We start from the raw sequence: 115,343 nt of genomic DNA on the forward strand, positions 1-115,343 counted from the left end.
ACCGAGGGGCTTCCGCTCGGTCTGGCGGCAATCAAGTTCTGGACACGCAAGAAATTCAAGGGGACGACGGCGCTGAAGCGAAAGATCAATCCGACACGGGTTCCGATCGAGCAGACGGAGAGCATCCGCTGGCTGGAGAATTTACGGCAATCGACCGACCTTCTCGCTGCCCCTGGACGATGCGTTCATATCGGTGATCGCGAGAGCGACATCTATGAGCTGTTTTGCCTAGCCGATAAGGTTGGAACGCATTTCCTGCTGCGAACCTGTGTTGATCGGCTTGCCGGGGGCGGTGATCATACAATTGCCGACGAAATGGACGAGGTTACGGTCAAAGGCCTACATCGGATCAAGGTCAAGGACGACAAAGGCTATCCGGATGACGCGCTTCTCGAAATTCGTTTCCGCAAGCTTCGAGTTCTGCCGCCGATCGGCAAGCAGAAGAAATATCCCGCACTCACTCTGACGGTGATTCATGCTCAAGAGCGGGGAAAGCCGAAGCGGCGACAGAAGATCGAGTGGAAGCTCCTCCTCACCGATCTTCCGGTCCAATCGCGAAAAGACGCCATCGAGAAGATCGAATGGTACGCGTTGAGGTGGAAGATCGAAGTCTTCCATAAGATCCTCAAATCGGGCTGCAAGGCGGAGGAGTCGAAATTGCGAACAGCTGAGCGTCTGGTCAATCTGATCGCGGTTTTCTGCATTGTGAGTTGGCGCGTCTTCTGGATGACGATGCTCAATCGTTCCTCCCCGAATGCCCTACCGCAAACGGCGCTGACAGATCCTGAAATCAGGCTTCTTGATCATTTGGTGAAAGACAGGGGTGGCGACCGCTCTCGACGAAGCACGCTCTCGCACTATGTCATCAAGATCGCGCGGCTCGGAGGATACTTGGCCCGAGCCAACGATCCGCCTCCAGGAAATACCGTGATCTGGCGCGGACTATCGCGGCTGACCGACATCGAACTGGGAGCCGAGATCGAAGCAAAAATTATGGGTAATTGAAAGATCGGCTTCGCGCTTACACATGATTCGGCGCTCGCGCATTCGCACGAAGCAAGCGCTGTCCCTATCACGCGCCGCTAACTTCAACGGCCACCGCCTCAGCATGCGGGGCTGCGCCCCGGGGAAGGCCACGATCGCAAAACATTCGTCAGTGGATCGTCGATCTCATCGGGCTGACGCAGTGGGACAATGTTGCTATGCTCGTTCATGGCGTATCGCTCTCCTTGAGAGAGGTTCTGGCAGGCTCGACACTCGCCTCGATACGCCGCCTATCTCATTCCGTCATCACCCAGGTTCCCGCATAGCTCACGCTGCCTGAGCGGCTCAGCTTGGCGCTTACGCCCCATTGCGGAAATGGTCGGTTTTAAGGGCGCGCGCCGTAAACCTTCGTATCGTTCCGTGGCCCCCTTGGATGCCCGACGATTACCTACGTTCAATTGAGTCTCTGATCGCAATCGTCCTAGGCTGCATGCGTTGGAAAAGCGGACAGGCTCATGAAGTAGGAGGTGAAAACGGACGATCGACGAACAGGGACGATAATACCAAGAGGAGACTACAATGCCCAATTGCTCCGATAATCTTGGATCTGGCAGAGCCGCGCGATGCGCAGTTTGTGATGGCACGTGTGGTCTCGTCCGGTACTACTCATGGCGCCCCATTTGTTCCAAGTAGTGTTTCGATCGCTTCAGAACGCGCCGGGCAAGTGACCGCGGTTGGCTACCCTGGCGCCACATCGCCTTAGACCAGGCGCCTGAGAACCGCGCGAGGGCTCTGTGATGTTCCAGACACAAGGAGAGCCGCGTCGCATGACCATTTTCACCGGATTGCTGTTCGAGATGATCTCCTTGTCCTGGGGGACGATGTGGAGCGCGCTGGCGGTAGGCTATGCGGTGATTGGCTTGGATGGCCAAGTTTATCTGACAGATGCGGGCGCGGAATACCTAGCGTGGGCGGGAGCTTCAGCTTACAACGAGGCAAGGAATACTTACAAACCGCATAGACTTTGCTCCGCGCTGCCCAAACCATGACCGACCGAGCGATTGCGGGTCAGCTTAAAGCCCTAGCTGACGACTACCAGTGGCGAGCTGAGAAAGCGTCGCGTGTTGATGCTGCCAAAGCACTGGTTCGCTCACCTGCCAGCGCTGAACGCGATGCCCGTGGGGTCTCGTGGAGTAACGGCGTGTCTGGGCGTGAGCCTCAGGCCGATGCAAATTTGATTTCGGCGTTTGCGTTGACGATCGGCGGCGCGTTGGGTGCCGGCCTCCCGATGGCGTTCCTGATTATTTGGCTCTGCTCCTGAAATGTCCCCTGACAGCGCCGCACCATGCCAGCGGGTTGTTGCCAAAGTCGAAACTTGCCTCGCCGAGAGCCTGCACGTTGCCACGCTGGGTGAATGTGTGATCCTTGCCATAGGCGAACATGACGCCGCGCGCATAGGCGCCGTCCGCATAGACACGGGTCCCGGGCAGGATTGTTATCGAATTGTTTCCGCCATTGACACGGATGCCAGCGCCCCCGGCTCCGCCTGAAAGCAGGTCGGCGCGCTGAACCACGGTGTTGCTACTGCCATAAACGTGCAATCCTAGTCCGAGCGTGGCCGTGTTGTAGGTATTCGCGAGATAGGCGGTGCCGTCAGCGTTACGGGCGAAGAAGGGGTCATCATTCACCAGAGTCTGGCCGTTGCCGTAGATGGAGTAACTGAAGAAATTGCGCTGATCGATGATGTAGCCGAGATCCTGCAACGTTGCGATCTCCGCCTCCATCAGATAGGTGTAGTTCCGGTATCTCTGGTGGCTCATCAAACTGTTCTTAAGCTCGGTATGCGACGCGAACGGTATATCCGGCTGACCATTCTCCCTCATCGCTCGCACCGGAATGCCGGGCATGGCCACCGGCTAGCACTTCATTCACATGCTTCCCGGCGAAATAGCCTTGATCGTGCCGCAGATCAAAAACCTCGTCAGCTGGCGAGTTCGCGCAGCCGGAACAATAAATCGCCTGTCCCGGCTTAGCCTGCTTGCCATTGTCATCGTACAAATGGGTCGTCCAAGCATTTATCGCTTCAGGGAAATACGGTGAGTGTGCAAAATAGCCGAAAATGCTACTGCCGATACCGAGCTGATGTGCGCCCTCGTGAAACACAACGGCTGTCAGATTCGCCTGCGGCGTCATCGACAATTGCGATGGGATATATGCCTCGGATGAAAAACCCATCTCGCCGATTGTTATCATGCCATGCGCCCCATAGTTCGGTTTGCTCGGATCCTGACCGGTGAGTGCCGCCTGCACCTTGGTGCCGGCATCCTGTATATCGCTGGACGTATGGATAGAGGCATGTGCGTTGTTATCGAGAAACCCGCCGATATTGACACTGGCCGGCGATTGACCATGTACGACCTTGATGATTTCAGCCCAATGCCGAATTGCCGCCAGTGATTGATCTATTTCCCCTCGCGACAGATTGCGCAGTGAATCCTCAGGCTTCCTAGTTTCACCGCAACAGTAAGGGCCGTCGCCGGTACCGAATATCCGCACCCGCATGAACGGCACACCGTTCGAATCCCTGATATCGTAGGTTTCAATGGCCTGGCCGGGCGTGGCGAGTAACGCGTGAACTGCAACGGCTGTGGCCATCATTGCGATTTTCTTGGTTTTCAAATCATAAACTTCCAGCTGGGGACTAGTTGTGCATCAGCGTGTTTTTGCTATCTCACTGCGACCGTGTGTGCACATTGACCGCCCGCGACTTACCGCTGCGGGCGTCATTGGTGACATCGTAGGTTACGCGCGTGCCTTCCTGAGGCTCCGAGCCGAGTGGCAGCGCTTTAATATGCAGGAAGACATCGTCGCCCCCTGAGTCGGGCTTGATGAACCCAAAGCCGCGATCGGCGACCCACTTCGTCACTATTCCTGATTGCCTTGATCTCAACTTCCTTCCCCTCGAAGCTAAGCCGCCTCAGTTGGCGGCTCGGAGTGCTGTTGACCGGAGTCTCTATTGAGATGAGTGAGCTTCAGTGGACAATCCGACAAAGCAGAGGAACTGCAGGCTGTTGGCAAGTAGTGCAGCAAAAACCGAGCCAATCACCTGACGGTTCCGCGCAGGCGCAGTGAACTTGACGCACGGCGCAAGGGGCACGCACGATGGATGCTTTCTGTCTGAAAGCAAGCCAACACTTGTTCGGCGCCCGCCAACGATGTCGCGAGCTCGACATTGCATACGAAGTACGACAACTCGCCGCACGTATGCGCGAGATGAGCAAGGCTCCTAGCACTACTTTGGCAGATTTATTCACGCCGTTGCTTTTCGCCGATTTGTCTTCTGCAGTACGGGCATCGCTGAGGTCGTGGTCGAACGATGAGTTCGACGATGGCTTGGCGCACGGCCGGCAGGCTCGGTTGAGGCGGAGGACCGCTGATTCTTTTTTTCCCCCGCTTGTGCGAGACGGCGATACTGGAGGAATGCGTAAGCGATCATGGTCATAAGAGCATGACGATGGAGGCCTTGCCAGGACCGTCCCTCGAAGTGATCGAGCCCCAGTTCCTCTTTCAACTGCTGATGGGCCTGTTCGCAAATCCATCGGGCTTTGATCGTGGCAGCTAAAGAGCGCAGGTCCGTTTTGGTCGGCAGATTGGCGAGATAATACTTCTTCTCTCCCGACGCCCTGTGTTCACCGATGAGCCAGGCTTCGTCCCCCGGAAGATGCTGCTGGCCCATGTCCTTGATCCGCTGCGGAGGTCCATCCGCGGTCCGCACGCGAACCGCGGCGAAGCGAGCTTCCAACCGGCCCTTGGTCCCGTTTCGCCAACTCACATTTTGCCACTTGGCATTGGCCAGCATGTCTTCGGCCTCCGTCGACAATACATCGGGAATGTGCCGCTTGCGGGGACGACCTCGACCGGCGACCGGCCAGATCAGTTTAACCCGGACCGGATAAACCTTCTGGTGACGAGGGATACCGACGGCCCAGGCCAGGCCGCGTGTCGTGAGCCCCTGACGGAACGGCGCGCTGAGACCGTATCCAGCATCTGCCAGCACACAGCCGAAGCGAACACTGGCTGCGATCACGCGATCAATCTCCGCCAACGCGATCTCTGGCTTGGTTCGCGCTACGCGATGCTCGACTGGAACACCGGCGCGCTTCAAACGCACCGGATTACTCGTCCAACTCTCGGGAACGAAGAGACGTAATGCCACCATGACCGGCACTTCACCCCGCGCAAGCGTCACGACACCAATGCTTGGCAATTGGCCATCTTGCCGAGAGACGAGGCATATTGCGGAGCGACACCAACCGAACGATCGCCCTTCTTCGGCATCGCGGTGTCGTCGATGACCAGCACCGCATCTTTGCCGCCGACCAGGCGATCGGCCTGAACCAGCAATTCCGACTCCAATGGCGTCGCATCCCAGACGCCATCAGCGATGAAGTGGTGCAACTGGTCATAGTCACCCGGTGCCAGACGCGCCGCCATCGGCTGGATGCTCTTGCGATCGCCTGGTCCAATCAGTCCCGAGATATAAAGGGGACACATCCTTCGCCGAGCCCTGTGACCCAAGCGATCCGGGAATGGCTTGAGCCAGCGTCCAAGCTCGTCTTCCCACTTCGGCGTCGTGTTCACCATGGTCGGCCCTCCAAAAGCCGACCGCCCATGAATCATTGAAAATCCGATTCGGGAATCCAGTTTCGCCGATCAATCGCCAAAATCTGCCAAAGTAGTGCTAGTCATGCGGAGCGAAAGAAACGGCGCGGAGCGCTGGTCGGAGAAATACTCTCCGTCGCCATGACAAGCGAGGCGCTGGACGCGTACGGATGGCGGATCGCGTTTCTGCTCGGTGCCGGTACGCTGCCGTTCGGATTTTGGTTGCGCAGTGTCCTGCCCGAAACGTCCTGCAAGTTGCCGCCTCTCGCCTTTGCGAGCACGGTCGTCAGCAATGCAGTAGGAATTGCTGCTGCACCCTTGGGCGGTGGGCTCGGAGATCGAGCCGGACGCCGGCCCAATGATATGGCCACAGATCGCCGCGCTGCTGCGGCATCTTACCATCCGGACCGCGGCCTCGTGACGCGCACAACCGACGTGACCGCAGAGGTTGCCCTGGCCATGCCGAGTCCTTCCGGTGCCTATGACTTCGCCGGATGGGCTTTGGCAGCTCCATGCTGGACGTGATCGGAAAATGCTCTAGTTGGTGCACGCTGTGGAGATCATGCCATGACCCGTGAAGGGGCGTTGAAGATCGCCATTGAGGCGCTCACACAATGGTCTCAAGGGAAGGTCGCAACGGCCGTCGTGCTTGCCGCGATCGCGAAGCTCGAAGCGCGTAGGCCGACACCTAGGCGGCCTCCAAAACGGAAGCTCTCTTCCACAACGCGGATGCGCGCGTTAAAGTTACGCCCTAGCAATGTCAGGCCCCTAGGGTCGCGCTGCCATCCTCCGGATATCGAGCAGGAGTACACCGAAGTATTCGAAGAGCGCGAGATCGCTGCATATCACGAGGCGGGGCATGCAGTGATTGCTCGCGCACTAGACATAGAGGTCGCGTGTGTTGCCATCATTCCTTTTATGGGTCGCATTGGGCACGTGTGGCACGAGAAGGCCAGCCCCAAGACTGAAATCTTGATCACGATGGCAGGGCCATTCGCGGAAGCTCGCTTCACCGGCCGGCTGCTTTGTGCTGGCGATGACGAAGCCAACATCACCAGCGCAATGACGCAATTGCCGGAGCCGCGCGAGCACTATGAGGCGAAAGCAAAGACGCTCGTGGCGGAAAGCTGGCGCGCTATCGAAATTGTCGCGGAAGAACTATTGATCGGAGCTGACAGGCTCTACGGCCCGATGCTTGATTTGGCTATTTGCTGCGCTGCCCCCGGCGTCCCCTAGCGATCGATGATCCCGGCGAGGATGGCTTTGGCGCGCACGGAGACGGCCATGTAGTGCTGTGCCGCTTTGATAGACTTGAGCCTTCCCGGGTCATTCTGTGCGATGTTGGGATCAGATAGGAGGCGCTGGAGCCGCGCCTGCGCCACGCCTGCACACGGCGGAGGCATGGCAGGATGGCCGGCCGCGCGACAGTGTCGATCCGCTCAAACTTGCTCGCCACTGCGGCTTTCCTCCAAGTCGCAGTCCAGCGCAGCTCGCGCTACGCATGGAAGAGGGTCCCGTGATCTTGCGGACTGGGCCGCCACGGATTTGCAATCCTGCCATTATTGGGAGGTGGCTGCTAGGGGTGAATGCGTAGAGTAACCGCCTGTCTTGAATATCGGAGGACTGATGGCAGCAGGATGGATGGTTACGATCGGCGTCCCCCAAGACGACGGCAAGCTTCGATATGTAACCTATGCGGTCGCAATCGCCGATGCGGCAGAAGCAGTAAAGGCTTCATTGGCGGCCAGCGCGGGCGAAGCAGCGATCTCGAATTCCGAACTCCGCGAAGCCGACTTGAAGGGCCTTGGCATAAGAGCCGGCGAGCTTGTGACCATATACGATGATCGGATTGATCCGCTGATCTCGCGGACGTGGCGTCCTGATACCGGCTAGGATCGAGCCGCCCCAATCCTCAAGGCACGGCTGACCAGAGCCTTTTCGGGCCGCGTGCGATTGTTTGGCACGCTAGTTGCTGGGCTTGGTTGCTTGGCCCCGATGTCGCGGGACACTAACGTCAAAGTCAGAACTAGCGCGGGCGGTCCGCTCCAACCCGCCCGCGTATCGTGTTGCCAGCGACCCAGCATAGGTTTCTCTCGGCTCAGAGATCGCATGGTCTAAGGTACACATCCGGGGAGAAAGTGCATGACCAAACACCGGAGGCTTTTCAAGCTAACAAAGCCCCTTACTGACCGCCTGTTGGAAGAGGCGGCGCGCTTAAGGAGCCGCGCTGACCAAATGCCGGCATGCGCAAAGCGCGACGCGATATTGCGCAAAGCGCGCGAGTATCAAGTGACCGCTCACCTGGCAGATTGGATTAGATCGTCCGGTGATCTTCCCCCAAATAAGTAGACAGGGTTAAGCTGCTTTTAGCTCCATGTCGATCGGCGCGATATAGCCGATGGCGGAATGGAGACGGGTTCGATTGTAGAAGCCCTCGATGTAGGCGAAGATATCGCGCTGGGCCTCAGCTCTGGTCTTGTATTGACGATGGTGAACGAGCTCGGTCTTCAGGGTATGGAAGAAGCTCTCCATTGGGGCACTGTCGTAGCAGTTGGCTTTGCGGCTCATTGATCCGACGATCCCGGCCGCCGACAAGGCGGCGCGATAGTCGTGCGAGGCGTATTGCACGCCGCGATCGGAGTGATGGATCAATCCAGCCTTCGGCTTCTGCTGCTGGATGTATCGTCAATGCCGACGAGGCGAGGTCGACCTGCATGTGATCGCGCATCGCCCAGCCGACGATCTTGCGGCTGAAGAGGTCGATGATGGCCGCCAGATACAGCCAACCCTCAGCAGTCGGAATGTAGGTGATATCGGCGAGCCAGATCCGGTTCGACGCTGCGGCGGTAAAGTTGCGATCGACGAGGTTCGGCGCGATCGGCAAGCCATGACGGCTGTCGGTGGTCCGAACCCGGCGCGGCGGAGCCATGATGGCGCGGACACCGTGCCGATGCATCAGGCGTTCGATCCGGCCACGGCTGGCGCCACGTCCCCGCATCCGCAGTACGGCGTGGACCCGTGGGCTGCCATAGCGCCCGCCGCTATCCTGGTGGACCTGTCGGATATCAGCCAGAAGCGCGGCATTGGTGGCCGTACGTGTGCTCTCCGGACGCTCGCGCCAGGCATAATAGCCGGCCGGCGAGACCTCGAGCACGGCGCACATCAGCCGCACCGGGTAGGTATCGCGATGGTCCTCGATGAAGCGGAAACTCATGGCCGTGTTCCGGCAAAGATCGCGATCGACTTTTCTAAAAATGTCCCGCTCCATGCGCAGCCGCTCGTTTTCCTCACGCAAACGGGCGATCTCGGCAGCCTGGTCCGCCGGAGCTTCTCAACCCAGCGCCGCAGCACCGAGTCGCGCAAACCGAGTTCCTTGCCAACGGCCGTGATCGACCGGCCACTCGACACCACAAGCTCAGCTGCCTGCCGCTTGTACTCCTCGGTAAACGACCGACGTTGAGTCCTCCATTCGACACCTCCTGGCTCAATAAGCCTACTACAGGTGTCCACTCGTTCGGAGGAGGTTCAATCAGGATGCGAACCCTTTCCACATCCCCTATCCCGGAGAGCCGTCACTGCCGACTTCCGTCGTGCTTCACGCGAACGAGCCTTTGCGACTTGGCGCGAGATCTCCACGACCAGCGCTATCGCAGAATCTCGAACCTTTGAGAATCGCTAGCTCGGCGGTCGATTAAGTTGACGATGCCTCGCCGACATCTGGGCTGAAGTCCTCGGGGTGGACCGTGGGTGGACCGGGTGGGGATGAACGACAGCTTCTTCGACCTCGGAGGACATTCCACCACCCAGCTCATCTATCGGCTGCCTGAGGCGCTGCATGTGGACGTGCCGCTACGCACGCTGTTCGAGAGGCCGACCGTTGCCCGGGTGAGTCACGTGATCGAGACGAAGAAGCGGACCGGCTCGATCGACACGATGCCGCAGGCCGATTTTCGCGCCGAGGCAGTACTCGAGTCTTCCATCAGACGCGCCTTGTCCGTCTCATCCCGGCCGTCGACGTCGCCGCGTGCCATCTTGCTCACTGGCGCCAGCGGATTTCTCGGGGCCTTTCTACTCCGCGAACTCCTTGGCCAGACCGACGCGAAAATCTATTGCTTGGTGCGCGCCGGTGATGGTAGAAGGCCCTCGTCCGGCTGAGCGGCAATCTCACATCCCTCCACATTGCGGAGGGACAGTTCGCAGTGCGGGTGGTGCCTCTGGCCGGGGATACGGCGCGGCCGCTACTGGGCCTCTCCAGTGCCGACTTCGAAATGCTGACGGATACGGTCGATAGCATCTGTCACTGCGGTTCGACGGTAAATTCTATCTGGCCGTATGAGGGGCTCAAGGCCGCCAATGTCCTCGGCATGCAGGAACTCCTCCGGCTTGCCAGCCGCGGGTGCGTGAAGCGGGTGCATCTCGTGTCCACCCTGCACGTATTCTCGTCGCGCGAAGCGGTGGCGGGGCGAGAACTCCGCGAGGAAGATCTCCCGGATGACCCCGAGGGATTGTCACTGGGTTACACACAGAGCAAGTAGGTCGCTGAGCAGTTGGCGATCGAGGCGCGCCGCAGAGGCATTTCGGTTGACATCTTTCGGCCAGGCGCATCTGGGGGACAGCCACAGCGGTGCCTGCCAGAGGCATGATTTCCTGTGGTTACTGCTCAAAGCTTGCATCGAAACGGGGTTCGCGCCGCAGTTCGACGGCCCGGTGAACGTTATTCCCGTCGACTATGCGAGCAAAGCCATCGTCACCTGTCGCTTGGCAGCGTTTGTCCGGACAGACATTCCACTTGCCAACGGCGCGTCTGTCGCTGGATCGAGATCCTCGAGGTGCTCGGTAGCTACGGGTATCAGTTTCAGTTGTCCCTTTCGCAACGTGGTGTGACGCCATTGTCCGTCATGCCGAGGCTGAGCCGACGAGCGCGGCCTTTTTTGGATCGCGCCGTTGCTCGGAGGAATACCCCCAAGGTGCGGATCTTCCGGTCACCATCAGCTGCCAGAATACGTTGACCGGCCTCTTTGGCAGTGATATCTCGTGTCCGTCAATCGATCGAGGTTTGCTCTCAACCTGCGTATCGCATTTCATCGACAATGAATTTCTTCCTCGGGTCAGATCCTTCCATTGAGCCGCCAATACGACAGTTTCTCCTGGCTCGGCATTCGGGCTTGACCGGATTTCCGAAAATGACGTTTTGCTGTTATCGACGTATCTGACCGGTTGCCGGGATTCGCACTTGAACGGCGGGCACCTCCAGACGCCTGCGGCCGGAAGTGCGGCGTGATCGTGGCGGGCCGGTCCCGCTCGCGTCAGGTGAAGTAATGATCTGCACCTCGAGATCGACCGAAGTCGCGGTGTGGTGGATGAGGCTGGGCTCTCCTTCGGCCGCAGCTGTTAAGCAATGGCGTGCTTGTCTGGACCCTTCTGAGCAGGCACAGGCGGACAAGTTCTATGTCCAGGACGATCGATCGACATACGTCGCAGCACATTGGCTGGTTCGTAGCGCGCTTGCATCGGTAGGCAACTTGCCGCCCGCGAACTGGCGTTTCATCGTCGAAGAGCATGGCAAGCCCCAGATCGATCGGGCCCTCGGCCGGTCCGAACTTCGGTTCAATCTGTCGCATACCAGGGGCTTCGTTGCCTGTGCGGTCAGCGTGGGCGTCGACGTCGGGATCGACGTTGAGACGCTCACGCCGAGCCGGGCGAGCCTCGATATCGCCGAACGCTATTTCAGCCCGTCGGAGGTCGCCATTTTGCGCGGCGCACCGCCAGACGAGCAAGCCGAATGCTTCTTCCGTCTCTGGACCCTGAAGGAGGCTTTCATCAAGGCGACCGGCGAGGGATTGAGTCGCCCACTCGACAGTTTTTCCTTCTCGCTGAATCCGGCTTCCATCTCGTTTAGCCAGGGCGAGGCCGATGATGCGACTCAATGGCAGTTCATCGAGCAGCGGCCGAGTCCGCAGCATGTGCTGGCCCTCGCGGTCCGAAAGCCAGCATCTTGTCCGGTGACCCTATCTGTTTGTCAAGTACGCTCACCCGAATGAGCGTAAGCCCGCATGTCCGCCTCCGCCGATGAGGTGGCTCGCCCTACGCTGCGCGTCCGAGGGTTGCTCGGGCGGTCCGAGCCAATCCTCATCACAGGATGAGAGCCCAGCCAACGAGGCCGGCCATTGCCGGGTCCTTGAACAAGAGCGCGTAGCAACCGAGGAAGATGAAAGCGCTGATCAAATGCAGCATCTGATTAATTCTGCTCCGGTGATAGTAACGGTAGTCATCCCACCGCAGGTTTCGCAGCATGTCTGACAAAGGGCTCATGATTAATCCTCGGTCATTTGACGATGTTGAAGCCATAAGCCGAGTCCGTGACAGATGCGTGAATGCATTATGATGTCGCATTGCAGCTTAATGAGGTGGTAAAGCCGAGCGCCAGGCGCACGCGAAAAGTCGGATGTTCGCTTTTCGGCTTGATATTGGTGACCAGGGCAGCCCAGTCGACCACGATCTCCTTTAACCGAATCAGACCCCTTGCAGACGGGGCGGGGCCATACGTTTTTTGAGCAGACGGTTTTCCAGGGTCAGATCGGCTACGGCCTCCTTCAGGGCGGCGGCCTCCCGGCGGAGATCCTTCACCTCGCCGGAGGTCGCAGCTCGCGCCGTATCGCCCGCCAGGAGGCGCTTGCTGGCCTCGAGGAACTCCTTGGACCAGCCGTAATACATCGAGGCGGCAATGCCCTCGCGCCGGCAGAGCTCGGAGATATTCTCCTCGCCCCGCAGTCCTTCCAGCACGGATACGGATCTTCTCTTCCGTCGAATACTGCCGGCGCGTCTGGCGCCGAATGTCCTTTAGCACTTGTTCTGCCGGCGCTTTGCCCAGTCCGGATTTCTGCTCCATCTGCGCTCCTGTTGGCTACGATGAACCAGAAATCCTCCCTCCGCAAAATCCTTCAATTTGTCTCACATGCGCTGACGGCGAACAGTATGGTCGAGATTCTCGAAGACCGGCTGGTCCGTGCTGTCCTCATGCCACACGACTGGAAGCCAATCGCTGGGCGTGATCTGCTCCGGGCAGGCCAGCAAACCGGCGATAAAGCCGTCAGGATCTTCGAGCAGCATCGTTTCCTCGCCGAGGGCGAGCAATTCCTCGTCAAGCTGCTTGGGTCGGCGCGACAGACCGGACATGGGCACTCCAATTCCATGGAAGCACGGCCTTGCCAAAGCCCATTGCCTTCCAACGCCTCGCATGAGACTCGACAGATCGAAATTCCGCCCAGACCAACAAGGGTCGCCTTCTCATGCTTAGCGCAAAAGGCGGCTTTCTGCTGCGCAACGTACGGTCGTTGCTCATAGCGCGATTGTCACATTGGGTGCCGCGCGAACTTCGCTGACGCCTCTGACCCGGCGACTGGAAGCAGAGCTAGCACGCTTGTAGCATTTGCCGATGACGCCCCCCGAGGCGACATCGAACGCGTTAAACAGCGAGGTCGTACCAAAGAAATGGCGAGGGAAATGCGCAATTTGGGATTTTCGCATCACCACCGAACTTTCGGCACTGTTCTTGAAACGGGCCATTCCGCACCTCGTCGAGTTGGTTGAGATCGATCAATGCCCGCTGCGCGAGAGCCTTTAGTGAGCGATGGTAGCGCTGACAGATTGCAACCCGGACTTGCCCCTACCAGGACAAGGAGGCGACAGCATGCTTTGTGTGTGGCACAAATTCTCGCAATCTGCGAGATGCCACAGCACAGGGAGCAAATAATGGCACTGAACGATGTTATTGGCGAACATGACTTTGTATCCAAGGTAGATGTATCAGACTTGGATGTCAGCGCGGCCTTCTATGGAAGAAGCTCGGCTTAGTTCCAGACGAAAAATACAACACGCCACGCTAGAGCAGAAGGTCATTCGCGCAAAGTTCCGCATGCTGGAACTGGCCAAGCAGCTCGGCAACGTCAGCCAAGCCTGCCGGATGATGGGCTATAGCCGCGGCAGCACGGCGACATCGGACGTTGCCACCGCGAAGGTGATCCCGGAAAGGGTGGATGGTGCAGGCGCTGGTCATGACGTATCACAACGAAACGGATGGTCACGGGCGCAGGCATTTTTCGTCCGCAACAACAAAGACCACACACGGATCGACATTCAAAGGCGTGCAAAGCGCGTAGGCAATCTGTTCCGCGAAGGAGTTCGCGGGTGCCTGCGTTATGCTCGTCAGTACGCTCTCCGTTTCTGTCGCTCCGACAAACAACTCCCCTATCTGGCGCCCGACGTTTTGGGGCGGGGCGCTTACGACGCTTGGGTCCGCAACGAGAGCTCACTCAGAGGAGCGCATAATGACCGTCGATCACTTGGCAGCCGCACTTCAGTCAGCAGCGAGGCCGGCTTCGACAACCGACACCAAGGCAGGCGCGGCACCCGCCGATGTCCTGATCGTCGCGACAGTGTTGACGAGCACCGAGGCCATTCACCTCGTCGATCTGAACGGGGCGCAGTACGAGATTGCCGCCGGGGATGTAATCGACATTGAGTATCCGGCGCTCGGTCCGGTGGCCGCGGAGGCGCCTCCTCCCGAGAGCGAGCAGCCGCCTGCGAAAGAACAGGTCGACACCGAGCCGACGGAGGAACGCGCTGACAAGGCGGCGTCGACGCAGGAGCCTCGATTGGCGTTCATCAAGATCAATCCGAATGCGGTTCTCACGCGGCGGATCGAGGTCCCTGCCGTTCTGGTCGCGGCGGCCGGCACCTGGCTCACCGTCGTTCCCAACACGGGTCAGGCGGCCTGAGCGGCCCGGACGTGCACTAAACCTATCCCCTGATTCAACGCGCGCAGGCGGACCGATCTGGTCACGTCTGCTGCTGAGAACGGGATGTCGCCATTGCGCGGCGTCCCGGCCGCAGGTCGAGAGAGATCGGACTGTCCGTGAGCAGAAGTGTCGTGAGCAGAAAAGTCGAGAGTTGACCGTTCGTCGGTAGTGGACGTTTCGTGAGCGAAAGTGTCGAGAGTTGAACTCCCCAGAGTAACCGAGCAAGCGCCAGCGCCCGAGGAAATGCCTATGAGCATTCGCGATTCGATCGTTGTCTGTATCGAAGAAATTTCATCCGAACGCGGATTCGACCATGCCAGCAACCTGTTTGAAAGCGGTGTGCTGACTTCGCTCGACGTGCTGTCGTTGGTGGCGTTTATCGAGGACACGTTCAGTTTGGAAATCACCGGCGACGAGATCGACATGGCTAGTTTCGGCACGGTCGATGGTCTGGTGAACCTGGTCATGACTCTTCAGGCGAACGCCGCTCACGGCGCAGCCGCCGCGCGTTCACATGGGTAGTCATCCCGGAATGATCCCGGTTCATGACATGTTGCGCCGAACTGCGCGCGACTGCCCTGACAGGGAGGCGATAGCCTGGCATAGAGGCCGCATGACCTATACGGCGCTGAACCAGGCGTCGAACCGAATCGCCGCCTTTCTTGCCCGGGCTGGCGTCGAACGCGGCATGCGCGTCGCGATCTATTCAGCGAAATGCGTTGAGGAGGTTGCTGTGATCTTCGCCGTCATGAAGGTCGGCGCGGTCCTGGTCCATGTCAACCCGGCGTTCCGCGACGACAAGCTCGGTCATGTGCTCGCGGAATGCGAACCCGCCGCCTTCTTCTTTCATTCGAGCAAGCGCGTGGCGGTCGAGCGCGCCGCCCGCGTCTCCGCGCTGCCGCCGCTGCTGATCAGGCTCGGCGCGGACGACCCGGTGACGGCCGGCGATCCGGACGCGGTTTGCGTCGCGGCGATCGAGCTCTCAACGATCATGCATGACCTCGTTCCCGACGACCCGACCTTCGCTGGTGTTCCCAGCGCCGCGGACGACCTCGCGGCGATCATCTACACCTCTGGCACCACGGCGTCCGCAAAGGGCATCATGGTCACCCACGGGATCCTGTCGGAGGCGACGCTGGTGTCTGCGCAGCTGCTCGGCAACGTCGCCGACGACCGCCTGATCAGCTTGACGCCGTTCTCGTTCGACGGTGCATTGAGCCAGCTTTTCACCATGACGTCGGTCGGCGGGACGCTGGTTCTGCAGGACTCGTTGTTTCCGAAGGATGTGCTCGCGACGCTCATCGGCGAGCGGATCACCGGCGTTCATGCGGTTCCCTCGTTCTGGCGCATGATGCAAGACCGCTGCCCCGCCTTCGCGGACGCGGCGCTGCCTTGCCTGCGCTACCTGTCGTTGATCGGGGAGAGTTTTCCCGAGGCCGATCTGCTTCGGCTGAAGCGCACGCTGGCGTCGACAGATTTCTACATGATGTACGGCACCACCGAGGCGTTCCGATCGACCTGTCTTGCTCCGGCGGAGTTCTTTATCAAGTTCGGCTCGGCGGGCCGTCCGCTGCCCGGCGTGACCATCAGCATCGTCGACGAGCACGGAAAACCCTGTCCCGCAGGCACCGTCGGGGAGATCGTGCATGCGGGCGCGTTCGTGTCGCCCGGATACTGGAAACTTACGACATCCACGACGTTCCGGGACGGTCGCGTCTACACCGGAGACCTCGGCGCACTTGATGCGGATGGCTATCTTCGCTTCGTCGGCCGCAAAGACACCATGGTCAAGCGGCTCGGTTATCAGCTCTATCCGGAAGACGTCGAGGCGTGCCTGCAAGCGCTCGACGGCGTTGCGGCGGCCGCGGTGACTTGCGGCCCGGACCCGAGCGGCGCGCAGGCGTTGCGCGCCTTCATCGTGTGCCGACGCGGCGCGACACTCGGCGAGACCGCGGTGGCGCAGCACTGCCGCCGGCATTTGCCGTACTACATGGTTCCGGACGACATCGTCTTTGTCGACAACCTGCCGACGACGGGCAACAGCAAGATCGACCGCGGTCGCCTGAGGATGGAGCAGGTGTGATGCGTCGGTGCAACGTATGCGTCCTTCCCGAGACCTTCCCCGGAATCACCATCGACCAAGACGGCGTCTGCTCGCTGTGCAGCGAGTTCTCCGCCGCAGATGCGCCGGGTCCGTCCGCCCGCCTCACCGAGGCGCTGTCGGACATCATCGCGGAGGCCAAGCGACAGAACCATCGCTACGACGCCGTGGTGGCGTTCAGCGGCGGCAAGGATAGCTCCTACCTGCTGCATCTGCTGGCGTCGCAGCTCGGTCTCAGGCTGCTGGCGGTGACGTTCGACAACGGTTTCGTGTCGGCGGCCTGCCTCACCAACATGCGCAACGTGGTCTCCACCCTCGCGATCGACCACATCATCGTGCGGCACCGCCAGGATCATATGAATGCGCTCTTCCTGGAGAGCGCGCTGGCGCGGGTCTATCCGGATCACCTGACCAAGTTCGGCAGCAGCGTCTGCATCTCGTGCATCCGCATCGTCATCACCACGATGCTGCGCGTCGCGATCGAGAAAGGCATCCCGTTGGTGATGCTGGGCAATACACCCGGGCAGGTGCTCGCCTCGGATCAGGAGATGATCTTCAAGGACAACGTCATTCCCCATCCGCTGCGCCGGCAGTTGTTCGCGCGGCTGGCGGAGCGGACCGGGTCATGGGCGTACGATTATCTGATGCTGTCTGCCGACGAGTACAAGACCCGTCCGTTTCCGACGATTGTCAGTCCGCTGCCGATCGTAGGGTACGACGAGCATGAAATCTACCGCGTTCTCGCCGGGCTCGGCTGGTCGAAACCCACCGACGTCGATCCAAGCTCAACGAATTGCCGGCTGAACGCGTTCGGCATCATCCGGCACAAGAACCTGTATCGATTCCATCCCTATGATTACGAGATGAGCCGGCTCGTCAGGCTCGGCATCCTGTCCCGCGAGGCGGCGCTCGACAAACTGAACGATCCGACCGGCACCGTTATCGATCTCGCTTCGGAAATCGAAAGAGATCTGCTGTGCCGCTCCTGCGATAATTGCCGGCCGAGGGCTTAGCGATGTGCGGGATCTGCGGCGTTCTCGACATGCGCGAAGGGCCGGTTTCGCCGGAGGCGCTGGCACGGATGGCGGCGCAGCTCTCGCACCGTGGTCCCGATGACGCCGGCGTCCACATCGACGGCGCCGTCGGCTTCGGCCATCGACGGCTTTCGGTCATCGATCTCGCCGGCGGGCGTCAACCGCTCGGCAACGAGGACGGCACCGTCTGGGTCACCTACAACGGTGAAATCTACAATTACCGCGAATTTCGGCCGTCGCTGCAGCGCAGGGGCCATCGCTTTGCCACCGATTGCGATACCGAGATCATCGTCCACGCCTACGAGGAAGACGGGATCGACTGCGTCGCGCAATTCAACGGCATGTTCGCGCTGGCGCTCTGGGACCGCACCAAGCGGCTGCTCGTGCTGGCGCGCGACCGGCTCGGCATCAAGCCGCTCTACTATGGCGTGTTCGGCAACGTCTTCCTGTTTGCTTCCGAGATCAAGGCGATCCTGGCGCACCCGGCGGCCCGGAGCAAGGTCGATCACGACGGTGTCGCGGACTATCTGCTCTGCACGTCGCTGCTCGACGGCAGAACGATGTTCCGGGGGATCCGCTCGCTGCCGCCCGGCGGGATCCTTGCGCTGCAGGACGGCGAACTGCGGCTTCACATCTATTGGTCGATGCCGCGCGCGGCCGTGCGCCACGCCGGCACCTCGCTTGAGGAAAGCCGGGACGTGGTGCGCGGAATGCTCGACGCGGCCATCGGGGCGCAAGTGGTGAGCGACGTTCCGCTCGGCACGCTTCTGAGCGGCGGCCTTGATTCCAGCCTGGTCTCGGCGCTCGCCGCCGGACATGTCGGCGGGCAGCTCAAGACATTCGCGATGGGCTACGACCACGGCGACACGCTTCGGCACGACGACATTGACGGCCCCTACGCCGAGTTGGTGGCGCGCGCCTATCACACCGACCACACCGAATTTCTGTTTCGGTCGGACGAGTATCGCGACGTCATGAGCCGTGTCACCTGGCACGTCGAGAAGCCGGTCGACCTGACCGCGCCGTCATTGTTCCTGCTCTATCGCGAGGTCAAGCCGAACGTGACCGTGGTGATGTCGGGAGAGGGCGCCGATGAATTGTTCGCCGGCTACCATTTTTTTCTCAATGGCTGCGGCGCGGGCACACCAGCCGAATTCCCGTGGGCGCCCTATCTCGACGAGGTCGCGGCGCTTCTCGATCCCGCCTTCGTGGCGCGAACGCGGTGCCGCGATCGGATCCAGACCACCTTGTCGGCGGAGATGGCCAGCTTCGAGAGCGACGATCCGCTCAACAAGCTGCTGTACCTGTTCCTGAAGTACTATCTGGTCGAGATGCTCGAACGTCTCGACAAGACCAGCATGGCGTGGGGCGTGGAATCGCGGGTGCCGTTCCTGGATCACCGCCTGGTCGAATATGTCCTCGACCTGCCGGCTTCGTACAAGGCGAAGCCGGACAGCAACAAAGTGGTGCTCCGGACGCTCGCTGCCGATCTGCTGCCCGCCGCCGTGGTGATGCGGCGGAAGCGGCCTGTTCCCATCCCGGTCGATCCGAAATCGATCTGGACCGAGCGCAATCGCGCCAACGCGCTGGTGCAGGCACCGGACTCCCGCATCGCCGGCTATTTCGACAGGACGAAGGTCGACGAATTCTTTCGCAAGAAGAACCAGTTCGCAGGCACCGACAACCTCGCGATCTTCAGGACCGCGCACGCCCTGGTCGCGCTCGATGCGTGGCACCGGGCCTTCGGGGTGGCGGCATGAGAAGCGCAGAGTCCGAAATCCTAACGAATGGAAGAGCCTTCGTCCAGCGGGTGGTGGCGCCGGGCGCAGCGACCGCCGACGAGCGCGAAGAGTTTCCGATCGATGTCTTTCGGGCGGTCGGGCGATTCGGCGTGTTCGGCGCGGGCTTTCCGAGCGACTATAACGGCCTCGCGCTCGGCTTCGCCGTCTATGCCGGGCTGATCCGGGAGATCGCGCAGGCCTGCGCCTCGACCGCGATGAGCGCCGTCGCGCACGCCACGCTGGCGGCGCTGCCGATTTTCCTCGGCGGCTCCGAGCGGCTCAAGCGACGGTTGCTCCCGGCTTTGATCGGCGGCGACGCCATCGGTGCCTTCGCCATGACCGAGGCCGGCAGTGGCTCCGACATCGCCGCGACCGCCACCACCGCGACGGACGCCGGCGACCATTATCTTCTCAACGGCGCGAAGGTCTTCATCACCAACGCCAATGTCGCTGACGTGGCCGTGGTGGTGGCCAAGACGTCGCCGGCCGCCGGCATCCTCGGACTGAGCTTGTTCGCGGTCGAGAAAGGGATGCCGGGATTCCGGGCGACGGGGCGGCAGGAGCGAAAGCTCGGCATGCGGGCCTCCGACACCGGAGAACTCGTGTTCACCGAAGTCCGAGTACCCAGGGACAATTTGATCGGACGCCGGAACGGCGGCTTCGCGATCCTGCAACAGACATTGCCGGCGGCCCGGCTCGACATGGCTGCGATCGCAATCGGAATTTCCGAGCGGGCGCGCGATCTGTGCGTTGACCATGCGGTCGGCCGGCGGCAATTCGGCAAGCCGATCGGCCGCTTCCAGCTGGTGCAGCGGATGCTTGCCGACATGGAGACCAGTATCGATGCGGCCAGTCTGCTGCTCGCGCATGGCCTCGAACTACGCGATCGGGGGCTCCCCCTGGCCAAGGCGGCGTCGGAGGCGAAGCTCTTCGCCTCCGAGATGGCGGTCGAGATCACCCGCAACGCGATCCAGATACACGGCGCCTCCGGCTATTCCAGGGATCTGCCGCTGGAGCGCCTGTATCGCGACGCCAAGCTGACCGAGATCGGCGACGGCACATCGGAAATCCAGCGTCTGATCATTGCCGACGAAATGATCAAGGCGCGTTCGCCCCGGATTTCGGGGCGGTGAAGGGAGACGGGGATGCCCACCATCAACATCGCGAACCCGAATCTTGAGCAGGCTTCGGACACGACGCTGTATCCGCTGTCGTTCCAGCAGGAACGCATCTTCTACCTGGACGAGATCTCGCCGCAGAAGTCGATCTGGACCCGGGCCTCGTGCCGGCGCCTATCCGGTCTGCTCGACGTCGATGCCCTGGAAGATGCGGTCGTGGCGCTGATCGATCGTCACGCCGCGCTTCGCACCCGGATCACCCTCGTCGACGGCACGCTGTTCCAGTCACGGCTCGACGGCGACGACGGCAGCTTCGAGTTCGTCGATCGCTCTTCCGGTCCGGACGGCGGCGGCGCAGACCGCTCCGCAGCCTTTGATGACGAAGCGCAGAGCCTGCTGAACCAGGAGTACGGGCGTTCCTTCACGCTCGACGGCGGCCGGCTTTTCAAAGTCGTGCTGGTGCGCTGGTCAGACCAGGAGTGGCAGCTCATCCTGAAGCTGCATCACATCATTTCCGATGCCATCACGATTCGCATCCTGTGGAATGACCTGAAACGTCTCTACAATGCGCGGCGGGTCGGCGGCGGCGACCCGGCACCGCTCGACCTCGATTATGTCGACTACGCGAGGTGGCTGAGAGACCGCTTCTCCGAGCAGAACATCCACGAGGCGGAGGCCTATTGGCTGTCACAGTTCGCTGACAAGCCGCCGGAGCTCGATCTCCCCACCGACCTTCCGGCCCCGCTGCAGCTGTCGTTTTGCGGCGCCGTGGAATCGCGCCCGCTGTCGCCCGATCTCGTCGCCCGGCTGCAGTCGTTCAGCCTGAAGCATCGCGTCGTCCCATTCTCGACGATGCTCGGCGCGCAGGCTCTGCTGCTCTGCAAATATTGCCGGCAGGACGACATCATCATTGGGACGGTATTCTCCGGGCGGCACCACGATCCCAGGCTGAAGGCGCTCGCCGGCTTCTTCGCCAACAGCGTCGCGCTGCGGCTGCGGGTCGACCCGCAGGCCTCCGTCAGCGACTTCGTGCGCCAGGTCCACGACCGTGTGACGGGCGCCCATCGCATGCAGGATTATCCGCTCGAACGTCTCGTCGACCGCCTCGCGCTGGATCGCGAACATCGCCGCAACCCGCTGTTCCGGGCGATGTTCAACATGGTCACCGACTTCGAGCCGACCCACGCGTTCAGCGGCATTCGCGACGAGCGCGTGCTGGAGCCTGAGATCACCGCGACGCAGGTCGACCTGCTGCTCGATTTCCACACTGGTCCCGATGCTGCCGAGCTGCGTCTCGAGCACAATACCGAGCTGTTCGAGCCGCGCAGCATCCGGCGCATTCTCCACCACTACGAGGTGCTGCTCACCGCGATGATTGAGCGCCCGGACGCAATCCTGCGCGATCTGTCGATGCTGGACGCGGAAGAGCGGCAACGGGTTCGTTCGTTCGCCGAAGGCAATGTGGTCCCGGCGGCGGCCGGCCGCGGCATCGTCGGCCTGTTGGAACAACGCGCGGCGCGCACGCCCGACCAGCCGGCATTGCTCTCGTCCGCCGGCACGCTTACGTGCGGCGAGGTCAACCGCAAGGCCAACCAGCTGGCGGCCGCCCTGGTCGATGCCGGTGTCGCCGAAGGCGACATCGTCGCGGTATTGCTCGAACGCTCGCCGGCGATGGTCGTGGCGATCTTGGCGGCGCTCAAGGCCGGCGCGGCCTACCTGCCGATCGATCCGAGCTTTCCGCCGCAGCGGATCGACTTCATCCTGAACGACGGCGGCGTCCGCTGCCTGCTGGCGGCGAGCGAGCCGCCATCCGATCCGCAGGGCCCGCGAGGCCCGCTGCCGGTGATCCGCGTTGACGATGCGGCGTCCTACGCCGGACCCGCTATCAATCCGGACCGCAGCTTCGACCCTGAGCGGCCAGCCTATGTGATCTACACCTCGGGCTCGACCGGCCATCCGAAGGGGGTGGTGGTCAGCCATCGCGCCTTGATGAATACGCTCGAATTCCTGGAGGCGAGCTATCCGCTGGCCAGCAAGACGATCCTGTTCAAGACGAACTTCACGTTTGACGTGTCGGCCGCCGAACTGTTCGGCTGGCTGTTCGACGACGGCCGGCTCGCGGTGCTTGATCTTGGCGCCGAGCGCGATAGCCGCGCTTTGCTCGAAGCCATCGAAAAGTTCGCGGTGACGCACGTCAATTTTGTCCCTTCGATGCTGGACGTGCTCCTGGAGAGCCAGCCGGCAGGCGCCGCTTTACCGTGGGACAGGCTTCGCTACGTCTTCGCCGCGGGCGAGGCGCTCAAGCCCGACCTGGTGAATCGCTTCCATCGCCTGGTTCCCAAGGTCCGGCTCGAAAACCTGTATGGTCCGACCGAAGCCGCGATCTACGCCACCTATCATTCCCTGCCGCGCGGGACGGAGGTGACCTGGGTCCCGATCGGCAGGCCGATTTCCAACACCGGCGCGCATATCCTTGACGAGGCGCTTCGTCCGGTTCCGGTTGGTGTGGTCGGCGAATTGTGGTTGTCCGGCGTCGGGCTTGCGACGGAATACCTGAACCGACCCGACCTGACGGCAGAGCGATTCTGCCCGAGGTCCGACTTGGGAGGCCGCCGCCTCTACCGAACCGGCGACCTCGCAAAATGGGGCGACGACGGGCTGATCTACTACCTCGGCCGCGCCGACAGGCAGGTCAAGATCCGCGGCTTCCGCGTCGAGGTCGCGGAGGTCGAGCAGAAATTGCGTGCTTGCGACGGCGTGGCCGAGGCCGCCGTCACCGTCAGGAGCGACGCGTTCGGCCAGAACAGCCTCGTCGCCTATCTCGCTTTCGACAAGGAACGTCCGACCTCGATCGAGCGGATTTCGAGCGACTTGACCGCATGGCTGCCCGGTTTCATGATTCCCGAAGTGTTTGTGCCGCTCGACCGCCTACCACGGCTTCCGAGCGGCAAGATCGACATCCAACGCTTGCCGGCACCAACCCCGACCGACGCGTCGGCGACCACGGCGCAACGTGCGGCGACCGAGCTCGAACGCAAGATCATCGCGATCGCCGAAGACCTGCTCGACCTCCGTGGCTTGACCCCCGCCAGCAATTTCTTCCACCTCGGAGGCAACTCGCTGCTGACGCTGCGTTTCATCGCGGGCCTCGACAAGGCGCTTGGGACCCGGCTGAGGGCGATGGATTTTCTCCGGCTGCCGACCATCGCCGAGATCGCTGCGCTGATCGAGCCGATGCTTCAGCGGCCATCGTCGATCAAGGATCGCATCGTCATCGTCCAGATCCCGGCGCGCCCGGTGCCCGTCGGCGACATGTCCTGCCGAGACACCTCGCCATGACAGCCGTCGGGATTCGCAAATATCCGCCGATCCCCACCGGCGACCGGACCATTCCCTGTCCGCTGACCTTTCAGCAGGAGCGGGTTCTGCATTTCTGCGAACTCGATCCCGCCAGCTCGATCTGGGACATCAACACCTGCAAACGGCTGGCCGGGCATCTCGACCTGCGGCGGCTGCGCGGGGCGGTCGACCTGTTGGCCGCCGCGCATGCCGTGCTGCGCACCCGGGTGTCACGGCGCGGCGAGCGCCCGGTGCAGACCTTCGATCAGGATCTCAAACGCGCTGTTCGGCACTTCGACGCGTCGGCGGCGGCCGGCCCCGACCGCGACACCGCACTGGCAACCCAGATCGCCGCAATCTGCCGGAATCCGATCTCGCAATGGAGACCCGACGATGCATTCTTCGAGGTCGTGCTGCTGACGCTCGGCCCGGACGATCAGGCGTTGCTGCTGCGGGTCCACCACATCATCGCGGACGCCGCCTCAGTGCTGATCCTGTGGCGAGAGCTGACGTCGATCTACAACGCGCTCACCCGCGATGCGCCGGTCGCAGCGTCGCCGATGACGCTGACTTATTTGGATTACGCGCATTGGCAGCGCCGTCATTTCGATGCGGAGCGGACCCGCGAGCAGGAGGCCTATTGGCTGGCACGGTTCGAAGGCGAACCGCCGGCCCTCGATCTGCCCACCGATGCGGCGCCGTCGCCGGCGATGTCCCTGAACGGCGGGTTGGAGATCGTCGCGATTCCGCTCCACCTGATCGAGGCGTTCCAGCGGCAGAGCTGGGAGCAGCGCGTTCTGCTGTTTTCGAGCCTGTTCGCCGCCTACCTCGTGCTCTTGCAGAAGATCTGCCAGCAGGAGGACATCACGTCCGGCGTGCTGTTCTCGGGCCGGCACTACAGCGCGGAGCTCGCCAACACCGTCGGATTCTTCGTCAACATGGTGGCGGTGCGCGCGGATGTCCGCTTCGACGACACCTTCGAACGGTTGGTGCGGGCGGTGCATGAACGGGTCGAGGAAGCCTATTTCATGCAGGACTATCCGTTCGAGCGGTTGATCCAGACGCTGGCTCCGGCCCGCGGCAATGGCCGGATTCCGTTGGTCCGAACCATGTTCAACCTGGTGCCGGACCCCGAGGACACGACGGAATTCGATGGCGTTGCGCAGGCCCGCTGGATCGATGTCGCCACCCAGACCCAAGCGGTTCAGGTCGATCTGATCTTCGACATCCATTGGGGATCGGCGGGGGCGGAGATCCGGATCGAGTACAACACTGACATTTTCGAACGCGGCACGGTCGCCCGGTTGGGGCGCCACTACATCACCTTGCTCGAGCGGCTGGCGGGTGGCTGGGACATTGGTCTCGACCGTCTCGCCGTGGTCGGCGAAGCTGAAGCGTGTCAGTTGCTCGACGGATGCAACCCGACGCCGTCGCCGTTCGCCGCGGAGAGCTGCATCCACGAGCTGTTCGAGCAGCATGCTCGTCGCCGGCCGGCGGCGATCGCGCTGGTCGATAGCATCGAGCGGATCAGCTACGGCGACGCCGACCGCACATCCAATCGGCTCGCCCGGCTGTTGCGGGCCCGCGGGGTCGGGCCGGACAGCATCGTCGCCGTCATCGGCCGCCGCTCGGTGGAGATGGTGCTCGGCGAACTCGCCGTTCTCAAAGCGGGCGGCGCCTACCTGCCGCTCGGCCGGGACAGCCCGGCCCGCCTTTGGGACGACATTCTGCGCGACGCGCGGCCGCAGGTCGTGATCATGCCGAACGACGATCGGCGCGACCTCGATCTCGACGTCCCGGTTCTGCGTCTGCGCGACGCCGAGGCTCCAGGCATCGACGATGGGCCGTTGCCGCACGTGACCGGGCCGTCGAATCTCGCTTACGTCGTCTACACCTCGGGTTCGACTGGAAAACCCAAAGGCGTCATGGTCGAGCATCGCAGCGTCGTCAATCTCGTGACCAACGTCGATTATCTCGAATTCCGCCCGGACGACCGGATGCTTCAGACCGGGGCGCCCGCCTTCGATGCGACAACGTTCGAGATCTGGGGCGCCTTGCTCAACGGGCTACCGCTCTACCAGATCGACGACGAGACCCTGCTAGACTACGTGGCGTTTGACGACGAACTCGCCCGGCACGGCATCACGATCCTGTTTCTCGTTCCGGCGCTGCTCAACCAGTTCGCGCATGCCAACCCCTCGGTGTTCCGTCCGCTGCGCTATCTCATCACCGGCGGCGACGTGGCGTCGACCCGGCACGTCGAGCGGATTCGGAGAGCCAACCCCCGGCTGACGCTGATCAACGCCTACGGCCCAAGTGAGAACACCACCTATTCGACTTGTCACGTGGTCACTGGTGTCGAGCCGCGGACGATACCGATCGGCAGGCCGATCCCAAACTCGACGGCCTATGTCTTCGACCGTCACATGCTGCTGACCCCGACCGGCGTGGTCGGCGAGCTTTACGTCGGGGGCGTCGGTCTTGCGCGGGGCTATCTTCATCGTCCCGCACTCACCGCCGAGCGTTTCGTCACGAATCCTCACGTGGCGGGGGAGCGACTCTACCGCACCGGAGACTTGGTCCGTCGCCGCGCGGACGGGGTGCTGGAGTTCGTGGGCCGGGCCGACCGGCAGATCAAGATCCGGGGCTTCCGCATCGAGCCCGGCGAGATCGAGAACCGGCTTCTCGAGGACGGCCGCCTGCGCGAGGCCTGCGTCGTCCCGGCCAAGGCCGACGACGGCGGCGTCTTCCTGTGCGCCTATTACATTGCCGCCACCGATGTGGGCGCGCAGGAGTTGCGGCAGCAACTGGCAACTCGGCTTCCGGCTTATATGCTGCCATCCGCCTTTTGCCGCATCGAGATCATGCCGCTGACCGAGAACGGCAAGATCGATTACCGCGCGCTGCCCGAGCCACGGCGGTGGATGGCTGAACCGCGGTCCGTCCGCGCCCCCGAGAGCGCGGCGGAAATCGCTATTGCGAGGGTCTGGGAAGAGCTGCTCGAGACCCCGAATGTCGGCGCAACCGCGAATTTTTTCGAGATCGGAGGCCATTCCCTGAAAGCCAGCGCCCTGGCCTCGCGCCTGAGCAAGATGTTCGGACTGAAGATCACGCTCAGGAACGTGTTCGATGCGCCAACCGTGGGGGAGTTGGCGCGGCTGGTCGGCTCACTGGCGCAAATGGAGCACCGAGATGGCGTCGCCGGTTGAGCAGGGCTACTATCCCGCGTCCGCGAACCAGAGGCGGATGTATGTTCTCAACCGGCTGTCGCCGGACGGCATCGCCTACAACGTGCCGGTCGCGATCCGGCTGAATGGCAAGCTCGACGCGGTCCGCCTGCAGGACGCGCTCTCGGCGCTGGTGACGCGCCATGACAGCTTGAGGACGTCGTTCGGGATCGTTGGCGAGACGATCATCCAGACGCTTCAGGCGCCGCTCCGCGTCCCGCTCGATTTCGAGAGGGCGCGCGGCAAGAGCGAGGTCGAGGCGATCAAGCGACGCTTCGTCCGGCCGTTCGATCTGCATCGGCCGCCGCTGCTGCGGGCCTCTCTGATCAGGCTGGGCTCGCTCAAGCACGTCCTCTTGCTCGATTTGCACCACATCATCTGCGACGGCGTGTCGATCGACATCCTGAGCGACGAACTGGGCCGGCTCTATGATGGCCAGACGCTGCCTCCGCTGCCCGCCGACTACAAGGACTTCGCGCTGTGGCAGCGGGAGTTCGCCGGCAGCGAGGAAGCCGAGCAGCAGCAGAACTACTGGCTCCGCCTGCTCGAGGGTGAGCGGACGGCGCTGAACCTGCCGACCGACCTCCCGCGGCCGAGCACGCAGTCGTTCGACGGCGACCGGGTGACGCTTCGTCCCAATCTGCGGCTCACCGCCGCGTTGCGCGAACTCGCGGCGGGCAACCGCGTGTCGATGTACATGTTGCTGCTCGCCGCCTACTACGTCGTACTCTCGAAATATTCGGGCCAGGACGACCTGGTGGTCGGCACGCTCGCGGCCGGACGCAACGCCGAACGGTTTCAGGGCGTCATCGGCTTGTTCGTCAATACCCTGGCGCTGCGCAGCCGGCCTCGCGGCGAGCTCGCTTTCAGCGACTATCTGCAACAGGTCCGCGACGAGTGCCTCGACGCATTCGAGAACCAGGACAGTCAGTTCGAAGATCTGGTCGATCGCATCGCGCCGCTGCGCGATCTCGGCCGCGGCCCGCTGTTCGACACGATGTTCACCGCGCTGTCGTCGAATGCAACGCCGACGGTTTATGGCGGCATCGAATTCAGCCCTTACGAACTCGACTACGCGATCGCCAAGTTCGACCTCACCTTGACCGTTATCGAGCAACAGCACGGCGAGCTGGAATTCGACTTCGAGTATTGCACCGACCTGTTCCGCCGCGACACGATCGAACGCCTGTCCGCCCATTACGTCACGGCACTCGAGGCTGTTGTGGCCGACCCCGCGATCCGGCTGCGCGACATCGACGTGTCGGGCGTCGACGAAAGGCGGGCCGTTGTCACGGATTTGCCGCAGCCGACGGATGCGGCGCAGAGCGTGGTAGAGCTGTTCGAGATCCAGGCTCGCACAAATCCGGTAGCGCCTGCGATCGCGTGCGACGGCAAGGCGATCGACTACGCGACCCTCGACCGCCTCTCGAGCACGATCGCGGCGCAGCTGCAGGCGGCCGGAGCGGGACCGGGGGCGATCGTCGGCCTGGTCGCCGCGCCGTCGATCGAGGCGGTCGCGGCGATCCTCGGTATCCTCAAGCTCGGCGCCGCATTCCTTCCGATTGACCCGAGCACGCCGGCAGACCGTTTCCGGACGATCGCGGCGGGGTCGGGGATGGCGGTGGTGCTGCTGCCGACCGACGCCCATCCGCTCGCGGGCCTCGGGCCGGTGGATCTCGCCCTCGACCGCGCCGCCGGCGACGTGGAGGGTGGGCTACCCGACCGCGCAGCGGTGACCGGCGGCGATCTCGCTTACGTGATCTACACCTCCGGCTCGACCGGGTTGCCCAAGGGCGTGATGATCTCGCACCGCGCGCTCGCCAATTACGTCAGCTGGGCGGTGCGGACCTATATCGGCGATTCGCCCGCCGCCTTCGCGCTGCATTCGCCGCTTTCGGTCGATCTCACCATTACATCTGCTTTCGCGCCGCTGGTCTCGGGAAATCGGCTCGTCGTTTACCGGAACGACGACGCCATGGGATTGATGCGGGATATTCTTCGCGACGATCAGGTCGAGGTGCTCAAGCTGACGCCGACGCATCTGGCGTTGCTCGCCGAGGCGATGCACGAGGGTGCTCCCGCCAACCGCCGGCTGCGCGCGTTGATCGTCGGCGGTGAAGATTTCAAGACCGGCCTGGCGAGGAAAGTCGACAACGGCTTCGACGGCCGTGTCGAACTCTACAACGAGTACGGGCCGACCGAGGCGACGGTCGGCTGCATGATCTACAAATTCGACCCCGCGGTGGACAAGGCGGCGTCGGTGCCGATCGGAACGGCGATCGACAACGTCGCGGTCCTGGTGCTCGACCGCTACGGGCTGCCGGTGCCGAGGGGAGCGATCGGCGAATTGCATATCGCCGGGGCCTGCCTGGCCGACGGCTACCTAAACAATCCCGACATGACGGCCGAGCGGTTTGTCATGCAGCGCCTCGGCGGTCACGAGATCCGCCTCTACAAGACCGGCGATCTCGCGCGCATGCTGCCAAGCGGTGCGCTGGATTTCCTCGGGCGCAACGACGATCAGGTCAAGCTGCGCGGCTTCCGGATCGAACTCGGAGAGATCGAGACGGCGTTGCTGCGCTGCCCCGGGGTGATCGATGCCGTGGTGGCGCCGCGGACCGACGCGGCCGGCGATTCCTATCTGTGCGCCTATGTCGTCGCGGCCGGCGCGATCGAGACCGCCGACCTCCGTCGCCTTCTGGCGCAGTGCCTTCCGGCGCACATGGTTCCGTCGCGCGTGGTTATCGTCGATCGCCTTCCGATCGGGCGCAGTGGCAAGGTCGACCGGACAGCGCTGCCCGACCCGGGCGAGCCGACCGGGAGCCCAGGCTCAGCCGCACCCCGCTCCGCGGTGGAATGCGCGATTGCTGTCATTTGGGAGCAGGTGCTGGGCGTTCAGCGGATCGGCCTCGACGATGACTTCTTCGATCTCGGCGGGCAATCACTGAAGGCGACCCTGATGATTGCCCGCGTCAACCGCGAGCTGCACGCCGGTGTCACGTTGCGCGACGCCTTCGTGCGCCGGACCATCCGCGGCCTCGCCGGCCTGGTCGATGAAACCAGGGAGGACCCGTGCGCAGAGATAGCAGCCGTCGCTCCCCGGGATTATTACCCGGTCTCGGCGGCGCAGAAGCGGCTGTTCATCATCCATCAACTCGCGCCACAGGATGTTCAGTACAACGTCCCGTTCGCATTGAACGTGACCGGGCCGTTCGATCGTGCGCGCTGGCTCGGCGCCTTCCGCGCGCTGCTGGCGCGGCACGAGTCGCTGCGGACCTCGTTCCTGCTGGTCGACGACCAGATCGTTCAGAAGGTGCATGCCGAGGTCGATTTTGCCTTCGAAGGCCGAGCTTCCGGCGCTTCCGCATCGCTTGCGCAGGCGATCGAGGGGTATGTCCGTCCGTTCGATCTCGACCGGGCGCCGCTGCTCCGAGCTACCATACTGAACGCCGGCCCGGTCGAGCACACGATTCTCGTCGATCTCCACCACATCGTCGCCGACGGGCTTTCGATCGACATCATCATCGACGATCTGCGCGCGCTCTACGAAGGCCGGACGCTGGAGGGCGTGGCTGTCCAGTACAGGGACTACGCCGCCTGGCAGCATGTCCGTTCCGCGAGCGCGGAGGTGCGGAGCCAGGAGGCGTATTGGAGAGCGGTGTTCGAGGGGGGAGCGCCGGCCTTCACGCTTCCCACTGACTTTCCGCGCGGGGCCATCCGCTCGTTCGATGGGGACCTCATGAGCTTCACGGTCGATGCGGCGCTCGCCGAACGGCTGCGCGCGATCGGTCGGGCCGCCGGCGCGACCCTGTTCATGACTCTGCTGGCAGCCTACACGGTCCTGCTGTCGAAGTATACCGGCCAGGAGGACATCGTCGTCGGCATTCCGGTGGCGGGGCGGAGGATGGCCTCGCTGCAGCGGGTGGTCGGAATGTTCGTCAACACGTTGGCGACGCGGAACCGGCCGCGCGGCGAGCTTCGCTTCGTCGACTATCTCGATACTGTGCAGGCGCACGCGCTGGATGCCTACGACAACCAGGACTACCAGTTCGAAGAGTTGGTGGACAGGCTCGAGATCGAACGCGACCTCGGCCGGAATCCGCTGTTCGACACGGTGTTTGCGACGCTCGAGGGCGGACGCAGGGCGTTCCAGGCCGACGGCGTCACCGTTCGCATCGAGAACGTGCCCTGGAAGATCTCGAAGTTCGACCTGACCCTGCTGGCCGAAGAGCGCGAGGATTCCATCGTCTTCGAACTCGAGTACTGCACCGGCCTGTTCCGGCGCGACACCATCGAGCGCATGGCGAACCACTTCGTGCATCTGCTGGAGCAGATCGCATCCGACCCGGCGCGGCTGCTCCGCGATCTCGATCCGCTGACTGAGCAGGAGCGCCGGCAAGTCCTGGTGGAGTTCAATCGCTCCGAGGCCAATTATCCGGCAGGCCGGACCGTTCACGAACTCATCGAGGACCAGGCGGAACGGACGCCGGAAGCGCCGGCGGTCGTGTTCGGCACGCAGACGCTCTCTTACGGCGAATTGAACCGACGCGCCAACATGCTGGCGCGGCTGCTGGTTCGCAACGGCATCGCCGTCGAGGACATGGTCGGCATCGTGGCGGAGCCGTCGCTGGAGATGATGATCGGCATCCTGTCGATCCTCAAAGCCGGTGCGGCCTATCTGCCGATCGACGCCGACTGCCCCGCCGATCGCGCCGCGATGATGCTTGAGGATAGCAAGGCCAAGATGGTTGTTTTCGCCGGCGTCGAGCCGTGGGGCGAGGTGGGGCGGCCGTCGCTCGACCTCAGCCAACCGACGCTCTACCGAGGCGATGAGGCCAATCTCGGGGTCACCGCATCGAGCCGAAACCTCGCCTATGTCATCTACACCTCCGGAACCACCGGGGCGCCGAAAGGCGTCATGGTCGAGCATTCCGCGGTCAACAACCTGTGCGCCTGGCACATTCGCAGCTTCGCGCTGTCCAACGCCGACCGGACCACCAAATACGCCCGCTTCAGTTTCGATGCGTCGGTGTGGGAGATCCTTCCTTCGCTGCAGGCTGGCGCCGCGCTGCATATTGTCCCGCAGGAGATCCGGCTCGACCTCGCCCGGCTGGCGCGCTATTTCGACGACGCCGGCATCACCGTCAGCTTTCTGCCGACGCAGATCTGCGAACTCTTCGTGCAGTTCGACAATCGGTCGCTGCGGCTCCTGCTGACCGGCGGCGACCGCCTGCGCCGCGGCGGCAGCGGCCGCTACCAGCTCGTCAACAATTACGGGCCGACCGAGAGCACCGTGGTGGCGACCAGCGGCCCGGTCGTCGCGGCCGACGGACCGATCTCGATCGGCAAGCCGATCGCAAATATCCGCGTCTATCTGGTCGACAAGGCCGACAGGCCGGTCCCGATCGGCGTTCCGGGCGAATTATGCATCGCCGGAGCGGGGCTCGCACGCGGTTACCTCGGCGATGCCGTGCGGACTGCCGAGAAGTTCGTCGCCAACCCGTTCGAGCCGGGAGAGCGGCTCTATCGGACTGGGGATGTGGCGCGGTGGCGGCCGGATGGATCGATCGACTATCTCGGACGCACCGACGGCCAGGTGAAGATTCGCGGCTGCCGCATCGAGCCGCGCGAGGTCGAAACGGCGATCCTCGCCCATGAGGCGGTGAGGGATGCCGTCGTCGTCGCCCGCGAAGATCGCAAGGGCGACAAGCAGCTCTCCGCCTATATCGCATGGCGCGACGCCGCGCGCCTGACCGATCTGCGGGCCTCTCTCGGCCAGCGGCTTCCTAACTACATGCTGCCGGCGTTCTTCGTGACGCTGGACGAAATCCCGCTGAATGCACGCGGCAAGGTCGATCTGGCGGCGCTGCAGCCCGCAGACGGCGAAGCCCCGACCACCGGCGAGGCTCCCCGCACTTCCGCCGAATCTCGGCTGGCCGCGATCTGGCAGCAGGTTCTGGACCGGCAGCATGTCGGCATTCACGACAATTTCTTCGCGATCGGCGGCGATTCGCTGCGCGCCACCATCATGATCGCCAAGGCCAACAAGGCGTTCGGCACCGCCGTCGCGCTCGGCGCGGTGTTCGACCGGCCGACCATCGCCAGATTGGCAGAGGACTTCGCTGCGGGGTCGGAGAGCGCGGCGCCGAGCTTGGTGCCGGTGGAGAACCGCCTGCACTACGCCGCGACGCCGACCCAGGGGCTGCTCTACGCGGTCTGCACGGCCCGCGGCGGCGTCGAATACAACCTTCCGATGGCGTTCGAGATCGGCGGCGAGCTCGACATTCCGCGGCTCGAAGGCGCGTTCCGCGAGGTCATCGACCGGCATGAAGCGCTGCGCACCGGGTTCTTGAGCGTGGACGGCGGTGCCGTTCAATACGTCGTTCCGAAGGTGGATTTCTCGATCGCCCGTCTGCCGAGGTGCGGCGACGCGGAGATCGGGGAGGTCACGCGCGACTTCATCCGGCCGTTCCAGCTGTCGGCGCCGCCGCTGATCCGGGCGGCGGTGGTCCCGCGCGGTCCCGGCCGCCATGTTCTCCTCATCGACATGCACCACCTGGTCAGCGACGGCACCTCGATGGGGCTGCTGTTCAAGGAGATCGCGGCGCTCTATGCCGGTTCACGTCCGCCGCGCCCCGGCATCACTTACAAGGACTTCGCGGAGTGGCTTCAAGGCCATTTACGCAGCGACCGGATGCGCGCCCACGAGGCCTATTGGCGCCAGGTCCTCGATTCGCCTCCCGACACGATCCGGCTCGAGTCGGATTTTCCGCGCAAGGAGGCATTTGCATTCGCTGGAAGCCGGATCAATTGTACCGCCGACGCGGCGCTGCACGACGGTCTCAAGGCGCTTTGCACGCGCCAGGGCGTCACGCTCTATGTGCTGCTGCTCGCCGCCTATAATGTGCTGCTCTCCAAATACAGCGGCCGTGAGGACATCATCATCGGCGTGCCGACGGTCGGCCGCTATCTCGCCGACGTTCACGACGTGGTCGGGATGTTCGTGAGCACCCACGTTATCCGCAGCCTGCCGCGCGCCGAGCGGCGCTTCGACGAATTCCTTCAGGAGGTCAAGGCCGGGGTGCGCGGTGCCGTCGAGCACCAAGAGTATCAGCTCTGGGACATCATGGTGCAGCACAACGTCGCCACCGGGAAATTGCTGTTCAGCGCCGTCTTCGTCGTTCAGGATCAAGCCTTCACCAGCATGGAGATTCCGGGCCTCGAGATCGAAGAGATCGACCCGCATTACAACGTGGCGAAGTTCGACCTGACGATGGGTGCCGTCGAGCGGCCGGGGCGCCTCGATATCGAGATCGAATACAACACGGATCTGTTCCGCCGCAGCACTGCGGCGCGGATTGTCGGCCAATATCTGCACATTCTCGACCAGATCGTCGCGGACCCCGGCCGGATGCTGAGGCAGATCGAAATCGTGACGCCGGCCGAAAAGTCGGCCTTGCTATCCGGCGTCCGGGACACCGCTCCGGTCGGCGACGACGACGACGCTTGGACGGCGGCGACCGTGGTCACCCTGTTCAAGCGGCGGGTCCGCGCCGCTCCGGATCGCGTCGCCGTGGCCGTTGACGGCATCACCGTGACCTACCGCACCCTCCACCAACGGACGCAGCAGCTCGGGCGGCGGCTGGCGGCGGAAGGTGTCGGGCCGGGAATGATCGTGGCGCTCCTCGCTGCTCCCTCAGTAGAGATGATCTCCGCCGTCCTTGCAATCTGGGCGACCGGCGCGGCCTGCGTTCCGCTCGCAGCCGACGATCCGCCGCGGCGGGTCGCGGCCCGACTCGCCGAGACTGCTGCGGCGCTGTTGGTCTGCGACCGCGATTCCAAGCCGGACGAGCTCGGCATCCCGGCGCTCCTGCTCGACGGCGCGACCGAACCGGAAACGGTCGCGGCTCTTCCCGATGGTCCGGCTGATCCGAAGGCGCTTGCCGTCGTCGGCGTCGCGACCGACCGCAGCGGAATTCGGAAGCACGTCATGATCGAGCACCGATCATTGCTCGACCGCGCCCGATGGTTCATCGACAGGTTCGCGATCGTCGAGGCTGATCGCACTGTGATGTGCGGCGACCTGAGCTCGGGTGCCGCCTTGCTCACGCTGATCTCGACGTTGTGCGCCGGCGCCTCGGTCTGGATCGCACCGGAGGAAGCGCGCCAGTCTGCCACGACGCTGGTGAAGGGGGTGAGCGACAAAGGCGTGACGGTCGGCTGGCTGCCGGCGACGCTGTGCGAACGGCTCGCCGGGACCGCGGGGCTGCCGTTGCGGACGCTGATTGCGACCGGCGGCGCCATCACCCCTCTGCGGCGCGGCAATTACGAACTCGTCACCTGCTTCGGCCTGCCGGAGCACACCGAGGTAACGACGTGCAAGCCGGTGACGGCCGAGACGGCCGGAAGCCTTGTCGGCACTCCGATCATCGGTTCGGAGACCTATATCCTCGGTCACGACGACAGCCTTCTGCCGATTGGGGTAACCGGCGAACTTTGTCTCGGCGGGGCCGGCCTGGCGCGGGGGTATCTCGGCGAGGAGCCATCGATCTCGCATGGTTTCACACCAAACCCGCACGTCCCCGGCGGTCGCATCTTCCGCTCCGGTCTTCGCGCAAAACGGCTTGCGGACGGCGGCATCGAACTGATCGACTGCGGCGGCGATGTGGAGATCGACGGCCATCGGGTCCATCTGGCCGAGATTGAACATTGCTTGCGCGAGCATGCAAACATCGCGGACGCGGCCATCGTGCGGGGCGATGCGGATCGGCTCCAGCCGACGCTGTGCGCGCTCGTCGTCACCACCGGCGTGCTGCCGGAATCGGCCTCGGCATTGGTCCGCGACCTGAAGCGACATCTCGCCGAGTGGCTGCCGCGGTACATGATCCCGGAGGCATACGTCCAGGTCGCCACCATCCCGCGCGACGAGACGGATCGGGTCGCAGTCGAGGCTCTGCCGATACCGGCAAAGCAATCGCCGCCGGTACCGACGGCAGATGCTGCGGACCCGAGCCTCGTTCCCGCGATCCGGACCATCGTCGAAGAGCTTGTCGGCGTGCCCGCGGTCGACCCCGCGGCCGACCTGCGCAACGCCGGCCTGACCTCGCTTGCGGCGATGACGCTGCAGTCGCGCCTCACGGCCCGGTTCGGTATTGCCCCGAACCTGTGCCGATGGCTGCAGGCGCCGTCGATCGCGAACCTTTCCCACCATCTCTCGGAGGCTTTGCGCGGCGAACGCCAGGCCATCACGCCAACAGGGGAAACGCCGCCGCCATGATGCGACACGATTCCATCGCCGCCGCGATCCAGGATGTGCTCGACCTGCACCGCGATCGCCTCGCGCTCCTCGCCGGCATCGATCGGCCGAAGATCGGTTACCTGTCGATTCAGACCCCCGAGGAAATCCTGCTGGCCGCGGGCGCGATCCCGTTCCGGCTGACCGGCGAGTACAGCACCGAAACCGACGGGGCGAGCGTGCATCTTGGCAGCAACTACTGCTCCTACGTGCTGAGCTGTTTCGGCGAGGGGCTCGCCGGCGTGTACAGCTTCGCGGACGCGGTCGTGTTCGTCGATGCCTGCGATATGCGCAAGCGGCTGTGGGAGACCTGGGCTCGGACCGTTCCCGGTTGTGAAAGCTGGTTCCTCGAACTTCCCAACGATGCGAGCCCATTGTCGAAATCGTTCTTCGCCGGTCAGCTCCGCAAGCTGATCAGCCGGCTGGAGCAGCGCTACGGCCGGCCGATCGGCGAGGGCGCGCTGCGTGACGGCATCGCGCGGTGCAACCGCACACGCGAGCTGATGCAGCGGCTGCACGACGGCAACAAGCGTGGCGGCCCGCTGCTGACGGGACAGCAGTCGATCGACCTCGTGAAGGCAGCAACAACGGGTTTGAAGGACGAGTTCAACGATCGCCTGGCGGCGCTGCTCGACTCCGCCGCTTCGCAGCAACCCCGGGCCGGCCGGCAGCGACACCGGGTATTGATTTGCGGCAGCTATTTCGATCAGCCGGCGATCGTGGAGGTCATCGAGGCCACCGGCGCCGACATCGTCTGCGGGGATATCAGCAATGGGGTCAAGTATTTCGAAGGACAGATCGATGCCGACGCGGAGCCGGTGGCGGCCATCGCGGACTACTATCTCGAAAAGCACACCAGCGCGCGTTGCATCGATACCGACATTCGGGTGCGGCACCTGTTCGACCTAGTGCGGGACTATCGCGTGGAATCGGTGATCTACTTCGCCCTGAAATTTTGCGACACCAACCTGCACGACTACCCCTACATCAAGGAAAAATTGCGCGAGATCCCCGTTCTGTTCATTGAAGGCGAGCACAACGGCAGCAATATCGCCAGTATCAAGACGCGTATCGAGACGTTCCTGGAGCCGCGATTTTTCTGAGGAGGCGAGATGGACCTGGACAACATCGCGCAGCAGCGCGCTACTCAATACGAGAACATGCTGCGTCTGATCGGACGCCAGCGGGCGCCATCGGAAGAGGCCGCGCCGGCCCTCGCCGCGACCCGGATGCGGTCGGTCGTGAACTGCGACCGGATCGCCGAGGCGTATAGGGCCGATGCGAAGGTGGCTTATGTTTCCGAGCAATTCCCGACCGAGATCGTCTTCGCCGCCGGTGTTCTGCCGTGGAACATCGAGTCGATGTCGAACATGCTTGCCCAGTCGCTCGACATCGACCAGGTGTTTCGGCTCACCCAGGAGCGCGAGCTGTCCCGCGACATCTGCTCGTTCCTTCGGGGGCCGTTCGGGATGATGCTCGCCGAATGCTATCCGCGGCCGAATTTCGTGCTCACCAACGACCAGCCCTGCGAGGGGCTTCTCAAGACCATTTTTATGTCCGGCAAGCGCTACGGGGTGCCGACCTTCGCGCTGCACACGCCGAATCTGCTGGATCAGGATGCGCTCGACTATCTCGTCCAGCAGATCGAAATCATGCTGACCCGGATCGCCGGGGTGTTTCAGTCCGATCCCGATCCCGAGTGCCTGCGCAGCAGCATCGTGAATTCGAATCGCGCCCGTGAGTACTACCGCAAAGCGGCTCTGCTGCTCGAACGCCACGCCTTGCCCGGCGTGGCGCGCGAGCTTCTGGAGATCTTCGGAATGAACTATTTCGGCGCGCCAGAGAACATCGATCTCTGCAAGACCTTGTACGAGGAGGCGGTGGTGCTGGCGGAGACCACGGCGCCGAAGCGCCCGCGTGTGATGTGGATCGGCCAGACCCCGGGTGACTCCGACGAGCTGCTTCGGCATCTCGGCCGGTCCGTCGACGTGCTGTACTGGGCGCCGCTGTGGGAAGCGAACCTGATGGCGCTCGACGAAGAGCAGCCGCTGCGAAGCATCGCCGAGCGCGCGATCCGCTATCACTGGAACGCGGAAAGAATGGAATGCGACCTCGACCACATCACCGACGCCTACCAGGTCGAGGGATACATCATCGCCAACACCTGGGGGTGCCGAAACATGATGGCCATCGGTCCGACGTTCCGATCTCTGGCGGCGCGCAAGCGAATCAAGAACCTGACGATCAGCATCGATCCCGTCGATCGCAACAATTACGCCTTCCCCCATATCAAGAACCGCGTCGATGCGTTTCTGGAAACATTGCAGTGAATGAGAGAACGCGATGATTACGCTCGGTATTGATATCGGTTCGCTGTCGACCAAGTCGGTCCTGATGGAGAACGACGAGGTGGTGGCTTTCGACGTGGTCCTGACCGGAGGCACCAACCGCAAAGCCGCTGAGACGACGTTTGAGAACGTCCTCACGGCGTCCGGGTTAAGGCGAGGCGACGTCAAGTTCGTCGTTTCGACGGGGTACGGGCGGGAGAATCTGCCGTTCGCCGACAAGCACGTTTCGGAGATCACCTGCCACGGAATCGGCATGCATCTCAGGAACCCGGACATCCGGACTATTCTTGAGATCGGCGGCCAGGACAGCAAGGCAATCCGCATCGACGACGGCGGGCGCGTCGAACAGTTCGTTATGAACGACAAATGCGCCGCCGGCTGCGGACGCTTTCTCGAGGTGACTGCGCGCGCGATGGGCATCGGACTCTCCGAGCTCGGCGAAGCCTCGGCGCTGGCGCGCAACCCGCTTCGGATCAGCAGCACCTGCGCGGTATTTGCCGAAACCGAAATCGTTTCCCTCGTCGCCGTCGGAACGCCGGTGCCTGACATCGTCCGGGCCGTTCACGACTCGATCGCCCAGCGCGCGGTCGTGCTGCTGCGCCAGGTCGGAATCAGCGGGCCGGTCGGGATGAGCGGTGGCGTGGCGCTCAACAGCGGCGTGGTCCGCGCCCTCGAAGATAAACTGCAGACCAGCATCTACATCGTCGACAATCCGCAGGTGCGAGGCGCGATTGGTGCCGCCTACATCGCCCAGAGACTGGCCTGAGGCGGTTCTGCAAAATCGGGACCGTCCGATCGAAGATCGAGATGAAATGGAAACTGAGAGCATGATCCGGCGAACCAAACACCGATCCGCGAATAAGGCCATGCTGAAGCGGCGGGGGCGGAGCGGGGGGATGGCTCGGAGAGACTTTGCCACGCTTTGGTTGGCGCGACGGCGAAGCGACGGCTTGTTCGGGGGGCGACCATGACGGCTGTGACGATGTCCGGTTCGACAGAGCCGACCCACTATCACGCGATCGGCCGCAGCAACCTTCCCGAACTGCCCGAGTGGCAGAGACTCGACGCGCAGCTTCGTCACGAGATCGACATCGTGGCGCGGGTGCTGCCGTTCCGGACCAACCGCTACGTGGTGGAGAACCTGATCGATTGGTCGCGGGTGCCGGACGATCCGATCTTTCAGCTGGTGTTTCCTCAGCGTGGCATGCTGTCGGAGGCTGATTTCGACGACGTTCGAACCCTGGTGGAAAGCGCCGACGATACCGAGGTGATGGCGCGTGCGGTCGAGCGAATTCGCCGCCGCCTCAACCCGCATCCCGCCGGCCAGCTCACCCACAACACGGCGACGCTCGCCGGCCGTCCGCTACCGGGCGTGCAGCACAAATATCGCGAGACCGTGGTGTTCTTTCCGGCCCAGGGGCAGACCTGCCACGCCTACTGCACCTATTGTTTCCGCTGGGCGCAGTTTGTCGGCGTGCAAGGGATGCGGATCGAAGCGAGGAGCACCTCCGACCTCGTCGCCTATCTCCGGGTGCACCCGAAAGTCACCGACGTCCTGATCACCGGAGGCGATCCGATGATCATGGCAACTCGAACGCTCCGGCGCTACATTGAACCGCTGTTGGCTCCCGAGCTGGCGCACATCCAGAACATCCGGATTGGCACCAAATCGGTCGCCTATTGGCCGCACAGGTTCGTGTCGGATGCCGACGCCGACGATTGCCTCAGACTGTTCGAGCAGGTTGCTGCGGCAAACCGCCATCTCGCCATCATGGGGCACTACACTCATCCGGTCGAACTCCAGTCACCGCTCGCCCGCGAGGCGATCCGGCGCATCCGCGACACCGGCGCCCAGATCAGAATGCAGGCGCCGCTGATCCGTCACGTCAACGATGCACCCGAGCTGTGGTCGGAGCTATGGCGCACCGGCGTGCGGCTCGGACTGATCCCCTATTACATGTTCATCGAGCGAGACACCGGCCCTCGCGACTATTTCTCCGTGCCGCTGGTCCGCGCCCACGAGATCTTCCGGCGTGCCGCCGCGAACGTCTCCGGCCTCGCGCGCGCGGCGCAAGGGCCGACGATGTCCGTGCTTCCCGGAAAGATCAGAATCCTGGGCGTCGTCGCACGCAGCGAGTTGGTGGATCGTCAGGAGCCCGCGGTGTTGCGCAACGGCGGCGCCGGCGCGCCATCGGCCGATCCGCAGGAGCAGATTCTGGTCTGCGACTTCCTTCAGGCACGGGACGCGCGGTTGAACCAGATGGTGTTCTTTGCCGCCTTCGATCCCGGCGCAACCTGGCTCGACCAGATGCGGCCGGCATTCGGCGGCGAGCGATTTGCCTTCGAGCAGGCCGCTGACCGCGATCGAACAGCTCCGCTGCACGCGTTCAGCGAATGCCTGCTGGACTGATGCCGCACAAAGGACGACGAGCCGCAGTCCGGGATCGTGAGCACGCTGAATAGAGTGTTGCGCTGACCAATTGAGCCCGCCGCTCTCCTCTTAAGGTCAGGGCATTCCCGCGGATCCGAAGATGAATCAGATGGTGCTGACGCTGGAACGCGCCGGCCTTATCAGACGGCAGCCAAGGACGCCTCGCAGCATCGAGGTCCTCATTGATCCGAAACTCCTGCCCGAGCTAATCTGACTGCCGCACCCAACCTGTCAAAATCAATGTGCAGAGCCGCTAGCCCGTCCGTGAGACTGCGGCTTTTGGGCCCGATTGATGCGGCCGCACAGCCGGCTCACCTGGCTCTTGGAGATGCCGCTCATCCCCATCGCCTGCACCAGATCGTCCACCGAGCGGGTCCAGACGCCCTGCACATAAGCTTCCTGCACCACGGCGGTGAACGCCTTCTAGGCCATGCGGCGCGGCTCCAGGAAGCCCGGGAAGTAGGAGCCCTTGCGCAGTTTGGGGATGCGAAGTTCGACCGTGCCGGCGCGGGTCTCCCAGCTCCGGTCGCGGTAGCCGTTGCGCTGGGCCAGACGCTCGGGACTCTTCTCGCCGTAGGCCGCTCCGGTCTGGCCTTCGACTTCCAGCTCCATCAGCCGCTGGGCGGCAAAGCCGATCATCTCGCGCAACAGATCGGCATCAGCGGTCTTCTCCACGAGCGTGCGCAGGTTCATCATATCGTCGGTCATCGGTGGTTCCTCGGTCGCGTTGGCATGTCGCAACCCGATCCTCCCGGCGAATCGCCGGTGACTACCGCAAAGCCGCCCGCCCGCTACGGCGCTATTTGAGGCGCGCGTACCGGGCGGCTTTGCTCTTCCGAGCTACACCATCACTGGGGGAAACGACCGCGCCGAAAGGTGCGGAGGCGAGATCGAAGCGGTATGGTCGAGTGGGCATAGCGCCGAGGGTGACCCGCGCAATCTGGCTCGACTGTATTCGGTTTTTAGCTCACACGACGAGTTGTTCATACCGTCGCCCTATCCGATTAGAGTTGATGGCAATAACCTGACATGACCGCATTCGGTTGAGGACAGCCCATGTTCGCGGCCAGACACTGAAACGAGAGGCGGCACGCCCGGTCCGCGCAAAGCATACGAATCTGTCTCTTCGGCAAAGTTGGCACGTCTGATGCTGAGAGCTGGCTGGGTCAAATCCACCAAGCGAGGGGCATTTGCCGCCAAACGGCTGCATCGAATGCGGTGAGCTCCAAACAACTTTTTGATCTAAGGGCCGCAGAAAAGCGATGAATGGCGAGACGCGTATGCTTACCGAAACCCAATCCGGCACAACTCAATTTGTGGACCGCGAACCGATCGACGCGATCACGGCGCTCGATCGCTTTGCAAGATCGGCTCCGGAGAGGGGCGCGCTGAGCTACGGCGGAGCCGAACTTACCTACCAGGCGCTGCGACTAAGATCGGATGCCCTCGCAAGGACGTTGCAAAAGCATGGCGCTCAGGGCGCGGTGGTCGGCTATTGGGGCAAGCGAGATTTCGACTGGGCAACGGCAGTTGTCGCCATCTTGAAGGCCGGATCAACGTACCTGCCACTCGATCCATCATTACCGGCCTCGCGTACATCATTCATGATCGAGCAGAGCCGCTGCGCTCTGATCATTGGCCCAGACCGGCAGGATTGGCCTAACCAACTCTCTGCGAGCAGCAACGGCGCCACGCAATTCATCCCGATAGCGGCGGCGCTATGCGAGGGCCAGACCTCGTCTGTCGCGCCATCATCGCGCGGGCATCGACTTGCCTACATTCTGTTTACGTCTGGTTCAACGGGCCAGCCAAAGGGCGCAATGATCGAGCGCGCAGCCCTAAACAATCACTTGATGGCAAAAATCGACGGCCTGCGTCTCACACGGACGGATTGTATCGCGCAGACTGCATCGCACTGCTTTGACATCTCGCTGTGGCAGCTTCTGGCAGGGCTTTGCGTCGGAGCCAGGATCGCGATCATTGATGAAGCGACACTGAAGTCGCCAGGCGGCTTTCTCAAAGCCATTCAAGGATGCGGCGTAACGGTGGCTCAATTCGTCCCGTCAATGCTCGCGAGATTTGTTGAGCATCTGCAGTCACTTGCGGCTGCCGAACGAGCTCTGGACGGTTTGCGGATTATTTCCACGGTCGGAGAACCTCTAACGCCCGGATTGGCACGCGCGTGGCTTGCTTTATACCCCCGGATCCCGATTCTCAACCACTACGGCCCGACCGAATGCGCGGACGGCGTGACACATCATCTGGTTTCTGCACCCCCTGCGCCGGCTGACCTCTATGTGCCGATCGGCAAGCCGATTTCTAACCTTGCGGTTTATGTCGCTGACGGACCGCGGCTGTGCGGCACCGGAGAGGTCGGCGAACTCTGTGTTAGCGGCGTTGGCGTTGCTGCCGGTTACGTCAATGACGATGTCCGCACCAGGGATGCCTTTGGGCCCAACCCGTTCTCAAACAATCCCTCGTTCCGGCGCCTATACAAGACAGGTGATCTCGGGCGCGTTCGCTCCGATGGTTTTCTGGAATGTCTCGGTCGACGGGACCGTCAAGTCAAAATCCGCGGGCACAGAATTGAGCTGGGAGAAATCGAAGCCCGCCTCTGCGCTCACCATTTGGTACGCGGCGCTGTCGCGGTTGCCTCCGTCCGCACCGGCGCAAAGCTTACGGCAAGGGACATAACCCACGCAGCGGAGGACGCCGCCGCATCGAAACGACTCATCGCGTATGTTTCCGCTCCGACTGACGTGGCGGAAGACGAACTTCAGACCTTTCTTGCTGAAGCGCTTCCCACGTACATGCTCCCGGAGAGGATCATCCTCGTCGGTGCCATTCCACTAACCAGAAACGGAAAGATCGATTTAGGCGCATTGCCAGACCCGACCAGTATTCGCCCCTCATTGCCGACGCCATTCGAGGCGCCACAAACAAAGCTCGAAGCCCAGCTCAGTCAGATCTGGTCCGGCGTTCTGCACATTGAGAACATTGGCGTAAATGACGAGTTCATAAGCCTCGGGGGGACTCGCTCCGGGCAATGCTTATATTGAGCCAGTTGCATACCACGCTCGGACTGAGAGTGGATTTCAGGCTGGTCCTGAATGGAACGATCCGATCGCTGGCGGCTGCGATCGCGGCCCGACTCGGCTCCGAGCCGTGCAAAGCTCCGGCGCCCGGAAAGCTGATACGATCGCCTCTGACGAGGGTTCAGGAGCATCTCTGGTTCCTCTCGCAGCTCGATCCGTCCGCGAGGAACTACATCATTCAAGGCGGCCTGCGAATAAGGGGCAACATTGATACAGCCGCGTTCAATCGCGCCTGGACCGACGTCGTTCATTCCCATCAGGCACTTTCGGCGCGCTTTATCGACGATGACGGTCCGGTTCAGCTGTTTGATGTTCCGCAATGCGCAGATCTAGACTTGGTTGATGCATCTCATCTCACAGCGAAGGACGCTGAGGAACTCATCGCGGAGTTGCGGCAGACAGAATTGAACAGCAACTTTGATCTCAGTCAAGGCCACCTGTTTCGCGCGCGCATGATCCGTTTTGGCGCTGATAACCATCTGATCCTGATCACCGCTCATGAAATTATCATCGACGCCTGGTCGATCTCGGTTCTGCTCAGAGACCTTCGACAAAGGTACGTAGATGCCGGGGCGTTTTTGCCTGAGAACCGCGCGTCATTCTCGACCTACGCGATATGGGAACAGCAACACCTTACGTTAGAGGCGTTAGCCGGCCAACGTAGCTATTGGCGTCGTCAGATTGGCGATGATCCACCGGTTCTTTCGCTTGGAACGGGGCGGTCGCGGGCGCAGACAAATTCCCACCGGGGCGCCTCGCAAGCGTTGTTACTTGGCAGTGAGCTCTCCAATCAGGTACGGGAGTTTGCACGGCGGCATAGGTGCACCACCTCGACAACACTCCTCGCGTGCTTCAAGCTGCTGCTACAGAAGTATGTCGGTCAGGACGATATTATCGTTGGCATCCCGCATGTCGTCCGCGACCAACCTGGCAGCGCCGAAGTCGTCGGCTTCTTCCTGAATATGCTGCCAATCCGCACCGCGATCGATGTCGGCCGATCGTTCGAGGATCATGCCTTGCGCGTTCAGGGGCTGGTCAGCGATGCGATCGCAAATTCGGCATATCCGTTGAGCTGGATGGTGAGGGATACCCGGCTATATCGCGAAGCGGGACGATCACCGATCTTTCAAGCCATGTTCAACATGTATTCTGAGGCGGCAGAGCCGCCTGGCCAACATGGGTTGGATCTGACATTCCGCGAGTATGAGACCGGCTATGTAAAATTCGATCTGACACTGTACGCACAAGATCACGGCGATGAAATTGCTCTTCAGCTCGCATATGCGGAAGACATAATTTCCAGCGATCTGATCGCCCGCATGGCCGACAACTTGCGATGTCTCATTGCGGCCTGCGTTGAGAAGCCGCTTGCGCCCATCATGGATCTGAGCTGTCTCAGCGCCGCAGACATCGCTGTGCAGGAGTCGCTTAATGGCTCGGCGCAACCGTATGAGGCTGAATGTCCGCTTGTCGAAGCATTCGAGCAAGTCAGCGTCTCCAATCGCAACCAAGTGGCATATTTCGGTGATTTCGGCGAGATTACATTTCGCCAGCTACGTGAGCGCGTAACAGCAATCAGGTCGTCACTACGGGCCTCCGGCGTCGGGACAGGCGATATGGTCGCGATGCTGGTCGACCGGTCGCCTGACGCGGCCGCTATTATTCTGGCGGCACGCGCCTTGCGGTCCATTGTTGTCCCTATATCATCAGATTATCCTCGTGATCGGATCGAACATATCCTGCGAGATAGTCAGGCAAGGCTTTTGGTTCACGCAAATAGCGTCGACCCTGGGTTTGACTTGCCGTCGGTCTGTCTATCGACCCTAGAAGGGTGCAACGTGTCCGCTAACGGTGGCGAGTGCAGCGGCAAACCATCAGATCAGGGAATTGCAAACCTTATATACACGTCGTCCTCAACCGGGACAGCGAAGGGGGTTCCTATACCGGAATCGGCAATCCTCAATCGACTGAACTGAATGTGGCGACGCTTTCCCTTCGACAATACCGATGTAATAGTTGTCCAAAAATCCGCGTCACTTGTTGCTTCCGCTTGGGAGTACTTTGGGGGGCTTCTGCGAGGCGCGCCCGCACTGATCCTGACTCAAGAGCAGCTGCTTGATCCAGATCTATTGTTGTGCGTCTTGGCGCGACATCGCGTGACACGCTTATTTGCCTCACCGGCACTGCTGTCCGGCCTCATTGCTTCCCAGGACCGTAATCCGCAACTGACCACCTTGCGGTTGGTCACAAGCAGCGCCGAACCAATGCCGTCCTGGCCCCCGTTCGCTGGCGCGCGCATTTTCCGAACGTGCCATTGTGGAACTTCTATGGTGCTACGGAATGTGCATCCAATGCAGCTGTCTACGATACATCGGATACTGACGACGGCTCGTCGCTCGTTCCCGTTGGGCGCGCAATCGACAACGTCAAACTCTACGTGCTCGATGCCCACTTGAAGAGAGTCCCGGTCGGAGCAGCCGGCGAGCTCGGCGTCGCGGGACGCTGCGTAAGCGCTGGATACTGGGGGGATGAAGATCGGACGAGCCGCTGTTTCGTGTCAAATCCTTATGATAATGGACAATACAGCATTCTTTGTCGCACTGGCGATATCGCACGCATCTCAACCAGCGGCCTTCTTGAGATTTGCGGAAGATCGGACAACCAGATCAAACTACGGGGCTTTCGCGTAGAGCTGGAGGAGATCGAAGCGGCCCTTGAGTCTCATCCGGGCATTGCAAAGGCGGCGGTCTTCGCAGAAGGCCTTGAGGACCACGGCCGCTTGACCGCTATCGTGGTGCCCGTACGCGACAGTCTGGGCTCGGGAGATATTGTTGCTCTCCTGCGCCATACCTTGCCGTCCTATATGATTCCCTCCGCATTCCGTTTGGTTGACAGCATCCCGCTTACGGCTAGCGGCAAGATAGATCGAGCTCGCCTGCCGACCGTTTCTTACCGCGAGGCTGGCCCTGGTCCATCTGCTGAGCCCCGCACGACCGCGGAGCTTATTCTTGCCGAGATCTGGCAGGACTTGTTAGGCGTCAGCTCTGTCGGAATCGATCAAAACTTCTTTGATATCGGGGGAAACTCTCTCCTGAGCGTGCGCTGCGTCACGCTGGCGCGCAAAGCCGGGCTGACGCTCACTGTCGCCCAAATCTATCGAACACCGACTATCAGGAAGTTGGCGGCAGACGGAGGGGCGGCTACGCTCCATAGCTCGGCTTGCGCGGATAGGCCGTTGCCAGTGAGCCCCGTAATCTCATTCTCGAACCGTGTTATCGGCTTGGATGAGCACTACACCATCGGCGGCCTGTTCTTCTTGCCCGGCGACATCCTGAATATCCAAACGCTGGAGCGCGCCCTTGCCCAAGTCGTGTATAGGCACGAAGGTCTCAGACTCCGCATTGCCCGAACCGACGATGGTCTACGTCTGACAATCGGCCCCTCTGTCGCCGAACGCCTCGTAGAGGAGATCGATCTTGTCGGCATGACCAGCCTAGAGCAGCGTAAGGCAATCGAAAACAACTCAGCAAGACGTCAACGCATATTTCGGTTTGACGGCCAGACGCTCCTTTTGAACGTCACGGTGTTCCGTACATCAGAAAGCGGCGATTACTATCTGCTGGTCCTGGTACATCATTTCGTCCTGGAGGGGACAGGCTATCGATTGTTCCTGGAAGTATTGGATGCGGCGTACGACGCCGCTGCCTCAGGCCATGCCGCACTTGATCCCGAGAACATTCAAATGCTCTCACCATGGCTGACTCGCCTTGAACACTACGCGAACGGCGAAGCGCCGTCCGAACTCGGATACTGGGAGGGGATTGATTACGGTAAGTTCAATTTGCACGTCAGGGACACTTCATCGGGCGGCGCGAGCTTTTCTGATGAGGCGGCAAGAGAGCTTCACTATGCACACCTTGAAGGTCGCATCGATGAAGCGAATTGCCGATCGCTTTGGGAAGATCAAGCTAAGTACCATCTGGAGATTGACAAAGAAGCGACAGCTGATCTTCTCAATATTGCAGCCAAATCGGCGCATTGTGCGGACTTTGACGTGTTTCTTGCCGGTATATCTGGCGCCTTTGGACGCGTTTTCGACAACTATTCGATTTGGATTGATACCCTTACCTCGACCCGAGGTCGGCTGTTTGACGATATCGATCCATCCCAGATCATCGGCTTCATCGGCGAGTTTGTTCCGCTCGCCTTAAGTCTCACCGGAACGGAGCCCCGCGCCGACCGTGCTCGTTCAATATATCGTCAGCGCAACGCCCTGCCGCGCAGGGGAATAGGCTTTCGGGCCTTGAAATACCTAAACCGAGATCCAGACGTGCGGACCCGGATCGATCGCCTGCCCTTGCCCACAATTGGGTTGAATTATCGACCGGGTTTGCAGCGCCATTTTCCACGCCGTCTCCTTTCCCAGGAGCCCTCTCCACTTTGGATTGGCCAGGACATGGACCCCGCGGCCCTAAATTACCTGTTCTGGTTTAGTGTCGGATATCGAGCCGGCCATCTCCGGATTGAAACCAAGTATAATCCAGCCAAGGTCGGCTATGAGGTGACCCGCAATCTTTGCACGGTGTTGCAACAAGAGCTGATGCAAACGATCAGCGAACTCAAAAGAGGTGGCCACACATTCATCCATGAATGAGCCGGATGCGGAAGTCGAGAGCGATCGCGACGCGATGCTAAAGAAACGACAGCACATCGATCTATTTGACACAAATCTCTCGCGCCTTATTCTGCGGCTCGCCATTCCGTCTATTGTTGGCTTATCGATCAACGCGTTACAGCAGGTCGTCAATGCGATCTTTGTCGGCGCACTTGGCGCGCAGGCGATCGCAGCTGTCAGCATGGCCTTTCCGATCGTGGTCCTGCTCACGGCAGTCGGACATGGACTCGGCGTCGGAACAGCGTCGTTCATATCTCGTCAGCTTGGCGCTGGCGAGTACTTGGAGGCGAGTCGAGGCGCGAGTACTGCACTCGCGCTCGCCGCTCCGATCGGTGTGATGCTTACGATCGCTCTGCTTCTAAACCTGCGAGGGATCTTCGTAACGCTTGGGGTTACTCCAACCATTATGCCCATGGCGCTCGACTACGCGGCGCCCCTTTTGTTCGGGTACACCCTGATGCTTCTAAACATCGTCAACGGCTTCATCGTCAGAGCCGAGGGCAATACACGATTGAGCATGTGGACGATGATTACCGCGTTCACACTCAACGCTATGCTCGATCCCATCTTCATATTCTTACTGGATCTCGGTGTGCGAGGCGCAGCCCTCGCAACGCTGTTATCTCAGATCGCTGCTATCTGCCTCTATATCGCTTATTTTGCCAAGCTTCGCGGGATAGTCCTCGTCAGGATATTTCACATTTCGTTGCGCGCAGATCGTATCAAACAGCTCGCGCTCATAGGGGCGCCGGCGACCATGACCGGTATTGTATCTGCCGTTTACCTTATGCTCATGTACAGGGCTGCTGCGCCGTTCGGCGACGAGTCCATCGCGGCCGCTGGAATAGCTATGCGATTGTTGACGATTGGCGCACTGCCTATCGCCGGCTTCTGTATCGGCTCTCACGCTGTGCTGGGTTTCAGCTGGGGCGCACGCGACTTTGCCCGCGTATTGAAGGCCGCGAAGTTCATGCTCTCCATGACTGTTGCTTTTTCCATCGCGTATTCTGCGGCTATTGTGATTTGTGCCCGTCCTTTGGTCAGGCAGTTTAGTGATAGCGACAATATCACAGAAATTGCGGTCTCAACTTGCATCGTTTTCCACCTCTTTTTTTTGGCTTTTTGGCATCCACAGTGTCGTGACGACGATGCTTCAGTCGTTCGGGAGGGCACGCCTCAGTGCGGTCGTGTCCTTGGCGAGGCAGGGCTATATCTTCACACCGGCTGTACTGTTATTCCCGGTCATATGGGGTTTCAACGGGCTGTTGGTCAGTCAAGCCATCGCTGAGCTGGGCGCCGGAATGATCGCGCTGTTTGTCATGTTCCACCAGTTCGGTGAGCTCAGACGAGCGCCCCCCAATGAACCGTGCCCGCAGTACGGTTTACTATGAACCTCGGCCGGTTTCGGCCGAGGACCTTGTCTTGATGCGCCGGCTCGATGAGCTGCACCTCGATTATCCCTTCGCAGGGGCGCGCATGCTGCGATCGCTGTTGCAGCGTGAGGGCATGCAGGGTGGCCGCCGCCACGTCGCGACGCAGATGAAGCGCATGCGGATCGAGGCGATCTATCGCCGTCCGAACACGAGCAAGCCCGCACCGGGCCACAAGATCTACCCGTACCTATTGCGCGGATTGAAGATCGAGCGGCCGAACCAGGTCTGGGCAATGGACATCAGCTACATTCCGATGCGACGTGGATTCGTCCCTGGCGGCGGTCGTCGATGTGTTCAGCCGACGGGTATTGGTCCATCGCGTATCGATCACGATGGAGACGATATTCTGATCGAGGACGTCCTCACTCGAGCCTTGACGAACGCACGCCCGACAAGGCTTACTTCGGCGCGCAAACGATGGTGACGGCCGCATGATCGTCGCCAACGATTTTGCTGCGGCTCTGGTCGGGCTTACGCCCTCCCGACGCCACAGCAAACTCGTAAAGCCCCGCCTTCAGCATAACCCGGCAGGAATCCACTTAATTTTCGCGGGGCGCTGTCCAAACAACCGGGACCAGCTCTTTTCAAAGACCATCTCTGCTTATCATCGCTGTCGTTGATCCGGCTCGCTTTGCTCCCCCTATTCCTTTTTTGGAGCCAGTCACTAACTTCCTGGCTTACGCTCCTGCTGCGGCCCCGCCGGGCTCCACGTTGCCGCTGAGAGCGGGCGTGCTCCATGCCATTAACTCGTAAGGCCGATGCGCCTTGCCCTTGCCGATGCATTCGACCTCCGGCGCGTGCAGGGAATAGAACTCGGCATCAAACTCGGGACCTGCGACAAGTTTCGCGGATACCGATACCGCGGCGGCGTGTTGCGCGGAAAGCTCGCGGTGACGCTCAATCACATCAAAATTCGAATCTAATTCAGTCGCCATGGCGCATTTGCCCCAGGCCACATTAGATCGGCACCAACCAATCCTGGTAGGTGCTTCCAGTCCTTCTCAGCGATACTAGGCCATAGTGTCTGTACCGGCAGGGGGGACGCGAGCGTTCGCCCATGAATCAATGTTTCCGTCACCGTGCCTGGCCGCCATCAACGGTCTGGACGAGCGCGCTCCTAATAGCAGCCGCGATCTTCGTGCCTGAACTTGCCCACGCCGCCACTGCGACGGGGCAGTTCACGGTCACGATCACGATCCAGTCGAACTGCATCGTCCAGTCGGCGACCGATCTGGCGTTTGGATCGCAGGGCGTTCTCAGCGCGAACGTCGATGCCCAGAGCACGATCTCCGTTCAGTGCACGAATACAACGCCCTATACCGTCGGCATCAGCGCGGGGAACGGCGCCGGCGCGACAGTCGCAGCACGCCAGATGACCGGAACAGCAGCGGCAACGGTCACCTATTCAGTTTACCGTGATGCCGCGCGCAGTCTGGTCTGGGGCACCACTATTGGAACGGACACGTTGGCTGGGACCGGAACCGGCGCTCCTCAACCGATCACCGTTTATGGTCGTGTTCCGCCTCAGTCGACACCGGCGGCCGGTGGATACAGCGACACGCTGACGGTGACCGTCACTTACTAACGGAAACGCCTATGCCTGGACTGCTTGCCCGCGTGAGCCGCATCGCCGTCGCTTGCCTTTGTGCTGCGCGGGTAGAGGCGGCCTCGCTCCGCGTGGCGCCGACCACTCTCGACTTGCTGGCGCCCGACAGCGCCGCGACGCTGAACCTGCGCAACGAGGACAGCCGGTCAATCAATGTGCAAATCCGAGTGTTCCGCTGGACGCAAAGCGGGGGGGCGGATCGACTTGAATCGACCTCCGACGTCGTAGCCAGCCCGCCAAGTCAGACGCTTGGACCCAACGCCGATTACGTTGTCCGCGTCGTCCGTGTCAGCAAGCAACCTGTCGAGGGCGAGGAGAGCTACCGTGTTGTGGTCGACGAGCTTCCCGATCCGGCGCGGCGACGGCATGGCGTGGTCAATCTCGCACTGCGCTATTCCGTGCCGGTCTTCTTTCGTGCTCCTGATCTGCGTCAGGCGCAGATATCTTGGACCGTTGGGCGAAGTGGCAACGGGCTCGCGGTAACGGCGAGGAATGCCGGTCAGCAACGGCTTAAGATCGCAGACCTTAAGCTGTTCGATGGCACGGGGCAAAACATCATACTCGGCAAAGGGCTTGTCGGCTATGTGCTTGGCAACGCCACGATGCAATGGTCATTTGCCGCGCACGGCGCCAACCTGTCGGGTCGCTCCGTGACCCTCTCCGCCCAGAGCGATACCGGACAGGTCAATGCGACGGCTGCGGTTCAACCCGGCCGTTGAGATGGCCATCCTGTTGGTTGGTCTCGCTGCGCCGGCAACGAGCGCGCAGGCTGAAGGACTGATGGATATTCCGAAACCGACCGGTAGGGTAGCCGTGACAGCGGAGCGCAGCCTGCAGCTCAACGTCGTGATCAACGAGAGCCCTGTCAACCTCATCGGATCGTTTCAGCTACGGCCCGACGGTTCGCTGGCGGCGACACCACAAGAACTTCGGGAAATCGGGCTGATTCCTACCGACGAAGCAATCGGTTCAGACAGTCTCGTGCGTCTGGATCGCTTGCCCGGCGTATCCTACCGAGTTGACGAAGCCAAGCAGACGGTCCGGATCACTGCGCCTGATGCGGCCCGGGCTCCGCACATCGTCAATGTGCGTCCGAAGGCCGATGGGCACATCGGGCCGCAGAGGAGTTACGGTGGAGTGCTGAACTATACGCTCTTTGCTAGTTCCGACGGCGCGTTCTGGCGTGACCTGAAGAGTTTTCAGGGATTGTCAGGAGCCTTCGATGGCCGGGTGTTCAGCCCATACGGGACGTTCAGCCAATCGGCCATCGCGAGCACGGTATCGCCGGAGTTTGGCGGTCTGACGCGCCTCGACTCCACGTGGACGTATTCGGATACGGAGAGCCTTATTACCTATCGTGGAGGCGATACGATCTCGGGCGGCTTGTCATGGACGCGATCAGTGCGGCTTGGCGGCGTGCAAATGCAAACCAATTTCGCGCTTCGTCCCGATCTCGTGACTCTGCCGATACCAGCCCTGTCCGGCAGTGCGGCGGTGCCCTCTACCCTCGACGTCTATACACAGAATGTGAAGACCTACACCGGCTCAGTGCCGGCGGGACCATTCCAAGTCACCAATCTCCCGATTGCCACCGGCGCAGGGACGGCAAGCGTGGTGCTGAACGATGCACTCGGCCGACAGATTGTTACGACGCTGCCATTCTACGTCTCCAGTCAACTGCTCAGGGAAGGCCTCTATGATTTCTCGGCCGAGCTCGGCTTCGCGCGCCGGTTCTACGGGATCGAATCGCACAACTATGACGCTCGCCCGGTCGGATCAGCGAGCGTGCGTTACGGCTTAACCAATTCGCTGACGCTCGAAGGCCATGCCGAAGGAGGGGCCGGCCTAGTTAACGGAGGTCTGGGTGCGGCATTCTCGCTGGGGGCTTTCGGCGCAGCCTCCTTTGCCGTAGCCGGCAGTCAGGTTGGCGACCGGGCTGGTGGTCTGTTCAATGCTTCCCTTGAGACGAGCTTCTGGGGGCTATCGCTCTATGCCCGCACGCAACGGACGTTTGGCAATTACGACGACATCGCGTCGGTGACCGCGCCGATCCTCGATCCGAAATTCGGTAACTCTTCTTTCTTCAGCGCCCTGGTACCGAAGGCTCTAGACCAAGTCACCTTCAGCATGCGGCTGCCGTTCGATCGCTCGAATCTCGGTCTCAGTTATACGCAGCTCGAAAGTGCTTTGGGAGACCGCAACCGCATCGTTGGACTGTCATTCAGCCGCACCTTCTTTCGTGACAGCACGATCTTTGCCATCGCGTTCAAGGATATCGATGCCCCCAGGAGTTTCGGTATTTTCGCCGGAATTTCGGTGCCATTCAGAAATGACGTCACGGTATCGACCGGCGTGCAGAGCGGTCCGACCGGAACTTCGGTGGTGACCGACGCGATGAAGTCCGAGAGGCTTGAAACGGGAAGCTACGGGGCGCGCGTGCGCGACGCCGAGGGCTCCATTCCCGATCGCTCCGCGAGGGCGAGCTATCGCGCATCGTTCGGCCGCATCGAAGCCGGCGTGCAGCAATACGGCAACGCCACACGCGCTACCGCGCAGATCGATGGCTCCATCGCATTTGCTGGAGGTGGGGTCTTTTTCGGCAACCGCATCGATGATGCATTTGCGGTCGTGAACGCCGGCGCGCCCAACGTCGCGGTGCAATACGAGAACCGGCCGGTCGGCGTGACCGATAGCCGTGGGTTGCTCCTCGTTCCCTATCTGAACTCGTACCAGAAGAACAAGATTTCGATCGATCCGAAGAACTTGCCCGTTGATGCCGACGTGCCGAGCACCCATGAAGCGGTGGTGCCGGCCGACCGCAGCGGCGTGGTGGTCAATTTTGGGATATTGGAAACGCCGAAGGCGGCGCTCGTCACGTTCACCGACGGCAAAGGTAAGCCGCTCGCGGTGGGAGCGCAGGGCCATCTGGAGAGCGGCCAGCAGACGTTCGTCATCGGTTACGACGGGCAAGGTTATGTCCAGGGCTTGACCGATCAGAACATCGTCGCGATTGACCTTCCGGACAGCGGTTCGTGCCGCGCGGCGTTCGGCTACGCGCCGAAGCCCGGTGAACAGGTTGCGCTCAAGGATGTAGTTTGCCAATGAGACGGACCGCCCCATCGCGATGGCTGATTGCTGCATTTCTGGTGGTCGCTCCGTCAGCCGCCAAGGCACTCACTTGCAGTTACAGCGTGTCGAACGTGAGTTTCGGCTCGGTCGATGTGCTTGCAGGCAGCGCTGTCGACACGACCGCGACGATCGGCATCAACTGCAGTGGCTTGTTGTTGGAGCGAGTTCGGCTCTGTCCCAACCTTGGAGCCGGCAGCGGCGGCGCGACGGCGTCGGCACGACAAATGGCAAGCGGCGCCCACCAGCTCAACTTTCAGCTTTATCAGGACTCCGCCCGAACGACGGTGTGGGGTTCATATCTTTGGTCCTTCTCGGCCCGACCGCCGACCCTCACGTTGGACCTGAACGTCCTCGGCAACGGCTCGCTTACTCCAACTATCTATGCCCGCGTGCTCAGTGGGCAGTCGACCGCTGCCACCGGATCTTATCTGTCGTCGTTCTCTGGGACTGACGCACAACTGCGCTATGAGACCTGTCCTCTGGGTGTCTGTCCGGCCTGCAGCGCTTCCTTGGCGGGATCAACCAATGCAAGCTTCACGGCCAATGCAACGGTGCTGAACAACTGCCTGGTCTCGGCTCAGAACATCAACTTCGGCGCAACCGGTGTCTTGAGTACCAACGTCGATGCGACAGGTCAGCTCACCGTCACCTGTACGCCGACGACGAGTTATACTGTTGCCCTAAATGGGGGCACTACGGGTTCCCCACCTGCCAGCCGCAAGATGTCCAAGGGATCGGAGACTGTAACCTACGGCCTCTACAAAGACGCCGTGCGGACGCAGGTATGGGGTGACACAACGGGCAACAACGTGCCCGGAACGGGCACGGGCCTCGCTCAGAATCTCATCGTGTACGGCCGCGCGCCGCCGCAGGCCACGCCGTCACCAGGGGTGTACTCTGATACGGTTGTTGTAACTGTCACTTACTGAATCGGCAGAGGTACCGAATGTGCGAGCGTGATGCACAGAGCTGGTCCCGGTTGTTTGGACAGCGCCCCGCGAAAATTAAGTGGATTCCTGCCGGTTACGATTTTGCTGTGGCGTCGGGAGGGCGTAAGCCCGACCAGAGCCGCAGTAAAATCGTTGGCGACGATCATGCGGCCGTCACCATCGTTTGCGCGCCGAAGTAAGCCTCGTCGGGCGTGCGTTCGTCAAGGCTCGAGTGAGGACGTCCTCGATTGTAGAACGCCAGATAGCTGGCTCGCAAACCCGGCGCCTTGCGCAACGGTGCGCCGTTCAAGGACTGGGTGTTGCCGGCCGCCATCGAGCGGATCCGACGTAAGCTTGCCAGCACCGGCGGGCAAACCGTCAGTCAGCCGTGGAAGCCGCCTGTGCCGAAGCACTCGGTCACGGCGTCCATTGCGCCGATGTCGTGCTCAACATCCTGGCCCGCCAGCGAGGCTCTGACTCATATGTGGAACGGCCCGGGCTGCAAGGTCTTTCTCTGATTGAACAAGGAATGGCGGTGCGGTCATATGTTCGGCCTGTGAACGCGGCACCTGGCCGCTGGCCACGATGATGTCCGCGGAAGCAATCGCCCAATCAATTTTGCGCGCTCGAAGCGCAGTGAGTCAGGCGGTCTGATTGCTACCGGGAATGTCGTCATTCAGTGTTCATCCAGATTGCACCCTGCCTCCTCGGCGGCTTTCCTTTTCCGCCGATGAGCTCTTAAGATTAAGATTTCAGCATTGCGGCCGGTGCCTGATAGATGCCGCCCTTGACTAGCAACGCCCAGATGGTGCGCGCAATCTTGTTGGCTAACGCCACTGATACGACCTTGACCGGCCGGCGTTGCAGCATGGTCCGAACCCAGAGCCTCGTTTGGCAAGCTTGATGATAGAAGTTGCACCGACGATTAAGAGCGTCCGTAGTTGCCGATTTCCCCGCTTCGATATCGCGCCGAGCCTTTCTTTCCCACCGCTCGATTGTGCCCTCGGCGTCAGACCCATCCAAGCCGCAAAATCTCGTGCAGTGGCAAAGCCACGAGCATCCAAGACCGATGTCCGAACGGTAGCGGCGATGAGAGGACCAACACCGGGAATGCTCATCAGACGCCTCGCATCGGGATCCTTTCTGACGGCAACCAAAATCTCTCTATCGAGCTTCTCTATGCGGTTTGTAAGTAGCTCAATCTGTTCAGCGAAATGGATCAGGGCAAAGCGGGCGGTGGCGGGGATCCTGTCGTCTTCCCCCTCCCGGAGCAATCCCAGAAGTTTCGCGATGCTTGCCATGCCCGTCCCCGCAATAATACCCAACTCGGCCATGTGAGCGCGCAGAGCATTGGCAGTCTGGCTCCGCTGTCTGATCAGCAGCTCTCGCGCCCGCAGAATCATACCGGCGGCTTGTTGTTCGGCAGTCTTCATCGGTACGAACCGCATCGTCGGACGGGTGACAGCCTCACAAATGGCTTCTGCATCAGCCATGTCGGTCTTATTTCGTTTGACATAAGGCTTCACATAGGCCGGTGGCATCATGCGGACCGAATGCCCCAGGGCCGCGATTTCGCGCGCCCAATGATGTGCACTCGCACAAGCCTCCATGCCGACCAGGCAAGAGGAGAGCGCTCGAAAGAATGGCAGCACCTGCGATCGTCGCAACATGCGGCGAACCAATACTCTCCCGTCGTTGCCGATCCCGTGCACTTGGAAGATCGACTTAGCCAAATCCAAACCTACTGTGATAATCTTCTCCATTGGAACGGTCCTTCCCTTGTGGCGCCTCTCGAAGCGACCACGTTAGGCACTTTTGATGCCGGTTCGAAGGGCCGTTCCACACCATCACTTTTGATGCAGTTCGAGGGATCTCTGGCGCATTAATTGCGGGAAGAATCAGCGCCATGCAGCAAGCACTCCACCGCTCCAGGCTGGTGCCGCGTGGGTTTGTTGTAGAGAGTGCGTGCTACGAAGGTGATAAGGCCATTATTGAGATCCGGGCGTCCGGAAGCGTCGGTCTGTGTCCCTTGTGCGGAACAGTTTCCCGACGTGTCCATAGCCGGTATCGGCGACGCGTAACTGACCTCCCGCTTTCGGGGCGGATCGTACAGCTCCTGGTGGTCGCCCGCCGCTTCCGCTGCGACGCCGTTCTGTGCGGGCGCCAAATCTTTACTGAGCGCTTCGCCGAAGGGGTGCTGGCTCCATCAGCCCGGCGCACAGCGAGGCTGGACTCCATAGTCCATCACCTCGGTCTGGCGCTTGGCGGACGACCGGCGGCAGGCTTCGCAAAACGGCTGATGCTGCCGGTGAGCAAGGATACGCTCCTTCGCGTGGTTCGACGCCGTAGCCGTCCACCAGCTGACCCGCTCAGGGTTATCGGCATTGATGATTGGGCATGGCGGCGCAATCACCGATACGCCAGCATCATCTGCAACCTGGAAAGGCGCCGGGTGGTCACCCTGCTGCCGGACCGTGAGCCCGCGACCGCCCAGGCCTGGCTCGCTGCTCATCCCACGATCGCGATCGTCGCCCGTGACCGCGGTGGAGCATATGGCGAAGCCGCGGCAAGAGCCCTGCCGCACGCGCTACAGGTCGCAGATCGTTGGCATCTGATGGAGAACGCCAGTCGGGCCTTCCTCGATAGCGTATCCCGTCCGACGGTCATGAGACGAGCGATCGAAGGCAGAGACGGTGACGGTCGCGGCGGTAGAAGCTGGCGTGCCACCCCTGGTCGAGGCACGCGAGATCATCGCCGAATTCCACTTGATGATTCGGCGCCGAGCCGCCGCCGAGTTGTCACCCTGGATCGAGCGCGCTCGCGCCAGTCTTGTCGCATCGTTCGCCCGCGGCGTAACGAACGATGAAGCGGCGGTTCGGGCGGCGATCACCTCGCCATGGTCGAACGGACAGACTGAGGGTCAGATTACGCGCCTCAAGCTCGTCAGACGCCAAATGTACGGCCCTGGCAAAATCGATCTGCTTCAAGCCAGACTAATCGGCGCAGAATAAACGCAGCTGCACCAAAACTGCGACAGAGCCAAATTTGAACGCCGATTGACAGTCCAAAACGCCTGGCGCAACATTCCAGCAACCGTCGAGGCCCTCCGGCAGTTCTGGATGCCTATACGCTTCAAGCGCGGTGCGTAGGCCGTCCGTACCAAGTCCGTGGCTCCGTGGGCCTCTCGTACCGTTTGCGTTGCATGACTGCGGACGCGACCGCCGGCATGCTGGCGTGACATTGCCGGCGTCGAACGCCACGCCCTGTCTGTTATGAGGCAGGGAGTTCATTCAAATCGAGCCGTTCCCGCCCGGACCTTCCGGCTTCCCCGTCAGAAAAATATCGGGTTGGCGCGTACAACCCCGAGAGGGAGTGCGGAATAGCCGCATGGACGGATCGGCACAGCAGCGCCTCGATTCTCCCAACGTCTCTCAGCCAAAGTCTTGCCGCCCGTAAGAACGGTATGAGTGACCTCGAGCGTGAAGAAGATGTCCCTTACTGCTGTTCTAGAGAAGAATAAGCTGCCGTCCGTCCTCATCTCGGCAGGAGGGCCAAACGTTTGAAGTGCGGCCTTTAATGCATCTACGACCGATCTTTCGTGGCGCAAATCAATGGGTGTTCGAACGATAGTTCGACCGCTCTTTTCATCGGAAATCAATAGTTCCGTCGAACCGTTCGATCTCTTAAAACATGTCGGCGTTCCAAATCACTGTAGTTGCCTTCGAACGCAAATTCTTCATGTCATGCTCCTTGAACCGTGTTGCTAACAGCTCGGCCTTCTTCAAATTGATCATCGCCTATTCATTGTCCTGAAATTCGGAAATCGTCGTGGCCGAGGACCCGAGCGGATGAAATCGCTCGACCATCAGCGCAAGCTTTTCGATAGACGGTGCGGGTCGCATGACGTGCGGTACGGATTTGCGGCCTCCCGCGCCGATCGCCAAATTCCACCCGTGCCCGTCCTCGACGATTGCCGCGTACATGCTTCTGTACAGCGTTCCGGCCGTAAGATGGGAGTAGCGCGGGCCTGCATCCTCTATCAGCCTTTTGACCGTCCGGGAGATGGACTTCAGCGGAAGTCGAGTCCACGGTGGACGGAAGGTCGGAAACATCGCTCCGTCACCGACCGGAATACTCGCTCGATATTCGAGCCACTTCGACAAAGCCGCTGACGCCACGTCGTCTAGGTGGACGACGCGTTCGCGCGTGTCGTTGTGCCCGGCCGTCACGCCGTGGCCGAGCGATCCGTGACATCGAGACGCACCAATTCGGCCACGGTAATTCCGGCGGCAAGGAGACAAATCAGAACAAGACCGCGAAGTCCGACGGGACATCTTGATTCATGCGCCTGCTGAAGACGACTGCTCTGCCACGAAATCAAAGCGTCGATTTCCGACCGCTCTATCGAATAGTTCGGGGGGATCACGGTGATCGCCGGCGACGGAAGGAGCAAGGCGGGATTGTCGGTGCGAAGTCCCTCGTTGACGAGCATTTTGGAATGCAACCCGGAGATTCCCGATGAGCCGATCCATTGATCGCTCGCTGCGCGTCTCCGCGCGTTCCTGACAAAAGGCGGTGAGATCCAAAAGGTCGGCGGTAATAAAATTCTTTTCGATCCTGCCAAGAAACTCCGAGAGCCAAGGAAGGACGATGGCAACGTTGTACGCTTCAGCAGGGCTGATCGAGGTCTCTACGGCTCCAACTATCACCTGAACCAGATATCCGGACGCTGGGCTCATAAAGCCTCCAAGACCAGTGCGAGGAGGCTCCTAACTCGGAGGGATCGCAGGCGGGCGATGCGGATATTGAGGTTCGCGAACGCCACTAGGCCGGAGATGCGGGGTGCTTCACGACGCATCTCGGATAGACGGCCCGCGAGGAGCGTGACCATCGCAGGTTGTCCTAGGTAAAGGGCATTCATGGCGTCCGATTGGCTCGCGCTTGATGGGGGGAGATCGTCGAGGGCGTCGGCCATCTCCAGCAAGTCGGCTTCCGGCCAAGCCTCCATGTCGTCGGGCAAGGTACGGCGAAACTCGCTGCGCAGCCGGACCGACGACGACAAGAGCCTCGCGCAAAACTCGCCCTTGGCGTCATCGGGAACGGTCGACTTCGCGGGCATGCGCGTCGCGTTTCCGCCGCAGCCGTGACATCGCGCGAGCGCGACAGCGGCAGACCAACCGAAGTGCGCCGAACAGAACGCACACCGGTCTTCGAGAGGCGCGCCGCTGTCGGGATCTCTACGAAGAGCACGAACCGTCCAGAGGAGGCGGTGATACCTTGATCACCGGCCGAGGCTCAGCCCGTAGGCGCCGGTGGCTGAGAGCCGTTCCCGCCTGCAAAGGAAGAGGAGCGCTTCATGGAACGCTATTTCTTCGACATCCAAAGCGGCCGCGATCTGTTCGCAGACGAGGAAGGCTTAAACCTGCCAAGTCAAAAAGCCGCCGAAGTCGAGGCGACGCAGACGCTCGCCGGGATGGCCAGGGATTCCGCTTTTTCAGGCGAACGGCCCGATATGGCAGTGGAAGTACGCTCGGCGACCGAGCGACTTTTCTGCGTCTCGATAGTCTACCGAAATGTCAGTACGAAGCATTGAGGATCGCGATAGAGACGATCCCGGCTCCTAACAGTAAACCGTCGAGTAGGAACGCATTCTGGCCGCCTGCTTTGATAAGAAACGCGGGAAGGCGAAGATGACGCGCTATTATTTCGAATTGCCCGACGGAGGGGAGTTGGCCCCCCGCGGATATGGTCCGTGACGCCGTGCATCAATCTCCGCCCAAACACAAGCACCAAATGGCGATAGAGGTGAGAGATGAGAATGGCCCCGCGATGCAGGTCAAGTTCACCTTCGAGATAGAAAAGACGCTGCAGTAAGCGCGCAAGATCCGGGTACTGGCCAATGAAACGGCACCCGAGTGATACGGGTTTTCTTCCAGCAGTCGGGGCGCATTGGCTGGCTGGAAGCTTCGGATAAGACGTTCTATCGGTCCAATCGTTCCTTACCTACCGGGTGAGTTCGGGAAAGAGTGGCAAATTTTTACGATTCACCTGTGAGATTCCGGGAACCAGCGCCTCTGATCGTTATCAGCCCTTAGGGATGTAGGAGCGAAAGGAGGCGTTGGCGGCTCTGCTCGCGGTCGAGCTGATTTTTACGCGTCACTTCAAACTCGGCTTGAACCTTGGTCGTGTCTTCATTCAGCTGCTTCAATTCAATCAGGAGCGCCTCAAGCTCAGCGAGCCGCCTTTCACCGTCGACAACATCGAGCTCAATCTGCCTCAGCTCGTCCATGATCGCATCTTTGTACATCGTCGTGTTGCGGCTTGCGTGCTATCCTACGAATACAGACGAGTTGCAAACCCTTCTGGTTCCAAGCAACCAACGACGGCACTGAAGACCGACTGCGGCGACGGTTCGCGGGAATTTTTAGGACCGAGCTGGTCCCACGGTGTCTGCCATCTTGACGGCTCTGACGCCGAGTGGCTTGGGCCTTCCGGGCGTGCTGTCGCGAACAGTCTGATGCTCTATCTTGGCGTTGAGCTCTGCGCCAAGCAATATCGTGATCGCCGAAATCCAGAGCCAAGTCATGAAGCCGATGACCGCTCCCAAGGAGCCGTATGTCAGGACGATACTGCCGAGAAAGTACGGGTTCGCGTTAGCGACATCCCCCGTGTCGCCACAAGCAGTCGTTATGTCGTCAAGGAGATCGCTGGCCTGCTCTGTAGTCCAAGCATACGGCCGCTGGTATGATGGGATGCTGAAAAGGTACTTGTCGCAAAAGATATCAAGTATCGGCTTCTCGTTTGCTTCAATCGTATGACGAATCATCTGTTCTCCTTAAATTCCTTGCCCGGTTGCCGTCTTTGCGTACCGGATATCGGCGCCAAGGATACTATTTTCGGTTGTGAATTGAAATCGCAACCGCGCGTGGCGGGGCGCAAAAGTGCAGTTTTGCAGATAATGACGAGGAAAAACTGCATGGAATAGGGAGGGAATTCGCAACAAAGGACTACCCGTCATGGAGCGCTGCGAAAGCGCTTGACGGCCTCCGCAACGTCAATAACGTCAAGCTAGGGGAGCTGAGATCTTATCCCGCTGGGCGAGCCACGGCCCGAAACGACGGGAGAGTGGCCGCAAAGTGGAGAAGCTAGAGGTATGGCTTTGTGATTGAAGCGCAGACGATCTCAATTTGGAGACACGAGAAGGCCGACGGCGGTATACCGCCTCAGCAACTCGTCGAGGTCGCATGCAGATCGCAAGGTTAAATGCGAACTTCGTGTTCCCCTCCTCCAAGACTGCCGCGTGCATTCGGCCGAACTGGGCCGCGCTTTGCGAACCGTCTGTCGCGCGGCGATGGAGACGGGCGACCTGGAGACCACTTCATAATTGACCAGCAGGGCGATCTTTGTCTATGCGCGCATCTGCAAGGCTCAATATGCCGACCTGCTTCAGCAGGTTGGTGGAGCTGTCGCTAAGAAAAATTATAAGGCAGCTGTGAAGCAGGTCTTCCTGCGTTCGGTTGCCGAGTATCTAGCCGCTGCGGGTCCCGCGGTCCTACTTATCGATCGAGACAAAACCACGCCTGGGCCGAGCTTGGTCAAGTTCGAAGGCAGCGCCACGCTGATTGGCGGCGGTGCCATTTCTCTAACTCCGCGCACATACTGGGCCTCCAGATTGCCGATGTCGTCGCCTACGCCATCGGGCGCTTCCTGCGCCGGCGCAACGGGATAACCGCTACCGATCCCGAGCATTACGACCTGTTCGACAAGGCAATTATGGAATTTCTCGGTGATCTGGATGGCCGACTACAAGAAGTGACCGGGCCCTTGCCAAGTCTCCCGCAAGCGGTGTGACGCGAGCTCGATGATGCCCGACGGGATACCCATTTCCTAGGGCAGATGGAGGCCTTATGATATTTGGCTATGAACCCACAGACCCGAAAGCTCCTGATCCAGCGCCTTATCGCGCCTATCGGCGTAATCGGCCCTGATTTCGAGCGCTTTGGGGAGCTTTTCCTTGACCATTTGCTCTCGACGCCGCTCGAGCACAGTGGCTTGAACGCGCTCGGTTTTCCGATCAGGCGCGTGCTCGATAGCAGCAGCGCAGATGGCGCGATAGTCGCGGAATATTCCGCGCACGACGACTATTTCACGAGGGGGATGCCCAAGGCCGAGCAGGATCTCGCCCATGCCTTGTCTCATCGTCCGAATGCAAAACTGGTGCTCCTCATCGCCGCACAGCCCGAACGCCCGCAGATTGTGGATGAGTTCCTCAAAGCGGCGCTAGCGAAGCCCGAGATGCAAGGCCGCTCCTTGAGGATATGGGGCGCCGAACGCATTGCCGAACAGCTTGTCGACAAGTTCACGTTCAACGACACGGCCGTCGAGGCATTGTCATTCTATCTGCCAGTGCTGACCGAGATCTGGGAGGAAGCTGCGCGCGATCGCCTGTTTCCAGCACCCGACCTGCGGCACCGGCCGCGTCCCGCAGTATCGGACGAGATCCATCGTCGCCTCGCCAGCGAGAGCTGTGTGTGCAATAGAGAGGATGGCGCCTCAGGGGAGCGACTGCACTGTCCAATTGCCCGCATCGGCGGCAATCTAAGCTGCGGATCTTGGCTTGCGTTATCCGAGGCTTCGAGGGTCTGTGACAAGCTTCGTTTTTGGTTGCCAGCAGACAATAGAGATCGCGGCTCATTGCTGTTGGCGCGCCATAGCAGATGAAGATGGGCACTATGCTGAGCTGCTGTGCCGATCTCGAAGCTCGCCATGATATTTCTTCTCCGATCGCATGATGACCCCCTCCATCCAGATCCTTTCGGGAGATCGCTATGAGCATTGAAGTCGAATGGGCGCGTATGACCGCTCCGGACCTACGCGCGATCGCCGCACGCGAAGGCGCTCTGGCGATCCTGCCCGCCGGCTCGCTGGAGCAGCATGGCCCGCATTTGCCTGTGATTACCGATACGGCCAGCGCCAGTGCCGCCGCGATTGCGGCCGCGCGGCTGGTGGCCGCGGGTCCAGATCCGGTACCGGTCGCCGTGTTGCCCGGCCTGTGGTTGGGTTTGAGCGAGCATCATTTGCCTTTCGGTGGCACGATCAGCGTGGACTATGCCGCTTATCGCGCGATCCTAGAAAGCATCGTGCGATCTCTTCGCGCATTGGGCTTTGCCCGCTTGCTGATCGTCAACGGCCATGGCGGCAATATCGATCCGCTTGCCGTGGCATCGCGCGAACTGGCGGTGGCGTACGACTTTCCGATCGTCGCCACAACGCCATGGTTCCTGGCACCCGTGAAGATCGCGGCAATCTTCGAATCCGACACCGCACCGAAACACGCTTGCGAGGGCGAAACCTCGGTCATGATGGCGATCGCGAGGGACATTGTGAAGGAACACAAGCTGGACGAGGCGATGCAGCAGGCGCCTGCCGCGGTAGAGCCGCCGGCAGGGTTCTCGCGGTTCTACTCCTTCTCCGAACGCGCGCCGATCACAGGCTCCTGGGGGGACCCGCGGAGCGCCACGGCCGAAAAGGGCGCGCGTTTCCTTGGCGTGCAGGCAGAGGCGTTGGCCGAAGCAATCCGCAACACGGCGCTATGGTCTCGCCCGGATCCGGTCTGGCGGGTAGGCCGGGGGCAAGAGACCACGGCGGGCAAAGCAACGTGACATCGCAGGTCAGGCGGCGGCACATGCGTGCTGCTCCGGGCGCGCCCACGCGAATGTTCTTTGTGAAAGCCCGCATCGACCGCTCGCCGAACACAGGCAAAGCTGGCGCACCCGACACGATTCGAACGTGTGGGACGCCTTCGGAGGGCGACGCTCTATTCAACTGAGCTACGGGTGCATTCTGCTAACGTGCTGCTTACGTGAATTTGTTGCGAGTGTGAAGCGGCGCGCAACGTCCTCGCAAGTCTCTGAATTCCGGGCCTCTTTCGAACTCCTTTTTTGCTCCTACTGGGTTGACACATGCCTTCGGAGGGCAGCGGTCAATCTGCGCTGAAGTGTCAGATCCGGCGCGTGTAGTTGTGGCGTTTAACTAGGCGGAAAAGCGTAGAGCATTAGGCCTGCGTGCCGCGCTTTATCGGCATTACCTTCTTGGGATCGAGCCAGTGGTCGATCCGATCAGCCCAATGCTGCATCAGCTTCGTGCGCGAGCCGATTAGCGCGAGCGGTCCGTGCTTCTTGTAGAGCCCTTCCACAGTCGAATTATCTAGCCCGTCCTATTCGTGAGAGTGCTTTTTTTAGTCCGCTTGATGTGGCCGCACATCTGCTCTGACGAGGCGCGCGGGATTGCCTTCGGCTTTTCACCGCCTGACGACCCGTACTTTGCAACGCGCTTGAGGTGTAGGTTGGGCGAACGGGGGGCGGACGCCCCGCCGGTCAAGGACCGAGCGGCAGCAGCGCGCCTGGCAAGCCGCGGATCAGGTCGGCTTCGGGACATGCCGCGGCAAACGCAAGGCGAATGCGGCTCGTGGTCTCGACGACACGGGCAGCGAGTTTCAAGAGCCGAAGACGCAGCGTCGCGAACTCGGCTGTGGCCAATTCCCGGGCTTTGGGAATCGCGTCGCGCACGGTCAGCATCAGCCAATAAGCGGCGGTGTGGAGAACGAGGCGGACTTGATTGGCGAGCGCCGAACGGCAGCTGGTGCGGTCGGAGGCGAGCTGTGTCTTATGCAGCTTGATCAGATTCTCGGCTTGGCCGCGCGCGCAATACAGGCTGTCGTAGATCCACTCGGCCGAGCCGACATCGAGGCTGGTGACGACGAAACGGATGTCGAGGCCGAGCATCGTCGCCTCAATACGGGCGACGGTCGTCGTTCGCGATCCCAGGACTTTGCCTTGTGGCGCGTCTCGGTATAGCCACGCAGAACCGGCAGGTTCTCGATGGCGCGTCGCGTGCGGATGTCGTCGGCGGCCTCGTCGACTTTTCTGGCGAGCGGCTTGGTGCCGGACAGACCGAAGATGTAGTCGATGCCGTTGGTCTCGCACCACGCCATTGCCTCCGGCCGAGCATAGTGCGCCCGTCGCCACGGAACGTAATTCGCGTGTTGTGCCACCGCGTCCGGATATGCCGTATCAGGCGGCGCAGATGGGCACGCACCTCGACGCCGCCCGGCGTCTTGCCGGGCCGCAGCACGACCGCCACGGGCCGGCTCTTCTCCGTGTCGTAGACGTGGATCGGCAGGAAGCAGCGTTCGTCATAATGAGCGTTGAACAGCGAGAGCTGCTGATGGCCGTGGACGACATCGCAGGTATCATCGATGTCAAGCGTGACGGATGCCGGCTCGCGCGGGTAGCTATCCATCCATGCGTCGACCAAAGTGTAGGTCAGTCGGATCACGTCGCGCAGGCGCGGAGCATTCTCCAGCCGCGACAGCGTCGGTTGGGAACACAGATCGCGACCCGTGTCCGGCAGCCGTCCGCAGGCCAGCTTGAATGCGGGATCGGACCGCAGATGATCGAGGTCGTCGGCGTCCTCGTAGCCGCAGCAGATCGCGAACATGCGCGCGCGGAACATATCGACAAGGCCGTGCACGACCCGCGTCGGATCGCGCCGATCCGGGACACCCGGGCCAAATTGTCGGCCAAGCCGAGACGCCGCTCGGCCATCGCCAGAAGCATCACGCCCCCGTTCGAGGTCAGCCGACCGCCTTCGAAGGCAGCTGTGACTTTCTTGGCGTGAACGGCTGGAAACGAGAAGGGCAGAATCGTATCATCGGTCATGGCGGGCGTGGTGTTCGCGGCTGAAGGTGATGGGGTTGGCTTTGCAACCGAATCCTACGCCGCATCAGCGCTTTACACCACGCTCGCCAGCCTCTCAGGCGCCCTCTGACGAATAAGACGGGCTAGATGTCGCCAAGGAATCCGACTTGGTCGCGCTCGCCCAATATCATCTCAACGCTAACAACAATACGCTAGGCCAATGCCACGGCTATCCTTCGAGTGCCCGGTGCCGATGTCCAATTGTTCACCGCATGCGCCCAAGTTAGGTTGTTCAGAATAACAAGGTCCCCTGGTTTTAGCTTGAGAATAATCTCGTCACAAAAAAGTTTCTCGTAATCGGCGCCTGAACACCAGCTCCGTCCTGCATTAACGGGGTCCAGTTGGTGCAACTCAAAACCGTTCGGCGGGAACTTGAGAAGTTCTCGCTCCTGCAACATCCGAACGAAAAAGTGAAGACAGCTTTGGTCAACACTACCAATGTTATCCCAAAGGACATTCACATCCCGCCCTAGGAGAAGGGAAAAGCTTCTTTTCGGCCTTGCCATAACAATCGCCAGCAAAAGGCCCGGGATCTCGGATTTCACCTCGGCTACTATTTGGTCATCTGGTACCAAATAGTCATCCGGCGAGCTCAGACGATAAAGTGCTTTTGCACGAGTGATCATGCCCCGAGACAATGGCTTTGATCCAGGTAATATTTTTGTCGTTTTTTCTCGTAAAAGTCCCCATGCCTCACTTGTGTCGTCGATGTTCAATAGGATTGTTTCTCCTCCGTCTTTACTATTCTCGAAACAATAAAAGCACGACAACTGCATATTAGATATTCTATCTCCTTCGGAATGCGGGGTGACAAACTGATAATCATCTCGGGAATTAACGCTCATGAAGTATTTGTTGATCCGCCGTCGGTGACCAAGAAAATCGGAAAAGCCGGCCTCCAGCTCTAGCTTTTTTTGCAATCCCAGTTCACCGGCAATTTGATGTACGAGGCCGTCCGACTCGCTCGGTGAGACATTACGAATCAAAATGACACAGTCTCGACTGAGTGCCTCGATCACGCAAGTCACATCCAAGCCGCTGCACCCAAGGGTCAACAGCATGCGCCGATGTGAGAGATCAGGAGTCAGTTGTGGTTGCGACATTCGCCGTGGACCCGTTCTTCGTCGCATTCGTCGCCTCACGAGCAAGGGCCGTGCCACAGACGTCAGCGGGCATTAAGCGAAAACGCTACTTAGTGCCGAGCCCCGGCCAATCTGCGAAAACGCGATGCGTGGCGAACTTTGCAACATCGAGCGGAATCCCTGCCGCAGGACCCTCTCTCACTCGACGAGCAGACCACCTGGAGAAAGCAGCGGCGAGCATTTTGGCTCGCAAAGGCAATCCGGGCAAGGCGCGGGCGCCCGATCTTGAGTGGTCGTCGCTGTTGACGGCGCGTGCTGTTGTGTTGAGCTCTGTTCGGTTCAAGGCGTTAATGTCCCAAGCCCGACGGCATGACGGCAAAATTCTGGCAGCCCGGCGAGAAGCGAATTGTTTTCTTCAGAATGAGCTCGCAGAAGGTCATTGGCGCGTCCGTTACTTAACGTGAGCGCCAAGGAGATTCTGCTGTACGCGCGGTGATGACGGCGGCTGTTGCAGATCTTCCGACGACTTTGCGGACGCCCATGCGGTGATCGTCGCCAATGACGTCCGTATTGTTGTGCTGAGCTGTGTCTGGTTCAGGACGTCGATGTCCCAAGTCCGACGGCGGCATTCCGAGCGAGGCGCGCGTTATTTCTTCAGGAAACGCTCGCAGTACGTCATTGGTATGTCGATTGCTTGAAATGCGGGGTGATCCGTTACGGCCTTCATCGTAACCCCTGTCTAAGAGTTCAGATGAAACTTGCTACACCGGTTGGCTCTTGCATCTTTGTTGGTGGTGGTACGCTAGCTGTTAGATGTGCTCAGCTAGTGATGGAGATGGGCCACGTGATCCGGGCGGCGCTGTGTGCCGACGCCATATTCCGCGATTGGGCCGCTCTCGCCGATATCTTGTGTGTGACGAGCATTGAAGAGCTATCTGCGCTGCTCAACGCCGAGCCAGTCGAGTGGATATTTTCCGTTGCCAATCCGTTCATATTGCCAGCAGATGTGTTTGGGAAAGCGCGTAGAGGCGCTTTCAATTACCACGACGGTCCGTTGCCGCGATATGCCGGAACTCATGCGACGTCTTGGGCGCTTCCTGCCCGTGAGACCGAACATGGCATCACGTGGCATCGTATCGATCACGGTGTTGGTACTGGTGAGCTGGTCGTCCAACGCCAAGTGTTGATTGCGACGAGCGATACTGCGCTGACGCTGAATCTCAAATGTTATGAGGCTGCTATCGATGGCTTCCGCGAGCTTCTAACTGGCTTAACAAATGGAGAGCTTAGTGCTCGTCCGCAAGCGCTAGCGGACCGAAGCTTTTTCCCGAAAGGTCGACGCCCAGATGCTGCGGGCTGTCTGCGATGGGATCGATCCGCACAAGATCTGGAAGCGATGACGCGCGCCTTAGACTTTGGCCCGTATCATACCAATCCATTGGGGTTGTCCAAGGCTCTCGTAGGCGATGACGTTGTCGTCGTCAAGCGCTTGGAGGTGACGGCTCGGCGCTCGGGTTTTGCTGCGGGGGCTTTAGTTGAGATCCACCCCAGCCACTGGCGTGTGGCGACAGGGACAGACGATGTTGATGTTTGGCTTAGCAGCTTGGATGGTAAGGCTCTGGATGCGCGGGCACTCGCGAGGCGTTCTGATTCCCATGTAGGCGACCGCCTCCCGATTCTGAGCGATGACGAGGCGCGGAGCATAACGGTCGCGCATGAAATGTTGGCGCCTCGTGAGAGTTTTTGGCGACGGCGGCTTGAACAGTTCAAAACATCCCAGCTTTCCTTTTTGTCGTGTTCAGTAGCTTTGGCTGCACCTCAATGGCAGTTGAGTTCATGGCGAATTCCAGGTGCTTTGGCTGAGCTGTCTCCCAGTAATCGCACGGAATTCTTGCTAACGGCTTGGCTGATCTACCTAGCCCGCATCACGGGAGAATTAGAGCTTCAATTGGGATGGACTCCCGCGCCGAGTGGATCGCGAGCGGGCTTGAAAGCGCTCGAGGTGCTTGTCGCTTCTGTTGTGCCGATGGCAATTACCATCGATCTCGACAATGATTTTGCAGAGGCGCGCACGGTGGTGGCGGCCGAATTCGCTCAGCTGAAGGAGCAGGATAGCTTCGCGCGAGATCTTATCGCGCGCTGCCCAACGTTGCTCGGTATGGAGGCGTTACGATTGCGCCGGCCCTGGCCCGTTGGCGTTATGCTTACTGTAAGTGGCGAGTCTGCCACTGGTGACCTAGCTTCGAGCCCGACTTCTGAGGCAGCCCTGCCCGGTGAGGCGTTAACATTTGAGGTTTGCGCTCTAGATGGCAGCTTTCGATGGCACTTTGATGCAAGTCGCTTGGAGCCCAAGCATATCGACCGTATGACCCAGCATTTGCAAAATTTGCTATGTGCTGTGAAGGCAGATCCGCGGCAGCCGGTGGGGCGGATTGAACTCTTGTCATCCGCTGAGCGCGCGTATCTGCTGGAGGAGCTGAACCGGACGGCATCGGCCTATCCGTCGGACGTGTGCATCCACGAGCTGTTCGAGGCACAGGTTCGCCGTGCGCCGGACGCGGTGGCGGTGGTCCATGAGGAGGAGCGGCTAAGCTATGGCGAGCTCAATGCGCGGGCCAACCAGCTGGCGCATCATCTGATCGGGCTCGGGGTCAGGCCGGATCAGCCGGTGGCGATCTGCGTTGCGCGCAGCGTGGCGATGGTGGTGGGGCTGTTGGCGATCCTCAAGGCGGGGGGCGCCTATCTGCCGCTGGATCCGGCCTATCCGCCGGCGCGGCTGCGGCAGGTTCTCGACGATGCGGCGCCGCGAGTGCTGCTGGCCGATGCAACCGGACGATCGGCGCTGGGCGACGATGCGCTACGCGATCTGACGGTGGTGGATCTGGCGGCGACGCCGGAATGGGCAAATCTGCCGGCGTCGGATCCGGACCCGCGTGCGCTCGGCCTGACCTCGCGCCATCTCGCCTATGTGATCTACACCTCCGGATCAACAGGCACCCCCAAGGGGGTCATGGTCGAGCATCGCGGAGTGGTGCGTCTGGTGGCGGAGAACGATATCGTCGAGATCTCGCCGCAGGACGTTTTTCTCAACGCTTCCTCGCCGACATTCGATGCGACCACGTTCGAAGTCTGGGGAGCCTTGGCGAACGGCGCCAGTGTTGTGCTCTATCCTGAACGCTATCTCTCGACGGCAACGCTGGCCCGGATCATCCAAGACCAAGGCATCACTATCGCTTGGATGACTGCGCGGTTGTTCGACGTCTATGTCGGGGAGGGGCGGAGCACCAGTGGGCTGCAGCAACTGCTGGTCGGGGGCGAAGAGGTCTCAGCCAGTTCCATCAGAGCATGTCAGACGCGACATCCGACGCTGCGAATCTCAAATGGCTACGGCCCGACCGAGAACACCACCTTCAGTCTCTCCTACCCGGTGCCTGCTGGCTTCGACGGCCAGCAGCGGGTGCCACTGGGACGACCAATCCGGAATTCGGTGGTCTATCTGCTGGACGGTCATGGTGCGCCGGTTCCGTTCGGGGCGGTGGGGGAGCTCTGCATTGGCGGGGCGGGGGTGGCGCGCGGCTACCTGAACCGGCCCGAGCTGACCGCGGAGCGGTTCATCGCCAGTCCCTTTGTGGACGGCGACCGGCTGTACCGCACCGGCGATCTGGCGCGCTACCTACCGGACGGCAATCTGGAGTTTTTGGGCCGCAACGACGACCAGGTGAAGATTCGCGGCTTCCGGATCGAGCCGGGCGAGATCGCGGCGCGGCTTTGCGAGCACCCGTTCGTGCGCGAGGCGGTGGTGGTGGCGCACGAGGGCCCCGGCGGCGAGCAGCGTCTTGTCGCCTATGTGGTGTGCGCGCCGGAAGCAGCTTCGAACGGGCTGGAGGGAAGCGAGCTTGTCGGCGCCTTGCGCGCCCACATAAGTGCACACCTGCCGGAGTACATGGTGCCATCGGCGTTCGTGCGGCTGGCGGCGCTGCCGCTGACGGTGAACGGCAAGCTGGACCGCAAGGCGCTGGCTGCGCCGGACGATGAGGCGTATGCGCATCGCGCCTATGAGCCGCCGCAAGGCGAGATCGAGATCACGCTGGCACAGATCTGGGCCGAGCTCCTGGGTGTTGAGCGGGTCGGACGCCACGACCACTTCTTTGCGCTCGGCGGGCACTCGCTGCTGGCGGTGCAACTGATCGAGCGTTTGCGGCGGCGGTCGCTGGGGGTTGAGGTGCGCACGCTGTTCGCCAGGCCGGTGCTGGCCGATCAGGCCGCAAGCCTGGGCAGTCATCAGGAGGTGGCGGTCCCGGCCAATCGGATCACCGAACAGAGTACGGCGATCACGCCAGAGATGTTGCCGCTCATCGAGCTGGCGCAGGACGAGATCGATCGGATCATCGCCACGGTACCCGGCGGGATCGGCAACATCCAGGACATTTATGGCTTGTCGCCGCTGCAGGACGGCATCCTGTTCCATCATCTGTTGGCGACAAAGGGCGATCCGTACCTGCTGGTATCGCAGATGGCGTTTGCCGAGCGTGGCGTGTTGGACCGCTATCTTGCCGCGGTCCAGCGGGTGGTGGATCGACATGACATCCTGCGTACCTCGTTTGTCTGGGAGGGATTGTCGCGGCCGGCCCAGGTGGTTTGGCGCCACGCATCGCTGGAGGTGAGCGAGGTCGAGCTGGACGGGTCTGCTGGTCCTGGCGCCGCGCAGCTTAAGGATCGGTTTGATCCGCGCCAGCACCGCATCGATCTTGGCCGAGCGCCCTTGTTGCGGTTTGTGATTGCGCGCGAGCCCGGCAGCGGGCGCTGGCTGCTGTTGGAGCTGCAGCATCATCTGATCGGGGATCACACGACACTGGAGGTGATGCGTGCCGAGGTCCAGGCTGTGCTGGAGGGACGCGAGCACGAGCTGAGCGAGCCACAGCCGTTCCGCAATCTGGTGGCGCAGGCGCATCTCGGCGCTGATGCCAAGGCGGATGAAGCGTTCTTCCGGGAGCTGCTGGCAGACATCGACGAGCCGAGCACGCCGTTCGGCTTGAGCGAGGTGCGCGGCGACGGCGGCGGGGTTCGAGAGGCGCAGCGGATGCTGCCGCAGCAGCTGAACGCGCGGCTGCGCAGCCAGGCGCGGCGGCTGGGGGTGAGCCTGGCCAGCCTGTGCCATCTGGCCTGGGGTCAGGTGGTGGCGCGCAGCAGCGGCCGCGAGCAGGTGGTGTTCGGCACGGTGCTGTTCGGCCGCATGCATGGCGGGGCGGGCGCCGACCGCGCGATGGGCCTGTTCATCAACACCCTGCCGCTGCGGCTTGATCTTGACGGCACCGCGGTCGAGGCGAGCGTGCGAACCACGCATGCCCGGCTGGTCGAGCTCTTGGCGCACGAGCATGCCTCGCTGGCGCTGGCGCAGCGCTGCAGCGCCGTTGCGGCGCCGGCGCCGCTGTTCAGCGCGCTGTTGAACTACCGCCACAACACGCCGGCGGCGGTCACCGCCTCCGCAGCCGATGATGCGCTGTCCGGCGTGGAATGGCTGGGCGAGGAGGAGCGCACCAACTATCCGCTGACCTTGTCGGTGGAGGATTTTGGCGAGGCGCTCGGGCTGACGGCGCAGGGGGTGGAGCCAATCTCGGCGGATCGGATCTGCGGCTACATGCAGCAGACGCTCGCGCAGCTGGCAGCGGCGCTGGAGCGGGCGCCGAACACGCCAGTGCGGGAGCTGGACATCCTGCCAGCGGACGAGCGCACCTATCTGCTGGAGGAGCTGAACCGGACGGCGGCGCCGTATCCTGTGGAGCAGTGCATCCATGAGCTGTTTGAGGCGCAGGTGCAAAAAGCGCCGGAGGCGGTGGCGGTGGTCTATCAGGACCAGCGCGTAAGCTATGGCGAGCTCAATGCGCGGGCCAACCAGCTGGCGCATCATCTGATCGGGCTCGGGGTCAGGCCGGATCAGCCGGTGGCGATCTGCGTTGCGCGCAGCGTGGCGATGGTGGTCGGGCTGCTGGCGATCCTCAAGGCGGGCGGGGCGTACCTGCCGCTGGACCCGGCCTATCCGCCGGCGCGGCTGCGGCAGGTTCTCGACGATGCGGCGCCGCGAGTGCTGCTGGCCGATGCAGCCGGGCGATCGGCGCTGGGCGACGGTGCGCTACGCGATCTGACGGTGGTGGATCTGGAGACGGCCATGCCGGAATGGGCAAATCTGCCGGCGTCGGATCCGGACACGCGTGCGCTCGGCCTGACCTCGCGCCATCTCGCCTATGTGATCTACACCTCCGGATCAACAGGCACCCCCAAGGGGGTCATGGTCGAGCATCGCGGCTTGGTCAATCTCAGCTTGGCTCAGATCGGGCTTTTTGGCGTTTGTTGCAACAGCCGCGTGGTGCAGTTCGCCTCCTTCGGTTTTGATGCAAGCGCCTGGGAGCTTGTTATGGCGTTTGGTTCGGGAGCCACATTGCATTTGCCTGCGGATGAGCTCCGTCAAGCGAGTAACAAGCTATCGGATTATCTGCGAAGCGAAGCCATCACGCACGCGACGCTGCCTCCAGCCTTGCTTCAGGGAAGCCAGAAGCTGGAAGGCTTGGGATCGCAAGTTCTCATTCTTGCTGGAGAGCTGCCGAAGGCAGAACTGATCCGGAGTCTAGCTCCAGCATCCATTATCAATGCTTATGGACCTACCGAAGCAACAGTTTGTGCGGCGACCTGGAGTTGCCCCGATGGGTTTGATGGGGGCATTGTCCCGATTGGCCGCCCGATTGCGAACACGCGGGTGTATCTGCTGGATGATCATGGCGGGCCGGTGCCGTTCGGGGCGGTGGGGGAGCTCTGCATTGGCGGGGCGGGGGTGGCGCGCGGCTACCTGAACCGGCCCGAGCTGACCGCGGAGCGGTTCATCGCCAGTCCCTTTGTGGACGGCGACCGGCTGTACCGCACCGGCGATCTGGCGCGCTACCTACCGGACGGCAATCTGGAGTTTTTGGGCCGCAACGACGACCAGGTGAAGATCCGCGGCTTCCGGATCGAGCCGGGCGAGATCGCGGCGCGGCTTTGCGAGCACCCGTTCGTGCGCGAGGCGGTGGTGGTGGCGCACGAGGGCCCCGGCGGCGAGCAGCGTCTTGTCGCCTATGTGGTGTGCGCGCCGGAAGCAGCTTCGAACGGGCTGGAGGGAAGCGAGCTTGTCGGCGCCTTGCGCGCCCACATAAGTGCACACCTGCCGGAGTACATGGTGCCATCGGCGTTCGTGCGGCTGGCGGCGCTGCCGCTGACGGTGAACGGCAAGCTGGACCGCAAGGCGCTGGCTGCGCCGGACGATGAGGCGTATGCGCATCGCGCCTATGAGCCGCCGCAAGGCGAGATCGAGATCACGCTGGCACAGATCTGGGCCGAGCTCCTGGGTGTTGAGCGGGTCGGACGCCACGACCACTTCTTTGCGCTCGGCGGGCACTCGCTGCTGGCGGTGCAACTGATCGAGCGTTTGCGGCGGCGGTCGCTGGGGGTTGAGGTGCGCACGCTGTTCGCCAGGCCGGTGCTGGCCGATCAGGCCGCAAGCCTGGGCAGTCATCAGGAGGTGGCGGTCCCGGCCAATCGGATCACCGAACAGAGTACGGCGATCACGCCAGAGATGTTGCCGCTCATCGAGCTGGCGCAGGACGAGATCGATCGGATCATCGCCACGGTACCCGGCGGGATCGGCAACATCCAGGACATTTATGGCTTGTCGCCGCTGCAGGACGGCATCCTGTTCCATCATCTGTTGGCGACAAAGGGCGATCCGTACCTGCTGGTATCGCAGATGGCGTTTGCCGAGCGTGGCGTGTTGGACCGCTATCTTGCCGCGGTCCAGCGGGTGGTGGATCGACATGACATCCTGCGTACCTCGTTTGTCTGGGAGGGATTGTCGCGGCCGGCCCAGGTGGTTTGGCGCCACGCATCGCTGGAGGTGAGCGAGGTCGAGCTGGACGGGTCTGCTGGTCCTGGCGCCGCGCAGCTTAAGGATCGGTTTGATCCGCGCCAGCACCGCATCGATCTTGGCCGAGCGCCCTTGTTGCGGTTTGTGATTGCGCGCGAGCCCGGCAGCGGGCGCTGGCTGCTGTTGGAGCTGCAGCATCATCTGATCGGGGATCACACGACACTGGAGGTGATGCGTGCCGAGGTCCAGGCTGTGCTGGAGGGACGCGAGCACGAGCTGAGCGAGCCACAGCCGTTCCGCAATCTGGTGGCGCAGGCGCATCTCGGCGCTGATGCCAAGGCGGATGAAGCGTTCTTCCGGGAGCTGCTGGCAGACATCGACGAGCCGAGCACGCCGTTCGGCTTGAGCGAGGTGCGCGGCGACGGCGGCGGGGTTCGAGAGGCGCAGCGGATGCTGCCGCAGCAGCTGAACGCGCGGCTGCGCAGCCAGGCGCGGCGGCTGGGGGTGAGCCTGGCCAGCCTGTGCCATCTGGCCTGGGGTCAGGTGGTGGCGCGCAGCAGCGGCCGCGAGCAGGTGGTGTTCGGCACGGTGCTGTTCGGCCGCATGCATGGCGGGGCGGGCGCCGACCGCGCGATGGGCCTGTTCATCAACACCCTGCCGCTGCGGCTTGATCTTGACGGCACCGCGGTCGAGGCGAGCGTGCGAACCACGCATGCCCGGCTGGTCGAGCTCTTGGCGCACGAGCATGCCTCGCTGGCGCTGGCGCAGCGCTGCAGCGCCGTTGCGGCGCCGGCGCCGCTGTTCAGCGCGCTGTTGAACTACCGCCACAACACGCCGGCGGCGGTCACCGCCTCCGCAGCCGATGATGCGCTGTCCGGCGTGGAATGGCAGGGCGAGGAGGAGCGCACCAACTATCCGCTGACCTTGTCGGTGGAGGATTTTGGCGAGGCGCTCGGGCTGACGGCGCAGGGGGTGGAGCCAATCTCGGCGGATCGGATCTGCGGCTACATGCAGCAGACGCTCGCGCAGCTGGCAGCGGCGCTGGAGCGGGCGCCGAACACGCCAGTGCGGGAGCTGGACATCCTGCCAGCGGACGAGCGCACCTATCTGCTGGAGGAGCTGAACCGGACGGCGGCGCCGTATCCTGTGGAGCAGTGCATCCATGAGCTGTTTGAGGCGCAGGTGCAAAAAGCGCCGGAGGCGGTGGCGGTGGTCTATCAGGACCAGCGCGTAAGCTATGGCGAGCTCAATGCGCGGGCCAACCAGCTGGCGCATCATCTGATCGGGCTCGGGGTCAGGCCGGATCAGCCGGTGGCGATCTGCGTTGCGCGCAGCGTGGCGATGGTGGTCGGGCTGCTGGCGATCCTCAAGGCGGGCGGGGCGTACCTGCCGCTGGACCCGGCCTATCCGCCGGCGCGGCTGCGGCAGGTTCTCGACGATGCGGCGCCGCGAGTGCTGCTGGCCGATGCAGCCGGGCGATCGGCGCTGGGCGACGGTGCGCTACGCGATCTGACGGTGGTGGATCTGGAGACGGCCATGCCGGAATGGGCAAATCTGCCGGCGTCGGATCCGGACACGCGTGCGCTCGGCCTGACCTCGCGCCATCTCGCCTATGTGATCTACACCTCCGGATCAACAGGCACCCCCAAGGGGGTCATGATTGAGCATGCGAGCACGGTGAACCTGCTGCATTGGAGCAGCGACGTGTTTACGGCATCAGAGATCAGCCGCACGCTGTTTGCCACCTCGATCAGTTTTGATCTGTCCGTCTATGAGTGCTTCGTTCCGCTTTCGCAAGGAAGCACGCTTTACCTTGTCGAGAATGCGCTGGCGCTGGCCGAGAGGTCTTTGGATATCTCTTTGATCAACACAGTGCCCTCTGCGATCGCCGCTCTGGTCGACAGGAAAGCAGTGCCGGCTTCGACCAGCGTCGTCAATTTGGCGGGCGAGTGGCTGACGGCGGAACTGATCGAGAAGATCTTTGCGAGCAGTCGGGTCCAGAAGATTTGTAATCTGTACGCGCCTTCTGAAACCACCACGTACTCAACCTGGATCTGCGTGCGAAGGGGGGACGTTGTCGTTGAGACGATTGGCCGCCCGATTGCGAACACGCGGGTGTATCTGCTGGATGATCATGGCGGGCTGGTGCCGTTCGGGGCGGTGGGGGAGCTCTGCATTGGCGGGGCGGGGGTGGCGCGCGGCTACCTGAACCGGCCCGAGCTGACCGCGGAGCGGTTCATCGCCAGTCCCTTTGTGGACGGCGACCGGCTGTACCGCACCGGCGATCTGGCGCGCTACCTACCGGACGGCAATCTGGAGTTTTTGGGCCGCAACGACGACCAGGTGAAGATCCGCGGCTTCCGGATCGAGCCGGGCGAGATCGCGGCGCGGCTTTGCGAGCACCCGTTCGTGCGCGAGGCGGTGGTGGTGGCGCACGAGGGCCCCGGCGGCGAGCAGCGTCTTGTCGCCTATGTGGTGTGCGCGCCGGAAGCAGCTTCGAACGGGCTGGAGGGAAGCGAGCTTGTCGGCGCCTTGCGCGCCCACATAAGTGCACACCTGCCGGAGTACATGGTGCCATCGGCGTTCGTGCGGCTGGCGGCGCTGCCGCTGACGGTGAACGGCAAGCTGGACCGCAAGGCGCTGGCTGCGCCGGACGATGAGGCGTATGCGCATCGCGCCTATGAGCCGCCGCAAGGCGAGATCGAGATCACGCTGGCACAGATCTGGGCCGAGCTCCTGGGTGTTGAGCGGGTCGGACGCCACGACCACTTCTTTGCGCTCGGCGGGCACTCGCTGCTGGCGGTGCAACTGATCGAGCGTTTGCGGCGGCGGTCGCTGGGGGTTGAGGTGCGCACGCTGTTCGCCAGGCCGGTGCTGGCCGATCAGGCCGCAAGCCTGGGCAGTCATCAGGAGGTGGCGGTCCCGGCCAATCGGATCACCGAACAGAGTACGGCGATCACGCCAGAGATGTTGCCGCTCATCGAGCTGGCGCAGGACGAGATCGATCGGATCATCGCCACGGTACCCGGCGGGATCGGCAACATCCAGGACATTTATGGCTTGTCGCCGCTGCAGGACGGCATCCTGTTCCATCATCTGTTGGCGACAAAGGGCGATCCGTACCTGCTGGTATCGCAGATGGCGTTTGCCGAGCGTGGCGTGTTGGACCGCTATCTTGCCGCGGTCCAGCGGGTGGTGGATCGACATGACATCCTGCGTACCTCGTTTGTCTGGGAGGGATTGTCGCGGCCGGCCCAGGTGGTTTGGCGCCACGCATCGCTGGAGGTGAGCGAGGTCGAGCTGGACGGGTCTGCTGGTCCTGGCGCCGCGCAGCTTAAGGATCGGTTTGATCCGCGCCAGCACCGCATCGATCTTGGCCGAGCGCCCTTGTTGCGGTTTGTGATTGCGCGCGAGCCCGGCAGCGGGCGCTGGCTGCTGTTGGAGCTGCAGCATCATCTGATCGGGGATCACACGACACTGGAGGTGATGCGTGCCGAGGTCCAGGCTGTGCTGGAGGGACGCGAGCACGAGCTGAGCGAGCCACAGCCGTTCCGCAATCTGGTGGCGCAGGCGCATCTCGGCGCTGATGCCAAGGCGGATGAAGCGTTCTTCCGGGAGCTGCTGGCAGACATCGACGAGCCGAGCACGCCGTTCGGCTTGAGCGAGGTGCGCGGCGACGGCGGCGGGGTTCGAGAGGCGCAGCGGATGCTGCCGCAGCAGCTGAACGCGCGGCTGCGCAGCCAGGCGCGGCGGCTGGGGGTGAGCCTGGCCAGCCTGTGCCATCTGGCCTGGGGTCAGGTGGTGGCGCGCAGCAGCGGCCGCGAGCAGGTGGTGTTCGGCACGGTGCTGTTCGGCCGCATGCATGGCGGGGCGGGCGCCGACCGCGCGATGGGCCTGTTCATCAACACCCTGCCGCTGCGGCTTGATCTTGACGGCACCGCGGTCGAGGCGAGCGTGCGAACCACGCATGCCCGGCTGGTCGAGCTCTTGGCGCACGAGCATGCCTCGCTGGCGCTGGCGCAGCGCTGCAGCGCCGTTGCGGCGCCGGCGCCGCTGTTCAGCGCGCTGTTGAACTACCGCCACAACACGCCGGCGGCGGTCACCGCCTCCGCAGCCGATGATGCGCTGTCCGGCGTGGAATGGCAGGGCGAGGAGGAGCGCACCAACTATCCGCTGACCTTGTCGGTGGAGGATTTTGGCGAGGCGCTCGGGCTGACGGCGCAGGGGGTGGAGCCAATCTCGGCGGATCGGATCTGCGGCTACATGCAGCAGACGCTCGCGCAGCTGGCAGCGGCGCTGGAGCGGGCGCCGAACACGCCAGTGCGGGAGCTGGACATCCTGCCAGCGGACGAGCGCACCTATCTGCTGGAGGAGCTGAACCGGACGGCGGCGCCGTATCCTGTGGAGCAGTGCATCCATGAGCTGTTTGAGGCGCAGGTGCAAAAAGCGCCGGAGGCGGTGGCGGTGGTCTATCAGGACCAGCGCGTAAGCTATGGCGAGCTCAATGCGCGGGCCAACCAGCTGGCGCATCATCTGATCGGGCTCGGGGTCAGGCCGGATCAGCCGGTGGCGATCTGCGTTGCGCGCAGCGTGGCGATGGTGGTCGGGCTGCTGGCGATCCTCAAGGCGGGCGGGGCGTACCTGCCGCTGGACCCGGCCTATCCGCCGGCGCGGCTGCGGCAGGTTCTCGACGATGCGGCGCCGCGAGTGCTGCTGGCCGATGCAGCCGGGCGATCGGCGCTGGGCGACGGTGCGCTACGCGATCTGACGGTGGTGGATCTGGAGACGGCCATGCCGGAATGGGCAAATCTGCCGGCGTCGGATCCGGACACGCGTGCGCTCGGCCTGACCTCGCGCCATCTCGCCTATGTAATCTACACCTCGGGATCAACCGGTTCGCCCAAGGGGGCACAGAATGAGCATCGGGCTATCGTTAATCGCCTGATCTGGATGCAAAACGCCTATGGTCTCAACGCAACTGATGTCGTGTTGCAGAAGACGCCATTTAGCTTCGATGTCTCGGCCTGGGAGTTCTTCTGGACCTTGCTTGAAGGGGCAACCCTGGTGCTGGCGCCGCCCGGTGCGCACAGAGATCCCGACGCATTGGTCGACTTGATCATCAACCAGCGAATTACGACGGTTCACTTCGTGCCATCCATGCTGGTCAGCTTTATGGATGCGAAGAGTGTTGACCGCTGCACATCGCTGGGACGAGTTTTATGCAGCGGCGAGGCGCTTCCTGCCGCCAGTGTGCATAAGGTTCGGCGCCTCTTGCCTTGGACGGCCCTGCACAATCTGTACGGTCCGACGGAAGCTGCGATCGACGTGACAGCGTGGAGTTGTCCGGCTGAGTTTGATGGCGCCATTGTCCCGATTGGCCGTCCGATTGCGAACACGCGGGTGTATCTGCTGGATGGTCATGGGGCACCGGTGCCGTTCGGGGCGGTGGGGGAGCTCTGCATTGGCGGGGCGGGGGTGGCGCGCGGCTACCTGAACCGGCCCGAGCTGACAGCGGAGCGGTTCATCGCCAGTCCCTTTGTGGACGGCGACCGGCTGTACCGCACCGGCGATCTGGCGCGCTACCTACCGGACGGCAATCTGGAGTTTTTGGGCCGCAACGACGACCAGGTGAAGATCCGCGGCTTCCGGATCGAGCCGGGCGAGATCGCGGCGCGGCTCCTCGAGCATCCGGCGGTGGGTGATGCAGTGGTGGTGGCGCGCGAGGATGGCTGCGGCGACAAGCACCTTGTCGGCTATGTGGTGTCTGCGCCCGAGGCAGCTTCGAACGGACAGGATGGCGGCGACCTTGCCGGCACCTTGCGCGCGCACATAAGTGCGCACCTGCCGGAGTACATGGTGCCATCGGCGTTCGTGCGGCTGGTGGCGCTGCCGCTGACGGTGAACGGCAAGCTGGACCGCAAGGCGCTGGCTGCGCCGGACGATGAGGCGTATGCGCGCGCCGCCTATGAGGCGCCGCAAGGCGAGATCGAGAACACGCTGGCACAGATCTGGGCCGAGCTTCTGGGTGTTGAGCGGGTCGGACGCCACGACCACTTCTTTGCGCTCGGCGGGCACTCGCTGGCGGCGGTGCAGCTGTTGAGCCGGGTCTCGCAGGCCATTGGCTTCACACTGCCGCTGACCACGCTGTTTGCCAAACCGGTGCTGGCCGATCTGGCCGCGAGTATCATGGATGAGTTGAGCCGCTCCGGCGCGCAAGACCTGCCAGCCATTGCGCCGGTGTCGCGTGACGCGCCGCTTGTGCTGTCGTTTGCGCAGCAGCGGCTGTGGTTTTTGGCGCAGCTGGATCAGAGCAGCACGAACTATCACATTCCGCTCGGGTGGCGGCTCAAGGGTGGGCTCGACCGCAGCGCCTGGCAGCGTAGCCTGGACCGTGTGTTGGCGCGCCATGAGGCGCTGCGCAGCGTGTTTGTCGCGCCGGAGGGCAAGCCCTGGGTGGAGCTGCTGCCGGAGGATGCGGGGCTGCCGGTTGTGGAGCACGATCTGCGGGACAGGCCGGATGCGGACGAGGCGCTATTGGGTCTGTGCAGGGAAGAGGCGTGCACGCCGTTCGATCTGGCGCGTGGCCCGCTGATCCGTGGCCGGCTGATCCGGATCTCGGATGAGGAGCACGTCTTGCTGCTGACGCAGCATCACATTGTCTCGGATGGTTGGTCGCTGGGCGTGTTGGCGCATGAACTCAGTCAGCTGTACCGGGCGTTCGTGGCCGGAGAAGGCGATCCGCTGCCGCCGCTTGCAATCCAGTATCCGGACTATGCCGCCTGGCAACGGCAGTGGCTGTCGGGCGCGCGGCTGCAGCGCCAGGCGCAGTATTGGCGCAACAATCTGTCTGGCGCGCCGGCCCGTCTGGCGCTGCCGACGGACCGGCCGCGGCCGGCGCAGCAGTCGTTTGCGGGGGCCACGGTCCCGATCGTTATTGATGCGGAGCTGACGCGGGAGCTGAAGCGGCTGGGCCTGCAGCAAGGCACGACGTTGTTCATGACGGTGCTGGCGGGGTGGGCTGCGGTGCTGTCGTGTCTGTCGGGACAGGACGATCTTGCGATTGGCGTGCCGAGCGCTAATCGCGGTCGCCGCGAAATCGAAGAGCTGATCGGCTTCTTCGTCAACACCCTGGCGCTGCGGCTGGACCTGTCGGGCGAGCCGAGCGTGTCGGAGCTGTTGGAGCGGACGCGGCGCACGGCCTTGGGAGCGCAGGAGCACCAGGACCTGCCGTTCGAGCAGGTGGTGGAGATCGTGCAGCCGCCCCGGGCTCTTGATCACACGCCGTTGTTCCAGGTGATGCTGGCCTGGCAGAACAACGCCGCTGGGACGTTCGACCTTCCTGGGCTGATGGTGGAGGCGGCGGCAGACGGCTTCGATCAGGTCAAGTTCGATCTGGAGCTGAGCCTTGGCGAGCAGGGTGAGGTGATTGCTGGCACGCTGGGTTATGCCACGGCGCTGTTCGATCGCGCGACCATCGAGCGGCAGCGTGGTTATCTGCTGGCGCTGCTGCGGGCGATGGTTGCCGATGCGCAGCAAGCGGTCGGGCGGATTGAGCTGCTGCCAGCCGACGAGCGCGCATATCTGCTGGAGGAACTGAACCGGACGGCGGTGACGTATCCTGAGCAGCAGTGCATCCATGAGCTGTTTGAGGCGCAGGTGCAAAAAGCGCCGGAGGCGGTGGCGGTGGTCTATCAGGACCAGCGCGTCAGCTATGGCGAGCTCAATGCGCATGCCAACCAGCTGGCGCATCATCTGATCGGGCTCGGGGTCAGGCCGGATCAGCCGGTGGCGATCTGCGTTGCGCGCAGCGTGGCGATGGTGGTCGGGCTGCTGGCGATCCTCAAGGCGGGCGGGGCGTACCTGCCGCTGGACCCGGCCTATCCGCCGGCGCGGCTGCGGCAGGTTCTCGACGATGCGGCGCCGCGAGTGCTGCTGGCCGATGCAGCGGGGCGATCGGCGCTGGGCGACGATGCGCTACGCGATCTGACGGTGGTGGATCTGGCGGCGACGCCGGAATGGGCAAATCTGCCGGCGTCGGATCCGGACCCGCGTGCGCTCGGCCTGACCTCGCGCCATCTCGCCTATGTGATCTACACCTCCGGATCAACAGGCACCCCCAAGGGGGTCATGGTCGAGCATCGCGGCTTGGTCAATCTCAGCTTGGCTCAGATCGGGCTTTTTGGCGTTTGTTGCAACAGCCGCGTGGTGCAGTTCGCCTCCTTCGGTTTTGATGCAAGCGCCTCGGAGCTTGTTATGGCGTTTGGTTCGGGAGCCGCATTGCATTTGCCTGCGGATGAGCTCCGTCAATCGAGTAACAAGCTATCGGATTATCTGCGAAGCGAAGCCATCACGCACGCGACGCTGCCTCCAGCCTTGCTTCAGGGAAGCCAGAAGCTGGAAGGCTTGGGATCGCAAGTTCTCATTCTTGCTGGAGAGCTGCCGAAGGCAGAACTCATCCGGAGTCTAGCTCCAGCATCCATTATCAATGCTTATGGACCTACCGAAGCAACAGTTTGCGCGGCGACCTGGAGTTGCCCCGATGGGTTTGATGGGGCCATTGTCCCGATTGGCCGCCCGATTGCGAACACGCGGGTGTATCTGCTGGATGATCATGGCGGGCCGGTGCCGTTTGGCGCGGTCGGGGAGCTCTACGTCGGCGGGGCGGGGGTGGCGCGCGGCTACCTGAACCGGCCCGAGCTGACCGCGGAGCGGTTCATCGCCAGTCCCTTTGTGGACGGCGACCGGCTGTACCGCACCGGCGATCTGGCGCGCTACCTACCGGACGGCAATCTGGAGTTTTTGGGCCGCAACGACGACCAGGTGAAGATCCGCGGCTTCCGGATCGAGCCGGGCGAGATCGCGGCGCGGCTTTGCGAGCACCCGTTCGTGCGCGAGGCGGTGGTGGTGGCGCACGAGAGCCCCGGCGGCGAGCAGCGTCTTGTCGCCTATGTGGTGTGCGCGCCGGAAGCAGCTTCGAACGGGCTGGAGGGAAGCGAGCTTGCCGGCGCCTTGCGCGCGCACATAAGTGCGCACCTGCCGGAGTACATGGTGCCATCGGCGTTCGTGCGGCTGGCGGCGCTGCCGCTGACGGTGAACGGCAAGCTGGACCGCAAGGCGCTGGCTGCGCCGGACGATGAGGCGTATGCGCGCGCCGCCTATGAGGCGCCGCAAGGCGAGATCGAGCCCGCGCTGGCACAGATCTGGGCCGAGCTGCTCGGTGTTGAGCGGGTCGGACGCCACGACGACTTCTTCGAACTGGGCGGGCACTCACTGCTAGCGGTGCGGCTTCTCAGTCGAGCGCTCGATGCAGGGTTCAAGTTTACCGCCGCCGATCTCTTCCAAGCTCCTGTTCTGAAGGAACTTGCATTGAAGGTTCATTTGGAGCCACAGCCCAGTAGTCCGGGAGTGATTTGTGTTCGCGCAACCGGATCGCAGCCGCCGCTGTTCTTTGTTCCCACAGGCTTAGGAGATTGTTCCTATATCCTCAACTTGGTGGAGGAAATGGACGCGGACTGTCCAATCTATGGTCTACCGTGGCCTTCTTTCAGTGAAGTTTGTTCACCAGCTCTTGAAGCGATAGCCTCGCAAGTCATTCCGGCGATCAGGGAGATACGGTCCCGGGGTCCATATCGATTTGCTGGATACTCATCAGGCGGAATATTGGCTTACGCCATAGCCGAGCAGTTACTGAGCCTCAATGAAACTGTCTCATTTATGGCGTTCATTGATGTTACGCTACCCGCAAAGCCAGCCGGCATGACGCCCACCCAGATGGTATGCGAAGTGGTGCTAGAAACTCTTGAACCCCTTGAGGACGAGCACTTTAAACTATTAAAGCGCTTTGCACGGCACAGTTCAATTGCTCAACTACTTGAGAAGGCTCATCAAATAGGAGCTATACCTCCGGATCACAATGATGCTTTGATGTACGAGAGAATTGAGCAGTTTCAAAGGGCGCTGCAGCTATATCGGGCTCCGTCGCTGCCAATTGAGGTACATCAGTTTTACGCGACGGATTCTTCCGTAAGTTGTCGCGCACGAATAGACAAGAGCTCAATAGCTCCAGAGATGAGCTCGCCGATGCGAGGCTGGGACAGGGTTTTGAGTGCAGCGGCCATTGATACCACACCGATTCCAGGCAATCACGCGACGATGATGAACACTCCAGAAAACCGCAAAGTCCTGGCACGCTCGTTATCAAGAGCCTTAAATAGCTCACCGACGTGATGATCTGAGGCCGGCAAACTGGACCATTTTTGGCTAGAGTTTGCGCTGCGTAAATCCACCCGGCTGGGAGGAGCGACGACGATGAAGGCCTCGAAGTTTTCGGACGCCCAGAAGGCGTTCATCCTGAAGCAGGGCAGCGACGGGGGTGCGGTGGCGGAGATCTGCCGCAGGGCCGGGATCAGCCAGGCGACCTACTTCAATTGGAAGAAGAAGTATGACGGGCTGCTGCCGAACGAGATGCGACGGTTAAAGCAGCTCGAGGAGGAGAATGGCAAGCTGAAGAAGCTGGTCGCCGATCTGTCGCTCGACAAGGAGATGCTGCAGGACGTGATCCGCCGAAATGTATGGTCTGCCCCGCCCGTGCAAGGCTCTTGAGCGATCCGACTTCGACAGTCTGCGTAAATGTATCCGGCCTCTCGCGAGTGGGCTGCGGTTGCAGCCAGGCCATGATGAGATCAGCACGCCGCGTTCCCAGATAGTTTAGTTAGTCGTCGGTTAAGAAGCCGATTTGAGTGGTGTGCGGTGGCTGAGAAGAAGGCAGCCAGGAAGAGGTACCAAAGAGCCCTTAGCCAGGCGAGGATGCGGCGGAAGTTGTAACCGACGGCGGAGAGGATGACGTTGGCGGTATCGCCGGCGCGGCCTTTGAGGTAGCAGCGGCCGAGGTGTCCGTCAGCCTTCAAATGGCCGATCACGGGCTCGATAGCGGAGCGGCGCCGCAGCTGGCGCTTGATAGTGCCGAAGACGCCGCGCTTCTGGCCGGAGATGAAGACGCGGCGCGGGTTCTGTGCGTCATGGCCGCGGTATCCCTTGTCGACAAAGGCGCACTCGATCGCGCAGCCGGTGAGTGTCTCGGTTCGGTCGATGACGTCCCGCAGGGTGTGACCGTCGTAAGGGTTATCGGGCAGCGCCTTGGCGTGCAGCACGAACTGGCCGCCGGGAGCAGGCCGGTTGTTGGTGACGATGGAAGCCTTCACGCCGAACTCGTAAGGCGCGCTGGCCTTGCCCTTGCCGATGCACTCCACCTCGGGGGCATGGAAGGAATACAGCTTCCAGCCGCGCGGGCGCTGCTGCTGCGAGCGGATCTGCGTGGCCCGGCTCAACGGGAGTGCGAACGCCTCTTCGAGCGCATCCTGGCCTTCGATCTTGCGGCGGATGTCGCGGATGATCCGGCCCAGGCGGCTGCGCAGGATGCGCAACTGCCGCTGGTGCCGCTTGAACTGTTTGGCATGGGCGTAGCGTCCCGCCATCATCGCGGTGGCCTTGGCGATCCGAGAATAGGATTGCCGCAGCCGCACTCCGTGCTTCCTCGCTAGCCGGTTGAGCCCCTGGATCGCCGCATGCAGCAGCTTGGCATCGGTCGGAAAGGTGATGGCCTTCGGCTGCACCGTGGTGTCGACCGTGACCCGCTCAAGGTCCTTGCCGCGTAACGCGCCGACGTCGTGCGCCACCCGCAGGCTCTCGGCCAATAGCAGTTCCAGTCTGTCGCCGAGCCGCTTGCGCCAATGGCTCAGGTCCGAGCGCTCGTGCGGGAATGCGTGCTGGAAGAACTCTTCGCCAGTGAAGTACTGGAAATACGGGTCGTGGACCCAGCGTTCGCATACCCCCTCATCGGACAGCCCGTAAATGTGCTTGAGCAACAACAGCCCGATCACGAAGCGGGTCTCAATCCCCGGCCGGCCGTTCTCGCTGTAGAGCGGCGCGATCTCGCCGTCGATCCAGTCCCAATCGATCTTGCCGGTGAGCCGGACCAGCTCGTGCTTCAGATTGATGATCTGGTCGAGCCGCGCCCGGAAAAAATCGTTCGCTCCCGTCGTTTTGTGCTTCTTCGGCCGCATCGTGCCCTCCGATGCGGACAGGGAATCATGCTTCGCCCATCGAGGGAATCTCGAAAACGAAATTGCAAGCTTCCGATGCGCAAAACACCAAAACCTTGCAATCTCAGAACGTCATTCCAGCCAAATTACGATTCCAGATCAGTCGCCTGGAAGCTTCTTAACGGGCGACTAGTTAATCGGGCATGTTTTCGGCGAAGGGCTTACGCGGCGCCGATCAACTGTCTCGTCATCAGGACTCGAACCTCGCAGTCTGCTGCCCGGGCTTGCGGGAATGCGGGAAGGCGCCGCTCGTAGGTCGAGCCGGGCCGCGTAAAGGATGACCCAGGCCACCCGCGCAATCTTTGCAGCCAGGGCCACGGTGACCTTGTTGGTATGCATGCGCTTTTCGAGGCCGGTCAGCCACGAACCCAGGCGATTGGAAGTACGGTTCAGATGCATGACGCATGACCTTGCGCCGTAAATCAGCAGCCGTCTGAGGTAGTGATTGCCTCTTTTGCTGATCCCGAGGAGGGTCGTCTTACCACCCGTTGAGTGTTCGCGAGGGACCAACCCAAGCCACGCGGCGAGGTCCTTGGCCCTTCGGAACTGACTAGCATTGCCGGCGCTCGCGACGAATGCCGTCGCCACCAGTGGGCCTATCCCGGGAACAGTCATGAGCCGGCGCGTTCGTTCGTCACTCGCCGCCAAAGCCTCGATTTCACGAGTGATCTCGGCGATGCGGTGTTCGATGTGACCTGCCACTGAATTTTCATCCGGCAGCAGTTAGAGTCTCGGGGCTTTGTACGCCAAGTGGCGCGGGTGGAGCAACGGACGATCGGCGGAGCTGGTCGGGGTTGCGCAGCCGATCGTCCGTTGCGGTGAGGTGGGCGGCATAGGCCGCGGGGGTCAGGTATCTCAGCGACGATCGAGGCAAAATGCCCGCATTTGGCAGACGAGCTGAGTTCGCAGGCCAACCTTCTGATCTCGGATGCGGTGCAGCGCCTGGATGTCGACCTGGGCTTCCGATTTGATCTCAACAAAGCGCATCGCGGGTCGGGTGGCGGCCTCGGCGATCGCTTCCGCATCGATGATATCGTTCTTGTTGGACTTCACGTAGGGCTTCACGAACTGCGCAGGTATCACTCGGACCACGTGCCCAAGCTCTTGTAACTTGCGCGCCAGCCATTGGGAGCCTGGGCAAGCCTCCATCGCGACGGCCGTACGCTGCGCGGCGTCGAAGAACTGCAAAAGTGTGTCGCGGCGGAGCTTTACTTTTTGAATGACTCTACCGCGTGCGTCTGTTGCTACGACATGGAAAACATTCTTTCCGATATCGATGCCGAAGACAGCGGCAGGCTGAGGCTTGTTGCGCAACATTTTTCTGGTCCTTTCTCGGTCGAAAACTCGCCGCGCAGTATGCGCGGGTTCGGCGGGGCAGACCATCGCATTAGCTATGAAGCCTGGCCGGAAGCGCAAGCTGTCGACGAGGTCCGCAGCGAATGGCAGGTCTCGATCCGCAGGGCCTGTGACGCTCTCGAATTTGACCGCTCGATCCATCACTACAAGTCCCGTCGCTCCGGCCAGGCTGACCTCGAACAGAAGATCAAGGAGATCTGCCATATTCGCATCCGCTACGGCTACCGCCGTGTTCACGTCCTGCTGCGTCGTGAAGGCTGGCGCCATGGCCAGAACAAGACGCGGCGCATCTATCGCGAATTGGGCCTGCAATTGCGCAACAGAACGCCCAAGCGCCGGGTCAAGGCCAAGCTGCGCGATGATCGCAGGCCGGCGACACGATCGAACGAGACCTGGGCGATGGATTTCGTCCACGATCCTGGCGACCGGACACAAGTACTCCTTCTCGGCGGATTCCACGCGTGCTCGTTCCTCAGCTCTCTTCGCGGGGATGTTGTAATCATAGGCCGATCCACGCTTGGCATGGCTGGTGGGTAATCCAGCGCGCAGTTCGATGCTCCGGAACTTGCGCGCCAGCAGGGCCGGCCTGGTCCAGATGTAGTCAGTGCTCTTAGTCAGCATATGCCAGATGATCATCGTCAGCTTCCGCGCCGTCGCGACTGCCGCGATGTGCTTGCCGCGTCGTGAAGCCACGCCCTGGAAGAATGCACGCAGCGGTCCCGGCGAACGGGCTACAGCCCATGCTGCTTCGACGAGCATTCCGCGAGCTTGGCCGCGGCCCTGCTTGGTGATCCTGTCCGATCATGATCGAGCTGATTCGGATAATGGCGGCAATCGGCATCGCGCTGGTCGAATCAATCGTCGCCTGGTTCGAGACCAAGGCCGTGCTTGAGCGAGGGCAACTCTCAGGCCAGTCAGCACGGCCTGACTCGTCACCGGACAGCGGATCATAATTTCTGACATATCGAACTCGGCTGCAACTAAGCCTTGCTATATATTCATGACAGCGCGCAGTGTGAGGCTCAGAGATGAGAAAGAGCGACGTAATATGTTCCTGCTGCGGCGCCGGTTTTCGTCGCCTCGAATTATCATCACAGCCCGGGAAGAAAGGCGAGTATCGCTGCCCGGCTGATCGACGTGTGGCGAAACAGCTTACCGAAAGACCGCTGGCGACCAGTAGGGATACACCTACTTTAGACCGTCATGGACTCAATCTTCGACCTATGCCACCCGCCCTCATGCCCGAGCCGAAGTCGGCGCTCCGTTGAACTCGGTCAGCTTCTGAATGTGCGTGATAGCGGCGCTGACCTCGTCGAACAGCATCTCGAGCATCATCCGCAGGCCTGCCGCACCTTCGCGCGGGGATTGGCACTCGCACGCTTCCAGCCGGACGCAGCATCGCCAATCCGAAGGATACCGAAAATCTCCAATTGCTCCACGCCATCTCTACTTTCGCCGCGCACCACAAGAACAAGGCGCTGGTCCGGCATCCTTTCGAAGAAACTCACGATGGCGAGACCGTCAAGTTTTATGCCGAAGAGGAGGACATTCTGATCATCTGCCGAAGCTTGGTGTCCCGATGATCATGCGTCGGATCCAAAATGCGCGTCGATCGCTGCTGCACTTAGAAGCGACGCCTTTGCGACCAAAGTGCCATTTGAAGCCGGTGTTCGACAGCTTCTTCCGCGTTTTCCGCGAAACCTGAATCCAGGTTTGAGCGGCTTGCCCGTCCGCAATCGCAGGAACCGCTCGAGGGCCACGCCCGGCGCGCACCGCAATCCTTAGAAGGCGGCTTGCTTGTCGCGTGCGGCCCGGCGAACCGACTGTACCAGGTCGGCGATGTCGCGACGGATCGGCCACATCGCATCGAACGAGTTCCTAATAAGATGGGACCTGCTCTTCATTGATCAGACTAGCAGGCTCGTAAAGAATGATTCGGTGACCTCACTGACTGACGGCTCCTTCTCGTTAGAAGTGGCGACGGTGACGAATTGGTTTTTGCAGTTCCAGCAGTGCCAAAGATCCTGGACTTCCTGCGCGTTGGCGCGTTCATACCATTCGAGATGGACTAACCCAGAACCACACCGAGGACACTGTGGTTTTGAGATCGATGTCATGTGGAACCTCCTTCGTTTCGCATTGTGCAGCGTGCCATTCCTGGTAGTTTCGGAAATGATCTGCATCAAGATTGCTCGTGAGAGATGAGCCGCGCGGTAATTGCCGCGTACTTAAAGATCGGCGACATCCGGGATCGAAAGCCTTCGCTTGTGCAGTCAAGTCGGCATTTGCCTTAGATCAAGAGTTTACGATTGCGGCTGGCTGTTCCCGCAGCTTCGCCTTCTCAAGCGTAACGAGATCACGGCAGCCCTCGCAGGCAAGTTGTGGTTCGTCGTGAGGCCCCGGCATAGCGTACTCATATCCATAGCCGGAAGCAGGACCGGGAGGATTGGAGCCGAAAAGCCCGTGGCCTTGCCCCGGATCGTCCTTAAGGACGCAGCGAGGACAGTACCGGTCGGCGGCTTGCCGAGTTGGCATCCAAATTCTTTCCGAAGGGCGTCTCCCTGCCACGTCGTGCCATCGCGCCTGACGAGCTTTCTGGCGCGCGCGAAAGCATGGCGTTCAGCCGCGTCGTCGCCAATACGGATCGTCTGGTCCAAGTGGAAAGGGCAAACCGCTATGGCATGGGTCGTTTCCAGCGCGTAGTGTACGGCTGAACCGAGATCATCCGCGTAATAGGTTCCGGACATGCGCGCCTCCTGCTCGGACGTAACGGGCTCGGAGTACCTGTTGGTCCGAGCCCATAGCCTAAACAGCTTTAGACAGGCAGGTTGTTCGGCTACACCGCTTGTCTAGCGCGATACAGCAACCGTGTTTTTGATGTAGCGCAAAGAAGCTCCGCTCTTGGTCAGAGAAGTGCCAGCTGCGTATGCCGCCCGGGTGTTGCCGTTGCGGCAAGCGTGCCCCCGGCGTGTAGAGGATGCCCATTCACCCGGACCCACAGCAGCAGGATTAGGGACAGATTCGCGTGGCCGAAAGCATCGCGGATAAGTTTCACGCATCTATGATCGGCGTTTCAGCGTCCGCCATCGATCCTCCCTTTGTCGCCGAGGGGTGATCATCGATCAGACTACTGAAGAGGATATCAGTAAGCGCGGCCTTCTACGCACCTTTTTATGTTGAGAGAGCTGATGCATGAGGTGTCCACCAAATGTGAGGTGGACACTACGTGATGGAAGAAGGACAGAAGCTGCGGGTGACGGTTGTGCACCCGAGCGGACGACGAACATTTGATCCGGTAGCTAAGGAGCATCTTATCGCCGCCTGCCTTGAGCTGGGCGCTTCGGTTGCCAAGCTGGCGCTCGAACATGGGGTCAATGCGAACCTTGTGTGGAAGTGGATACGCCAGCACCGGTTCGCAAAGAAGGAAACGGTGGCGATCGCGCCGCCTTCGACGCCGGCGTTTATTCCGGTTCAGATCGAAGGCACCCCGGATCGGTCGAGGCAGGACAGTGCTGCTGTGCAGGACCTGCGACCCAATGATCCTGGGGTGCAGCTCTCGGAACTTGAGCGGACAAGCCCTCTTTCCTCTCCGGCCAAGGTGAACGCATCACTGCCGAATGGACTGCAGCTGACGCTGGAATGCGGTGATGTACGAGCGGTGACGGCGATAGTCGGAGCGTTGTGCGATGTTCAGACTGGCCGCGGACGTTCAGGTCTACCTGCACCGCGAGCCGATCGACTTCCGGGCCGGCATCAACAGCCTCGCGGTGCTGGTTCAGGAGACGATGGCACTCGATCCATTTGCCTCTGCTGTGTTTGCTTTCTGCAACCGTCGTCGCGACCGGATGAAGCTCCTGTTCTTCGATCGGTCAGGGTTTGTGATGGTGTTGAAGCGGTTGACCGAGGATAAGTTCCGTTGGCCTCGGCGCCAGGAAACGGTGGTACGACTTACGAGCGAACAATTGCATTGGATCCTCGACGGGATCGACATCGATGCGATGGTCCGCCATCCGGTGCGACAATATCGGGTTGCTGGCTGACAGATTGCCGGTCTACGGCTTGCAAATATCCCGGGCGGCTGAACTATCTTGACGCCACGGCATGCTTCCGATTCAAGAATCCGATGAATCGAACGGGCGAACCGAGCGTCACAGAGCTGATGGCGCAAATAACCGCGCTGCAAGTGGAGAACCGCCAGCTCACCGAGTGCGTCTCCAGACTTGAGGAGGAACTGGCGCTGGCGCGACTGCATCGCTATGCGGCGCGCAGTGAAAAGCACATTGATCGCGTCTTTAACGAGGCCGAAGAGGCTGCGGTTGGCGATAAAATCTTTGACGAAATCGATGCTGCCGTCGATCTGCCCGATACCGGATTGTCGCCTACTGGAAAGTCGGTGGGGAAGAAGCGAGGGCGCAAGCCGTTACCTTCGAGCCTGCCACGGGAACGCGTCGAATATGACATCCCCGACGATCAGAAGGTCTGTCCATGCTGCACCGGCCGGATGCATCGGATGGGGGAGAGCCTTACCGAGCAGACCCATATCGAGGCGAAGGCCAAGGTCGTGCAGAACGTACGGTTCAAATACGCATGCCGAAACTGCGAACGCACCGGGATCAACACGCCGATTGTCATCGCGCCGATGCCGGTGCAGCCCTTGCCGGGCAGCATCGCCACGCCTTCGACGTTGGCCTTCGTACTCGCTCACAAATACGTCGACGGCACACCGCTCTACCGTCTGGCACAAGCCGTCGAGCGCGCCGGCGCCACGATCACCCGCGGCGCTCTGGGGCATTGGGTGATCGGTGCGAGTGAGCGACATCTGCTCCGCATCTACGATGTACTGAAACTGCGGCTCGGGTGCCAGGCCCTCATCCACGGCGACGAAACAACGGTTCAGGTATTGAAGGAAAAGGACAAGGAAGCCTCCAGCACCTCGTACATGTGAGCCTATCGCAGCGGCGAGGACAGTGAGCAGCCGATTGTGCTGTTCGATTATCAGCCTGTTCGTGGGCAGGAACACCCGCAGACCTTCCTTGGCGACTACCGCGGCATCTTGATGAGTGATGGTTACTCGGCCTGGCGCACGTTGAAAGGCGCCACGCATATCGGATGCGTGGCCCACGCCAGGCGGCGCTTTGTCGACGCCCTCAAGGCGAGGAAGAAACCCGGCGGGCCGCCGGCGCAAGCCCTCAAGTTCTTCGACCAACTCTACCGGATTGAAAGACAGGTGCGCGACGAAAAACCGGATGACGGCGAAACGCGGGCCAATTACAGGCGCCGCTTCCGCCAGCAACACAGCATTCCTGTCCTGAACGCTCTCAAGGCATGGCTCGAAGCAATCGCCCCAAAGGTCGTGCCCGACACCAAGCTCGGCGAGGCTGTCTCCTATACGCTCAATCAGTGGGAATATCTGACGTGCTACACCGAGGACGGCGAGATGCCGATCGATAACAACCTTCTTGAGCGCGACATCAGAATCTTCGCCTGTGGCAGGAACAATTGGCTCTTCAGCGATACCGTTGATGGAGCCAGGGCCAGTGCCGTTGTCTATAGCCTGGTGCTGACCTGTCGCGCCTGTAGCGTTGAGCCCTTCGCATGGTTGCGACATGTCCTCACCGAATTGCCCCAGCGCCGCGACGACGACGATATTGAAGATCTACTCCCTCTCAACTTCCCCAAAAGCCGCAGCGCCGAAAACCCGGCCTGATATAACATAATCTCTCGTCCAGCAGCGAATCCACTGGCTCTCGTAGGGGCCGACTGATTCTATGCGAGATTCAATGTGACGAGAAAGTCGCGCTTACGGATATCAAGCGGATGCGCGCCGATCTTGCGGCGAAGAGCGAATGGTTGAGGAAGGTGCGGGCGGGAGCGCGATAAGGTGGAGTGGCAGCGTGCGCTGGAATCCCCGACCGCGTTCCTGGCGGAGCAGGCCAGGGCGGCAGATCTCGTTGTTTTCAAACGCAGGAAAATTCAGTCCGATTACTTTCACTACCTCGATTCGGATGAGGCCATTCTGCGGATGGGTCCCACGCTGTCAGTGCCGGAAGGTGTGACCAAGTTATCGGCCGACCGCGTCGTCGTCGGTTGGAAAGATACCCGCGAGGCACGTCGGGCGGTTCGAGACGCGTTGCCCTTCCTGATCCGGGCTTCGAAGGTGACGATCGCCGAAATCTGCGCGTCGGATGAGCAAGATGTAGCCGCGCGCGCGATGTCGCGGGCTACCTTGAACGGCACTGCGTCAATTGCCAGTTCGAGGTTCGCGTCCACACCGCGGAGCCAGACGCAGAGTACCTCATCAGGCTGGCGAGGACCGAAGGCGCCGATCTTATCGTTACGGGTGGCTATGCGCACAGTCAACTGGGTGAATGGATGTTCGGTGGCATGACGCGCGGCTTGCTGCAGCAACTCCAATCTGCCTGCTGATGTCGCACTAATCGCTTAAGTCGGGAGCCGCGGCAGCGGCGCTCTCGCCACCCTCCGACACTGATTGATCACCACAGTCAGCGCAATTCCCCGTTGAGTAGTTGTAGCGTATCGGCCTGACGGGCCTTCAGGCAGGCGCGCGCGCAACCCAATGATCACCATCCTTGACATAGGATCGCTTGACCGCCGACCACGCGGTCCGGTACGCGATTTCTTCCTGCCTGCGGTCGCCCGCATGCGCGGCAAATCCGTGATTGAGGGCCTCGCGATAGATTTCCTGGGCGTGGGGTGGCAGATGATTTTGGATCGGGAGCGGAAGGTATCATTCGAGCGATAAGGAATGTTGATCTCCGTCAATCCACCTGCGCCCACTCCTCGTCCTCGGGCGAGCGCTCAGACACGAGCCCATATACGGAACCGAACCGCCGCAGGTGATCATGGACCTTGACTACGCCCTTGACTTTCTCTGCGGCAACGATGGCGGCCGTCCGACAAGGTTCTTCGAAATTGTGCCGCTGAGATGAACGATTCCATCCTTGACGATCACGTTCAGTCCGGACGGGCACCAGTCCTTGTTCTCGATCTCCTCGACGACTTGTGCGCGAATACGTTCATCGTCAGTGGTAGGGTCGGCCACCCGGCCGGCCAGGCTTGCCGCCGCCTGCATCAGGTCTGACCGGGTCACAATTCCAGCGAGCTTCCCGTCTTGCACGACCGGAACGCGCTTGATGTTGTTTCTCTCCATGATCTCGACGACCTCGGCCAAGGTGACCTGTTCGTCCACCGTGATCGGAGCGGCGGTCATGATCTCGGCCACCTTGCAACCGCGCTCGTGAACGTAGTTTTCGGCGGCTTCGCCTGCGCCAAGGATCAATTCGAGCCAGCGGGCGCGCTTGCGTTGCGTGCCGATTTCACTTCTCCGCAGAAAATCGCTCTCGGACAGGATGCCAACCAGCGCGTGCCGCCCGTCGACAACCGGCAACCCGCTGATGTGATGCCGGACCATGAGGCTTGCGGCTTCCCTCATATCGGCTTCGGGAGCGATCGAAATGACGTTCCGGGCCATGATCTGATGAACTCGCACAGAAACCTCCCGTAGCTGATCTCTGAACTGATAAGCGTTGCAGGGCGACTGGTGCTTGATCCGCGTCAATCCGCCAGGCCGGTCGGCAGGTGATGCTTGCCGCGCCAGGTCGGCAACCGTGGAGCTGATTGCCGCTCGCCGCCGGCCCGGAAGCATCGAGCCGGCACAGTCTCAAGGTTGACGTGCATCAAGGCGGGCGCGCTGTGCCCATCCTAGACTAGAATCGCTAAATGGAGATAGCGCATGTTCGCAAAGGATGTGATGCGCGCCTCGTTCGCGACAATCGAGCCGGGCGCGGCGTTGCTTGATGCTGTTCGGCTGCTGCTGGAAACGGGTCAACGAGGCTTGCCCGTGCTCGACGGCTCCGGATCTCTAGTCGGCGTGATTTCGGAAGGCGATTTTCTCCATCGCAGGGAACTCGGCGTGCATTGCCCCGAAGGGTTCTGGCTCGAATGGCTTCTCAGCAAGGAGGAGGGAAGGCTCGTACGCGAGCGGACCCGGGCTCTCCGTGTTGATGCTGTCATGAGCCGCAAGCCCGTTTTCGTCGACGAGCATGCAACGGTAGACGAGATCGTCGCGGAAATGGACAATCATCAGATCTCGCAGGTGCTGGTACTTCGCGACACGCGGGTCGTTGGCATTGTGGGCCGTGCGCAGTTGCTCCTGGCGCTCGAGCAAAGCCTCAGCAGATCGACGACGGATTGAGCTGCGCCCCACCGGGTGGCAACGCGCGGTTGATCCGGATCAACTCCAGCGCATGCTGGCGGATGTTAGATGCGGTTCACAGGCAAGGAGGCTACCATGATGACCCGGAACGTCGGACGCGTTGATCAGTATGCCCGAATCATCATCGGTTTGGCTCTGACCGCTTATACCGTGAAGGATGGCTCGCTCGGGATAGGCTGGCTGGTTGCCGGGACCCTCGGCTTCATCCTGATCGCGACCGCATTCTTATCGTATTGTCCGCTCTACACGTTGCTGGGAGTGAACACCCGGCAGAATCCCAGCTCGGTCTAGAGATCTGGCAACGTTGATGAGCATAGATTTTACTCTTGCCGAGCTGCGATCACGGCTCGATCGCCTCGACCCCGGCGCTGTTTTGAGAATCTCCGAGCACGATTATGAGCGGCTGTTTGGAATCAACGAGGTCGCTGCCGCCAAGGTCGCGCAGTTTGCCGGGACGAATCGTTGCGTGAGCATCCCGGGCGCAGATGCGGTGTACTTCCGCAGATGGAGCACTGACGAGTACGAAACGAACGAATCGACCGAGTTGGCGTAGCGCGACGCTGCAGTATTCCGCTGCTCGCTACAGCGCCCCGCGGGATCGATATCCGCCGCAAGCGCTATTTTCGCTTCCGTCAGCGTGCCGGTCTTGTCGACGCACAACGTGTCCATCGCGCCAAGATCGTGGATCGCGGAGAGCCTTTTGACGATCACCTGTCTCTTGGCCATCCGCTGCGCTCCGCGCGCCAGCGTCACTGTCATCACCATCGGCAACAGCTCAGGTGTCAGGCCGACGGCCAGCGCGACGGCGAACAGGAACGATTCCATGGCCGCCCGATGCGCCACGAGATGGGCGAGCAGCACGAACAGCGTGAGGAAAATCGTCAGTCTCAGAATGAGCATACCGAGCTTCTGCACGCCCTGCTCGAGCGCACTTGGCGGATCGTTCGCCAAAAGCGCGGCGCTGATCATGCCGAAGCGTGTACGGCGCCCGGTCTCGACGACAAGCATGGTTCCGCTGCCGCCGACGACGCTGGTGCCGGCGAACAGGGCATTGCTAGCTTCCGCGGGCAGACTGGTGATACAGGGATCGGTCGTCTTGGCGGCCAGAAACGGTTCGCCTGTCATAAGGGCTTCGTTCAGTTGGAGATCGCGGGCCTCAAGCGCGACCCCGTCGGCCGGCACGAGGTCGCCCGTCCGGAGCTGCACGACGTCTCCGGGGACGAGCTCACTCACCCGCAGCGCAACGCTCGCGCCATCGCGAATGACATCAGCCTGGATCGCAACCGATCGTCGCAAGGCATCGACAGCGACTTCCGCGCGATGCTCCTGCACAATATCCAGCGTCAGCGACAGGCCCACCACGAGGACGATGATCGCAACGCTTCCCAGGTCGCCGCTGAATCCTGACACTGCTGCCGCCACGATCAGGATGGCAATCAGCGGATTGATCAGACGGTGCACGACCTTCTGCAGCATCGATCGCGTCTGGGAAGGCTCGGCGAGGTTCGGACCGATTTGCGCCAGCCGTCTTTCGGCCTCCTGTTGGCGCAGGCCGCGCCGTGGTGCATCGAGAGTACGCAACAGCGAACTGGTTGGCTCCCGCCAGAACGCCTCAACGGCTGGCCCATACGTTGACAGCTTGAGCGGCATGAGAGTCTCGCGATGCTGGAAAGGATTTGCGGTAAGTCATAGCGCGGCCGCATGGGCTCGAGGTTGATGTGGCTCAAGCCGTCCGGACCGCGTATGCCTTATTCCGACGTAGCTAATCCCTTGGTCAGGCTCGCAAACCCGCTTCAAGGGGCGGCCACGCCAGGATCGGACAGCGCCCGTCACTTGTTAACCTGCGTACGCACAGCTAGGATGACGGACCCTGTACGTGAATGGGAGCAGAAGACCGTCCCATGGAGCAGTTTGTTCACAACAAGAACCTGGCCTTGTTCAGGAAGAAGCGCGCTGATCCGCGGCTTACGGACGGGGAGCGCAAGATCGTGCACAAGCTGCTGGCGGACGAGGAGGCGAGGCAGATTGCGCCGCATAACGCGAAAGAGGATCGCAAGGCCGATTGACCTGGACCAAGGTCGGCTCCTTCGTCATCCGTTTCCCTGAACTTGCCGGTTGCCAATAGCTGGCAGCTTCAACTGTTTGATCGCAGGCACGCGGGTCCCGCGAAGCTCCCGATGGCAACCTATTACTTCGACCTGAAGGATGGTGTTCCGGTCTGTGATCGGATCGGACTTGAGTTCGCAAGCCGATACAGCTGTGATCACACACAGCAAGCAAACGGCGAGCAAGATCCGACATGAGAATCCGACCGCATCCGTCGATCATTATGTCGCGGTCATCGATGAGCCGGGTAGGGAGATCCATCGGGAGCCGATTTCTTCAGGCAAGGCCTGAGCCAAGTGCTCGCTGTACCGACGTAGTGTAGACGGCAGTGCCAGTCAGGCAGCACGAGTGCTATAATGGCTGATCGTCTTCCGTCGAGGGCTCCTCCTGCAGCGAGACAAAGTCACCGCCGCCATAGTCCTCCTCTGGCGGCGGGACTTTCGAGAGCTGATCCTCGCCCGCTTCACGCCGGCAACCGGATGCCGCCGCGCAAGCCTACGACCCCGTCATGCACGCTGACATTCAGCGCGTTGGGCCGCCAAGGCGCACGCGCCAGTGCGGCAATAACCGACGCGCGGATCTGGTCGTCGTTGGCGGAAGCGGAAGGCCGATCGAGGCGGAGGTTCGCGATGGCGGTGATGAAGTCAGTGCGCGTGACCATCCCGACCAGCCTTTTATCGCGCATCACAGGAAATCGTGTGACGCCGTGCGATTCCATGAGTTGGACGACCTGTTCAAGCGGTGTGTCCTCCTCGACCGTGATCGGACTGGGCGACATGATCTGACTACCTTGCGGCCGTGTTGGCGGGCGAAGTCGAGTGCGACCTGGTTCGCGCCTGCAAGCATCGCAAGCCAGCGGCCGCGGCGCCTTTCCGTCCCGACTTCCACGCGTCGGATGAAATCTCCTTCTGACAGGATTCCGACTAGCACTCCATCCCGATCGGTGACCGGAAGGCCACTGACGCCATGGGACAGCATCGTCTTGATAGCGTCGATCACCGATGCGTCGCCGTCGATTGTGATTACGTTCCGTGACATGATCTCCCGTACGTGCACGGCGAAATTCCTCCCAATGGCGCTGACACGTTCAGCTAACTCCCGGAAACAATGAGGTGCGTTGATCCTTATCAACCAAGCGGTCGTCTAATCACGCTGATATGCCGCCGGCGCGGCGGGCGCCGGGCCGGAATGACGCCGACAGCTGGTAACCGCCTATGGTTCCTGACAGCCTGACCGCTCGCCTGAACGACAAGAACTCCCGTCAAGATCCGGGGAGAGGCGACGGCTTGGCCTTGGGGCGCGATCTCCGGCTCGATGTATGCCGAGGGATTGCTCTCTGGTGCATCTTCCTCGATCACATCCCCAACAATGTCTTCAGCTGGTTGACCCTGCGGCACTATGGCTTCAGCGATGCGGCTGAAGTCTTCATGTTCGTGTCCGGCGTGACCTGCGCGCTGAGCTACGGCGCTGTCCGCCGTCGCGAGGGGTGGTGGGCAGTCTTCGCGCATACGCTGCTGCGAGGCTGGGAGATCTATGCGGCCTTTCTCATCCTGACTATTACGCTTGTCGTGGTCGTGCACGCCTCGGGCAGGGATCGATTCGCGGACGAAGCCAACGTGAAGATTCTGTTGCAACAGCCGGGTGCCGCACTGACCCATGCTGCCATCCTGATGTATCGCCCGATGAACACGGATGTTCTGCCGACCTTTGTGCTCTTCCATCTATCGTTTGCTCCCGCCCCCTGGGGAATACTGAAGTTTCCCAATGCGTCCCTGCTGACCTCCGCGTCTATCTATGCGCTGGTGCAATTGTACGGCTGGAACTTGCCGGAGTGGCCTGTCATCAGTGGTATTTCAATCCGCTTGCTTTGGCAATTCCTGGTCGTCCTTGGGGCGTGGTGGGCGATCCGGGGCTATCGGATGTTTTGGCCAAAAATCGTGTCGTGGCCCGTCGTTTTACTCGCGACAGCGTATCTCGGCTTTGGCCTCATGATCACATTGAGCTGGGAGGTCGAGCCATTGGCAGCCGCGATTCCAGGCTATATTACGCGGTTAATTTATCCGATCGACAAGCCGGATCTGGGCCTATTGCGGCTCCTGCATTTCCTGGCCATTGCCATCGTCGTGGCGAAGTTCGTGCCACCGAATTGGCGGGGATTTACTATGGTCGGCCTGATTCATTGCGGCGAGCGTTCGCTCGAAACCTACTGCGCAGCCGTCGTGCTTTCCCTGCTGGCAAGTTGGTATCTCGTTGAAGTATCCGACAGCATCGCGGCGCAGTTCGTGGTGAGCGCCACAGGGGTCGCGGCGCTCGTCCTGTTTGCGACATGCATGGCCTGGATCGGCAAACGAAGCCGGCAACATCCGAAACTGCTGTAAGAGATGCTTCTCGTCTCTGTCCCGCGATCGCTTGTAGGAGACAATCAATCTTGCCGCTTACGCCACCATGAGCCGATTCGGCTTCACGCAGTTTCGCAACTCGACCCGGCGCGCGGTCGGAAGAGAAATTACGCCGTTCCGCTCGAGCTGGGTAAAGGTGCGCGAGACCGTTTCGATCGTGAGGCCAAGATAGTCGGCGATGTCCTGTCGCGACATCGGAAGCTCGACGGCGGCATTCTTGGTGGCGCGGCGCGCCATGTCATGCAGGAAGCCGACGACACGCTCTTCGGCGCTACAGATCAGGAGCATCAGATGCTGTTGAAACCGGCGCAGCTCCTGCGCCGCCGCGTCCCACAGCTGTCCCGCCAGATCCTTTTCGTGCGCGGCGCGGGCCATGAGGGCGGCGCGTTTTACGACGACGACCCGCGTCTCGCAGACGGCCTCGGCCGAGGAGATATGGCTTTCACCGGCCTCGAAGCCGAAGATATCTCCGGGCAGATAGAACGTGCCAATCTGGCGGCGTCCGTCTTCCAGGATCTTGTAGGTGCGGACGGCACCGGAGACAACCTGGTAGAGGTATTCCGCAGCCTCCTCCTCGCCGTAAATCTCGCTGTTGCGTGCGAACCGCATCGGCGCCCCGATCATGCCAAACGGCTTTTCGACATGCGCCTGTCGGGCGAGGATGCTGGTCGGGTGACGGCTGCTATCGCGAGAAATAGCGTTTTGGGTTTGCATGGCGACGCTCCATGGATGGGAAGATCGATGGAGGCAGATTGATCGCATCTCCTGGATTGGGAAATTTGGATGTTTCCCCTAAGTAGAAGCCACTTACGTATCTGTACGTAAGTCCAGGAGATACAGAGGAGGAATAGACGGTGTTCGTACGCCCATATGTCAGTGTCTCGGCGCGCGGGGCGAAAAGCGACGCTAGGTCCCGTTCTTGTCGGGATAGGCAGCGCGTGTGGCGGCTCGATTCTCGTCTTGTTCCTGACGCCAGCGCGTCGTGCTGCGATCGGTGAGGACGAGCACGAGCGCAAAGACCGAGAGGAGGAGACAGACGGCTGCGACGACAAGCAGTGTGCTCATTGCCATGTTGGGCTCCTCGATCTGATCAGCCGGCCGCCTTGATGTCTTCCGGCGATTCCACATAGTAGCCGGAATAGCCGTCGACGAAGCAGAGGTGATCATGGACCTCCTTGACACCCGAGGTGTTCTCGGCGAGCACGATCGCGGCCTGGCGCGCGCGGTCATCGAAGATCAGGCCGTGCAGATGCACGACACCGTTGCGCACCCAGACCTGGAAGCCGGCGGGACGCCAACCGGTGGCGTTGATTTCGCGCAGGATTCGTTCACGGATATGGGTATCATCGGCCGTCGGGTCAGGCACTTCGCGCGCCAGCGACGCGACGGCTTGCAGGATGTCTGCTCGGGTGACGATCCCAACCATGGTCTTGCCATTCACAACCGGTACCCCCTTCACGCCATGCTTGTGCATCAAATGCACGATCTCGTCGAGCGGCGTCTGCTCGCCGACGGTGATCGGATTCGTAGCCATGACATCTTCGACCTTACGGCCGCGCTCGTGCACGAAATCGGTCGCGGCACGGCTGACCCCGGTGAAAAGCTCCAGCCAGGCCGATCGTTTGTGTCCTGTTCCGATCTCGGCGCGCTGCAGGAAATCTCCCTCCGACATCATGCCCCTGAGCGTACCATCTTCGTCCATCACCGGCAGACCGCTGAGGTGACATCGCAGCATGATGTTGGCCGCGTCCAGAATCTTCGTGTGCGGGCTGACGGCGATGATATGTTTGGTCATGATCTGATGCGCGCATGTCTGACCTCCATGTTGAAAATCAAATATTAAAGCTCTTTGCGCCCTGCATATTGACGTGGCTCAACGGACTGCTTGGCCGCGCTCCAGAGACTTCAAGAGCAGCATGAAGTCGCCCACTTGGTCCGCATCGAAGCTGAATTGGGGCATGGTCGGATGGCCAGTGATGATTCCTTCCGCCAATGCTTCCTGCAGCATCTCGACCGGATAGCGCTCGTGCAGCGTCCGGAACGGCGGCGCTATCCTCAGCGGGCTGGGGCTCACCCGATCGATCGCGTGGCAGCGGGCGCAATAGAACTGCGCAAGGCGACGGCCTTGCTCCTGGTCCGCGGCGGCTGGAGCCAGCGCGGCGCAGATCGCGCTGGCGATGACGAGGCCGCAACCAATAGTATGCCGGAACGTCATGGCGGGATGCCTCACGTTGATTGGCGTTTAATGAGACATCAGGACCGGGACGGTCATCGCACGAAGCATATCGCGCGTCACGCCGCCGAGCACGGTTTCCTGCAGCCGGGAGTGGCCGTATCCACCCATTACCAGAAGGTCGAGGCTCTCATCCGCCGCGATCGACAGCAGGATCGACTGAACTTCTGACTTGGACGCCGGCAACGACGTGATCTTGGCCGGAAGCCCCTCCTTTGCAGGATAACGCACCAGATGGTCGGTGGAGCTTTCTGAGGGAATCGGATCAGCACCATCGATGGTGATGACGGCGAGAGCATCGGCTGCGTGCAACAGCGGCATTGCGTCATGGAGGGCGCGGGCAGCAAGCCGGCTGCCGTCCCAGCAAATCCCGATTCGCTTCGCCGAAAATGCGCCGTGGAACGTGTAAGGCATGAACAGGACGGGACCGCCGCTCTGGAACAATAGCTCCCGCGGGATCACGTCGTCGTAGCTGTCGTATTCGCCGCGCGGCTGCACTACCACGGTCAGGTCATGGAGTCGCGCGCTCGCGCAGATGATCCCGCGAGCATCGAAGGGGAGCGCGCCCACGGAGCGGGTCGCGTAGGATATCCCTGCATTCCGAGCCTCGATGTCGAAGACGCGCAGCGCCGCCTCGGCGCGCTCCAGAGCCTGTGCATGTTCGACCTCGAACAGCGAGGCGACGGCCACTCCACCCCCGACTACGATCGGGACACTGGCAGTCTCATAGTCGATTGCCATCGCGTCAAGATGCGCGCCGGTGCTGAGCGCGAGCGAGACCGATCCGTCGACTGCGGGGCGCGGCGACAGATCCGTCGGAATGTGGACCAAGATGTTCTTGAACATGGGCCGTTCTCCAAAGGGGTACGAGCAAGTGCCATCAAAACACCGGTCGAGGACGGGCCAATTTGATCTGCCTCATGCGCGTTCGTGGATTCTGATTGAGCGGGATCAATTCATCGAGCGTGCTTTTCGCGCAAATGTTATGCCCCAGCTTGCAGGAGCCGGCATGGCGCGCGTCGCATTGGTTACGGGTGGAAGTAGGGAAATTGGGGCCGCGATTGCGCGCGCCCTCGCTGCTGCCGGATGCCGCGTTGCGGCCTGCTATGCTAGGAATGTAGGAGCCGCGTGGTCTTTTCAGGATCAGACCGGAATTCCCGTTTTCCAGTGGGATCTCGCGAACTACGAGCCTGTGCAGCCGGTGTCCGCGAGGTGGAGGCGGCGCTGGGCCCAATCGACATCCTGGTCAACAACGCCGGTATCGTGCGCGACGTCACACTGCATCGAATGACCAAGCCGCAGTGGGATGCGGTGATCCGGACCGATCTCGATTCATTGTTCAACATGTGCCGGCCCCTCATCGAGGGCATGCGGGCGCGCAAGTTCGGGCGGATCATCAACATCTCGTCGATCAATGGGCAGAAGGGCCAGATCGGCCAGACGAACTATGCCGCGGCGAAGGCCGCCGAGCTCGGCTTCACCCGCGCGTTCGCGCTCGAAAGCGCGCGGTTTGGGATCACTGTTAATGCAATCTGCCCCGGTTACATCAACACCGAGATGCTGGCTGCGGTGCCGGCCGATGTCATGCAGAACTCTATTCTGCCGCAGATTGCGGTCGGGCGGCTGGGGCAGCCGGAGGAGATCGCCCGTGCCGTCGCCTTTCTTGCTGCCGACGAAGCAGGGTTCATCACCGGGTCGACGCTGTCAATCAATGGCGGCCAGCATATGTGGTGAATGGGAGACATGACAATGCTCGCAACCGATGTGATGCGCAGTTCGTTCGCAACGATCAAGCCGACTGCCACAGTACTCAATGCCGTCGAGCTGCTGCTTGAAACCGATCAGCGCGGCCTGCCAGTGATCGACGACGCCGGCGACCTTGTCGGCATGGTTTCGGAGGGCGATTTCCTCCACCGCGATGAGCTTGGCATCAGCCCGCCATCAGGAAACTGGCTGGAGCCTTTGCTTGGCATTGCGGAGAATACACCTGAACGCGAGCGCATGCGCACGCTGCAGGTCGGCTCGCTCATGAGTGGCGCGCCGATCACCGTCGATGTCGAGGCATCGATCGAGGACGTCGTCGCGCAGATGGATATTTACAACGTCGCCCAGTTCCGGTGCTCGGCGCCGGAACCGTCGTCGGTATTATCAGTCGCAGGGAACTGCTTGCGGCATTGGCGCGCCGATTGAGAGAAGCAGAAAAAGAAAGCATTGGAGTTACTTCATGAGCGAGATGACCCTGCAGTCACATGCGCACGCCGTCGTTTGGATCGATCACCTTGTTGCGAAGGTTTTCGGCATTGGGTTAACAGGCGTCAGCGCGACGGCCGTCCATGTGCATTTGGCGTCGCAGCACCTGCATCATAAGGCGAATACTGGCGATGGTCTCGTCCAGGCCGATGCGACATTTCTTGCCAGGGTGGGAGAGGCCGTAAGCGGTTGCACCGATTTGCTCGTCATCGGTCCAGGCATCGAGAAGGCCGAGCTGACGCAGTATCTCAGGGCGGAGCGGCCCGGCCTCCAGTTGCATGTTGAGCCGAGCGATCATCCGACCGACGCGGAGATCGTGGCGCTGGGTCGGAAGCGGTTCCACCTTGGCTGAGCGGCAAAGGTCCGGCGTCTGAACAGCTGCCAGGTCGAAAAGATAGATTGCGCCCGAGCCCATCCGGCTCGAGTTGGAGGCGAGCGATGACAGTCCATGCAGTTCTCGACCAGCCCACATCTGCCGCTAACGACGATGTGGCGACTGCGAGAGCGCCTGCGTCGGTGCCATCCGAGAGCCAGCGCATTGCCTCATCCAGAATGTTACTGGACAACTTCTCGCCGATGATTGGGTCGGTGCCATCGAATTGGTTCGGTGGCGCCTATGGCGGGAAAGATCAGCATGGGCGCTCGGCGGGAGGTGGTGTCGGCCGTAACGGAGCGCTACCGGTCGGCCAAACGAGTGGTGAAGGGGCGCATCCTCGATGCGCTATGCGCGACGACGGGCTGGCATCGCAAGCATGCGGTGCGCGCACTTGGGCGGCGCGCAAAGGTTGAACCGGGTAAGGTCGAGGCTCCCGGAGAGCGCAAGCGTAGATATGGCGCTACGATCAAGGACGCGACAACGGCGCTATGGGAGGCGTCGGATCGGGTTTGCGGCAAGCGGCTCAAGGTGATGATCCCGACCTTGCTGGCGGCCCTCGAGCAACATGGCCGATTGCAGCTTGGGCAGGCGGACCGTGATTGTGTTCTGGCGATCAGTGCCGCTATCATTGACCGCCTGCTTGTCGATGTGAAGCTCGCGGCGAGCGGCGGCAGGCGGCGCCGTGCTGGATTCTATTCGGCAATCCGGCGCGAAGTCCCGATCCGCACGTTCAATGATTGGAACAGCCCGCCGCCCGGCTTCTGTGAGGTCGACATGGTCGCCCATGGCGGCACGTCAGTGGCTGGCTCGTTCATCCAGACCCTGACGATGGTCGATATCGCCACGGGCTGGACGGAGTGCCTGCCGTTGGTGACGCGCGAAGGTTCGCTGGTCGTCGAGGCGATCAACCGCGCACAGAGCCTGTTCCCTTGGCTCTTGCGCGGCGTAGACTTCGACAACGATAGCGCCTTTGAACGATGTCGTCGTGCCATGGTGTCGCGAACAGAAGCTCGAAGTCACGCGCTCGCGTGCCTACAAGAAGAACGATCAAGCGTTCGTCGAGCAAAAGAATGGTGCTGTTGTGCGTCGCTTGATGGGCTACGGCCGCTTCGATGGCGTCGAGACAGCGCGCGCGATGGGCCGCCTCTATGCGGCGGCACGGCTTTACGTCAACTTCTTTCAGCCCTCGTTCAAGCTGAAGGAGAAGCGCCGGGAAGGGGCTAAAGTGATCAAGCGCTAACGCTCGGCAAGACGGTGACTGCCGGCGAGCCGCGTGCCACGCACCGGCGAGCTCGTCGACCCTATAAAACCAGGGTTCGCATGCCGTCCAAGCTCGACGCACATATTGCCACTATCGAAGGCTGGCTGTCAGAGCAGCCACAGCTGACCGCGCTCGCAATCGTCGGCCGGCTGAGCGAGAATCACCCAGAGGAGTGCGGGACGAGACAGCATTCGATCGTGCAGCGCCTGCTAAGGGCACTTAGACGGAAGACGGCCAAGCAGTTGCTCTCGAAGGAGCCGCTTGCGGACGCCACGACCGCTGCCCCATTGCCCGGGGTTGTGGACGGCTCGGGCTATGGAGGGCCCGACCCGCCCACAGCCCCTCTCGTCGAGCAAGCCGGAAAGCCCACCTGGCGCGGTCAATCAATCGACATCGGATCGCCATCGGCAATGGCACCATCAGGGTAACATTCGCAGATGCGGCAATACGCCAGGCAATAGCGGGTGCCGAGTCGATCGACCAATTGGTCCCACGCGGCAATGGCGCGATGGACCGGGGGGCTTTCACCGGCTAGCCTGCGCTCGCATTCGCCGATTGGCAACTCCATCTCGCGGCCTCACCCGGCAAACGGCTTCAGCTGGCGCTGAACGCGGTTGCTGACGGCTGGCGCTTCGCGCGGATGGTGTCGATGCCGCATGCGGTCTGGCAGCCCTGGTTCATGGTCAAGCCTCAACCGGGTGACAACCGGTTCGCCGGCCGGGATTGGACATTACCGGCCTTTAACGTCATGGCGCAGGCATTCCTGCTGGGCGAACAGTGGTGGCATTCGGCGGCGAGCGGCCTGCACGACGTCTCGAAGGGAAATGCGGCAATTGTGGATTTCACCGTCCGCCAATGCCTCGATGTCGTGGCGCCGTCCAACTTTGCGTTCAGCAACCCCGAGGTACTGCGCGAGGCAATGGACTCGGGTGGCGGCAACTTCGTGCCGGGCTGGCGTAACTGGTTGGAAGATTGCAGGGACCTGTTGAGCGCCAGGCCGTCCGGACCCGCCCCATTTGTGGTCGGCAAAAACGTTGCCGCGACCAAGGGCAAGGTTGTCTACAGGAATGAGCTGATCGAGCTCATCCAATACGCACCCGAGACGGCCGACGTTTGCCCCGAACCGGTACTTATCGTGCCGGCGTGGATCATGAAGTATTACATCCTCGATCTCTCGCCGCAGAATTCGCTCGTGCGCTTCCTGGTTCAATGCGGCTTTACGGTGTTCATGATCTCATGGCGCAACCCCGGGCCGGCCGATCGCGAACTTGGTCTTGATCACTATCGCAAGCTGGGATCGACGCCGCCATCGACGTCATCAATCAGCTGTTCCCGAACGTCCAATCCATGCGGCTGGCTACTGCCTTGGCGGGACGCTACTCGCAATTGCGGCTGCTCGGCTGCAAAAGGAGCGGCCCGGCTGCCTGCGCTCGGTGACGCTCTTGGCAGCCCAGGTCGATTTCACCGATGCTGGCGAGCTGACGCTCTTCATCAATGAAAGCCAGGTCGCGTTCCTCGAGGATATGATGCGGCAGAGCGGCGTGCTCGAGACGGCGCAGATGGCCGGTGCGTTCCAGTTGCTGCGATCGAACGACATGATCTGGTCACGCCTGGTCCGCGACTATCTCATGGGCGAGCGCGCCGCACCGAGTGATCGGATGTCATGGAACGCGGACGCGACTCGCATGCCATACCGGATGCATTCAGACTATCTGCACAAGCTGTTTCTCAACAACGACCTTGCCGAAGGCCGTTATTTGGCGGACGGGCAGCCGGTGGCACTCTCCGACCTTCGCGTCCCCATGTTCGTGGTCGGCACCGTTCGTGATCACGTCGCGCCCTGGCGGTCGGTTCACAAGATTCACCTGTTGGCAAATGCCGATATCGCCTTCGTGCCGGCGAGCGGCGGTCACAATGCCGGCATCGTTGCTCAGCCGTCGGAGGAGGAGCACAGCTATCAGTTGTTGGAGAAGAAGACGGATCAACCTTATGTCGGCCCCGACGAGTGGCTGCGGAGGGCGGTGAACCGCGACGGATCCTGGTGGCTGGAGTGGGTTCAGTTCCTGATGGCGCATTCCGGTGCGTGGGTGCCGGCTCAATCGGGGTTTCACGCGCCCGAGGGTAGATTGCCGCTCGACGATGCGCCCGGACAGTACGTCCTGCAGCATTGATCCGGTCAGCCGTTGCCGTGGACAGGCTTGATCTGCCGCAAAGCGCCACCACCGGTGTTCGGCCACGAGCCACGCCCGTCTGCAGGAGAGAGGCATGAGTCATAATTATTCGAATTCTCTTCATAGTCGCGGGGGTCATCGCAGCGCTGTTTGTCGCGCGATACGCTCAACTTCGACATCATGCAAATGTTCGTCGTCGTCCTACTCGTAACCGGGCTTCTGATGGTCGGTGTTCTCTGGAGTGTGTGGCGGCGCCAAGCGTGACCTTCCGTCATTCGTTTGCGTGGCGGTGTCGTTCCGGCATAGCGGCTCAGCTCGCCGCGATCCTGCATTGCCGTTGTGCTTGGTGACGCCGGATCGGCTTATGTCGGCCACGCTTGAACGTAAGCTTAGAGTCCAGCCGCCGATCGCCCGGGGATGATTTTCATGCATAGAGAGGTCAAGGCAGGTTAAGCGAATGCACTCTTCTTGCATCCTAAGCCTGCATTCTAGCGGCCTTCGACCGTGGCGTCCCGACCGGTGAAGGCTATCAGCAGCAACGACAGCGCAGACGCCGCTGCCACAAAGGCCGCGGTCCAAGCTACCGCCGAGACGACAAAGGCTGCCTCAAATCGCCAAGCCAGAAGCGGCTCGGTTGAGGCAAGCGGCATCGCGTCGGGGAAGAACCAATTGTAGAATAGAACGAGCGCCGCCGTAGAGATGGCGCTTCCGGCAAAAAGAACACTCAATGCGCGTTTCATAGCATCCTCCTGTTTTGGTGAAAAGATGCTGACAGACTTCATCGGCTCGACCAATTCCGGATATTCCCTTAGGGCGCGGTCCGCAGGTCGGAAGGGCACGATGTGCTTCGCAAACAGGACATGCTGCGGTGGAGCGTTGTAGTGGGCGAGCCGGAGGCGTCCACGATTTCCCAATTGACGTCGCCGGTTTGAATCTTCGCTTGGACCCTGACCACGTCGACCGCGTCAAGGATAACAGAGACCCCTTGCGCCAAGGCGTGCCCGGCACGATCGAGAACTGGCCTGGTAGACGAGTTCGGATGCCGGGAGTATAGGTCTCCGGCGGCAATGTGGCGTGCTCGGCAACGGCATAGAGTTGCTTGCGAATGACATCCGATCGCAGAACCAGGGCGCCCGGAGTCATCCGTGAAGAATGCAGATCGGCCTGAGAGATAGGCAGAAGTTGTCTGGATAAAGTATTCGATTTTGCAGGAAAGCTGGGTGTTGGGCCACGGTTTCTTGCGTTTTGGGATTTTGCTTTCGAGCGATTCGTGATTCCCTGACGGCGGGTCATCGGCATTGGGACGGCGATGAGCAAACCGCGGGATGATCGCCAGAAAGACCTGTTGCTTCCGGCGCTCGATCAAATCATCGACATGGGCCACCCGCTGGTGCGGTTGGCGGCGCTGATCGACTGGAAGTTTCTGGATGACCGCTTTGGTTCGGTGTGCCAAACCGGGCCGGGGCAGCCTGGCCTGCCGACGCGGCTTGTCGCCGGCCTGTTCATTCTGAAGCACATGCACAATCTCTCGGATGAGGTGCTGTGCGCCCGCTGGATCGAGAACCCTTATTACCAATACTTCTGCGGCGAGTTGAGCTTCTGCCACAGTGCCGTTCGATCGATCGTCGATGACGCGCTGGCGCCAGCGGCTCGGCGAGGAACTGCTCGTCGCGTTGATCCAGGAAAGTCTGTCGGTGGCACACAAGACTGGCGCCATCGGTGCCAAGGACCTGGAGCGGGTGGTGGTCGATACCACGGTGCAGCCCAAGGCCGTTGCCCATCCGACCGACGCGCGGCTGATGCATCGGGCCATCACCAAGCTCGTCGGGCTTGCCAAGCGCAACCGTGTGCCGCTGCGCCAGAACTATCTGCGCCTGGCCAAGCGCACCGCCATCATGGTCGGCCGCTATACCCGCGCTCACCAGTTCAAGAGCGCCCGGCGCCAACTCAAGTTCCTGCGGACGCGGCTTGGCCGGATCATCCGCGACATCCGCCGCAAGATTGATGGCGATGCGCGGCGCTGGAAGCGCGCTTCGGCCCGCTGCTCGATCTGGCGCAGCGGGTGCGCAGCCAGGATCAGCATCAGCGCGGCCCCAAGGTCTATGCGTTGCATGCGCCGGAGGTCGAGTGCATGGGCAAGGGCAAAGCCCGCGCGCCTTACGAGTTCGGCTGCAAGGTCAGTATCGCCACCCCCGTGACGTCGCCGAAGGGTGGACAGTTCGTGCTCCATGCCAAGGCGCTGCACGGCAATCCCTTCGACGGCCACACGCTCGGCCCCGTGGTCGCCGACATGGAGAAGCTCACCGGCGTGGAGGCTCGTCGTATCCACGTCGACAAAGGGTACCGCGGCCACAACTACCCGCACCGGTTCAGGGTCTGGATCTCGGGTCAGGTTCGCCGCGTCACGGCTTCCATCCGGCGCGAGATGAAGCGTCGCGCGGCTGTCGAACCCGTCATCGGTCACGTCAAGGCCGAGCACCGCATGGACCGCAACTATCTCAAATGCCGCGTCGGCGACCGTATCAACGCCGTCCTCGCCGCGGCCGGCTACAACTTCGGCCTGCTCCTGCGATGGCTCGCAGAACTCTTGCGGGCCATCATCCGGGCCTTCGCCGAAACTGTCCCGGCTCAAAAGATCGCTTAAATCAGCGCTCGTCCGCGTTCTTCACGGAGGACCCCGGAGGTGGCGCGATCAGATGCGCCATGTCGCGCGCCAGCACGCTCTTGCCGGTACCGGACTTTCCGCCAATTGCAAGCAGGCGGGGCGGCCCCGGTTCAACGAGCCGGCGTGCAAACTCGAAATACCGATTTGCATGGATGGCGATCGTTTCGTCGCTTTGCTGCTGCCGCCGCTTTGTAGAGCGGACGTTGGAGCGTATTGCAGCGCGTATCGACAGAAACAGCGGCAGCAAGGACAACGCGTTCGATTGTGCATCCAAGGTGGCTTGCATGTAGCTGTTGAACAGTCTGTTGGCTGTCGGCCCTGCCCGGAGTACAACAGGTCCATCACGGGGAATGCGAGGTCATAAAGGACGTCGGTTGTTGCGATGACCGGATCGAACTCGATCGCATCGAACAGAACGGGCTCGCCGTCGAGTAGAACGATGTTGCCGAGATGTGCATCGCCGTGACAGTGCCGGACCTGCCCGCGGCGGGCGCGGCGGCGCAACAGCTCGAGATTGCGCGCGAGGGACAGATGGCTCAGTTCGTGCAGTTTAGCGATCGCCTCTCGGGACAGAACTGGCTCGGCGCAAAACTGCTCCGTATTGCGATCAATGATGACAGAGAGCGAGGCTAGCCATGGGGATCCTTTGCGTCCGGTTGCGGTCCGATGGGATTCCAGCAGGATGGCGGCCAGTCTCTCGCCAAGCTCCGGCCGGATTGGATCTTGCTCGGCGAGATGATCGAGCGTCTTGTTTTCATCGAAGCGAGCCATTTCGACGGCCCACTCGATAACCGGTCCGGTCCCTCCGATTGCCGGACCATCGCGCCCGCGTATGATTGGCACCATCCCGCGGTAGATGGAGGGGCGTAGCGCTTGTTGATGGCAATCTCATCCTCGCAAGCGCGCCGCCGCTTCTCCAACGTCAGATAGGGAAGCTTGACCGCTCGCTTGACCTTCAAGACGCGCGAAGGTTCGAGAAAGACGATCGAACAATGCGTGTCGATCCGCCGCACGGCCACGTTCGGTCGGTCCGATCCGGCCAAAAACGACAATACAACGTCCTGGCTGGCTTCACCCGTGGCCGCGTCGGTAGGCGATTCCGCTGTCATCACGGTCTCAGCACAGCAGCGCCGACCAGCTTGCCGTCGCGCAGGCGCGCAAGCGCTTCGTTCGCCTGATTCAAGGGGAAGACGGTGACGTGCGTTCGGATTCCGGCCTTCGCCGCGATCCTGAGAAAGTCGACGCCATCCTGTCGGGTGAGGTTGGCAACGGAGATGATCTGTCGTTCACCCCAGAGAATGTTGTAGGGAAAGCTCGGAATATCAGACATGTGGATGCCGGCGCAGACCACGCGTCCGCCCTTGCGCAGCGCGCGCAATGCAAGCGGGACGAGGGGCCCCGCGGGTGCGTAGATGATCGCGGCATCAAGTTCGGCCGGGGGTCGATCGCCCGAAGAGCCGGCCCAGCATGCG

The 115,343-nt window shown here is 61.7% G+C and carries 74 protein-coding genes, 1 tRNA gene and 27 pseudogenes (2 of these 102 running past the window's edge); 61 read left to right on the forward strand and 41 right to left on the reverse strand.

All coding sequences use genetic code 11. The features are described from left to right. Both G6P99_RS11380 and G6P99_RS11385 read left to right on the forward strand, forming a co-directional pair. Positions 1–1,005, forward strand: the 3' portion of a protein-coding gene (locus tag G6P99_RS11380; protein ID WP_165128181.1) for an IS4 family transposase. 390 nt of this gene lie to the left of the window's left edge; the window shows 1,005 of its 1,395 coding nt (coding positions 391–1,395); its start codon lies beyond the left edge, outside the window; it ends in the stop codon at positions 1,003–1,005. Positions 1,006–1,811: 806 nt separating this feature from the next. Further along, complete coding sequence (locus G6P99_RS11385; protein ID WP_029085002.1) at positions 1,812–2,033, forward strand: hypothetical protein; 222 nt, start codon at positions 1,812–1,814, stop codon at positions 2,031–2,033. A 252-nt stretch (positions 2,034–2,285) separates the two neighbouring features. On the opposite strand, the gene G6P99_RS11390 is transcribed toward G6P99_RS11385, so the two are convergent. The 4 genes and pseudogenes from G6P99_RS11390 to G6P99_RS11405 form a co-directional block, all read right to left on the reverse strand. Further along, positions 2,286–2,867 carry a hypothetical protein gene (locus G6P99_RS11390; protein WP_245284931.1) on the reverse strand — a complete coding sequence of 194 codons (582 nt, stop codon included), beginning with the start codon at positions 2,865–2,867 and terminating at the stop codon, positions 2,286–2,288. Beyond that, positions 2,815–3,663 (reverse strand): hypothetical protein, encoded by an 849-nt coding sequence (locus G6P99_RS11395; protein WP_246709504.1) that lies wholly within the window; start codon positions 3,661–3,663, stop codon positions 2,815–2,817. Before G6P99_RS11395 ends, G6P99_RS11390 begins: the two co-directional genes overlap by 53 nt. 52 nt (positions 3,664–3,715) lie before the next feature. Further along, entirely contained in the window at positions 3,716–3,910 is a 195-nt protein-coding gene (locus tag G6P99_RS11400; RefSeq protein ID WP_225024712.1) for a cold-shock protein, read from the reverse strand. 384 nt (positions 3,911–4,294) lie between these two features. Beyond that, positions 4,295–5,628, reverse strand: a pseudogene (locus G6P99_RS11405) (IS701 family transposase). A 126-nt stretch (positions 5,629–5,754) separates the two neighbouring features. On the opposite strand from G6P99_RS11405, the pseudogene G6P99_RS11410 reads away from it, so the two are divergent. From G6P99_RS11410 to G6P99_RS11420, 3 genes and pseudogenes are all read left to right on the forward strand, one after another. Further along, positions 5,755–6,034, forward strand: a pseudogene (locus tag G6P99_RS11410) (MFS transporter); the annotation flags it as partial. A gap of 179 nt (positions 6,035–6,213) precedes the next feature. Beyond that, entirely contained in the window at positions 6,214–6,882 is a 669-nt protein-coding gene (locus G6P99_RS11415; protein ID WP_165128183.1) for a hypothetical protein, read from the forward strand. 390 nt (positions 6,883–7,272) lie between these two features. Next, a complete protein-coding gene (locus G6P99_RS11420; protein WP_063619006.1) occupies positions 7,273–7,539 on the forward strand; it encodes a hypothetical protein in 267 nt (88 codons plus the stop codon). 462 nt (positions 7,540–8,001) lie between these two features. On the opposite strand, the pseudogene G6P99_RS11425 reads toward G6P99_RS11420, so the two are convergent. Beyond that, a pseudogene (locus G6P99_RS11425) lies at positions 8,002–9,135 on the reverse strand (IS3 family transposase). 38 nt (positions 9,136–9,173) lie between these two features. Between G6P99_RS11425 and G6P99_RS11430 the strand changes: the two are divergent. The 5 genes and pseudogenes from G6P99_RS11430 to G6P99_RS11445 all read left to right on the forward strand — a co-directional run. Continuing rightward, positions 9,174–9,341: pseudogene (locus G6P99_RS11430) on the forward strand (IS6 family transposase); the annotation flags it as partial. Positions 9,342–9,408: 67 nt separating this feature from the next. Continuing rightward, the gene (locus G6P99_RS11435; protein ID WP_029085075.1) at positions 9,409–9,801 is read left to right on the forward strand and encodes an SDR family oxidoreductase; all 393 of its coding nucleotides are present in this window, start codon (positions 9,409–9,411) and stop codon (positions 9,799–9,801) included. 53 nt (positions 9,802–9,854) lie between these two features. Next, entirely contained in the window at positions 9,855–10,181 is a 327-nt protein-coding gene (locus G6P99_RS11440) for an SDR family oxidoreductase (protein WP_305852416.1), read from the forward strand. After that, the gene (locus G6P99_RS47565; protein ID WP_156929098.1) at positions 10,138–10,530 is read left to right on the forward strand and encodes an SDR family oxidoreductase; all 393 of its coding nucleotides are present in this window, start codon (positions 10,138–10,140) and stop codon (positions 10,528–10,530) included. Before G6P99_RS11440 ends, G6P99_RS47565 begins: the two co-directional genes overlap by 44 nt. Positions 10,531–10,964: 434 nt before the next feature. Beyond that, the gene (locus G6P99_RS11445) at positions 10,965–11,687 is read left to right on the forward strand and encodes a 4'-phosphopantetheinyl transferase family protein (RefSeq protein WP_035978412.1); all 723 of its coding nucleotides are present in this window, start codon (positions 10,965–10,967) and stop codon (positions 11,685–11,687) included. Between the two features lie 91 nt (positions 11,688–11,778). On the opposite strand, the gene G6P99_RS11450 is transcribed toward G6P99_RS11445, so the two are convergent. The 4 genes and pseudogenes from G6P99_RS11450 to G6P99_RS11465 form a co-directional block, all read right to left on the reverse strand. After that, on the reverse strand, positions 11,779–11,958 hold the full coding sequence (locus G6P99_RS11450) for a hypothetical protein (protein ID WP_084518833.1): 180 nt from the start codon (positions 11,956–11,958) through the stop codon (positions 11,779–11,781). A 231-nt stretch (positions 11,959–12,189) separates the two neighbouring features. After that, a pseudogene (locus tag G6P99_RS11455) lies at positions 12,190–12,535 on the reverse strand (transposase); the annotation flags it as partial. 62 nt (positions 12,536–12,597) lie between these two features. Next, entirely contained in the window at positions 12,598–12,822 is a 225-nt protein-coding gene (locus G6P99_RS11460; protein WP_029084244.1) for a UPF0149 family protein, read from the reverse strand. A gap of 162 nt (positions 12,823–12,984) precedes the next feature. Continuing rightward, a complete protein-coding gene (locus G6P99_RS11465) occupies positions 12,985–13,212 on the reverse strand; it encodes a hypothetical protein (RefSeq protein ID WP_156928931.1) in 228 nt (75 codons plus the stop codon). 761 nt (positions 13,213–13,973) lie between these two features. Between G6P99_RS11465 and G6P99_RS11470 the strand changes: the two genes are divergently transcribed. The 13 genes from G6P99_RS11470 (at position 13,974) to G6P99_RS11530 (ending at position 41,097) form a co-directional block, all read left to right on the forward strand. Continuing rightward, positions 13,974–14,423: a hypothetical protein gene (locus G6P99_RS11470; protein ID WP_165123025.1), complete on the forward strand. Its 450-nt coding sequence runs from the start codon at positions 13,974–13,976 to the stop codon at positions 14,421–14,423. A 270-nt stretch (positions 14,424–14,693) separates the two neighbouring features. After that, positions 14,694–14,966 carry an acyl carrier protein gene (locus G6P99_RS11475; protein WP_029084247.1) on the forward strand — a complete coding sequence of 91 codons (273 nt, stop codon included), beginning with the start codon at positions 14,694–14,696 and terminating at the stop codon, positions 14,964–14,966. Positions 14,967–15,057: 91 nt separating this feature from the next. Next, positions 15,058–16,527, forward strand: a complete 1,470-nt coding sequence (locus tag G6P99_RS11480) for a class I adenylate-forming enzyme family protein (protein ID WP_029084248.1) — start codon at positions 15,058–15,060, stop codon at positions 16,525–16,527. Next, positions 16,527–17,558, forward strand: coding sequence for a hypothetical protein (locus G6P99_RS11485; RefSeq protein ID WP_029084249.1), 1,032 nt, complete (start codon positions 16,527–16,529; stop codon positions 17,556–17,558). Before G6P99_RS11480 ends, G6P99_RS11485 begins: the two co-directional genes overlap by 1 nt. Before the next feature lie 2 nt (positions 17,559–17,560). After that, positions 17,561–19,339 carry an asparagine synthase (glutamine-hydrolyzing) gene (gene asnB, locus G6P99_RS11490; RefSeq protein ID WP_165128187.1) on the forward strand — a complete coding sequence of 593 codons (1,779 nt, stop codon included), beginning with the start codon at positions 17,561–17,563 and terminating at the stop codon, positions 19,337–19,339. Beyond that, the gene (locus G6P99_RS11495) at positions 19,336–20,493 is read left to right on the forward strand and encodes an acyl-CoA dehydrogenase family protein (protein ID WP_029084251.1); all 1,158 of its coding nucleotides are present in this window, start codon (positions 19,336–19,338) and stop codon (positions 20,491–20,493) included. The genes asnB and G6P99_RS11495 overlap by 4 nt, the downstream gene beginning before the upstream one ends. Before the next feature lie 12 nt (positions 20,494–20,505). Then, positions 20,506–23,817 carry a non-ribosomal peptide synthetase gene (locus G6P99_RS11500; protein WP_165128189.1) on the forward strand — a complete coding sequence of 1,104 codons (3,312 nt, stop codon included), beginning with the start codon at positions 20,506–20,508 and terminating at the stop codon, positions 23,815–23,817. Continuing rightward, positions 23,814–27,026 carry a non-ribosomal peptide synthetase gene (locus G6P99_RS11505; RefSeq protein ID WP_165128191.1) on the forward strand — a complete coding sequence of 1,071 codons (3,213 nt, stop codon included), beginning with the start codon at positions 23,814–23,816 and terminating at the stop codon, positions 27,024–27,026. The genes G6P99_RS11500 and G6P99_RS11505 overlap by 4 nt, the downstream gene beginning before the upstream one ends. Further along, positions 27,010–36,321 carry a non-ribosomal peptide synthetase gene (locus tag G6P99_RS11510; RefSeq protein ID WP_165128193.1) on the forward strand — a complete coding sequence of 3,104 codons (9,312 nt, stop codon included), beginning with the start codon at positions 27,010–27,012 and terminating at the stop codon, positions 36,319–36,321. Before G6P99_RS11505 ends, G6P99_RS11510 begins: the two co-directional genes overlap by 17 nt. 35 nt (positions 36,322–36,356) lie before the next feature. After that, positions 36,357–37,442 (forward strand): 2-hydroxyacyl-CoA dehydratase family protein, encoded by a 1,086-nt coding sequence (locus G6P99_RS11515; protein ID WP_334261990.1) that lies wholly within the window; start codon positions 36,357–36,359, stop codon positions 37,440–37,442. Positions 37,443–37,451: 9 nt separating this feature from the next. Further along, positions 37,452–38,669 (forward strand): 2-hydroxyacyl-CoA dehydratase family protein, encoded by a 1,218-nt coding sequence (locus tag G6P99_RS11520; RefSeq protein ID WP_029084256.1) that lies wholly within the window; start codon positions 37,452–37,454, stop codon positions 38,667–38,669. 64 nt (positions 38,670–38,733) lie between these two features. Continuing rightward, the gene (locus G6P99_RS11525) at positions 38,734–39,453 is read left to right on the forward strand and encodes an acyl-CoA dehydratase activase (protein WP_246709506.1); all 720 of its coding nucleotides are present in this window, start codon (positions 38,734–38,736) and stop codon (positions 39,451–39,453) included. Between the two features lie 201 nt (positions 39,454–39,654). Beyond that, positions 39,655–41,097, forward strand: a complete 1,443-nt coding sequence (locus tag G6P99_RS11530; RefSeq protein ID WP_165128195.1) for a KamA family radical SAM protein — start codon at positions 39,655–39,657, stop codon at positions 41,095–41,097. Between the two features lie 309 nt (positions 41,098–41,406). Here G6P99_RS11530 and G6P99_RS11535 read toward each other — a convergent pair. Further along, positions 41,407–41,826 (reverse strand): annotated as a pseudogene (locus tag G6P99_RS11535) (transposase); the annotation flags it as partial. 554 nt (positions 41,827–42,380) lie between these two features. Here G6P99_RS11535 and G6P99_RS11540 point away from each other — a divergent pair. From G6P99_RS11540 to G6P99_RS11570, 7 genes and pseudogenes are all read left to right on the forward strand, one after another. After that, positions 42,381–44,177 carry an amino acid adenylation domain-containing protein gene (locus G6P99_RS11540; RefSeq protein ID WP_246709507.1) on the forward strand — a complete coding sequence of 599 codons (1,797 nt, stop codon included), beginning with the start codon at positions 42,381–42,383 and terminating at the stop codon, positions 44,175–44,177. Positions 44,178–44,206: 29 nt separating this feature from the next. Further along, positions 44,207–46,189, forward strand: a complete 1,983-nt coding sequence (locus G6P99_RS11545; RefSeq protein ID WP_246709508.1) for a condensation domain-containing protein — start codon at positions 44,207–44,209, stop codon at positions 46,187–46,189. Then, positions 46,190–46,426 (forward strand): annotated as a pseudogene (locus G6P99_RS11550) (hypothetical protein); the annotation flags it as partial. A gap of 95 nt (positions 46,427–46,521) precedes the next feature. Beyond that, positions 46,522–46,677: pseudogene (locus G6P99_RS11555) on the forward strand (hypothetical protein); the annotation flags it as partial. 90 nt (positions 46,678–46,767) lie between these two features. Beyond that, positions 46,768–48,867, forward strand: coding sequence for a condensation domain-containing protein (locus G6P99_RS11560; protein WP_334262134.1), 2,100 nt, complete (start codon positions 46,768–46,770; stop codon positions 48,865–48,867). After that, entirely contained in the window at positions 48,860–50,176 is a 1,317-nt protein-coding gene (locus tag G6P99_RS11565) for an MATE family efflux transporter (protein WP_246709510.1), read from the forward strand. Before G6P99_RS11560 ends, G6P99_RS11565 begins: the two co-directional genes overlap by 8 nt. A gap of 80 nt (positions 50,177–50,256) precedes the next feature. Continuing rightward, a pseudogene (locus tag G6P99_RS11570) lies at positions 50,257–50,668 on the forward strand (IS3 family transposase); the annotation flags it as partial. A gap of 330 nt (positions 50,669–50,998) precedes the next feature. On the opposite strand, the gene G6P99_RS11575 reads toward G6P99_RS11570, so the two are convergent. Then, complete coding sequence (locus tag G6P99_RS11575; RefSeq protein ID WP_165123026.1) at positions 50,999–51,256, reverse strand: hypothetical protein; 258 nt, start codon at positions 51,254–51,256, stop codon at positions 50,999–51,001. 122 nt (positions 51,257–51,378) lie between these two features. Here G6P99_RS11575 and G6P99_RS11580 point away from each other — a divergent pair, with 122 nt between their 5' ends. From G6P99_RS11580 to G6P99_RS11595, 4 genes are read left to right on the forward strand one after another with little or no spacing between them, the layout of a single operon-like run. Continuing rightward, positions 51,379–51,906 carry a Csu type fimbrial protein gene (locus G6P99_RS11580; protein ID WP_051346803.1) on the forward strand — a complete coding sequence of 176 codons (528 nt, stop codon included), beginning with the start codon at positions 51,379–51,381 and terminating at the stop codon, positions 51,904–51,906. Positions 51,907–51,917: 11 nt separating this feature from the next. Continuing rightward, positions 51,918–52,646: a fimbrial biogenesis chaperone gene (locus G6P99_RS11585; RefSeq protein ID WP_029084907.1), complete on the forward strand. Its 729-nt coding sequence runs from the start codon at positions 51,918–51,920 to the stop codon at positions 52,644–52,646. Next, positions 52,615–55,032: a fimbria/pilus outer membrane usher protein gene (locus tag G6P99_RS11590; protein WP_165128197.1), complete on the forward strand. Its 2,418-nt coding sequence runs from the start codon at positions 52,615–52,617 to the stop codon at positions 55,030–55,032. Before G6P99_RS11585 ends, G6P99_RS11590 begins: the two co-directional genes overlap by 32 nt. Then, positions 55,029–55,985, forward strand: a complete 957-nt coding sequence (locus G6P99_RS11595) for a Csu type fimbrial protein (RefSeq protein WP_156929066.1) — start codon at positions 55,029–55,031, stop codon at positions 55,983–55,985. Before G6P99_RS11590 ends, G6P99_RS11595 begins: the two co-directional genes overlap by 4 nt. Positions 55,986–56,148: 163 nt before the next feature. Here G6P99_RS11595 and G6P99_RS11600 read toward each other — a convergent pair whose 3' ends face one another. Then, entirely contained in the window at positions 56,149–56,319 is a 171-nt protein-coding gene (locus G6P99_RS11600) for a transposase (protein WP_165128199.1), read from the reverse strand. Here G6P99_RS11600 and G6P99_RS47570 point away from each other — a divergent pair. Next, positions 56,252–56,574 (forward strand): annotated as a pseudogene (locus tag G6P99_RS47570) (hypothetical protein); the annotation flags it as partial. The gene G6P99_RS11600 and the pseudogene G6P99_RS47570 overlap by 68 nt on opposite strands. A gap of 155 nt (positions 56,575–56,729) precedes the next feature. On the opposite strand, the pseudogene G6P99_RS11610 reads toward G6P99_RS47570, so the two are convergent. Beyond that, a pseudogene (locus G6P99_RS11610) lies at positions 56,730–57,748 on the reverse strand (IS110 family transposase). 143 nt (positions 57,749–57,891) lie between these two features. On the opposite strand from G6P99_RS11610, the pseudogene G6P99_RS11615 reads away from it, so the two are divergent. Then, positions 57,892–58,996 (forward strand): annotated as a pseudogene (locus G6P99_RS11615) (ISL3 family transposase). A 786-nt stretch (positions 58,997–59,782) separates the two neighbouring features. Here G6P99_RS11615 and G6P99_RS11620 read toward each other — a convergent pair. The 3 genes from G6P99_RS11620 to G6P99_RS11630 all read right to left on the reverse strand — a co-directional run bounded on the left by G6P99_RS11620 (position 59,783) and on the right by G6P99_RS11630 (position 61,104). After that, entirely contained in the window at positions 59,783–60,097 is a 315-nt protein-coding gene (locus tag G6P99_RS11620; protein ID WP_156929145.1) for a hypothetical protein, read from the reverse strand. 113 nt (positions 60,098–60,210) lie between these two features. Next, positions 60,211–60,477, reverse strand: a complete 267-nt coding sequence (locus G6P99_RS11625) for a hypothetical protein (protein ID WP_165128201.1) — start codon at positions 60,475–60,477, stop codon at positions 60,211–60,213. A gap of 243 nt (positions 60,478–60,720) precedes the next feature. Then, on the reverse strand, positions 60,721–61,104 hold the full coding sequence (locus tag G6P99_RS11630) for a hypothetical protein (protein WP_156929146.1): 384 nt from the start codon (positions 61,102–61,104) through the stop codon (positions 60,721–60,723). Between the two features lie 237 nt (positions 61,105–61,341). Here G6P99_RS11630 and G6P99_RS11635 point away from each other — a divergent pair, with 237 nt between their 5' ends. Continuing rightward, positions 61,342–61,578, forward strand: a complete 237-nt coding sequence (locus G6P99_RS11635) for a DUF6894 family protein (RefSeq protein WP_165128203.1) — start codon at positions 61,342–61,344, stop codon at positions 61,576–61,578. A gap of 498 nt (positions 61,579–62,076) precedes the next feature. Here G6P99_RS11635 and G6P99_RS11640 read toward each other — a convergent pair whose 3' ends face one another. The 3 genes and pseudogenes from G6P99_RS11640 to G6P99_RS11650 all read right to left on the reverse strand — a co-directional run. Continuing rightward, positions 62,077–62,274 (reverse strand): hypothetical protein, encoded by a 198-nt coding sequence (locus G6P99_RS11640; protein WP_246709511.1) that lies wholly within the window; start codon positions 62,272–62,274, stop codon positions 62,077–62,079. Positions 62,275–62,409: 135 nt separating this feature from the next. After that, positions 62,410–62,619: pseudogene (locus G6P99_RS11645) on the reverse strand (YhjD/YihY/BrkB family envelope integrity protein); the annotation flags it as partial. A gap of 42 nt (positions 62,620–62,661) precedes the next feature. Next, positions 62,662–62,811: pseudogene (locus G6P99_RS11650) on the reverse strand (GmrSD restriction endonuclease domain-containing protein); the annotation flags it as partial. Positions 62,812–63,617: 806 nt separating this feature from the next. Here G6P99_RS11650 and G6P99_RS47575 point away from each other — a divergent pair. From G6P99_RS47575 to G6P99_RS11660, 3 genes and pseudogenes are all read left to right on the forward strand, one after another. Then, positions 63,618–63,836, forward strand: a pseudogene (locus tag G6P99_RS47575) (DUF3800 domain-containing protein); the annotation flags it as partial. Between the two features lie 69 nt (positions 63,837–63,905). Next, on the forward strand, positions 63,906–64,706 hold the full coding sequence (locus G6P99_RS11655; RefSeq protein ID WP_029085171.1) for a hypothetical protein: 801 nt from the start codon (positions 63,906–63,908) through the stop codon (positions 64,704–64,706). Positions 64,707–64,813: 107 nt separating this feature from the next. Then, on the forward strand, positions 64,814–65,647 hold the full coding sequence (locus G6P99_RS11660; protein ID WP_029085172.1) for a creatininase family protein: 834 nt from the start codon (positions 64,814–64,816) through the stop codon (positions 65,645–65,647). 103 nt (positions 65,648–65,750) lie between these two features. Here G6P99_RS11660 and G6P99_RS11665 read toward each other — a convergent pair. The 4 genes and pseudogenes from G6P99_RS11665 to G6P99_RS11690 all read right to left on the reverse strand — a co-directional run bounded on the left by G6P99_RS11665 (position 65,751) and on the right by G6P99_RS11690 (position 68,763). Further along, a tRNA-Arg gene (locus tag G6P99_RS11665) sits at positions 65,751–65,825 on the reverse strand. Between the two features lie 214 nt (positions 65,826–66,039). Continuing rightward, complete coding sequence (locus G6P99_RS11670) at positions 66,040–66,180, reverse strand: hypothetical protein (protein WP_224741464.1); 141 nt, start codon at positions 66,178–66,180, stop codon at positions 66,040–66,042. A 181-nt stretch (positions 66,181–66,361) separates the two neighbouring features. Continuing rightward, positions 66,362–67,705 (reverse strand): annotated as a pseudogene (locus G6P99_RS47580) (IS1380 family transposase). A gap of 191 nt (positions 67,706–67,896) precedes the next feature. Continuing rightward, the gene (locus tag G6P99_RS11690) at positions 67,897–68,763 is read right to left on the reverse strand and encodes a hypothetical protein (RefSeq protein WP_156929122.1); all 867 of its coding nucleotides are present in this window, start codon (positions 68,761–68,763) and stop codon (positions 67,897–67,899) included. 898 nt (positions 68,764–69,661) lie between these two features. Here G6P99_RS11690 and G6P99_RS47585 point away from each other — a divergent pair. From G6P99_RS47585 to G6P99_RS11700, 3 genes and pseudogenes are all read left to right on the forward strand, one after another. After that, positions 69,662–70,006: pseudogene (locus tag G6P99_RS47585) on the forward strand (formyltransferase family protein); the annotation flags it as partial. Positions 70,007–71,026: 1,020 nt separating this feature from the next. Beyond that, positions 71,027–86,944 carry an amino acid adenylation domain-containing protein gene (locus G6P99_RS11695; protein WP_414645589.1) on the forward strand — a complete coding sequence of 5,306 codons (15,918 nt, stop codon included), beginning with the start codon at positions 71,027–71,029 and terminating at the stop codon, positions 86,942–86,944. A gap of 81 nt (positions 86,945–87,025) precedes the next feature. Next, positions 87,026–87,283: pseudogene (locus G6P99_RS11700) on the forward strand (transposase); the annotation flags it as partial. 116 nt (positions 87,284–87,399) lie between these two features. Here the strand turns inward: G6P99_RS11700 and G6P99_RS11705 are convergent. Both G6P99_RS11705 and G6P99_RS47590 read right to left on the reverse strand, forming a co-directional pair. After that, the gene (locus tag G6P99_RS11705; protein WP_246709512.1) at positions 87,400–88,779 is read right to left on the reverse strand and encodes an IS5 family transposase; all 1,380 of its coding nucleotides are present in this window, start codon (positions 88,777–88,779) and stop codon (positions 87,400–87,402) included. A 297-nt stretch (positions 88,780–89,076) separates the two neighbouring features. Beyond that, positions 89,077–90,135: pseudogene (locus G6P99_RS47590) on the reverse strand (IS110 family transposase); the annotation flags it as partial. 73 nt (positions 90,136–90,208) lie between these two features. Here G6P99_RS47590 and G6P99_RS11725 point away from each other — a divergent pair. After that, positions 90,209–90,591, forward strand: a pseudogene (locus G6P99_RS11725) (IS3 family transposase); the annotation flags it as partial. An 18-nt stretch (positions 90,592–90,609) separates the two neighbouring features. Here G6P99_RS11725 and G6P99_RS11730 read toward each other — a convergent pair. Next, positions 90,610–90,969 (reverse strand): annotated as a pseudogene (locus G6P99_RS11730) (IS110 family transposase); the annotation flags it as partial. A gap of 8 nt (positions 90,970–90,977) precedes the next feature. On the opposite strand from G6P99_RS11730, the gene G6P99_RS11735 reads away from it, so the two are divergent. The 6 genes and pseudogenes from G6P99_RS11735 to G6P99_RS11760 all read left to right on the forward strand — a co-directional run bounded on the left by G6P99_RS11735 (position 90,978) and on the right by G6P99_RS11760 (position 96,562). Continuing rightward, on the forward strand, positions 90,978–91,127 hold the full coding sequence (locus tag G6P99_RS11735; protein ID WP_156929111.1) for a hypothetical protein: 150 nt from the start codon (positions 90,978–90,980) through the stop codon (positions 91,125–91,127). A gap of 1,575 nt (positions 91,128–92,702) precedes the next feature. Then, positions 92,703–92,888 carry a hypothetical protein gene (locus tag G6P99_RS11740; RefSeq protein WP_165128209.1) on the forward strand — a complete coding sequence of 62 codons (186 nt, stop codon included), beginning with the start codon at positions 92,703–92,705 and terminating at the stop codon, positions 92,886–92,888. Positions 92,889–93,403: 515 nt separating this feature from the next. Further along, positions 93,404–93,796 (forward strand): annotated as a pseudogene (tnpA, locus tag G6P99_RS47595) (IS66-like element accessory protein TnpA); the annotation flags it as partial. A gap of 64 nt (positions 93,797–93,860) precedes the next feature. Then, on the forward strand, positions 93,861–94,214 hold the full coding sequence (gene tnpB, locus G6P99_RS11750; RefSeq protein WP_165128211.1) for an IS66 family insertion sequence element accessory protein TnpB: 354 nt from the start codon (positions 93,861–93,863) through the stop codon (positions 94,212–94,214). An 83-nt stretch (positions 94,215–94,297) separates the two neighbouring features. Next, positions 94,298–95,881: pseudogene (gene tnpC / locus G6P99_RS11755) on the forward strand (IS66 family transposase). 174 nt (positions 95,882–96,055) lie between these two features. Continuing rightward, positions 96,056–96,562: a hypothetical protein gene (locus G6P99_RS11760; RefSeq protein ID WP_051346669.1), complete on the forward strand. Its 507-nt coding sequence runs from the start codon at positions 96,056–96,058 to the stop codon at positions 96,560–96,562. Positions 96,563–96,727: 165 nt separating this feature from the next. Here G6P99_RS11760 and G6P99_RS11765 read toward each other — a convergent pair whose 3' ends face one another. Both G6P99_RS11765 and G6P99_RS11770 read right to left on the reverse strand, forming a co-directional pair. After that, positions 96,728–96,907 (reverse strand): ChaB family protein, encoded by a 180-nt coding sequence (locus G6P99_RS11765; protein WP_165129329.1) that lies wholly within the window; start codon positions 96,905–96,907, stop codon positions 96,728–96,730. A 46-nt stretch (positions 96,908–96,953) separates the two neighbouring features. Continuing rightward, positions 96,954–97,684 (reverse strand): annotated as a pseudogene (locus G6P99_RS11770) (CBS domain-containing protein). A 243-nt stretch (positions 97,685–97,927) separates the two neighbouring features. Between G6P99_RS11770 and G6P99_RS11775 the strand changes: the two are divergent. Continuing rightward, positions 97,928–98,389 (forward strand): CBS domain-containing protein, encoded by a 462-nt coding sequence (locus G6P99_RS11775; RefSeq protein WP_165128213.1) that lies wholly within the window; start codon positions 97,928–97,930, stop codon positions 98,387–98,389. Positions 98,390–98,485: 96 nt separating this feature from the next. After that, entirely contained in the window at positions 98,486–98,701 is a 216-nt protein-coding gene (locus G6P99_RS11780; protein ID WP_224496626.1) for a YgaP family membrane protein, read from the forward strand. Between the two features lie 102 nt (positions 98,702–98,803). On the opposite strand, the gene G6P99_RS11785 is transcribed toward G6P99_RS11780, so the two are convergent. Then, positions 98,804–100,060 (reverse strand): HAD-IC family P-type ATPase, encoded by a 1,257-nt coding sequence (locus G6P99_RS11785; protein WP_246709514.1) that lies wholly within the window; start codon positions 100,058–100,060, stop codon positions 98,804–98,806. 230 nt (positions 100,061–100,290) lie between these two features. Here G6P99_RS11785 and G6P99_RS11790 point away from each other — a divergent pair, with 230 nt between their 5' ends. Next, a complete protein-coding gene (locus G6P99_RS11790) occupies positions 100,291–100,476 on the forward strand; it encodes a hypothetical protein (RefSeq protein ID WP_334261994.1) in 186 nt (61 codons plus the stop codon). Positions 100,477–100,979: 503 nt separating this feature from the next. Here G6P99_RS11790 and G6P99_RS11795 read toward each other — a convergent pair. Next, a complete protein-coding gene (locus tag G6P99_RS11795; RefSeq protein WP_224496629.1) occupies positions 100,980–101,294 on the reverse strand; it encodes a CBS domain-containing protein in 315 nt (104 codons plus the stop codon). Beyond that, positions 101,201–101,554, reverse strand: a complete 354-nt coding sequence (locus tag G6P99_RS11800; RefSeq protein WP_224496630.1) for a CBS domain-containing protein — start codon at positions 101,552–101,554, stop codon at positions 101,201–101,203. Before G6P99_RS11800 ends, G6P99_RS11795 begins: the two co-directional genes overlap by 94 nt. A 176-nt stretch (positions 101,555–101,730) precedes the next feature. On the opposite strand from G6P99_RS11800, the gene G6P99_RS11805 reads away from it, so the two are divergent. Continuing rightward, positions 101,731–102,894, forward strand: coding sequence for an OpgC domain-containing protein (locus G6P99_RS11805; RefSeq protein WP_165128217.1), 1,164 nt, complete (start codon positions 101,731–101,733; stop codon positions 102,892–102,894). Between the two features lie 57 nt (positions 102,895–102,951). On the opposite strand, the gene G6P99_RS11810 is transcribed toward G6P99_RS11805, so the two are convergent. The 5 genes from G6P99_RS11810 to G6P99_RS11830 all read right to left on the reverse strand — a co-directional run bounded on the left by G6P99_RS11810 (position 102,952) and on the right by G6P99_RS11830 (position 105,994). Continuing rightward, complete coding sequence (locus tag G6P99_RS11810) at positions 102,952–103,539, reverse strand: helix-turn-helix domain-containing protein (RefSeq protein WP_165128219.1); 588 nt, start codon at positions 103,537–103,539, stop codon at positions 102,952–102,954. A gap of 282 nt (positions 103,540–103,821) precedes the next feature. Beyond that, the gene (locus G6P99_RS11815) at positions 103,822–103,986 is read right to left on the reverse strand and encodes a hypothetical protein (protein ID WP_165128221.1); all 165 of its coding nucleotides are present in this window, start codon (positions 103,984–103,986) and stop codon (positions 103,822–103,824) included. A 19-nt stretch (positions 103,987–104,005) separates the two neighbouring features. Beyond that, positions 104,006–104,710, reverse strand: coding sequence for a CBS domain-containing protein (locus G6P99_RS11820; RefSeq protein ID WP_165128223.1), 705 nt, complete (start codon positions 104,708–104,710; stop codon positions 104,006–104,008). A gap of 78 nt (positions 104,711–104,788) precedes the next feature. After that, on the reverse strand, positions 104,789–105,130 hold the full coding sequence (locus tag G6P99_RS11825; protein ID WP_165128225.1) for a c-type cytochrome: 342 nt from the start codon (positions 105,128–105,130) through the stop codon (positions 104,789–104,791). Positions 105,131–105,157: 27 nt separating this feature from the next. Continuing rightward, entirely contained in the window at positions 105,158–105,994 is an 837-nt protein-coding gene (locus G6P99_RS11830; RefSeq protein WP_165128227.1) for a universal stress protein, read from the reverse strand. 163 nt (positions 105,995–106,157) lie between these two features. Between G6P99_RS11830 and phbB the strand changes: the two are divergent. The 4 genes and pseudogenes from phbB to G6P99_RS11850 all read left to right on the forward strand — a co-directional run bounded on the left by phbB (position 106,158) and on the right by G6P99_RS11850 (position 108,998). Beyond that, positions 106,158–106,882, forward strand: a pseudogene (gene phbB, locus G6P99_RS11835) (acetoacetyl-CoA reductase). 15 nt (positions 106,883–106,897) lie between these two features. Continuing rightward, positions 106,898–107,338, forward strand: coding sequence for a CBS domain-containing protein (locus tag G6P99_RS11840; protein WP_246709515.1), 441 nt, complete (start codon positions 106,898–106,900; stop codon positions 107,336–107,338). Positions 107,339–107,372: 34 nt separating this feature from the next. After that, positions 107,373–107,750: a hypothetical protein gene (locus tag G6P99_RS11845; protein ID WP_165128233.1), complete on the forward strand. Its 378-nt coding sequence runs from the start codon at positions 107,373–107,375 to the stop codon at positions 107,748–107,750. Positions 107,751–108,014: 264 nt separating this feature from the next. Continuing rightward, entirely contained in the window at positions 108,015–108,998 is a 984-nt protein-coding gene (locus tag G6P99_RS11850) for a hypothetical protein (protein ID WP_165128235.1), read from the forward strand. Between the two features lie 416 nt (positions 108,999–109,414). Here G6P99_RS11850 and G6P99_RS11855 read toward each other — a convergent pair whose 3' ends face one another. Further along, on the reverse strand, positions 109,415–109,603 hold the full coding sequence (locus tag G6P99_RS11855) for a hypothetical protein (protein ID WP_156928922.1): 189 nt from the start codon (positions 109,601–109,603) through the stop codon (positions 109,415–109,417). A gap of 81 nt (positions 109,604–109,684) precedes the next feature. On the opposite strand from G6P99_RS11855, the gene G6P99_RS11860 reads away from it, so the two are divergent. Beyond that, positions 109,685–110,533 (forward strand): hypothetical protein, encoded by an 849-nt coding sequence (locus G6P99_RS11860; RefSeq protein WP_334261997.1) that lies wholly within the window; start codon positions 109,685–109,687, stop codon positions 110,531–110,533. After that, entirely contained in the window at positions 110,478–111,206 is a 729-nt protein-coding gene (locus G6P99_RS11865; RefSeq protein WP_334261998.1) for a hypothetical protein, read from the forward strand. The genes G6P99_RS11860 and G6P99_RS11865 overlap by 56 nt, the downstream gene beginning before the upstream one ends. Positions 111,207–111,694: 488 nt before the next feature. Here G6P99_RS11865 and G6P99_RS11870 read toward each other — a convergent pair whose 3' ends face one another. Continuing rightward, positions 111,695–111,946 carry a hypothetical protein gene (locus G6P99_RS11870; RefSeq protein ID WP_084518671.1) on the reverse strand — a complete coding sequence of 84 codons (252 nt, stop codon included), beginning with the start codon at positions 111,944–111,946 and terminating at the stop codon, positions 111,695–111,697. Positions 111,947–112,515: 569 nt separating this feature from the next. Here G6P99_RS11870 and G6P99_RS11875 point away from each other — a divergent pair. Next, positions 112,516–113,850, forward strand: a pseudogene (locus G6P99_RS11875) (IS5 family transposase). 1 nt (position 113,851) lies between these two features. Here the strand turns inward: G6P99_RS11875 and G6P99_RS11880 are convergent. The 3 genes and pseudogenes from G6P99_RS11880 to G6P99_RS11890 form a co-directional block, all read right to left on the reverse strand. Then, on the reverse strand, positions 113,852–114,157 hold the full coding sequence (locus G6P99_RS11880) for a hypothetical protein (RefSeq protein ID WP_246709897.1): 306 nt from the start codon (positions 114,155–114,157) through the stop codon (positions 113,852–113,854). A 179-nt stretch (positions 114,158–114,336) separates the two neighbouring features. Then, positions 114,337–114,717 (reverse strand): annotated as a pseudogene (locus G6P99_RS11885) (hypothetical protein); the annotation flags it as partial. A gap of 262 nt (positions 114,718–114,979) precedes the next feature. Then, positions 114,980–115,343, reverse strand: partial view of a zinc-dependent alcohol dehydrogenase family protein gene (locus tag G6P99_RS11890; protein WP_165128237.1) — the 3' end only. It continues 620 nt past the right edge of the window; only the last 364 of its 984 coding nucleotides appear in the window; its start codon lies beyond the right edge, outside the window — the gene reads right to left on this strand; the stop codon is at positions 114,980–114,982.

The sequence above is a fragment of the Bradyrhizobium sp. 6(2017) genome, assembly GCF_011058295.2.
Lineage (GTDB): Bacteria > Pseudomonadota > Alphaproteobacteria > Rhizobiales > Xanthobacteraceae > Bradyrhizobium > Bradyrhizobium septentrionale.

Coding starts and splice junctions, on each gene's coding strand:
- G6P99_RS11880 (WP_246709897.1), bottom strand. CDS start 114,157: ATGCAAGCCACCTTGGATGCACAATCGAACGCGTTGTCCTTGCTGCCG.
- G6P99_RS11600 (WP_165128199.1), bottom strand. CDS start 56,319: ATGGCGGCCGGCAACACCCAGTCCTTGAACGGCGCACCGTTGCGCAAG.
- G6P99_RS11450 (WP_084518833.1), bottom strand. CDS start 11,958: ATGAGCCCTTTGTCAGACATGCTGCGAAACCTGCGGTGGGATGACTAC.
- G6P99_RS11485 (WP_029084249.1), top strand. CDS start 16,527: ATGCGTCGGTGCAACGTATGCGTCCTTCCCGAGACCTTCCCCGGAATC.
- G6P99_RS11735 (WP_156929111.1), top strand. CDS start 90,978: ATGATCGAGCTGATTCGGATAATGGCGGCAATCGGCATCGCGCTGGTC.
- G6P99_RS11520 (WP_029084256.1), top strand. CDS start 37,452: ATGGACCTGGACAACATCGCGCAGCAGCGCGCTACTCAATACGAGAAC.
- asnB (WP_165128187.1), top strand. CDS start 17,561: ATGTGCGGGATCTGCGGCGTTCTCGACATGCGCGAAGGGCCGGTTTCG.
- G6P99_RS11825 (WP_165128225.1), bottom strand. CDS start 105,130: ATGACGTTCCGGCATACTATTGGTTGCGGCCTCGTCATCGCCAGCGCG.
- G6P99_RS11575 (WP_165123026.1), bottom strand. CDS start 51,256: ATGGCGACTGAATTAGATTCGAATTTTGATGTGATTGAGCGTCACCGC.
- G6P99_RS11630 (WP_156929146.1), bottom strand. CDS start 61,104: ATGCCCGCGAAGTCGACCGTTCCCGATGACGCCAAGGGCGAGTTTTGC.
- G6P99_RS11655 (WP_029085171.1), top strand. CDS start 63,906: ATGAACCCACAGACCCGAAAGCTCCTGATCCAGCGCCTTATCGCGCCT.
- G6P99_RS11585 (WP_029084907.1), top strand. CDS start 51,918: ATGCCTGGACTGCTTGCCCGCGTGAGCCGCATCGCCGTCGCTTGCCTT.
- G6P99_RS11860 (WP_334261997.1), top strand. CDS start 109,685: ATGCCGCATGCGGTCTGGCAGCCCTGGTTCATGGTCAAGCCTCAACCG.
- G6P99_RS11580 (WP_051346803.1), top strand. CDS start 51,379: ATGAATCAATGTTTCCGTCACCGTGCCTGGCCGCCATCAACGGTCTGG.
- G6P99_RS11595 (WP_156929066.1), top strand. CDS start 55,029: ATGAGACGGACCGCCCCATCGCGATGGCTGATTGCTGCATTTCTGGTG.
- G6P99_RS11810 (WP_165128219.1), bottom strand. CDS start 103,539: ATGATCGGGGCGCCGATGCGGTTCGCACGCAACAGCGAGATTTACGGC.
- G6P99_RS11775 (WP_165128213.1), top strand. CDS start 97,928: ATGTTCGCAAAGGATGTGATGCGCGCCTCGTTCGCGACAATCGAGCCG.
- G6P99_RS11525 (WP_246709506.1), top strand. CDS start 38,734: ATGGAGAACGACGAGGTGGTGGCTTTCGACGTGGTCCTGACCGGAGGC.
- G6P99_RS11820 (WP_165128223.1), bottom strand. CDS start 104,710: ATGACCAAACATATCATCGCCGTCAGCCCGCACACGAAGATTCTGGAC.
- G6P99_RS11780 (WP_224496626.1), top strand. CDS start 98,486: ATGATGACCCGGAACGTCGGACGCGTTGATCAGTATGCCCGAATCATC.
- G6P99_RS11805 (WP_165128217.1), top strand. CDS start 101,731: ATGGTTCCTGACAGCCTGACCGCTCGCCTGAACGACAAGAACTCCCGT.
- G6P99_RS11840 (WP_246709515.1), top strand. CDS start 106,898: ATGCTCGCAACCGATGTGATGCGCAGTTCGTTCGCAACGATCAAGCCG.
- G6P99_RS11790 (WP_334261994.1), top strand. CDS start 100,291: ATGGGAGCAGAAGACCGTCCCATGGAGCAGTTTGTTCACAACAAGAAC.
- G6P99_RS11505 (WP_165128191.1), top strand. CDS start 23,814: ATGACAGCCGTCGGGATTCGCAAATATCCGCCGATCCCCACCGGCGAC.
- G6P99_RS11435 (WP_029085075.1), top strand. CDS start 9,409: ATGAACGACAGCTTCTTCGACCTCGGAGGACATTCCACCACCCAGCTC.
- G6P99_RS11480 (WP_029084248.1), top strand. CDS start 15,058: ATGACCTATACGGCGCTGAACCAGGCGTCGAACCGAATCGCCGCCTTT.
- G6P99_RS11590 (WP_165128197.1), top strand. CDS start 52,615: ATGCGACGGCTGCGGTTCAACCCGGCCGTTGAGATGGCCATCCTGTTG.
- G6P99_RS11415 (WP_165128183.1), top strand. CDS start 6,214: ATGACCCGTGAAGGGGCGTTGAAGATCGCCATTGAGGCGCTCACACAA.
- G6P99_RS11420 (WP_063619006.1), top strand. CDS start 7,273: ATGGCAGCAGGATGGATGGTTACGATCGGCGTCCCCCAAGACGACGGC.
- G6P99_RS11470 (WP_165123025.1), top strand. CDS start 13,974: ATGACCGTCGATCACTTGGCAGCCGCACTTCAGTCAGCAGCGAGGCCG.
- tnpB (WP_165128211.1), top strand. CDS start 93,861: ATGTTCAGACTGGCCGCGGACGTTCAGGTCTACCTGCACCGCGAGCCG.
- G6P99_RS11475 (WP_029084247.1), top strand. CDS start 14,694: ATGAGCATTCGCGATTCGATCGTTGTCTGTATCGAAGAAATTTCATCC.
- G6P99_RS11620 (WP_156929145.1), bottom strand. CDS start 60,097: ATGTTTCCGACCTTCCGTCCACCGTGGACTCGACTTCCGCTGAAGTCC.
- G6P99_RS11530 (WP_165128195.1), top strand. CDS start 39,655: ATGACGGCTGTGACGATGTCCGGTTCGACAGAGCCGACCCACTATCAC.
- G6P99_RS11495 (WP_029084251.1), top strand. CDS start 19,336: ATGAGAAGCGCAGAGTCCGAAATCCTAACGAATGGAAGAGCCTTCGTC.
- G6P99_RS11510 (WP_165128193.1), top strand. CDS start 27,010: ATGGCGTCGCCGGTTGAGCAGGGCTACTATCCCGCGTCCGCGAACCAG.
- G6P99_RS11785 (WP_246709514.1), bottom strand. CDS start 100,060: ATGCCGCTCAAGCTGTCAACGTATGGGCCAGCCGTTGAGGCGTTCTGG.
- G6P99_RS11640 (WP_246709511.1), bottom strand. CDS start 62,274: ATGGACGAGCTGAGGCAGATTGAGCTCGATGTTGTCGACGGTGAAAGG.
- G6P99_RS11830 (WP_165128227.1), bottom strand. CDS start 105,994: ATGTTCAAGAACATCTTGGTCCACATTCCGACGGATCTGTCGCCGCGC.
- G6P99_RS11565 (WP_246709510.1), top strand. CDS start 48,860: ATGAATGAGCCGGATGCGGAAGTCGAGAGCGATCGCGACGCGATGCTA.
- G6P99_RS11540 (WP_246709507.1), top strand. CDS start 42,381: ATGAATGGCGAGACGCGTATGCTTACCGAAACCCAATCCGGCACAACT.
- G6P99_RS11445 (WP_035978412.1), top strand. CDS start 10,965: ATGATCTGCACCTCGAGATCGACCGAAGTCGCGGTGTGGTGGATGAGG.
- G6P99_RS11795 (WP_224496629.1), bottom strand. CDS start 101,294: ATGTCGCCCAGTCCGATCACGGTCGAGGAGGACACACCGCTTGAACAG.
- G6P99_RS11695 (WP_414645589.1), top strand. CDS start 71,027: ATGCTTACTGTAAGTGGCGAGTCTGCCACTGGTGACCTAGCTTCGAGC.
- G6P99_RS11870 (WP_084518671.1), bottom strand. CDS start 111,946: ATGAAACGCGCATTGAGTGTTCTTTTTGCCGGAAGCGCCATCTCTACG.
- G6P99_RS11855 (WP_156928922.1), bottom strand. CDS start 109,603: ATGGAGTTGCCAATCGGCGAATGCGAGCGCAGGCTAGCCGGTGAAAGC.
- G6P99_RS47565 (WP_156929098.1), top strand. CDS start 10,138: ATGACCCCGAGGGATTGTCACTGGGTTACACACAGAGCAAGTAGGTCG.
- G6P99_RS11660 (WP_029085172.1), top strand. CDS start 64,814: ATGAGCATTGAAGTCGAATGGGCGCGTATGACCGCTCCGGACCTACGC.
- G6P99_RS11850 (WP_165128235.1), top strand. CDS start 108,015: ATGGCGGGAAAGATCAGCATGGGCGCTCGGCGGGAGGTGGTGTCGGCC.
- G6P99_RS11635 (WP_165128203.1), top strand. CDS start 61,342: ATGGAACGCTATTTCTTCGACATCCAAAGCGGCCGCGATCTGTTCGCA.
- G6P99_RS11800 (WP_224496630.1), bottom strand. CDS start 101,554: ATGTCACGGAACGTAATCACAATCGACGGCGACGCATCGGTGATCGAC.
- G6P99_RS11705 (WP_246709512.1), bottom strand. CDS start 88,779: ATGCGGCCGAAGAAGCACAAAACGACGGGAGCGAACGATTTTTTCCGG.
- G6P99_RS11845 (WP_165128233.1), top strand. CDS start 107,373: ATGAGCGAGATGACCCTGCAGTCACATGCGCACGCCGTCGTTTGGATC.
- G6P99_RS11625 (WP_165128201.1), bottom strand. CDS start 60,477: ATGCTCGTCAACGAGGGACTTCGCACCGACAATCCCGCCTTGCTCCTT.
- G6P99_RS11385 (WP_029085002.1), top strand. CDS start 1,812: ATGACCATTTTCACCGGATTGCTGTTCGAGATGATCTCCTTGTCCTGG.
- G6P99_RS11500 (WP_165128189.1), top strand. CDS start 20,506: ATGCCCACCATCAACATCGCGAACCCGAATCTTGAGCAGGCTTCGGAC.
- G6P99_RS11465 (WP_156928931.1), bottom strand. CDS start 13,212: ATGGCCCGTTTCAAGAACAGTGCCGAAAGTTCGGTGGTGATGCGAAAA.
- G6P99_RS11815 (WP_165128221.1), bottom strand. CDS start 103,986: ATGGCAATGAGCACACTGCTTGTCGTCGCAGCCGTCTGTCTCCTCCTC.
- G6P99_RS11390 (WP_245284931.1), bottom strand. CDS start 2,867: ATGAGGGAGAATGGTCAGCCGGATATACCGTTCGCGTCGCATACCGAG.
- G6P99_RS11460 (WP_029084244.1), bottom strand. CDS start 12,822: ATGTCCGGTCTGTCGCGCCGACCCAAGCAGCTTGACGAGGAATTGCTC.